The 115343-nt window shown below is 67.6% G+C and carries 96 protein-coding genes and 1 pseudogene (2 of these 97 running past the window's edge); 36 read left to right on the top strand and 61 right to left on the bottom strand.

Annotated elements, in window-relative coordinates; all coding sequences use genetic code 11:
* Positions 1–122 carry the 5' portion of a pyridoxal phosphate-dependent aminotransferase gene (locus VXJ25_RS05135; protein WP_330958140.1) on the bottom strand. It extends 1039 nt beyond the left edge of the window, so the window shows 122 of its 1161 coding nt (coding positions 1–122); it begins with the start codon at positions 120–122; its stop codon lies off the left edge, out of view.
* Between the two features lie 220 nt (positions 123–342).
* On the opposite strand from VXJ25_RS05135, the gene deoC reads away from it, so the two are divergent.
* Both deoC and VXJ25_RS05145 read left to right on the top strand, forming a co-directional pair.
* A complete protein-coding gene (gene deoC, locus VXJ25_RS05140; RefSeq protein ID WP_330958141.1) occupies positions 343–1050 on the top strand; it encodes a deoxyribose-phosphate aldolase in 708 nt (235 codons plus the stop codon).
* Between the two features lie 45 nt (positions 1051–1095).
* Positions 1096–1899, top strand: coding sequence for a protein-ADP-ribose hydrolase (locus VXJ25_RS05145; protein ID WP_330958142.1), 804 nt, complete (start codon positions 1096–1098; stop codon positions 1897–1899).
* 411 nt (positions 1900–2310) lie between these two features.
* Here the strand turns inward: VXJ25_RS05145 and lgt are convergent, their stop codons facing one another.
* Entirely contained in the window at positions 2311–3132 is an 822-nt protein-coding gene (gene lgt, locus VXJ25_RS05150; protein ID WP_330958143.1) for a prolipoprotein diacylglyceryl transferase, read from the bottom strand.
* Between the two features lie 215 nt (positions 3133–3347).
* Positions 3348–6698 carry an RICIN domain-containing protein gene (locus VXJ25_RS05155; protein WP_330958144.1) on the bottom strand — a complete coding sequence of 1117 codons (3351 nt, stop codon included), beginning with the start codon at positions 6696–6698 and terminating at the stop codon, positions 3348–3350.
* 606 nt (positions 6699–7304) lie between these two features.
* Between VXJ25_RS05155 and VXJ25_RS05160 the strand changes: the two genes are divergently transcribed.
* Positions 7305–9323: a copper resistance CopC family protein gene (locus tag VXJ25_RS05160; protein WP_330958145.1), complete on the top strand. Its 2019-nt coding sequence runs from the start codon at positions 7305–7307 to the stop codon at positions 9321–9323.
* Between the two features lie 168 nt (positions 9324–9491).
* On the opposite strand, the gene VXJ25_RS05165 is transcribed toward VXJ25_RS05160, so the two are convergent.
* On the bottom strand, positions 9492–11129 hold the full coding sequence (locus VXJ25_RS05165) for a hypothetical protein (protein WP_330958146.1): 1638 nt from the start codon (positions 11127–11129) through the stop codon (positions 9492–9494).
* A gap of 247 nt (positions 11130–11376) precedes the next feature.
* Positions 11377–12285, bottom strand: a complete 909-nt coding sequence (locus tag VXJ25_RS05170) for a glycosyltransferase (protein ID WP_407941915.1) — start codon at positions 12283–12285, stop codon at positions 11377–11379.
* A gap of 356 nt (positions 12286–12641) precedes the next feature.
* Between VXJ25_RS05170 and VXJ25_RS05175 the strand changes: the two genes are divergently transcribed.
* Both VXJ25_RS05175 and VXJ25_RS05180 read left to right on the top strand, forming a co-directional pair.
* On the top strand, positions 12642–13748 hold the full coding sequence (locus VXJ25_RS05175; protein ID WP_330958148.1) for a hypothetical protein: 1107 nt from the start codon (positions 12642–12644) through the stop codon (positions 13746–13748).
* An 84-nt stretch (positions 13749–13832) separates the two neighbouring features.
* A complete protein-coding gene (locus VXJ25_RS05180; RefSeq protein WP_330958149.1) occupies positions 13833–14267 on the top strand; it encodes a hypothetical protein in 435 nt (144 codons plus the stop codon).
* Positions 14268–14290: 23 nt separating this feature from the next.
* Here VXJ25_RS05180 and VXJ25_RS05185 read toward each other — a convergent pair whose 3' ends face one another.
* The gene (locus VXJ25_RS05185) at positions 14291–15217 is read right to left on the bottom strand and encodes a glycosyltransferase family 2 protein (protein ID WP_330958150.1); all 927 of its coding nucleotides are present in this window, start codon (positions 15215–15217) and stop codon (positions 14291–14293) included.
* Positions 15218–15475: 258 nt separating this feature from the next.
* Between VXJ25_RS05185 and VXJ25_RS05190 the strand changes: the two genes are divergently transcribed.
* A complete protein-coding gene (locus VXJ25_RS05190) occupies positions 15476–17371 on the top strand; it encodes a glycosyltransferase (protein WP_330958151.1) in 1896 nt (631 codons plus the stop codon).
* Between the two features lie 166 nt (positions 17372–17537).
* On the opposite strand, the gene VXJ25_RS05195 is transcribed toward VXJ25_RS05190, so the two are convergent.
* From VXJ25_RS05195 to tyrS, 3 genes are all read right to left on the bottom strand, one after another.
* Positions 17538–17792 (bottom strand): NifU family protein, encoded by a 255-nt coding sequence (locus VXJ25_RS05195; RefSeq protein WP_330958152.1) that lies wholly within the window; start codon positions 17790–17792, stop codon positions 17538–17540.
* A 60-nt stretch (positions 17793–17852) separates the two neighbouring features.
* On the bottom strand, positions 17853–20396 hold the full coding sequence (locus tag VXJ25_RS05200) for a U32 family peptidase (RefSeq protein ID WP_330958153.1): 2544 nt from the start codon (positions 20394–20396) through the stop codon (positions 17853–17855).
* Between the two features lie 91 nt (positions 20397–20487).
* Positions 20488–21702, bottom strand: coding sequence for a tyrosine--tRNA ligase (gene tyrS, locus VXJ25_RS05205; RefSeq protein WP_330958154.1), 1215 nt, complete (start codon positions 21700–21702; stop codon positions 20488–20490).
* Positions 21703–21908: 206 nt separating this feature from the next.
* Between tyrS and VXJ25_RS05210 the strand changes: the two genes are divergently transcribed.
* Positions 21909–24161, top strand: coding sequence for a transglycosylase domain-containing protein (locus VXJ25_RS05210; RefSeq protein ID WP_330958155.1), 2253 nt, complete (start codon positions 21909–21911; stop codon positions 24159–24161).
* A gap of 473 nt (positions 24162–24634) precedes the next feature.
* On the opposite strand, the pseudogene VXJ25_RS05215 reads toward VXJ25_RS05210, so the two are convergent.
* Positions 24635–25057, bottom strand: a pseudogene (locus VXJ25_RS05215) (arginine repressor); the annotation flags it as partial.
* A gap of 716 nt (positions 25058–25773) precedes the next feature.
* Between VXJ25_RS05215 and VXJ25_RS05220 the strand changes: the two are divergent.
* Positions 25774–27162, top strand: a complete 1389-nt coding sequence (locus tag VXJ25_RS05220; protein ID WP_330958156.1) for a hypothetical protein — start codon at positions 25774–25776, stop codon at positions 27160–27162.
* 161 nt (positions 27163–27323) lie between these two features.
* On the opposite strand, the gene VXJ25_RS05225 is transcribed toward VXJ25_RS05220, so the two are convergent.
* Entirely contained in the window at positions 27324–29045 is a 1722-nt protein-coding gene (locus VXJ25_RS05225) for a phospho-sugar mutase (protein WP_330958157.1), read from the bottom strand.
* Between the two features lie 252 nt (positions 29046–29297).
* Here VXJ25_RS05225 and rlmKL point away from each other — a divergent pair, with 252 nt between their 5' ends.
* Entirely contained in the window at positions 29298–31715 is a 2418-nt protein-coding gene (rlmKL, locus tag VXJ25_RS05230; protein WP_330958158.1) for a bifunctional 23S rRNA (guanine(2069)-N(7))-methyltransferase RlmK/23S rRNA (guanine(2445)-N(2))-methyltransferase RlmL, read from the top strand.
* Between the two features lie 47 nt (positions 31716–31762).
* Here the strand turns inward: rlmKL and VXJ25_RS05235 are convergent, their stop codons facing one another.
* The 8 genes from VXJ25_RS05235 to VXJ25_RS05270 form a co-directional block, all read right to left on the bottom strand.
* Positions 31763–33280 (bottom strand): S10 family peptidase, encoded by a 1518-nt coding sequence (locus VXJ25_RS05235; RefSeq protein ID WP_330958159.1) that lies wholly within the window; start codon positions 33278–33280, stop codon positions 31763–31765.
* A gap of 140 nt (positions 33281–33420) precedes the next feature.
* A complete protein-coding gene (locus VXJ25_RS05240; RefSeq protein ID WP_330958160.1) occupies positions 33421–34305 on the bottom strand; it encodes an HAD family hydrolase in 885 nt (294 codons plus the stop codon).
* Complete coding sequence (locus VXJ25_RS05245; RefSeq protein WP_330958161.1) at positions 34280–35737, bottom strand: citrate synthase; 1458 nt, start codon at positions 35735–35737, stop codon at positions 34280–34282. Before VXJ25_RS05245 ends, VXJ25_RS05240 begins: the two co-directional genes overlap by 26 nt.
* A 121-nt stretch (positions 35738–35858) precedes the next feature.
* The gene (locus tag VXJ25_RS05250) at positions 35859–36155 is read right to left on the bottom strand and encodes an ACT domain-containing protein (protein ID WP_330958162.1); all 297 of its coding nucleotides are present in this window, start codon (positions 36153–36155) and stop codon (positions 35859–35861) included.
* A gap of 306 nt (positions 36156–36461) precedes the next feature.
* Entirely contained in the window at positions 36462–36959 is a 498-nt protein-coding gene (locus tag VXJ25_RS05255; protein WP_330958163.1) for a CarD family transcriptional regulator, read from the bottom strand.
* A 289-nt stretch (positions 36960–37248) separates the two neighbouring features.
* On the bottom strand, positions 37249–38652 hold the full coding sequence (gene asnS, locus VXJ25_RS05260) for an asparagine--tRNA ligase (RefSeq protein ID WP_330958164.1): 1404 nt from the start codon (positions 38650–38652) through the stop codon (positions 37249–37251).
* Positions 38653–38825: 173 nt separating this feature from the next.
* Positions 38826–39779: a DMT family transporter gene (locus VXJ25_RS05265; protein WP_330958165.1), complete on the bottom strand. Its 954-nt coding sequence runs from the start codon at positions 39777–39779 to the stop codon at positions 38826–38828.
* Positions 39780–39787: 8 nt separating this feature from the next.
* On the bottom strand, positions 39788–40942 hold the full coding sequence (locus VXJ25_RS05270; RefSeq protein ID WP_330958166.1) for an aldo/keto reductase: 1155 nt from the start codon (positions 40940–40942) through the stop codon (positions 39788–39790).
* A 217-nt stretch (positions 40943–41159) separates the two neighbouring features.
* Between VXJ25_RS05270 and VXJ25_RS05275 the strand changes: the two genes are divergently transcribed.
* The 4 genes from VXJ25_RS05275 to VXJ25_RS05290 all read left to right on the top strand — a co-directional run bounded on the left by VXJ25_RS05275 (position 41160) and on the right by VXJ25_RS05290 (position 44839).
* Positions 41160–41708, top strand: a complete 549-nt coding sequence (locus VXJ25_RS05275; protein ID WP_330958167.1) for a gamma carbonic anhydrase family protein — start codon at positions 41160–41162, stop codon at positions 41706–41708.
* Between the two features lie 184 nt (positions 41709–41892).
* Positions 41893–42927 (top strand): alpha/beta hydrolase, encoded by a 1035-nt coding sequence (locus tag VXJ25_RS05280; protein WP_330958168.1) that lies wholly within the window; start codon positions 41893–41895, stop codon positions 42925–42927.
* Positions 42928–42969: 42 nt separating this feature from the next.
* A complete protein-coding gene (gene pyrE / locus VXJ25_RS05285; RefSeq protein WP_330958169.1) occupies positions 42970–43650 on the top strand; it encodes an orotate phosphoribosyltransferase in 681 nt (226 codons plus the stop codon).
* A gap of 28 nt (positions 43651–43678) precedes the next feature.
* The gene (locus VXJ25_RS05290; RefSeq protein WP_330958170.1) at positions 43679–44839 is read left to right on the top strand and encodes a glycoside hydrolase family 25 protein; all 1161 of its coding nucleotides are present in this window, start codon (positions 43679–43681) and stop codon (positions 44837–44839) included.
* Positions 44840–44853: 14 nt separating this feature from the next.
* Here VXJ25_RS05290 and VXJ25_RS05295 read toward each other — a convergent pair whose 3' ends face one another.
* Together VXJ25_RS05295 and ettA are read right to left on the bottom strand one after the other, a co-directional pair.
* On the bottom strand, positions 44854–45342 hold the full coding sequence (locus tag VXJ25_RS05295) for a phosphatase PAP2 family protein (RefSeq protein ID WP_330958171.1): 489 nt from the start codon (positions 45340–45342) through the stop codon (positions 44854–44856).
* A 15-nt stretch (positions 45343–45357) separates the two neighbouring features.
* Positions 45358–47037 (bottom strand): energy-dependent translational throttle protein EttA, encoded by a 1680-nt coding sequence (gene ettA, locus VXJ25_RS05300; RefSeq protein WP_330958172.1) that lies wholly within the window; start codon positions 47035–47037, stop codon positions 45358–45360.
* Between the two features lie 160 nt (positions 47038–47197).
* Here ettA and trkA point away from each other — a divergent pair, with 160 nt between their 5' ends.
* The gene (gene trkA / locus VXJ25_RS05305) at positions 47198–48553 is read left to right on the top strand and encodes a Trk system potassium transporter TrkA (RefSeq protein ID WP_330958173.1); all 1356 of its coding nucleotides are present in this window, start codon (positions 47198–47200) and stop codon (positions 48551–48553) included.
* A gap of 19 nt (positions 48554–48572) precedes the next feature.
* Positions 48573–50069, top strand: coding sequence for a TrkH family potassium uptake protein (locus VXJ25_RS05310; protein WP_330958174.1), 1497 nt, complete (start codon positions 48573–48575; stop codon positions 50067–50069).
* 68 nt (positions 50070–50137) lie between these two features.
* Here the strand turns inward: VXJ25_RS05310 and VXJ25_RS05315 are convergent, their stop codons facing one another.
* On the bottom strand, positions 50138–50929 hold the full coding sequence (locus VXJ25_RS05315) for an HAD family hydrolase (protein ID WP_330958175.1): 792 nt from the start codon (positions 50927–50929) through the stop codon (positions 50138–50140).
* A gap of 177 nt (positions 50930–51106) precedes the next feature.
* Here VXJ25_RS05315 and VXJ25_RS05320 point away from each other — a divergent pair, with 177 nt between their 5' ends.
* Complete coding sequence (locus VXJ25_RS05320) at positions 51107–52453, top strand: glycosyltransferase (RefSeq protein WP_330958176.1); 1347 nt, start codon at positions 51107–51109, stop codon at positions 52451–52453.
* A 70-nt stretch (positions 52454–52523) separates the two neighbouring features.
* On the opposite strand, the gene VXJ25_RS05325 is transcribed toward VXJ25_RS05320, so the two are convergent.
* The 3 genes from VXJ25_RS05325 to crcB all read right to left on the bottom strand — a co-directional run bounded on the left by VXJ25_RS05325 (position 52524) and on the right by crcB (position 54704).
* Positions 52524–53159 (bottom strand): DUF3841 domain-containing protein, encoded by a 636-nt coding sequence (locus tag VXJ25_RS05325; RefSeq protein ID WP_330958177.1) that lies wholly within the window; start codon positions 53157–53159, stop codon positions 52524–52526.
* A complete protein-coding gene (locus VXJ25_RS05330; protein ID WP_330958178.1) occupies positions 53152–53763 on the bottom strand; it encodes a DUF3841 domain-containing protein in 612 nt (203 codons plus the stop codon). Before VXJ25_RS05330 ends, VXJ25_RS05325 begins: the two co-directional genes overlap by 8 nt.
* Before the next feature lie 578 nt (positions 53764–54341).
* Positions 54342–54704 (bottom strand): fluoride efflux transporter CrcB, encoded by a 363-nt coding sequence (gene crcB / locus VXJ25_RS05335; protein ID WP_330958180.1) that lies wholly within the window; start codon positions 54702–54704, stop codon positions 54342–54344.
* 167 nt (positions 54705–54871) lie between these two features.
* Here crcB and VXJ25_RS05340 point away from each other — a divergent pair, with 167 nt between their 5' ends.
* Together VXJ25_RS05340 and VXJ25_RS05345 are read left to right on the top strand one after the other, a co-directional pair.
* Entirely contained in the window at positions 54872–55939 is a 1068-nt protein-coding gene (locus VXJ25_RS05340; RefSeq protein WP_330958181.1) for a hypothetical protein, read from the top strand.
* Between the two features lie 85 nt (positions 55940–56024).
* Positions 56025–57233, top strand: a complete 1209-nt coding sequence (locus VXJ25_RS05345) for a hypothetical protein (RefSeq protein WP_330958182.1) — start codon at positions 56025–56027, stop codon at positions 57231–57233.
* 108 nt (positions 57234–57341) lie between these two features.
* Here the strand turns inward: VXJ25_RS05345 and VXJ25_RS05350 are convergent, their stop codons facing one another.
* The 5 genes from VXJ25_RS05350 to VXJ25_RS05370 form a co-directional block, all read right to left on the bottom strand.
* Positions 57342–58520, bottom strand: coding sequence for a M20 metallopeptidase family protein (locus VXJ25_RS05350; RefSeq protein WP_330958183.1), 1179 nt, complete (start codon positions 58518–58520; stop codon positions 57342–57344).
* Between the two features lie 10 nt (positions 58521–58530).
* Positions 58531–59712 (bottom strand): M20 metallopeptidase family protein, encoded by a 1182-nt coding sequence (locus tag VXJ25_RS05355; protein ID WP_330958184.1) that lies wholly within the window; start codon positions 59710–59712, stop codon positions 58531–58533.
* Positions 59712–60440: a hypothetical protein gene (locus VXJ25_RS05360; RefSeq protein WP_330958185.1), complete on the bottom strand. Its 729-nt coding sequence runs from the start codon at positions 60438–60440 to the stop codon at positions 59712–59714. Before VXJ25_RS05360 ends, VXJ25_RS05355 begins: the two co-directional genes overlap by 1 nt.
* 6 nt (positions 60441–60446) lie before the next feature.
* Positions 60447–61172 (bottom strand): DUF5058 family protein, encoded by a 726-nt coding sequence (locus VXJ25_RS05365; protein ID WP_330958186.1) that lies wholly within the window; start codon positions 61170–61172, stop codon positions 60447–60449.
* Positions 61173–61593: 421 nt separating this feature from the next.
* Positions 61594–62529 carry a hypothetical protein gene (locus tag VXJ25_RS05370; RefSeq protein ID WP_330958187.1) on the bottom strand — a complete coding sequence of 312 codons (936 nt, stop codon included), beginning with the start codon at positions 62527–62529 and terminating at the stop codon, positions 61594–61596.
* Between the two features lie 290 nt (positions 62530–62819).
* Between VXJ25_RS05370 and VXJ25_RS05375 the strand changes: the two genes are divergently transcribed.
* Complete coding sequence (locus tag VXJ25_RS05375; RefSeq protein ID WP_330958188.1) at positions 62820–63485, top strand: TetR/AcrR family transcriptional regulator; 666 nt, start codon at positions 62820–62822, stop codon at positions 63483–63485.
* Between the two features lie 169 nt (positions 63486–63654).
* Here VXJ25_RS05375 and VXJ25_RS05380 read toward each other — a convergent pair whose 3' ends face one another.
* Complete coding sequence (locus VXJ25_RS05380) at positions 63655–64032, bottom strand: 3-hydroxyisobutyrate dehydrogenase (protein ID WP_330958189.1); 378 nt, start codon at positions 64030–64032, stop codon at positions 63655–63657.
* Positions 64033–64478: 446 nt separating this feature from the next.
* On the opposite strand from VXJ25_RS05380, the gene VXJ25_RS05385 reads away from it, so the two are divergent.
* On the top strand, positions 64479–65141 hold the full coding sequence (locus VXJ25_RS05385; protein WP_330958190.1) for a transaldolase family protein: 663 nt from the start codon (positions 64479–64481) through the stop codon (positions 65139–65141).
* A gap of 41 nt (positions 65142–65182) precedes the next feature.
* On the opposite strand, the gene VXJ25_RS05390 is transcribed toward VXJ25_RS05385, so the two are convergent.
* Positions 65183–65836: an HdeD family acid-resistance protein gene (locus VXJ25_RS05390; protein WP_330958191.1), complete on the bottom strand. Its 654-nt coding sequence runs from the start codon at positions 65834–65836 to the stop codon at positions 65183–65185.
* A gap of 249 nt (positions 65837–66085) precedes the next feature.
* On the opposite strand from VXJ25_RS05390, the gene VXJ25_RS05395 reads away from it, so the two are divergent.
* The gene (locus VXJ25_RS05395) at positions 66086–66694 is read left to right on the top strand and encodes a DUF2200 family protein (RefSeq protein WP_330958192.1); all 609 of its coding nucleotides are present in this window, start codon (positions 66086–66088) and stop codon (positions 66692–66694) included.
* Here the strand turns inward: VXJ25_RS05395 and VXJ25_RS05400 are convergent.
* The 4 genes from VXJ25_RS05400 to VXJ25_RS05415 form a co-directional block, all read right to left on the bottom strand.
* The gene (locus tag VXJ25_RS05400; protein WP_330958193.1) at positions 66691–67548 is read right to left on the bottom strand and encodes a MurR/RpiR family transcriptional regulator; all 858 of its coding nucleotides are present in this window, start codon (positions 67546–67548) and stop codon (positions 66691–66693) included. The two genes, VXJ25_RS05395 and VXJ25_RS05400, sit on opposite strands and share 4 nt — an antisense overlap.
* A gap of 148 nt (positions 67549–67696) precedes the next feature.
* Positions 67697–69559, bottom strand: coding sequence for an ABC transporter ATP-binding protein (locus tag VXJ25_RS05405; RefSeq protein ID WP_330958194.1), 1863 nt, complete (start codon positions 69557–69559; stop codon positions 67697–67699).
* Positions 69552–71477 (bottom strand): ABC transporter ATP-binding protein, encoded by a 1926-nt coding sequence (locus VXJ25_RS05410; protein WP_330958195.1) that lies wholly within the window; start codon positions 71475–71477, stop codon positions 69552–69554. Before VXJ25_RS05410 ends, VXJ25_RS05405 begins: the two co-directional genes overlap by 8 nt.
* A gap of 249 nt (positions 71478–71726) precedes the next feature.
* Positions 71727–72587: an EamA family transporter gene (locus VXJ25_RS05415; RefSeq protein WP_330958196.1), complete on the bottom strand. Its 861-nt coding sequence runs from the start codon at positions 72585–72587 to the stop codon at positions 71727–71729.
* Between the two features lie 483 nt (positions 72588–73070).
* Here VXJ25_RS05415 and VXJ25_RS05420 point away from each other — a divergent pair, with 483 nt between their 5' ends.
* Entirely contained in the window at positions 73071–74216 is a 1146-nt protein-coding gene (locus VXJ25_RS05420; RefSeq protein WP_330958197.1) for an ATP-binding protein, read from the top strand.
* Between the two features lie 632 nt (positions 74217–74848).
* Positions 74849–75145 (top strand): YhbY family RNA-binding protein, encoded by a 297-nt coding sequence (locus VXJ25_RS05425; protein WP_330958198.1) that lies wholly within the window; start codon positions 74849–74851, stop codon positions 75143–75145.
* Positions 75146–75268: 123 nt separating this feature from the next.
* Here the strand turns inward: VXJ25_RS05425 and VXJ25_RS05430 are convergent, their stop codons facing one another.
* Both VXJ25_RS05430 and rpiB read right to left on the bottom strand, forming a co-directional pair.
* A complete protein-coding gene (locus tag VXJ25_RS05430) occupies positions 75269–76102 on the bottom strand; it encodes an HAD family hydrolase (RefSeq protein ID WP_330958199.1) in 834 nt (277 codons plus the stop codon).
* Positions 76103–76189: 87 nt separating this feature from the next.
* Positions 76190–76639: a ribose 5-phosphate isomerase B gene (gene rpiB, locus VXJ25_RS05435; RefSeq protein ID WP_330958200.1), complete on the bottom strand. Its 450-nt coding sequence runs from the start codon at positions 76637–76639 to the stop codon at positions 76190–76192.
* Between the two features lie 300 nt (positions 76640–76939).
* Here rpiB and bsh point away from each other — a divergent pair, with 300 nt between their 5' ends.
* Complete coding sequence (gene bsh, locus VXJ25_RS05440; protein ID WP_330958201.1) at positions 76940–77896, top strand: choloylglycine hydrolase; 957 nt, start codon at positions 76940–76942, stop codon at positions 77894–77896.
* 593 nt (positions 77897–78489) lie between these two features.
* Here the strand turns inward: bsh and VXJ25_RS05445 are convergent.
* The 7 genes from VXJ25_RS05445 to VXJ25_RS05475 all read right to left on the bottom strand — a co-directional run bounded on the left by VXJ25_RS05445 (position 78490) and on the right by VXJ25_RS05475 (position 89072).
* Positions 78490–83472, bottom strand: coding sequence for a Cna B-type domain-containing protein (locus tag VXJ25_RS05445; RefSeq protein WP_330958202.1), 4983 nt, complete (start codon positions 83470–83472; stop codon positions 78490–78492).
* 109 nt (positions 83473–83581) lie between these two features.
* Positions 83582–84193 carry a hypothetical protein gene (locus tag VXJ25_RS05450; protein ID WP_330958203.1) on the bottom strand — a complete coding sequence of 204 codons (612 nt, stop codon included), beginning with the start codon at positions 84191–84193 and terminating at the stop codon, positions 83582–83584.
* Positions 84190–85284, bottom strand: coding sequence for a Cna B-type domain-containing protein (locus VXJ25_RS05455; RefSeq protein ID WP_330958204.1), 1095 nt, complete (start codon positions 85282–85284; stop codon positions 84190–84192). Before VXJ25_RS05455 ends, VXJ25_RS05450 begins: the two co-directional genes overlap by 4 nt.
* On the bottom strand, positions 85281–86198 hold the full coding sequence (locus VXJ25_RS05460; RefSeq protein ID WP_330958205.1) for a class C sortase: 918 nt from the start codon (positions 86196–86198) through the stop codon (positions 85281–85283). The genes VXJ25_RS05455 and VXJ25_RS05460 overlap by 4 nt, the downstream gene beginning before the upstream one ends.
* A 92-nt stretch (positions 86199–86290) precedes the next feature.
* The gene (locus tag VXJ25_RS05465) at positions 86291–87928 is read right to left on the bottom strand and encodes a SpaA isopeptide-forming pilin-related protein (protein WP_330958206.1); all 1638 of its coding nucleotides are present in this window, start codon (positions 87926–87928) and stop codon (positions 86291–86293) included.
* A gap of 56 nt (positions 87929–87984) precedes the next feature.
* Entirely contained in the window at positions 87985–88560 is a 576-nt protein-coding gene (gene lepB / locus VXJ25_RS05470; protein WP_330958207.1) for a signal peptidase I, read from the bottom strand.
* A 68-nt stretch (positions 88561–88628) separates the two neighbouring features.
* The gene (locus VXJ25_RS05475; protein ID WP_330958208.1) at positions 88629–89072 is read right to left on the bottom strand and encodes a hypothetical protein; all 444 of its coding nucleotides are present in this window, start codon (positions 89070–89072) and stop codon (positions 88629–88631) included.
* Positions 89073–89314: 242 nt separating this feature from the next.
* On the opposite strand from VXJ25_RS05475, the gene VXJ25_RS05480 reads away from it, so the two are divergent.
* A complete protein-coding gene (locus tag VXJ25_RS05480) occupies positions 89315–90154 on the top strand; it encodes a hypothetical protein (RefSeq protein ID WP_330958209.1) in 840 nt (279 codons plus the stop codon).
* Position 90155: 1 nt separating this feature from the next.
* On the opposite strand, the gene VXJ25_RS05485 is transcribed toward VXJ25_RS05480, so the two are convergent.
* From VXJ25_RS05485 to VXJ25_RS05495, 3 genes are all read right to left on the bottom strand, one after another.
* Positions 90156–91106, bottom strand: a complete 951-nt coding sequence (locus VXJ25_RS05485; RefSeq protein WP_330958210.1) for an L-lactate dehydrogenase — start codon at positions 91104–91106, stop codon at positions 90156–90158.
* 72 nt (positions 91107–91178) lie between these two features.
* Entirely contained in the window at positions 91179–92291 is a 1113-nt protein-coding gene (locus VXJ25_RS05490) for an Ldh family oxidoreductase (protein ID WP_330958211.1), read from the bottom strand.
* Positions 92292–92431: 140 nt separating this feature from the next.
* Positions 92432–93010, bottom strand: coding sequence for an HD domain-containing protein (locus VXJ25_RS05495; RefSeq protein ID WP_330958212.1), 579 nt, complete (start codon positions 93008–93010; stop codon positions 92432–92434).
* A 305-nt stretch (positions 93011–93315) separates the two neighbouring features.
* Between VXJ25_RS05495 and VXJ25_RS05500 the strand changes: the two genes are divergently transcribed.
* Positions 93316–93813: a DUF2798 domain-containing protein gene (locus VXJ25_RS05500; RefSeq protein WP_330958213.1), complete on the top strand. Its 498-nt coding sequence runs from the start codon at positions 93316–93318 to the stop codon at positions 93811–93813.
* Between the two features lie 13 nt (positions 93814–93826).
* On the opposite strand, the gene VXJ25_RS05505 is transcribed toward VXJ25_RS05500, so the two are convergent.
* Together VXJ25_RS05505 and VXJ25_RS05510 are read right to left on the bottom strand one after the other, a co-directional pair.
* Entirely contained in the window at positions 93827–94489 is a 663-nt protein-coding gene (locus VXJ25_RS05505) for a response regulator transcription factor (protein WP_330958214.1), read from the bottom strand.
* Complete coding sequence (locus tag VXJ25_RS05510; RefSeq protein ID WP_330958215.1) at positions 94486–95583, bottom strand: sensor histidine kinase; 1098 nt, start codon at positions 95581–95583, stop codon at positions 94486–94488. The genes VXJ25_RS05505 and VXJ25_RS05510 overlap by 4 nt, the downstream gene beginning before the upstream one ends.
* 206 nt (positions 95584–95789) lie before the next feature.
* Between VXJ25_RS05510 and VXJ25_RS05515 the strand changes: the two genes are divergently transcribed.
* The 4 genes from VXJ25_RS05515 to VXJ25_RS05530 all read left to right on the top strand — a co-directional run bounded on the left by VXJ25_RS05515 (position 95790) and on the right by VXJ25_RS05530 (position 99959).
* Positions 95790–96743 carry an ABC transporter ATP-binding protein gene (locus VXJ25_RS05515; protein ID WP_330958216.1) on the top strand — a complete coding sequence of 318 codons (954 nt, stop codon included), beginning with the start codon at positions 95790–95792 and terminating at the stop codon, positions 96741–96743.
* A gap of 9 nt (positions 96744–96752) precedes the next feature.
* On the top strand, positions 96753–97922 hold the full coding sequence (locus tag VXJ25_RS05520) for an ABC transporter permease (RefSeq protein WP_330958217.1): 1170 nt from the start codon (positions 96753–96755) through the stop codon (positions 97920–97922).
* Positions 97909–99096, top strand: a complete 1188-nt coding sequence (locus VXJ25_RS05525; protein WP_330958218.1) for an ABC transporter permease — start codon at positions 97909–97911, stop codon at positions 99094–99096. Before VXJ25_RS05520 ends, VXJ25_RS05525 begins: the two co-directional genes overlap by 14 nt.
* 158 nt (positions 99097–99254) lie before the next feature.
* Positions 99255–99959 carry a DNA alkylation repair protein gene (locus VXJ25_RS05530; RefSeq protein ID WP_330958219.1) on the top strand — a complete coding sequence of 235 codons (705 nt, stop codon included), beginning with the start codon at positions 99255–99257 and terminating at the stop codon, positions 99957–99959.
* A 225-nt stretch (positions 99960–100184) separates the two neighbouring features.
* Here VXJ25_RS05530 and VXJ25_RS05535 read toward each other — a convergent pair whose 3' ends face one another.
* The 4 genes from VXJ25_RS05535 to VXJ25_RS05550 all read right to left on the bottom strand — a co-directional run bounded on the left by VXJ25_RS05535 (position 100185) and on the right by VXJ25_RS05550 (position 105074).
* Complete coding sequence (locus tag VXJ25_RS05535) at positions 100185–100919, bottom strand: DUF4428 domain-containing protein (protein ID WP_330958220.1); 735 nt, start codon at positions 100917–100919, stop codon at positions 100185–100187.
* Positions 100920–101104: 185 nt separating this feature from the next.
* Complete coding sequence (locus VXJ25_RS05540) at positions 101105–101734, bottom strand: response regulator transcription factor (protein WP_330958221.1); 630 nt, start codon at positions 101732–101734, stop codon at positions 101105–101107.
* Positions 101731–103245, bottom strand: coding sequence for a sensor histidine kinase (locus tag VXJ25_RS05545; protein WP_330958222.1), 1515 nt, complete (start codon positions 103243–103245; stop codon positions 101731–101733). The genes VXJ25_RS05540 and VXJ25_RS05545 overlap by 4 nt, the downstream gene beginning before the upstream one ends.
* Positions 103242–105074 (bottom strand): hypothetical protein, encoded by a 1833-nt coding sequence (locus VXJ25_RS05550; RefSeq protein WP_330958223.1) that lies wholly within the window; start codon positions 105072–105074, stop codon positions 103242–103244. The genes VXJ25_RS05545 and VXJ25_RS05550 overlap by 4 nt, the downstream gene beginning before the upstream one ends.
* 229 nt (positions 105075–105303) lie before the next feature.
* Between VXJ25_RS05550 and VXJ25_RS05555 the strand changes: the two genes are divergently transcribed.
* On the top strand, positions 105304–106602 hold the full coding sequence (locus VXJ25_RS05555; RefSeq protein WP_330958224.1) for an SPFH domain-containing protein: 1299 nt from the start codon (positions 105304–105306) through the stop codon (positions 106600–106602).
* A gap of 130 nt (positions 106603–106732) precedes the next feature.
* Here the strand turns inward: VXJ25_RS05555 and hcp are convergent, their stop codons facing one another.
* Both hcp and VXJ25_RS05565 read right to left on the bottom strand, forming a co-directional pair.
* A complete protein-coding gene (gene hcp, locus VXJ25_RS05560; RefSeq protein WP_330958225.1) occupies positions 106733–108367 on the bottom strand; it encodes a hydroxylamine reductase in 1635 nt (544 codons plus the stop codon).
* Between the two features lie 67 nt (positions 108368–108434).
* The gene (locus VXJ25_RS05565) at positions 108435–109076 is read right to left on the bottom strand and encodes a cupin domain-containing protein (RefSeq protein WP_330958226.1); all 642 of its coding nucleotides are present in this window, start codon (positions 109074–109076) and stop codon (positions 108435–108437) included.
* A 198-nt stretch (positions 109077–109274) separates the two neighbouring features.
* On the opposite strand from VXJ25_RS05565, the gene VXJ25_RS05570 reads away from it, so the two are divergent.
* Positions 109275–109961 (top strand): Crp/Fnr family transcriptional regulator, encoded by a 687-nt coding sequence (locus tag VXJ25_RS05570; protein ID WP_330958227.1) that lies wholly within the window; start codon positions 109275–109277, stop codon positions 109959–109961.
* A gap of 36 nt (positions 109962–109997) precedes the next feature.
* Here the strand turns inward: VXJ25_RS05570 and VXJ25_RS05575 are convergent, their stop codons facing one another.
* On the bottom strand, positions 109998–110963 hold the full coding sequence (locus VXJ25_RS05575; RefSeq protein WP_330958228.1) for an AEC family transporter: 966 nt from the start codon (positions 110961–110963) through the stop codon (positions 109998–110000).
* Between the two features lie 133 nt (positions 110964–111096).
* Here VXJ25_RS05575 and VXJ25_RS05580 point away from each other — a divergent pair, with 133 nt between their 5' ends.
* Positions 111097–111375, top strand: coding sequence for a hypothetical protein (locus VXJ25_RS05580; RefSeq protein ID WP_330958229.1), 279 nt, complete (start codon positions 111097–111099; stop codon positions 111373–111375).
* Between the two features lie 38 nt (positions 111376–111413).
* Here VXJ25_RS05580 and VXJ25_RS05585 read toward each other — a convergent pair whose 3' ends face one another.
* The 4 genes from VXJ25_RS05585 to VXJ25_RS05600 all read right to left on the bottom strand — a co-directional run bounded on the left by VXJ25_RS05585 (position 111414) and on the right by VXJ25_RS05600 (position 114189).
* Complete coding sequence (locus VXJ25_RS05585) at positions 111414–111884, bottom strand: flavodoxin (RefSeq protein ID WP_330958230.1); 471 nt, start codon at positions 111882–111884, stop codon at positions 111414–111416.
* 414 nt (positions 111885–112298) lie between these two features.
* Complete coding sequence (locus VXJ25_RS05590; RefSeq protein ID WP_330958231.1) at positions 112299–112793, bottom strand: hypothetical protein; 495 nt, start codon at positions 112791–112793, stop codon at positions 112299–112301.
* 139 nt (positions 112794–112932) lie between these two features.
* On the bottom strand, positions 112933–113679 hold the full coding sequence (locus VXJ25_RS05595) for a carboxymuconolactone decarboxylase family protein (protein WP_330958232.1): 747 nt from the start codon (positions 113677–113679) through the stop codon (positions 112933–112935).
* 12 nt (positions 113680–113691) lie between these two features.
* Positions 113692–114189 carry a flavodoxin gene (locus VXJ25_RS05600; RefSeq protein WP_330958233.1) on the bottom strand — a complete coding sequence of 166 codons (498 nt, stop codon included), beginning with the start codon at positions 114187–114189 and terminating at the stop codon, positions 113692–113694.
* Between the two features lie 286 nt (positions 114190–114475).
* Here VXJ25_RS05600 and VXJ25_RS05605 point away from each other — a divergent pair, with 286 nt between their 5' ends.
* The 3 genes from VXJ25_RS05605 to VXJ25_RS05615 all read left to right on the top strand — a co-directional run.
* A complete protein-coding gene (locus tag VXJ25_RS05605; RefSeq protein WP_330958234.1) occupies positions 114476–114730 on the top strand; it encodes a type II toxin-antitoxin system RelB/DinJ family antitoxin in 255 nt (84 codons plus the stop codon).
* Positions 114723–115001 carry a type II toxin-antitoxin system RelE/ParE family toxin gene (locus VXJ25_RS05610; protein ID WP_330958235.1) on the top strand — a complete coding sequence of 93 codons (279 nt, stop codon included), beginning with the start codon at positions 114723–114725 and terminating at the stop codon, positions 114999–115001. Before VXJ25_RS05605 ends, VXJ25_RS05610 begins: the two co-directional genes overlap by 8 nt.
* An 84-nt stretch (positions 115002–115085) precedes the next feature.
* A protein-coding gene (locus tag VXJ25_RS05615) for a LysR family transcriptional regulator (protein ID WP_330958236.1) crosses the window boundary here: on the top strand, positions 115086–115343 show its 5' portion. 627 nt of this gene lie beyond the right edge of the window; the window shows 258 of its 885 coding nt (coding positions 1–258); the start codon lies at positions 115086–115088; its stop codon lies beyond the right edge, outside the window.

Genomic DNA, 115343 nt, shown 5'->3' on the forward strand with positions numbered 1-115343 from the left:
TCCGGTGTGCCGACCGACAGGTCGTACACCGTGCGGCCCTCGGCCTCGAGCTCGCGGCGCTTCGCGTTGAGCGCAGCGAACACCTCGTCGCCAAACAGGTCCAACCTCTTCGAGAACCGCATCCGCACCTCCCGGGACGCACCCTACCCTGACCCGTCGATTCTTGCATAACTCTTGGCCGCCCATGCCAGGCAACCGGCTCTTAGCCAGCAAACGAAACAATCTTCGAACCGCGCCCCCGCGCCGGGATGGCGCACAATGGGGCGGGAGAAGCCCCGCAGGGCGGGAGGGCGCCAGCCGCGCCAGTCCCGCGCGAGGAGCCCGCGGACCCGAGGAGGACCCATGCGCTACACGCTCGACGAGCTCTGCCGCCTGATCGACCACACCAACCTGCACCCCGACGCCACGCACGAGGACCTGGCCCGCCTCTGCGACGAGGCCGTGCGCTACCACTTCAGGATGGTGGCGGTCAACCAGGTGCAGTCTGCGTTCTGCGCCGCACGGCTCGCGGGCACCGACGTCCACACCGGCGCCGCGATCAGCTTCCCCCTCGGCCAGACGAGCATCGCCTCGAAGGTCTTCGACACCAAAGACGCCCTCTCCCAGGGTGCGAACGAGATCGACTACGTGGTCAACCTCACCGAGGTCAAGGCGGGCAGGTGGGACTACGTGGAGCGGGAGATGCGCGAGGTGGTGGCCGTCTGCGACGAGGCGCACGTCCCCTCCAAGGTCATCTTCGAGTGCTGCCTGCTCACGCAGGAGGAGAAGCTCGCGCTCTGCCGGATCGCCCGCGAAGTGGAGCCCACCTTCGTGAAGACCTCGACGGGCTTCTCCACCGGTGGCGCCACGGTGGCCGACGTCCGCCTCATGCGCGCCAACGTGGGCGAGAAGGTCCAGGTCAAGGCCGCGGGCGGCATCCGCACCGCCGACGACTTCCTCGCCATGGTCGCAGCCGGCGCCACGCGGGTCGGCTGCTCCAAGTCCATCCCCATCGTCGAGGAGCTCCGCCGTCGCATGGCGGAGGCGGGCAGGGACTACGTCGAGCTGTAGCCGGCCTGGCACGCGGCCGGGGCGACCCGGCGGAAAGGTGGTCCCATGAACCAGGAGGAGCGTCGCCGCCGTCTCATCGAGGCGCTCAAGGCGGAGCGGGAGGAGTACGCGGGCATCGTCGTGCCCACAGACGAGCGGCGGCAGCGCGACCAGGTCCGCGTCCTGCTCAACGTGAGGCCCCCCGCACCCGCCAGCGAGGAGCTGCTCGCCGCGCAGGACGACTACCTCTCCCACCTCGCCGAGGAGCGCGGGGTCATCCGTCCGGATGACCTGCCCTTCTCCGACGAGGGGATCTGCGTCTGGCGGGGAGACATCACCAGGCTCGCCGCGGACGCGGTGGTGAACTCCGCGAACGACCAGATGATGGGCTGCTTTGAGCCCCTCTGCGGCTGCGTCGACAGCGCGATCCACACCCAGGCTGGCCTGCAGCTGCGCGCGGACTGCTACCACTTCATGATGGAGCAGGGCCACGCGGAGCCCGCCGGCGGGGCCAAGATCACCTACGCCTACAACCTCCCCGCGCGCTACGTGATCCACACCGTGGGGCCGTGCGTCGACGGGGCCCCCACGGCGCGCGACCGCGAGCTCCTCGCCTCGTGCTACCGCTCGAGCCTCCGCCTGGCGGGGCGCCACCGGCTCGCGAGCGTCGCCTTCCCCTGCATCTCGACGGGGCACGGAGGCTTTCCCGCGGCGGACGCCGCCCAAGTGGCCCTCGACGCGATCCGCTCGACGCTGCGAGACTGGGGCGGTGCGGAGAAGGACGTCGCCGCGCCGGCCGCCCCGAGGCCGAAGGTGGTGCTCGTCTGCCACACCGAGGAGGGCTACGACGCCTATCGCGCGCTCCTCTGAGGCACCGACGCCCGCTCGCAGCCCAGGGACGCGCCCTTCGGCGCACCCTCCTGCGGGAGGGGCGCGCGATGTACGACGCCGACATATGACAAGTGGAGCTCACCCCCGAAGGGACGAACCCCACCTTGTCGGCAAGAGAAGTGAGCAAGCGTTCGGCGAAGCCAACCGGGCTCAGGATTGCGGTGCCCCTCCCCCGCTCGCTGGCAGACATGATACTCCGGCGATTGTTGACCCCAGATGTCCGAATGCCGACAGATTAGAAAACCCTGGCATCGGTAATCGCCGGCGAATGACCAGCCCTCCTACCTGCGGATCTGCGAATAGAGCCGTCTACTACTTGATGCTGAAAAGCAATCAACCCGAGAAGCGCCTCCACAAGTAGGCCTCGGGCGACCACACGCCGAGACGCCGCTACCCCTCGACAGTCCCCACCTGCGGGCGCTGCCGCGCGTGCGCCCAGACGAGAATCGCGACCCCCAGCACGACGAGCGGTAGCGAGAGAATCTGCCCCATGGTTATGACGCCGCCGAGGAGGTAGCCGAGCTGCTTGTCCGGCACGCGCACGAACTCCACGAGGAAGCGGAAGACGCCGTAGCACGCGAGGAAGGTGCCGAGGAAGGTGCCCTGCGGCCGCGGCGGCACCCTGCGCGAGAGCGCGAAGAGGACGAGGAAGAGCACGACGCCCTCGAGGAGGGCCTCGTAGAGCTGGGAGGGGTGGCGATAGACCGCGCCGCCCGTCTCGAACATGACGCCCCAGGGCAGGTCGGTCGGCTTGCCCCACAGCTCCCCGTTCACGAAGTTGGCGCAGCGCCCGAAGAACAGGCCGATCGGAGCCACGCAGACGCCCACGTCGATCATGGTCGGGATGGAGATTCGCGAGGTGCGACAGACGATCGAGCCGCCGACGATGGCGCCGACGAGCCCGCCGTGGAAGCTCATGCCGCCCTGGTTTATCGCGAGGACCTCCAGCGGGTGCTCGAGGTAGTAGCCGGCCCCGTAGAAGACCACGTACCCCAGCCGTCCGCCCACGATGATGCCGAGCGCGATGCCGACGACGACGTTCATGAGCGCGTCGGCGGAGATGTCGAGCCTCCAGCGACGGATGATGCGCCAGGCCATGAGCCCGCCGAGCACGAACCCGGCGAGGTACGCGATGCCGTACCAGCGCACGACGACGGGCCCCAGCTGGAAGGCGATGGGGTCCAGGGAGTGGTAGAGGTCGTTCAGGAACATGCGTGCTCCAACCTACGGGCGAGGCGGCGCAGGCGACCGCTCGGGGCCTGGCGCCGGGTTCGAGAAGAACGGGCGGGGACAGCGTACAACGTCGTCCCCGCCCGCGGCAAACCTGCGGTCCCCTGAGACCAGCGCATCCGAGCCTCGGGTCACCCCGCCTACTTCTCGCAGGATACCCTGTGGGCCAGGCGCCTGTCAGGCACTACCTAACTCACCTACCAGGCGTTAATGGTCGCGTCCATCCAGGCGATGCGTCGTGCGATCCACTCGCGCATCTGCAGGGCGCGAGCGAGGAAGTCGTCCGCATCTCCCCTGTCCCAGAGCAGGCCGTCCATCCGTGCGGTACGCACGATTCCCTCCGCAGTCCGCTCGACCAGACCCGCACCGCCGTCCTTGTCAGAGAGCAACGTGCCCTCCACGTACGGCTTGAGCCTCTCGTTGAACTCCCGCTTGATCTCCTGGCGCACCGCGGGGTCGCCGAGGAAGAACTCGTAGTGCTCAGAAGCGAAGCCCTCGGGGCTCTCGTAGCCCATGCCGACGTTCCAAGGGCTGACGCCAAAGCCCTGGTCGAAGTCCCAGATGGGTCCTGCGTAGACGAGATCTTCGCCCTTGTCCTTGTAGAAATACGTCGACGAGTGGCGAATGTAGTCGCTGTTCTTGGCGAACTCCTCCACGAGGAACACCCTCGCAAGGGAAGTGACGTCGAAGCCAGCGCCCGCGTCACCGGACCTCGCGGAGTCAATCGCCGCCTGGACCCGCTCGCTGATGTAGCGCACCTGCTCCTCCGAGGCGTCCTCCGGGCTCTTGAGCACGAAGTGCCCGATGCTCGTGTCGAACCAGCTTCGCTCAGACGCGTAGTAGCCGTTGTCAAGCTCGAGAAGGTAGCCGCCCGAGAGGTCGGCAGGAGCCTTCACGCCCGTCACGTAGCGGTACTCCCGACCGTAGGAGTTGGTACCGTAAGCCGTGGGATGGCTCTCGACGGATACGTCGTCCACCGAGTCGTTCTCGATTTCGTCGATTTCCACGCGACCCTTGCCGACCTCGACCTTCTCGCTCAGGAGATAGGTACCGCGATACTCGCCGTCGTAGTACAGGTCGACGGTCCTACAATCTGGCGTTGAGACGAGCCCCATGGACAGTCCGGTCCTGGCAGCCACGAACTGGTGCAGCAGTGTCCGGTCATAGGAGTTGGCGAGAAGGAGCCACTTTTTGGCCTTGTTACCCTTAGTGCCGTCCACGAGCGAGGCCTTCTTGTCGAGCTTGATTTGATAGGGCTTCTTCTCTGCAAGCCAGGTGCTGTTGCCGCGGCCTTTGATCTGGTCGAGCCTGCCGTCGTAGGTGACGGTCCCGTCCACCTCGGCGAGGACCATGCTCCCCTCGGACTTGAGCGAGTGGTCCGTACTCGACTCGACGTAGCTACGTCCCTTGAGGAAGGGGTCATCGCTCGTGAGGAACAATGCTGGAACGTTGGCAGACCTCATCACATGGATGAGGAGCGGGGCGTCTCCCTCGGAGAGCCTCAGGAAGACGCGGTAGGCACCGTCGCTGTCCCGAACAAAGCCTCCGGAAACGAGGTCGATCGCCGCACCCGCCTTCACGAACACCCCGGCGTCATCGCGAGTGGCAGAGGCGTAAAAGCCCCCACGGCCAGGGACGAAGGCGGTGAGCACCGTCTGGGAGAGGTCTGCACAGGAGGGCAGGAAGAGGTAGGGAGAGTCAGCGACCAGCGTCGAGAGGATGCGCTCCTCGGCACCCTCCTGGGTCGAGACGGTCGCGCCCACGTTGGTGATGCCCAGGGAGGCTGCACCGACGGTGCGCAGCCAGAACCTCTGCGCGATGCTGGCGTTGTCGTTGTAGCCCTGGACGTTCGTCCCCTGGCCGAAAACGGCGCCGTTCACGTCGAGCGCAAGTCCGCTCCTGGAGAGGAGGCCGAAGCCGTCCCAGTGCAAGGTTGCCTTCCAGAGCTGGGAGTCCTCGGGCTGCTCACCGGCCAGCCACTGCAGGGCGTTGGAGCCTTGCTCCGTGCCGGTGAGGGTGAGGTAACCCCCGTTGCGCACGTTGCGAACAACGTAGTATCCCTCGTCGCCGTAGCGGACGAGCTCAAACTGCTGGGCGGCGGAGCCGTTGTCCCGCCAGAGCTGTACGTTGGCGCCCACCTCGCGCGAGCCGGTCGCGTCATCGAGAACGTAGGCGGTGTCCCCGCTCGTGTGGATGGTGTATCGACCCTGCAGGAGCTCGCCCCTGCGCTCGAGGACCCACTTCTGCGCGGTCGAACCGTTGGGTGCGTACTGCTGGACGTTCGCCCCGTCGGTGCTTGAGCCGCCGGAGACGTCTAGGGCGAGGCCGGAGTTGGCGGAGACGATTCTGTAGGAGCCGTCATCCTGACCTTCGATGGACCAAGCCTGCGCCCAGGTCCCGTTCTCGTCATACTGCCACACGTTGGCGCCGCTCTCATGGGAGGCGCCAGAGACGTCCAGCACCTTGCCGGAGCCGATGTTCTTGATCGTGTAGTACCCCGTCCGCTCGTCATAGCGAACGTTGAACCTCTGCGCGGTGCTGGAGTTGGTCCCCCAGATCTGGGCGTTGGTGCCAGCGGACATGCCTGACCCGTCGATGTCGAGTGAGCGGTCTCCTGAAAGGGAGGACGCTATACCGTAGACGCCGTCCTCGACCGTCCTGGGCGATTCCAGGTACCAGCGCTGCGCCACGGTGCCGTTGGCACTCCAGAGCTGCAGGGGCGACCCGTTGCTCAGGAGGCCGTAGCGCACGTCGAGGGCGAGCGCTCCCCCGTCGGCCGATCGCAGGGCCGAGAGGAACGTGTAGCTCCCGTCCCCGTTGTCGACGACACGCCAGCGCTGAGCGGACGTGCCGTTGTAGGCGTACTGCCAGACCTTCGCACCAGCGGCCGCCTCCCCGCAGGCGACGTCCAGCACCTTGCCGGAGCCCACGTTATAGATAACGCTGTACTCGGTGTCCTCGACACGGCTGATCCTGAAGCGCTGCGCCTTGGTGGAGTTGTCGTCGAAGACGTCGACGTCCGCGGCGTCCTGATCCGACCCCGCGAGGATGTCCAGGTTCTTCTTGGTGGAGCCGTCCTGGACGGAGATCTCGTACACGCCATCGGGGACGATCGCGGAGGACTGCCCAGGGGCGTCCTCCGAGGAGGGCGACCCGGGCTCGGAGGCCCCGTCCGAGGCGACCGCCTCGCCCGCGGCACCGTCGGCCTCACTTGAAGCGCTCCCAGCCTCCACCGTCCCGCCCTCGGGGCCCGCACTGGAAGCACCCGCGCCGTCGTCGCCTTCAGAGACGGGCTCGCCGGATGACGTCACGGCCACCTCTGTCTCGGACGCCCCGGCCTCGTCGGCTTCGCCCGTGGCGACCTCCGAGGAGGTCCCGCCGGTGGCCGCAGTCCCCTCCCGGGACCCACCCGACGCGGCAGCGGCAACGACGTCGCTCGCGCTGACGTTGCCGAACGTAGTCCCAGCCTCCACGGCGAACGCCGCGGTAGGCACGGAAAGGATGACAGAGACCACGGCGGCGGCCGTCGCCTTCTTTATCGCATCCATCGAATCCCCCTCGAATGGCCGCAAGATCATATCTAGGCACAGGAGCGACACATGCATGATAGTTTAAGCCTAATGTGCCCGAAGGCGACTGCCCGAAGAACCTGCGTGCGCACGAGACTCGGTAGGTGGCGCCGCGACCCAGAGTACGGACGGAAGAGGAACTCGCCTACGCCTGCGTCGACCAACCTTTGCATAACCAAACCTTGTAGCTGAAAACCAAGAGGTCAGTCGCTGTGTTAATGTGGTTCGGTAGTCTCTGGCGCTGTCTCCTACATTTTTAAGCAGGCATCCGTTCTCCCGAGGCACTTCGCGGGAGCTTGAGTCTGGGGTACATACGTGTTAAGAAGCAGCAGGCCACAGGGGGCTGGTGGAAGTTCAGCGCGTGGCAGGCATTTTACATCAAGAAACGTGCACTCGAATGGCTTCGGTCGAGAGGCCGCCCCGAGTGCTGACGCCGCCCACTTCACCGTAAAATCGCTCGTCTCAATCGTAGTGGTATTCGCAATTGCGCTCGTTGCCGCCCTCTGCGTCCTGCCTGCGTCGGCGAGGCTATGGGGTCGCACGCTCGAGGCAGCGCCCGCCGTCTCGTCCATGGAGCTGTCAGGTGTGGACGAGACCTCAGGTGGCGTCTTCCAGGCGACTTCCGACGCACCCTCCGTCACGCTGTACTTCTCGGAGCCCTTCGACCTCGACACCGTCAGGATGAGTCTTTCAGACGAGGGGAACACGCATACGACCGTCTGGGACTCGCTCGGCTTCCACGCGGGCAGGATGCTCGACGTGACCGTCTCCTCACGCACGGAGGGGACGTCCGTCTACACCGGGCCGGTCTCCCAGAGGCTGCTCTCGGGCGACCCCTCGTCCGAGGTCGTCGTCATGCCAGAGACCAGGGAGGGCGTGGACTCGGTCCGGCTGGACTTCCCCAACGTGACGGCCGGCGAGACCATCTCGCTCTCCCAGGGCTTTCAGGCAAACCAGGCCGTCCCCGTCGTCGTTCACTGGCCCCTCGTCATCTTCATCGCAATCATCGGCCTTCTCGTCGTCTGCGCGCTGCCCGGCTCGATTCCCTCGCGGACCCGCTGGCTCGAGTGCACGGCCATGCGCAGGACCGTGACCGCGGGGGTGGTCGTCGTCCTCGGCCTCGTCTCCGTTGCCGCCTCATATGTCAGCGGCCCGCAGGAGGACGTCACGATGAATGAGACCTTCGCGGCCTATAACGACCCGATGCAGTTCCAGCATGTTGCGGAGTCGATGCTGGAGGGCCATGCCTGGATCGACGAGGAGGTGCCCTCTTGGCTCGCCGAGGCGGAGAACCCCTACGACTTCGACTTCAGGAGGTCCGAGAGCCTCAGCAACGGCGAGGCGTACCTCTTCGACTATGCGTTCTACGACGGGCGCTACTACAGCTATGACGGCATCCTCCCCGTCCTCACCCTCTTCCTCCCCTACCGGGCGATCACCGGGACAGACCTCTCCAACAACGCCGCGACCGCGGCGCTCGCCGTCGTGGCGACCGTCATGGCCGTCTGCCTCGCGAACGCCCTTCTCAGCAGGTTCCGACGGGATGCATCCGTGTCCGAGCACGTCTTCGGCATGCTCGCCATGTGGCTGTGCACCTGCGTGCTATGGCTCGCCTTCTACCCGACCGTCTACCACGAGGTAATCCTCTCGGGCGTGTCAGCGGCGGAGGGAGGGGTCGCCCTCTGGATCTCCGCGGATGCCGACGGCAGACGGCCCCTGAGGCGGAGTCGCCTCCTACTGGGCTCCCTCCTCGTCGGCGCGACGCTGCTGGCACGTCCCGCGCTCGTCCTCTGCTCCCTCATTGCGCTCGCACTGTACTGGCACAGGTTCTTCAGGAAGCCCCCTGAAGAGCGGGAGTTCTTCGGAACCTCGGGGACGGCCGCGCTCAACACCGCCCTCACCATCCTCCCCATCCTCCTCATGGGCGTCGTGGCGATGGCGTGGAACTACGCCCGGTTCGGGAATCCGCTCGACTTCGGCTACAAGTACAACCTGACGGGCTTCGACATGGCCCACAAAACCACTTCGAGCAGACAAGTACTGTTCGGCATCTTCATGTACTTCTTCACACCCGTCATCGCCAACTGCAGCTTTCCCTTTTTCGATGCAAATACCCTGTGGTTCACCACTCAACCCTACTCAGACATGATGGGAACCATATCAGGCATTATTATCGAGTCCTATTACGGTGGAATCTTGGCCTTCTTCCCCTTTATCACGCTTGGTATCCTCCTTCTCCTCTCTCCCAAAGCTCGAACGAACCTGAAGAGGATGTTCGGCTCCAAGCTTCCCCTGCTTCTCAGCTTCATCGCGGTGGCAATAGCAATCTTCGACTCTACAGTCGCTGTTACGCAACGCTATCAGGCGGACTTTACATGGCTCCTTTGCTGCTGTTCCCTCATCGCCTACTGCTCCTGGGCTAATGCACGTCAGGAAAACATGAAGGCTTGCCACTTCGCGCTTCTCCCTCTAATGATTTTGCTGTGCGTCTCAGTTGTCTTATGTTTCGCGAATCTCTTCGCTACCGACAGGTATGCAGCCCTTACAATTACGAACCCGTCAGTATGGTGGTCAGCTGAGACATGGTTCCTCGGCATCTCGTAAGACCAAAGTGGAAGCTGCAGAACAGACCAATTCAGGAAGAGCGTCAGAGCATTTTAGTGTCCGAATCACCCTTCTTCTGTCACTCTAAATGTGACACTCTAGGCTTTTCAATATGGCAGAATCAAACTAGTGCATGCATATATTTCTGACTTGATTAATAGTAAATCACTACTGCACAACATTCTCCATGCATTCAAAGAAGTAGTCGGCAAAATCTGACAGACCGCATGCGGCGTATGGAAGCATTGCAATATAGAAAGGCATTATGTATTGAGACTTATCCTCCCAAAAGATATATAGTATGAAACCTCCTATCACGAAGATTATCAAGAAGAGATTACTGATATTTGGAATGCCCTGCGAGTACTTGATACGGTGTCCCCTCAGTGAAAAGACAAGTGAGAGGAGCTCGAAAAAGGCACCTATTGCGATAAGGCTCTGGTCTATATCCATTAGTGCGGTTGTCACAATATTCGCTTTACCATAGTAAAAGGACCTCGCAAAAGCAGTGTAGCTTCTTCTCGTACTAGCGCCTATATCAACGCTATCTCGATCCCAGTTTGACTCAATCAGACTTCCAAAAGTTGGATCAGTCCATTCAATCAGGAGCTTCTTACAAAAGAACCTAGCGAACAAATCAGGATATTCTTCGTAGCGTTCGAGTCTTTTCTTGAGATAATACTTATTCGCAACGGAATAATATTCTTCATCTTTATCTAACTGGTTTACATAACCATTAAAAAATCCTGGCATCTCCGTTGCAAAAGCTATTTCATCGTTGCCAGTTATCTCGGCTTCCCATTCAAGTCCCCCGCCCGTACCCATTGTCACATGACTCATCAAGGGAATTTCTCCGCTGAAGTCGCATCCCGTAATTGAACCTACATACGCGTTGAGAGCCCCTAATACCAGAGAGTACAGCACGTAGGGCATGACTAGCAGAGGCAACAAGCCGTAACGTTTTCTCTTCAGTCCGAGTAAAAAGAAAGTAATTCCTAGGGCAATGGCCGCAATTGCTAGTGTTGATTTAATTAGGCATGCGAAAACCATGAATAGTACCGATGAGATTGTTTTGGAAATTTGTATTTTGGAACCATCGAAAGCCTCAATGCACTTCACCGCTGAAGCTAGCAACAAGGTATTTCCCAATAGATTTCCATACTCCCAAGTCGAATAGTAAATTGTGCCAAAAAAGCAACTTGACAGAAGTAGTGCTATCAGAGGCGCAACCTTCGAGCTTGACAGTTTATTGGTTATGCGAACTAGCAGTAGGATGGTAAAGGCATTCGCAAAGGCATTAGACAACTGAAGCAGTATGTTGAAATTCTCTCCCGCTATTTTGATTGCAGCAACGATTAGCAGGACATAAGGCGTTTGAAACGAATATCGCCACATATATCCGCCATGCATCCATGTTGTTTGATACTCTTGATTACCCAGCAACGCCTGCGCAGCCTGTATAAGGGAGGCGGAGTCATAAACTGGCTCAGTGTTAGCGATGAAAATCCAGAGAGTCGAAGCAACGAGACCGAACATGAAACCAGCGGCCTCTACTTTCTCTACGGATGGGATTGTTTTCTCATTTTTTTTCACCATCAATATTGCTGCCACACTTATTATGATTCCGATAAGCGTGGGAATACATTTCGCTAATGAAACCGTATAGGAGCTCTCTGAATAATCAGCCGAGGTCGTGACGAGCATGGAGATGACAGAAAGCATCCCAGTGAGGGCTAGTGCAGTGTAGGTGATAATTTTTACAGACAGACAGTACACATATCCTTGTATGCTATCTCTCTTATTCACAGTTTTCCCCTCAACAGGATTAGAAACTAATAACCCTTGCCTAGTTCTGTATCTCAACTCTACATGCTTTGAATCTGAAGCGTAACACTATCATTTCCAGGTTTCACTTTTATAGTTTCGGTTATATTGCGATATAGATTTTTCTATCAGCAATTTATTTCATTCTAGTTAAGCGCAAAAGGATCTTCCTGTCAGAGCATTCATCGACGCACTGGCAAAGCACTCGGAATGTCTTCCTGACGAAGTACTACTTCCCGTCCTCATAGGCCCTGACGACGTCGATCTCCCACTGGCGTCGCGCGCCCTTCACGATGGTGTCCAGGATCAGGCCGCACGTGAAGAAGAGGCAACCCAGGCCGCAGAAGGCGACGGCGAGGATGGCCGTCGGGATCCTCGGCACCAGGCCGGTGGCCATGAACTCCCCCACCACCGGGATGCCCAGGATCAGGCCGATGACGATGGCGACGAGCGCGAGGATGCAGAAGAAGCTCAGTGGCTTGTAGTCCTTGAGCAGCGAGAAGATCATGCGCAGGACCTTGGCGCCGTCCGAGAAGGTGTTGAGCTTGGACTCCGAGCCCTCGGGCCTGTCGCGGTAGTCGATGGGGACCTGCGAGATCCTCCAGCGCTTGTCCACCGCGTGGATGGAGAGCTCGGTCTCGATCTCGAAGCCCGGGGAGAGGACCGGCAGGGTCTTGGCGAAGACGCGGTTGAAGGCCCGGTAGCCGGTCATCACATCGTTGAACTCGAAGCCGTACAGGACCTTGATGAGCCACCTGACGAGGTCGTTGCCGAAGCCGTGGAAGGCCCTCTTGTTCTCCTCGCCGTAGGTGCCGTTAGAGAGGCGGTCGCCCACCACGTGGTCGGCCACGTCGTCGAAGAGGGGCTGGAGGAGCTTCGGCGCCTCCTCGGCCGGGTAGGTGTCGTCGCCGTCGACCATGAGGTAGTAGTCGGCGTCGATGTCCCTGATCATCTGCCTCACGACATTGCCCTTGCCCTGACGGGGCTCGAACCTGACGTGGGCGCCGTGGGCGCGCGCTATCTCGCCGGTCCTGTCGCTGGAGTTGTTATCGTAGACCCAGATGTCCGCCTCGGGGAGCACCCTGTGGAAGTCGTCGATCACCTTGCCCACGGTGAGCTCCTCGTTATAGCAAGGCACCAGCACTGCGATAGATGGGTTTCCCATATGCGCTCCGTCACAACCCTAGTTGGACCCGTCCTACGATTGCCTGGCTACAGGCTCTGTCAGCTCACCCATGGTAGCGAAGAAGGTAGCGCCCTTCTCCCATGGGGAAGGCCAGGGCAGGATTCTCCATCAACCGAATGCGTCTCTGAACGGCCGGACGAGCCGGCAGATGGACGCCCGCAGCATCTGCGCGCCGTAAGGCGCCCTCCTACATTCCTGCACCCCAACTGTACCCTTGATATGATGGGATACTGTTTCACAACAAGTTGCCCTGCGCATGGTGCTGAAAGACGCGACAAGAACGGCGACCTTTACCCATTAGGAGAGCGATGAAGAACGTTGCCTACGGCAAGGGCGCAGGACTCAACGGGATGGGCTCCGTCCTCTTCTGCCTGGTGACGGCCATCACCACGGCAACGTTCTCCTACGTCGCCCTCATGTCAGTCTGCTTCACCGACATATTCCATCCAGATCCATATCTCGAGGCTATATCCTCGATGTCATGGCTTTCGAGCCCGCGCCTGATGCTCGCCGGTCTGCTTTGGCTTGCGCTCGTCAGCGGTCTCCTCTACCTCGTATGTCACCTGTCAGAGCGCCTTAACGAGAGGTCCGTGCTCGTCGGCGTCATTCTAGTAACGAGCGCGCTTGGTTGCCTCGTGGTTCTCTCCGCGCATTCCACGGGCCACATCTTCCCGGATGCACACAGCCTCATCGAGTACGCGTCACGCGCCTCCAGCGGAGACTGGGACAGCTTTCTCCCCACTGCGGAGCATTCTGAATTCGCTCCTGACGTCCCTTCTGCATACACGTACTTTCGGTTCTATCCGTATCAGATAGGCGGCTTCCTCTATTTCCTTGCCGTGTTCAAGCTCTTCGGCGCCGGCAACGTAGTCGCCCTCGGGCTTTGCAACGTAGTCGCTAACGAGGTCGCTCTCCTCTCCCTCACGCTCTTGGTGTGGGAAGCGACGGAATCCAAGGCGGAGCGAGTTTGCGCCCCCGTGCTTATGGGACTCAACGCCCCGTTCTTCATCCTTGCGACCTTCCCCTACGGGAACTCAGTCGGGTTCTCCCTGACCTGCCTGTACCTTCTCCTCCAGGTGAAGTCCTTCCGCGCCGAGGACGGCAAGGGCACCCTGCTCTACCAGCTAGCGTCGATCGCCCCCCTGGGCGTTGGCCTTGCAATCAAGTCCACGTACCAGGTCATCGCCCTCGGCATGGTCGCGGCATGGTTCGTCCTCACAGCCAGAAGGGGCAAGTGGCTGGGGTTCGGCCTGTCAGCCCTCGTGCTCGTCCTGGCGCTAGCATTGGCGGGACTGCCCAAGACGTACTTCGAGCATGCCACCGGAATCGACTACGGCGAGGGCCTGCCGACCGTGTCGTGGTTGGAAATCGGCCTCACTGGGTCGACGGGAATCAACGACCAGCCTGGGTGGTAGGACGGTGACGCCCTGGACGCATGGGACGAAACCCAGCGAGACACCGAAGCTACCAAGGAGCTTCTCGGCGAGCGGCTCAGAGACGTGCTTGGTGGCTATGCGGAGAACCCAGGCACGCTCTCGTCCTTCCTCTCGAGAAAGCTCGAGAGGAAGTGGGCAGAGCCCACGTACCAGTCCATCATGTACCTCAAGTACAACACGAACGCAGAGGGGGAACCGGCTGACGTCGGCCTGCTGAGCAGCGGCCCCTCACTGACGTTCCTGGACGGGCTCCAGTCCGCGATCTACATCGGCGCCGTCCTCGAAGCCGTGCGCATGCTGCGGGAACGAAGGTCCGAGGACGGCGACGTCCCCTTCATGCTTTGCTGCGCCGTGATGGCGGGATTCGCCTGCTATTTGCTCTGGGAGGCCAAGAGCGTCCACATCCTCCCCTTCGTGACGCTCATGACCCCACTCGCCGCAGCGGGTTACGCCTGGGCTTTTACCAACGTACCCAACACGAGGTCCCACCGGCGCTAGCACGCCCTTGCGTCCGGAGCCAGCTAGTCCAGCTCCTCCTCGACGATGTAGCGGGGGCGCCGCTTGGTCTCCAGGTATGCCTTCCCAACGTATTCGCCCGTTATCCCCAGGGCGGTCATGACGAGACCGCCGACCAGCCAGATCGAGACCATGAGGCTCCCCCAGCCCGCGACGGCGTGACCCGAAGCCCAGCTCGCGATCGCGTAGACGAGCATCGCGATCGCGAAGAGCATCGAGGCGAGACCCACGGCAGTAACGGCCCTCATCGGCTTGGTCGAGAAGGACGTGATGCCCTCGACCGCCAGACCGACCATCTTGTTGAGGGGATACTTCGACTCGCCGGCAAGGCGCTCCTTGCGCGCGTAGGTGACGGTGTCGGTCTTGAACCCGAGCGACGGGACGATGCCGCGGAGGAACAGGTTGGCCTCCCCGTACTGCGACAGTGCGACAAGCGCCCTCGAGCTCATGAGGCGAAAGTCGGCGCTGTTGTAGACGACCTCGGTGCCCAGCCGACGCATGAGACGGTAGTAGGACTCCGCGCTCTTCCTCTTGAAGGCGGTGTCCGTGTCACGGTTGTCTCGGACTCCATAGACTATCTCCGCGCCAGCCTGATACTTGTCCACCATCCGCTCGATTACGTCCACGTCGTCTTGGAGGTCGGCGTCGATGGAGACTGACACGTCGCAGCCCAGGTCCAGCGCCTCCATGAGGCCCGCGTAGAGGGCGCGCTGGTGTCCCTCGTTGTGCGCGAGCTTGATGCCGGCGAAGACGTGGTCGTCGCCGTTGAGACCACGGATGATGTCCCAGGTCGCGTCATGCGAGCCGTCGTCCACGAAGAGGACCCTGCTCTCCGGGGAGGCCTTCCCCGCAGATACCAGGGAGGTGACCACGTGGGCGAGAACGCGGCTCGACTGCGGGAGCACCTCCTCCTCGTTGTAGCAAGGAACCACGATGCAGAGCATTGGCGGGGTCGTCTCGCCCCTCGCGCCGACGCTGTTGAGATATCGATGTCCCAAGGTCCCCCCTAGCGATTGCAGTACCAATCCGAATTGATGCCTTCCCCACGGAGGAAGACCCGTAGATGACAGTATCGCATTACCTACATGCGGATAACCCGTAGATTGCCGGATGGAACGTCCGGCCTGCGCATCGCGTATCCTAGAATGCTTCGGTAGCAGATAGAGCCGCGAGACGGAGTGAGGTAGCGCATGCAGAAGGTACGGATAGCCAACGTCCTCCTCGAGGAGACCCGCCAGTATCGGACCGCGCCGGCGCTCTACCTCAGGACCACCTGCGCGGCCGAGGAGGCCGAGGAGGGCTGGAGGCTCTCCGGCCCCGGCACCTTCGACTTCACGACCTTCTTCAACGGCCTCTCGGTCATCAAGTACGACCGCTACACCACGGCGAGGTCCTACCACCTTCACCTCGAGCTCAAGGGCGCGGCGGCGCGGGTGACCCAGACCTGCGTCGACACCTACGACTACTACTCCCGCCCGCAGGAGAAGACGCGCGTCGACGTCGCTGCGAGCGACGAGTGGGTCCCCGTGGACATCGAGCTCTCCTACGCCCCGACCGACGTGATCGTGGGCTTCGTTATCGAGGCCGAGGGCGAGGTCCTTCTCCGCAACGGCTACTACGCGGCCTCCGTCGAGGACGGGGCGGTGAGGGAGGTCGAGCTCGCCCTCTCCACCACCACCTTCAAGAAGGAGTCCTACATCACCCACAACATCGACCTCGTCCGCGAGCAGATCCTCGGCGGCGACGAGGCGATCTCCCAGCACTTCCGGATGTACGTGATCGACAACGGCCGCACCCTGGACGCGGCGGCGCTCTCCGGCGACGGCGTGACCGTCTACCCCAACAGGAACGTGGGCGGCGCGGGCGGCTTCGCCTACGGCATGCTCCTCGCCCAAGAGCAGGACGTCACCCACGTCCTCATGATGGACGACGACGTTGAGGTCTCTCCCGAGAGCATCAAGCGGACCTACAACCTCCTCACCATCGTGAACGACGAGTACGCGGACGCCTTCGTCTCCGGCGCGATGATGAACTACGACGAGCCCGACATCCACTGGGAGAACCTCGGCTTCATGACCTACAACGGCGTCTGCAAGTCTCTGAAGCCCATCTTCCGCATGAGCCTCCTGCACGACTGCGCGACCTGCGAGGCCTTCGAGCCCGCCGAGGACCTCTACCCAGACACCAAGCAGCGCTACGCCGCCTGGTGGTACTGCTGCATCCCCGTCTCCACCATCCGCGAGAACGGCATGCCGCTGCCCCTCTTCGTCCGCTTCGACGACGCGGAGTACGGCCTGCGCTGCAAGCCGCGCTTTATGAACATGAACGGCATCTGCATCTGGCACCTGGCCTTCTTCATGCGCTACAGCGCCGCGCAGGAGCGCTACCAGACCGCCCGCAACGGCCTCGTGATCCAGGCGACCACGGGCGTCGCCCCCGACACCGACTTCCTCGTTGAGCTCGACCTCGGTATGCGCCGCGAGCTCTCAAAGTTCAACTACGCCGACGCCGAGCTCATCTGCGAGGGCCTGGAGGACTACCTGCGCGGGCCCGAGTGGTTCGCCCAGAGGGACGTGGCCGAGCGGCGCTTCATGGACGCCAACAGGAGCAAGGAGAGGCTCCTTCCCCTCTCAGAGCTCGCGGAGCTCGCCAAGGAGGTCGGGGTGGACTTCGACCGCCTGCGCGCGGACGACTTCTTCCGCGACATCCCGCTCGGTGGGCAGGGGGTAGCCGGCAGGCTCGCCGGATCCTTCAACCGGCGCCTCTTCGAGAGCTCGCTCAACGGCCAGCTCTTCGGCGACCTCAAGCCGATCGAGGGCAAGGTCGCCCTCGTCGAGGCCACCGGCTGGTCCTACCCCATGGGCGCGCTCTTCGGCGTGGACACCGTCGTCGCCGTGAACATCCAGCTCAAGGCCGGCGTCATCCGCCACAGGGACAACGAGCGCGGCAAGGCGCTCTGGCAGCGCTACCAGCAGGACGTGAAGCGCTGCCAGAGCGAGGGGCCCGAGCTCAAGAGAAGGTACGCCGCTGCGCGTCCGCTCCTCACCTCGGTCGACTACTGGAAGCGCTACCTGGACCTGGACTAGGTGCGAGAAGCACGCGAGACCATACGGGCAGAGAGCGGGCCGGCACCTCGGGGGTGCCGGCCCGCTTGCTTCCTCTCGCACTGCCTCAGGAGATGACGTCCTGCTCGACGCCCTTCTCCCGAGGATCGGTCCTTTGCTGACCTCCCGTGGCCAGCCGTCCTCGCCCCTAGAAGATCGCGGGTTGCACGCGGGTGACGCCGGGGACGTGCTCGCGCAGGATGCGCTCGATGCCGTCGCTCATGTCGTACTCGGAGAGCGGGCAGCCCGCACAGGCCCCCTGCATCTCGAGGGTGACCACGCCGTCGTCGTCGCAGTCGATGAGCGCCACGTCGCCACCGTCCGCCTGCAGGCTCTGACGGATGACGTCGATCGTCGCCTCCAGGAGCTCGCGGTTGACCTTGGGCTTGCTTTCCTCTGCCATTGCTTCCCCTTCCGACGCCGCACGCGTGCGGCTGCTAATTCCTACCAATTGCGTAACAGTTTACCCAATCGGGGAGAAAAGATGCCCCGACGTGGCACCCTGCATACGACCTGCAGGCTTCCTTCCCTCGCGCGCAGCCGCCACCGCGCGCGCGACGCGCTCGACCGCCGCCGCGGTCTCTCGCGGACCCAGCAGCGTCGCGTCGGCGGCGAGGCGGGTTACCCCCGCCCCGACCAGGACGTCCGCCTGCGGCGTGGCGTCGAGCGGGTGCGCGGCGTAGATGCGCGAGCGGCCGTGGACGTCCGTGCGCACCGGCAGCAGGCTCCCGTCCCTGTCGCGCAGCGAGACCCTCCGCTTGCGCCAGGGGCAGCGCGCGCAGTCGTGGCAGCAGCTCCCCGTCGCCTGGAGCACGCAGTGCTCGCTGGTCATGGCCCGCGGGCGGCCGAGCACCACGAGGCCCAGCGTCACCGAGGTCCTTCTCGCAAGGTCGCACACCTCGTCCAAGGTGAGCTCCGGGGAGAGCCAGGCACCCTCCGCCCCGGCGGCCTCGAGCGCGACCAGGGCGGACTCGTTGTGCACGGGGATGCAGGTGCGCAGCTCCGCCCGGGCCCCGCGCTCGCGCGCGAGCACCAGCTCGGAGACGTTGCCCACCGCGACGGGCGCGCCCGGGCGCACGTAGGGGTCGAGCCGCTCGTGGTCCGCCTCGCGACAGACCTCGTCCAGGACGGGCACCGTGGCGGCAAGCACGCGCTCGGGCCACTCCCCCGCCTCGAGAGCGTCCGTCGTGGCGTAGACCCTGGTCGCGCCCGCCGCCAGCGCCGCCTCGGCCGAGGCCGCGTCCGAAACGATGGCGCAGACCTCCGGCTCGGCGCGCGGCGAGAAGCCCTCGTGGACCACGCCCGGCCTGGGAACCCCCGCCTCGTCGCGGACCTCGCGCAGGTCGTTGCTCACCTCTATGGAGTCGGGCGCCGGCGAGAGCTCGCGGGAGTCGTAGGCCGCCAGGATCGCCGCCTCGAGCCTGCGGCAGGCCTCGGCGCGCACCTTGTGCACCTGCGAGAAGCCCATGCCGCAGCCTGGGTCGAGCTCCACCTCGAAGGAGGCGGGTGCGAAGGGGCTCTGCCCCATGCGGCCGACGTGCTCCACGAGGTCCTGCTCGCCCACCGCGCGGGTCCTCGCCGCCTCCACCACGAAGCCCGTGGCCTCGGCGGAGAAGGCACCGTCGAGCGTGGAGAGCCCCACGGAGAAGGGCTCGCCGAGGCGCGCCGTCACGCGCACGCGCACCGGGCGCTTGGGTGCGGCCTCGGGGCGCGCCGCGCGGGCGGACTCGTCCATGATCTCCTGGCTCCTGATCACGCGGACGAGGCTGCCCTTCGGCATGGGGCGGGCCGTCGTGCAGGAGATGGTCTCGCCGGCGGCGGCGTCCGCCTCGGCGTAGGTGGTGAGGAACTGCGAGGGGTCGTCCTGGGGACGGACCTCGAGCAGGTCGCCGGCGCCGACGGGCCTCTGGAGCCGGATCCGCGTCTCGGCCTTGCTCAGGGTGCGCAGGCGCGCGCGACCGCCGTTGGCGCCGCCGCGGACCCTGCGCTCTGAGGCGAGCGCGCGGGAGGAGGCGACCTCGCCGACCAGCTCACCACGGTTGTTGGAGCGCTCGTAGCTCATGAGCTCGTCGCCGGAGCGGCCGTGGAGGTAGGCGTCGGTGAAGTCTCGGTTGAAGGTGCGCTTGAGGCGCGTGCGGCGCGCGGCGAGCGCTGCCTCGGTGGGGGTGCGACCGGCGGCGACGTCGTCCATCTGGGCGCGGTAGGCCGAGATGACCGCATACACGTAGTCCGGCGACTTCATGCGGCCCTCGACCTTGAGCGAGCCCACGCCGGCCTCGGCCAGCGCGGCGACGTCGTCCAGGCTGCAGAAGTCCTTGGGGCAGAGCGGACGGCCGCGCCCCGGGGCCTCCACGCTCCTCCCCTCCTCGTCCACCAGGTCGTAGGGGAGCCGGCACGGCTGCGCGCAGAGGCCGCGGTTGGCCGAGCGCCCGCCGGCCAGCGAGCTCATCATGCAGACGCCGGAGTAGCAGAAGCAGATGGCGCCGTGGCCGAAGGCCTCGAGCTCCACGCCCGTCTCGGCGATCCTCGCCATCTCGGCAAGCGAGAGCTCGCGCGAGAGCGTCACGCGGCTGGCGCCGAGGCGGCCGCACCAGGCCGTGGCGCGGGCGTCGTGCACATTGGCCTGGGTCGAGACGTGGACCTCCACCTCGGGCCAGCGGCGCAGCACCTCGGCCATGAGGCCCCAGTCCTGGATGATGAAGGCGTCCGCCCCGAGCAGCCACGCGCGGCGCAGCAGGGAGAGGGCGCGGGGCATCTCCTCCGTCTTGATGACGACGTTCTGCGTGACGTAGACGCGCGCGCCGGCGAGGTGCGCCACCCGGCAGGCCTCGCGGAAGGAGTCGTCGTCGAAGTTGTGGGCGCCGCGGCGGGCGTTGAAGTCGTTGCCGAGGCCGCAGTAGATGGCGTCCGCCCCCGCCGCGAGCGCGGCGTAGAAGGGCTCCGGGCCCCCGGCTGGCGCCAGAAGCTCGGGCACGGCGTGGCTGGAACGGAACTGCATGGATGGCATGGGCGTGGCTCCCTCTTGGGTCTCGGGCAGTCTACCAATGTAGCGCTCGAGGCGAGGGGGAGCCACGCCCTTGGGGTGCGGAGGCCGAACTCTAGACGAGCTTCACGAAGCGGCGCTTACCGACCTGCAGCACGGTGCCGGGGACCAGCAGAGCGGGGTCGACGTTGTAGCTCTTGGGCGCGAGCTTCTCGCCGTTGACCTTGACCGAGCCCTGGTCGATCATGCGGCGGGCGTCGCTCGTGGACTTGACGAGGCCGGCCTCAACCAGGAGCTTGGCGAGGAAGACCTTGCCCTCGTCGTTGGGCGTGAGGTCGCAGGCGAACTCGGGGACGTCGTCGGGGATCTCGTGCTTCTTGAAGAGGTCGTCGAAGGCGCGCTCGGCCTTCTCACCCTCGCCCGCGCCGTGGTAGAGGTCCACGATGTTGCGGGCGAGCGCGCGCTTGAGCTTGTAGGGGTCGGCCGTGCCATCCTTGAAGGAGGCGTCGACCTCCTCGATCTTCTCGATCGGGAAGGTGGAGCACAGGCGGTAGTACATGGGCACCAGCTCGTCGGTGATGCTCATGAGCTTGCCGAACATGTCCGCCGGCTCGTCGGTGAGGCCCACGTAGTTCTTGTAGCTCTTGGACATCTTCTTGGTGCCGTCGGTGCCCACGAGCAGGGGCATCGTGAGGGCGACCTGCGGCTCCATGCCCATGGCGCGCATGAGGTCGCGGCCGGCGAGCAGGTTGAAGATCTGGTCGTTGCCGCCCATCTCGACGTCGGCCTTCACGACCACCGAGTCGTAGGCCTGCAGAACCGGGTAGATGAACTCGTGCAGGGAGATGGGCAGGCCGTTGGTGTAGCGGTTGTGGAAGTCCTCGCGCTCGAGGATGCGCGCCACGTTGAACTGGCTCATGAGCTTGAGCATCTGAGCGAGGTCGAGCGGCTTCAGCCAGTCGCCGTTGTGGACGATCCGGGTCCTCTCGGGGTCGAGGACCTTCATGGCCTGCTCGACGTAGGTCTGGGCGTTGGCCTCGACCTGCTCCTCCGTCAGCGGCGGGCGGGTGGAGTCGCGCCCGGACGGGTCGCCGATGAGGGCCGTGCCGTTGCCGATGATCAGCGTGACGTTATGGCCGAGGTCCTGGAACTGGCGCATCTTGCGCAGGGGCACCGCGTGGCCGAGGTGGAGGTCCGGGCTCGTGGGGTCGACGCCGAGCTTGATGTTGAGCGGCGTGCCCTTCTCGAGCTTCCTCTTGAGCTCGTCCAAAGGCACGATCTGCATGGTGCCCGAGGTGATGACCTTCAGCTGTTCTTCTACTGGCAGCAACGCTCTGCCCTCCATGTTCCTCTGGTCCCCTCGCCGTCCGCCGGGGACGTGCTCACAGGCACCTACTTTATCCCAACGGAGCGCGCCGCGGCGGCCGCGCCGCCACGTCTTCCAAGCCTTATGCACAAGCTCTGTTCTCCCGCGCGATTCGCGAGTTTGCCCCCTGCTCTCGTATAATGGTTTCTGGCTGTCAATAAGGAGGCACCATGAGCGTTCGTACCCGCAGGGCACGCAAGCATTCCCGCACGCACATCATCGGCTTCGGCCTGGCAGGCGTGCTCGGATTCATAGCGCTACTCTTCATCGCACTCGCCGTCTCGGTCGGCACGCTCGTCGACTCTTGGCTGCAGGACCTGCCGGACTACAACTCGGCCGACGCCTACCTGGTTTCCGAGCCGACGCAGGTCTACGACGCCAACAACAACGTGATCGCCGAGTACTACCTGCAGAACCGCAGGAGCGTGACGAAGGACCAGGTCTCCCCCTACGTGCTCGAGGGCACGGTGGACACCGAGGACGTCCGCTTCTACCAGCACAACGGCGTCGACCCGCAGGGCATCGTCCGCGCGGTCCTCGTAACCTTCCGCGGCGGCTCCGAGGGCGCGTCCACCATCACGCAGCAGCTCGTGCGCAACACGGTCCTCTCGGACGAGCAGTTCGAGCAGACCCTCAAGCGCAAGGTGCGCGAGGCCTACATCGCCATCCAGATGGAGAAGACGTACTCCAAGGAACAGATCCTGATGATGTACCTCAACACCATCTACTACGGCCACTCTGCCTACGGCATCCAGGCCGCCTCCATCACCTACTTCAACAAGGACGCCAAGGACCTGACCCTGGCCGAGGCCGCGCTGCTCGTGGGCCTGCCGCAGTCGCCGTCCTACTACGACCCCACCGAGAACCCCGAGGCCGCCATCCAGCGCCGCAACACGGTCCTCGACCGCATGCTCACCGCGGGCGACATCACCCAGGAGGAGCACGACGAGGCCCAGTCGGAGCCGCTCACGCTCAATCAGGGGCAGGTCATCGACCCGCAGGGCACCTACCCCTACTTCACGGACTACGTCAAGTCCCTGCTCCTGCAGGACTTCGACCAGGACACCGTCTTCCAGGGCGGCCTCAAGGTCTACACCACGCTCGACCCCAACATGCAGGAGGCCGCGCAGGACGCCGTCGAGAACCGCCTCTCGTCGTTCGGCAACGCCGAGCTCGACTCCGCCCTCGTGGCCGTGGAGCCCGGCACGGGCTACATCAAGGCGATGGTCGGAGGCAGGGACTACTCGTCCAACCAGTACAACCTGGCGACGCAGGCCGAGAGGCAGCCGGGCTCCAGCTTCAAGGCGTTCACGCTCGTGGCCGCCCTGCGCGCGGGGATGAGTCCCGACATCTACATCAACGCCAACTCGCCCATGCAGATCACGAGCACGTGGAAGGTGCAGAACTTCGGCAACTACAGCTACGGCACCATCACGCTGCGCGAGGCCACGGCGCGCTCTTCCAACACCGCCTACGGCCAGGTGGCCGTGGCCATCGGCGCGGACAGCATCGTCCAGGCCGCCAAGGACATGGGCGTCGACGTGGACCTGCCCTCCTACCCCTCGATCACGCTCGGCACCACGGGCGTGCCGCCCATCCAGATGGCCGAGGCCTACGCCACGCTCGCCACGGGCGGCGTCCATCGCGACACGGTCGCCATCACCAAGATCGAGGACCGCAACGGCAACACCGTCTACGAGCACGAGGACAACCCCGAGCAGACCGTGGACCCGGCCGTCGCTCAGACCGCGACCGACGTGCTCGAGGGAGTCATCACCAGCGGCAACGGCACGGCCAACGTGGTCAACGGCATGCTCGGCATCAACCAGCCCGTGGCTGGCAAGACCGGCACCTCCGAGGACTACCGCGACCTGTGGTTCGTGGGCTACTCCCCGCAGCTGTCCGTCGCGGTGTGGTGCGGCTACCGCCAGGAGGCCACGGTCTACATCCACGGCACCTACGGGCACCCCTACACCACCTCGTGCCTGATCTGGGCGGACTTCATGAACTCCGCGCTCGAGGGCGTAGACCGCCAGGAGTTCCCGAAGACCGACGAGAAGATCGACTACAAGTCGAGCTCCTCGTTCAACCTCAAGAACACCTACATCAGCGACAACAGCGGCACGCAGTCCTCCACGACCTACGGCAACGAGTCGAGCGGCACCACGGGCAGCGAGGACGGGTCCTACTCCAGCGGCTACGGCAACAGCGGCAACAGCGGCAACAGCGGCAGCTACGGCAGCAGCAGCGGTTACGGCAACAGCGGCAGCTACGGTAGTGGGAACGGCACCTACGGCAGCAACGGCTACGGCACCGAGAGCAGTGGCAACTACGGCGAGGGCTCCGGCACGGGCGGCGGCTACGGTACGGGTTCGGGAACGGGCACCGGGACGGGCACGGGCAGCACCGGGACCGGCTACTAGCGCGAGGTCACGGCCTCGCAGCAACCAGGCAGACGAATCGAGGAAGCGGGGCCGCGTCGAAGACGACGCGGCCCCGCTTCTCTTGTCTCACGATCTTCTCGCACGCTTGCGGCAGTGCGGCCCCCTGCCTTCGGCCCATGGCCGATTGCCGGCTACTCTCCCTCCGAGTCGGAGGGCTCGCTGTAGCCGGAGTCAGCAAGGCCCTCGAGCACATCGGCGGAATCAGACTCCGCACTCTCGGCATCGGGTTCCACGGCCTTCTCCCCTGCGTCGGCATCCGTCGCCCCTACCTCGGCCGGCTCCTCGGTTTCGTCGTGCGCCTCCGCCTCGGCAGGCGACTCGGCCTCGGCCCCAGGCGCAGCAGCGGAGGATGCGGGTGCGGTGCCGTCGCTGATCTCGCGCAGGTCCTCGGGAATGGAGACGACCGGCCCCTCGCGGCGGTCGCCCATGAGCTTGGACTTCCCGTCCGGATGCTGGAGCTTCTTGATCATGCCCTCGGCTGCCACGGCCTTCTCCTCCGAGCGGCAGATGCCGAGTACGGTGTCGTTGCCGGCGATGGTGGCAACGATCTCCGGCATGTCCGCCGCGTCGATGGCGGCGGCGATGCCAGGGGCCGTACCGGACTGCGCCTTCACGATCACCTCGTTGTTGATGTGCTCGACCGAGAAGACGAACTCTGCGACCATGCGCTGGAGATGCAGGTCCTCCGCGAGGACGTAGACGCCCTCCGGTAGCTTGCGCAACCCCATGTCGGAGATATCGCGCGAGGCCGTGGCCTGGGTGCAGGCGTAGCCCGCCAGGCGCAGCTCCTCCACGAGAGCCTTCTGCGTACGGATCGACTTGTTGCGGACGATCCACTTGATTGCGTCCTGTCGGACATTTCGCTTCTTGACCATCGGACCTACCTCCAAAGCACACGACCTTTCGCCCTGGCGTACCTGAGATAACGTGAATAGGAACCTGAGGCCCCTCAACTTGCCTTGTAGGACAAAAACTAATTCTTCTTATTCGAGTATACAAGCAGTCGTATACTCGATTTAATCATGTTGTATTAATTGCTTTACCTATAATTCGAGTATTCGGCCCTTTTCCTTTCTACGCCATCGAGTTGCGCATAAAAGCGCGCGCCGGGACCACGGCGAGGCCTCCCGTCGCCGATTCCGCCACACGAAGGCGCCCCCGAATATCCAACGCGGCCTACATCCTGCCGTCCTCCTGCGCCCGCCCTATCCCGTGACCGCCGACGGCCCCGCGCGGGGCAAGTCGCCCGGGCGCGTGCTGGTCACTCCCCACTGGCAGGAATATGATGGTAAATACGCCATTTGCAACCACTCAGCTGACCGCTGCCGAATAGCCTGGAGCAAACATGCAGTACTCGAACGACGGTCGCACCTCCGGGCGCGACGCAAGCAGAAGGACCAGCCCCACGCGCGGGGGTACCCCCCGCGGCTCCGCTCGAGGCTCCTACCGCGGCCCGTCCGGCCGCAGTGACGCTCGCCGGGGCGCTCCCCGAAGCGGCACACGCGCAGTCCAGCACGAGCCGGGCGGGGCGCGGAGGCGCAGGAGCAACCTCACCGGGCCCGACACCGGCTACACCCTGCACTCGCACCGCGTGAGCTTCTCTAGGCGCGGCTCCTTCGCCGAGCGCCTCGCCACGACCGACTGGCGCGTCTTCGTCGCGCTGGCGGCCATCGTGCTCGTGATCATCGTGTTCGCCGTGGGCATCTCCTCCTGCGTACGCGGCAGCACGCCGGCCAGGTCGAGCGAGGGCGCGGACGACTCCGCCGACATCACGAGCACGGCAGCCATGAGCGACCAGGACGGCCGCGTGGCGGCGGGTGTCTCCAACTCGATCATCTCGCAGTTCTCGACCGAGCTGGACCGCGACGAGCAGCTCGCGCAGATCGCCAAGCGCGCCAACGAGTACACCGACGAGCGCCTCCTGCAGCTGGCGCTCAACGAGCCGGAGGCGATCGGCTTCGTCGCCAACTACCTCGATGCGGACAAGTCCTCCTCCGCATACACCGACTCTGTGACCAAGGGCTCCGTGCCCAAGCTCTTCGACTGGGACGAGCGCTGGGGCTACGTGACGTACGGCGACGGCCCGATCGCGGTCACCGGCTCTGGCCCGACCACGCTTTCTATGGCCTACATGGGCCTCACCGGCCTCAACAACATGACGGCCGCCAACTTCGCCTCGCTGGACTCCTCGTCCCAGACGAGCGCGAACAGCACCTCAAAGGCGAACAGTTCGAACAGCTCCTCGAACCCCTCGAGCTCCAAGGACTCCGACAGCTCCACCACGAGCTCCGACTCGTCGACCACCAGCACCGGCGACTCCGCACTCGACGCGATGATCAAGATGGCGACGGGCGCGGGCCTCACCGCGAGCCAGCTGTCCGTCTCCTCGAGCAACCTGACCGGCTACCTCTCGGAGTCCTCCGTCATCGCCGTCCACCTCAAGGCCAACTCCCTGACCGCCGACGAGCACTGGGCGCTCGCGGTGGGCGTCGACTCGGACGGCTCCGTCATCCTCTTCGACCCCACGTCCTCCTCGATCTCCAGCCGCACCTGGGCGGCAGGCACCATCGCCAACTACTCGTCCTCCTTCATGCTGCTCTCCGTCACCGACGAGTCGCTGGCGTCGCTGCAGTCCAAGGCGGGGTCGAGCGGCACCAGCGCGTCTGGCACCAGCACGTCTGGCACCAGCGCGTCTGGCACCAGCACGTCAGGCGCCAACGGCAGCGCCACCTCGGGCTCTTCCAGCACCTCCGGGACGAACGCCTCCGGCACGGGCTCCTCCGGGACGGGGTCTTCGGGCAGCGGGTCCTCCACCTCGGGGACCAGCGGGAGCGCCTCCGGTACGGGCAGCTCCTCGGGCTCGGGCTCGAACTCGGGCTCGAGCGGCACCTCGAGCGGATCGGGCTCCGGCAGCTCCTCCTCCGGTTCGACCTCGAGCGGCTCCGGCAACTACGTGGGCCTGACCAAGAGCGGCAACTAGCCTCGGTGGGAGGCACGTCCTTCGACGTCGCTCGCCTGCGGTGCGGACCTCGGAACGCGAGCCGATGACAAGCAGCGGCGACAGCAGAGGAAGCCTACCTAAAGGAAGCCCCTCGCGTCTCTGGCGCGAGGGGCTTCTCGTATGGCTCGTGCGTGAATGCCCTACTTGAGGATGGCTTCCGAGGCGGCCTGGAGCTTGGCGCGGACCTCCTCCGCCTCGGCGCGCGTGGCGCCCTTGGCGAACAGGTAGGCCTTGACCTTGGGCTCGGTGCCGGACGGACGGAAGATGACCTTGTTGTCGTCCTCGAGGCGGTACTCGATCACGTTGGCCGCCGGCAGGTGCTGCGGGGCCTCCTTCTGCAGGCCGGAGACGCGCGGCATCTCGGGAGCGGTCTCGAAGTCCGTCATGCCCACGACCTTGTAGCCGGCGATCTCCTCGAGCGGGCTCTTGCGGAGGCCGTCCATGATCTCGGCCATGCGCTTGGCGCCGGCAGCGCCCGGGAACTGGGCGTTGACCGTGCCGTTGAGGTAGTAGCCGTACTTCTTGTAGAGCTCCTCCATGGCCTCGTAGAGGTCCATGCCGCGCTCGGCGTAGTAGGCGGCCATCTCGACGCACATCTCGACCGCCACGATCGCGTCCTTGTCGCGCGCGTGCGTGCCGACGAGGTAGCCATAGGACTCCTCGAAGCCCATGAGGAAGCGGTCCTCCTCGCCCTCGTCCTTGAGCTGGTCGATCTGGTCGCCGATGTACTTGAAGCCGGTGAGGACGCGCCGCATCTCGAAGCCGTGGTCGCGCGCGAGCGCGTCGGGCATGACGGAGGAGACGATCGTGGAGACCGCGACCTTGGCCTTGGGGTCCTCGCCGCGCTGCTCGGCCATCTTGATGAGCCAGTCCATCAGCAGGACGCCCATCTCGTTGCCGGTCAGCAGCACGTAGTTGCCGTCGTGCGGGATCGCGGTGCCCATGCGGTCGGCGTCAGGGTCGGTCGCGACGACGAGGTTGGGCCTGACCTTGTCGGCCAGCTTGAGCGCCAGGTCGAGGGCCTCGCGGAACTCGGGGTTGGGGTAGGTGCAGGTCGGGAAGTGACCGTCGGGGTCCTTCTGCTCCGGGACGACCTCGACGTCGTCGACGCCGATCTCCTTGAGGATGCGGGTCACGCACTCCATGCCGGTGCCGTTGAGCGGGGTGTAGACGACCTTGTAGCCCTCGGGCGCCTTGAAGCCGGGGACGGAGACCTTCTTGACGGCGGCGATGAAGTTGTCGAGCACGTCCTCGGGCGTCCACTCGATGAGGCCCTGCCTGAGGCCCTCCTCGAAGTCCATCATCTTTGCGCCGCCGAAGACCGGGGTCTTGGCGATGGAGGCGCTGATCTCGTCCGCGGCCTCGTTGGCGATCTGGCCGCCGTTGTCGTTGTAGACCTTGTAGCCGTTGTACTGGGCGGGGTTGTGCGACGCGGTGAGGACGATGCCAGCCGACGCGTGGAGGTAGCGCACGGCGAAGGAGAGCGTGGGGACCGGCTCGATGCGCGGGTACACGTAGACGTGGATGCCGTTGGCCGCGAGCACGCCGGCCGCCACCTTCTGGAAGTCCTCGCCCTTGAGGCGCGAGTCACGCGCGAGGGCGAGCGTGGGGTGGTCGTAGTGCGCGTTGAGGTAGTCGGCGACGCCCTGGGTCGCCTGGGCGACGACGTAGACGTTCATGCGGTTGGTGCCGACGCCCAGCGTGCCGCGCAGGCCGGCCGTGCCGAACTCGAGGTCGCGGTAGAAGGCGTCATTGAGCTTCTCCTCGTCGCCGGCGAGAAGCTCGTCGAGCTCCGCCTTGAGATCGGGCTCGGTGACGTTGTCCTTCCAAAGCTGGACCTTAGCCGCAGTGTCCTTGTCCATCCTGGCAACCTCCTGTCGTGTCCGAGGGCGCCGCCCGTGGCGCGGGCGAGCCCGTGCCGGGGCGCGTCCATGTACCCCTTAACAACCTGATGCTCACATTGTAGACGTGATTGCGCGCGAGGGCGGCCACGTTGCGGTGGCGGCCCTCGGCACGTTGTTGTTGTGGCCGCCCGCGCGCGCGGCGTCGGCCCCGGGGGCGCGACGTATCATGGGTGGCACGATCTTCTCCAAAGACGGGCGAAAGGTGTCCCGATGAACTTCTTTGCGACGTGCCCCAAGGGCTTCGAGCGCCTGCTGGCGGCAGAGCTCGCCTCCCTCGGCATCACCCAGGTCAGGCCCCTCAAGGGCCAGGTCTCCTTCGAGGGCGGGCTGGAGGGCGCCTACCGCGCCTGCCTCTGGTCGCGCCTCGCCTCGCGCGTGATGCTCACGCTCGCACGCATCGACGCCACGGACGCCGACGCTCTCTACGCCGGGATGGGCTCGATCGACTGGACGCGACACCTCGCGCCCGGGGCCACCTTCGCGATCGACGCGCACGGAACCAACGCCGAGCTGAGGAATACCCAGTTCACGGCCCTGCGCTCCAAGGACGCCATCTCGGACCAGCTGCTCGCTCGCCGCGGGGCGCGCCCCGCGCAGGACCCGGCCGACCCCGACCTCACCATCGCGGTGCGCGTCTCGCGCGACCACGCGACCGTGGCCATCGACCTCTCGGGCGCACCCCTCTTCCGCCGCGGCTACGAGACCGCGCGCGGCAAGGCGGCGCCGATCGCGCCGCTGCGCCCCGACTACGCGGCCGCCCTGCTCGCCGCCGGCGGCTGGTTCCGCTGCGTGCGGCACGACAAGGCCCGGCTGCTCGCGCTCTTCCCGGGGGCCGGCACGGTCCTGGTCGAGGCCGCCTCGGAGGCGCTCGACCGCGCGCCCGGGCTCCTCCGCACGCGCTGGGGCTTCGAGGGCTGGCTCGGGCACGACGCCGCCACCTGGGAGGCCCTGCTCGACGAGGCGGACGAGCGGGCGGAGAAGGGCGGGCGCTTCGGCGCGGCCGCGGGCGGCACGGTCGCAGTGGGGGGCCTCGAGCTCGTCTGCTTCGAGGGCCGGCGCGGCAGCGAGCAGGCCGCGACCCAGCTCCTGCGCGCCGCGGGCATCCACGGCGTCCGTCCGCGCTACCTCTCCGCCTCGGAGCTCGGCGACGCGGCGCAAAGCCTCGGGCCCTCCTCCCTCATCGCCTGCGACCTCTCCTGGGTCGACGCCGGCGACGCGGCCGAGGAGGCGGTCGCCCTCTCCGAGCTGGCCCGCGCCACCCAGAGGTGCGGCCGCGTCCCCCTGCTGGCGACCATCGCGCGCGACGGCGCCGCCGAGGCCGCCTTCGGCGCGCCGGCCACGGAGCGCGAGGCCATCTACCTGGGGCAGGACGAGGGATTCCTCTGCACCTTCGACCTCGCGGCGGAGCGCGGGGAGCGCCCCGTCGCCAGGCTCAAGGACGGGCGCGAGGTCCCCGTGATGCTCCCCACGAGCCAGCAGTTCGCCGACCGCCTCTGGAAGGTCGCCCGCGAGCGCCGCAAGTGGGCCAAGCGCGAGGACGTCTCGTGCTACCGCGTCTATGACACGGACCTGCCCGACTACGCCGTCTCCATCGAGCTCTACCAGGGGGCGGGCGAGCAGGGCCGGTGGCTTAGGGTCTCCGAGTACCGCGCGCCCAAGGACGTAGACCCGCTGGTCGCGCGCGAGCGCCTGATGGACGTGCTCGCCATCGCGCCCCAGGTTCTCGACGTCGCGCCGCGCAACGTCTTCCTGCGCGTGCGCAGCCGCGCCAAGGGCGGCTCTCAGTACGCGGACGAGGGCAAGCTGGCAGGCGCCGCGGGCGGCCGCGCCGGCGCAGGGCGCGGGGCAAGCCGCAAGGCCGGGCGCGGGGCGTCCGGGCGCGAGGTCCTTCTCGGCAGGGGAAGGGCGGTAGGGCCCCACTCCTCGCGCGGCGGTCGCGCGCAGGACCCCGGCCTCATGACGCCCCCGGGGGCGCACCTGGTCGAGGAGGGCGGGCTCACCTTCGAGGTCAACTTCGAGAGCCGGCTCGACTGCGGGATCTTCCTCGACCACCGCGAGACGCGCGCGCTGGTGCGCGAGATGGCCAAGCAGACGCAGGGGTCCAAGCGCTTCCTCAACCTGTTCGCCTACACCGGGACCGCCACCTGCTACGCGGCCGACGGCGGGGCCAAGCACACCACCACGGTCGACATGAGCCGCCCGTCGCTCGACTGGGCGCGGCGCAACATGGCGCGCAACGGCTTCACCGGGCCCGAGCACGAGTTCGTGCAGGCAGACGTCGTCGCCTGGATCAGCGAGCAGCGCCGGACCGCCAACCGCTGGGACCTGGTCTTCTGCGACGTCCCGACCTTCTCGAACTCCGACCGCATGCACCACGGCAGCTGGGACGTGCAGCGCGACCACGCGGAGCTGCTGATCGGCGTGAGCCGCCTGCTCACGCGCAACGGCACCTGCGTCTTCAGCTGCAACCTGCGCAGCTTCAAGCCAGACGTGGAGTACCTGCGCCGCTACGGCGTGGAGGTCGAGGACATCACGGCGCGGACGATCCCCGAGGACTTCTCGCGCAACCCCAAGATCCACCACTGCTACCTCGTCCGCAGGTTCGCGCAGGGCGGCAGGGGCGCATAAGGAGAGGGGCCCGGGGGCGCCAAGCGCGTCCCCGGGCCCGATCGCCCCTACGCCTTCCGGTAGAAGGCCTCCATGTCCTTGCTCATCTGCCGCAGGGTCGGCACGTCCACGTACGCCATGTGGCCGCAGCCGTAGCGGTGGAACTCGACGCGCTCCTTGAGCTGCGGGGAGAGGAACTGCCTCGAGAGCTCGAAGACGTTGTTCCAGTAGGTGGTCGCCGCGTCGTAGCGCCCGCCGAGGACCGCGAGCTTGATCGTCGGGTCGCGCCTCAGCGCGCACGCCAGGTCGACGGTGACGTTAGGCGCGCCCGCCGCGCCGCCGGTGCCGGGCTCCTCGTGCGCCCACTTCCACTTGACGCCCACGCGGTAGTAGTTGTTGTCGAGGTAGCGCGCCGGCGCCTTGTAGCCCATCTCGGACAGGAAGCTGCGGAAGGCGGTGTTCCAGACGGCGTTCACGGCGTCGTCGGCGGCGTCCTCCCCCGCGAACCAGGAGGAGTCGTGCTGCGCATAGCCCGGCGCGTCGGAGGAGAAGCGCATGTCGAGGCGGCCGCACACGCGCCCCTCGTCGGCCAGCAGCTCCCGGCGCACGTCCTCGAGCGAGACGCGCAGGTGCCTGCGCAGGATGAGCCTCTCGTCCAGGCCGATGAGCTCGCTCATCTCGCGCGCGACCTCGCGCTCGCGCTCCTCGCCGAGGCGGTCGCCCTTGAGCAGCGCCGGCGCGAGGACGTCGTCCGTCCAGGCCATGGCCCTGTCGAACCACTCGTCGGCGTCCACGCCCGCGCCGGCCTTGCCGAAGAACTGCGCGGCGGCCGCGAAGGTGGGAAGCATGCCCAGGTAATAGAGGTCCTCGCCCGGCTGCACCTGCACCCAGTTCCAGATCGCGGAGAGCATCGTGACGCCTGTCAGCTTGACGCCGCGCTCACCGAGAAGGCGCATGAGCACCGCGTTGCGCACCGTCCCGTACGACTCGCCGAACAGGTAGACGGGGCTCTGCCAGCGGTGGTTCTGCTCGAGCCACTCGGTGATGGCGCGGCAGAACGCGTCGGCGTCGCCGTCCACGCCGAAGATCGCGCTCGTGTCGGCGCCCTCGGCGAGGGGCGAGTAGCCGGTGCCGAGCGCGTCCAGGAAGACCAGGTCGCTCTCGCGCAGCAGCGTGTAGGGGTTGTCCTCGACCTTGGCGCTCGAGGGCAGGTGGTTGACGCCGTCGGTCGCGACACGGCGCGGACCCATGCCGCCGAAGTTGATTGGCACGGACGCGCAGCCGGGACCGCCGTTGAAGCAGAACGTGACCGGCCGGCCCGCCATGGGGAGGCCGTCCTCGCCCAGCTTGGCGTAGGTGATGGAGAACATCCTGCCCTCGAGGGCGCCCGTATCGTCGCGCACGTCGAGGTGGGCGACCGTCGCCTCGTAGTCCATCCGCTCGCCCGCGGCCTCCCACGTGAGGCGCCTGCTCACGGGGTCGCTCACGGTGCGGGTCTTGTCCGCGGGGACGGTCACGAACGACTTAGCCAGCTCGCTCAGCGGCTTCGCCGCAGCGTCGGCCGGCTGCTTCTCATCCTCTGCCATGGGGTTCCTTTCCTCGGTGCTTGCATAACACTCCCATCCTATGCGTCCCGGGAGAAGATGCAAACCCCGTGCAGGGAAGGTGCCAGATATGCCAGGCGCACGACAGGGACGTTGGCCTGCGCGGGCGCCGGCCAGGTGGGCTAGCCCCGAGCGAGAAGGTCCTCGAGGTAGCGGCCGACCCCGGCCTCGTCGTTGCTCGCGCAGACGTGGTCCGCCAGGGCGCGGACCTCCTCGCGCGCGTTTGCAACGGCGACGCCGTCGCCCGCGGCCTCCAACATGGAGACGTCGTTGTCCATGTCGCCGAAGGCGACCGCGCGCGCCACCGGGACGCCGAGGTGGCCGCACAGCCACGCAAGCGCCGCCCCCTTCGACGCACCGCGGGCGCTGATCTCGAGGTTCTGGGGGCTCGAGGTCGTCCACGCGAGCGCCGGGTCCTGCTCGACCGCCGCGACGACGAGGTCGCGGTCGGCGCGGTCCTTCCAGAAGACGGTCACGCGGTCGAGCGTCCCCACCCGCCGGAGCATCTCGGGGACCGTGAGGTCGGTCGGCGTGCGGGTCGAGAGGATGAAGCGCGCCTCGTGCGGCGTGAGCCCGAAGCCCTTGAGCGCCTCGTAGCGGGCACGCTCGGAGTAGATCCTGTCGTCCGCGAAGAGGTCGAAGGTCACGTTCCTGTCGGCCACGCGCCCATAGAGCGCGAGGCACCTGCCACGGTCCAGCGGGACGCCGTAGATGACCTTGTCGGAGCCGAGGTCGGTGACGGAGGCGCCGTTGGCGGTGATGGCGTAGCGGCAGGCGGGGTGCGCCACGATGGCCTCGGGGAGCGCCGAGGCCGCCCTGCCAGAGCAAGGGACGAACGGGATGCCACGCGAGGCGAGGAGGTCGAGGGCCTCGAGGTTGCGCTCGGGGATGGTCTTGTCGGTGCGGACGAAGGTCCCATCGAGGTCCGAGAAGACGATGGCAGGCGCGCCGGGCGACGCGGGGCCGCCGCCGGTGGCGGCCCTACGAGCGCTCTGCGAGGGGGACATAGGTCAGCTCCTCCATGTGGCTTCGGTACGCGGGACGGATGATGCGGCCGGAGCCGTAGAGCTCCTCCATGCGGTGGGCCGCCCAGCCCGCCATGCGGGCGATGGCGAAGATCGGGGTGTACATGTCGCGCGGCACGCCGAGCATGGAGTAGACGAAGCCGGTGTAGAGGTCGATGTTGGTGCTGATCGGCTTGGTGATCCCGCGCACCTCTCGCATGGCCCTGGGCCCGAGCTGCTCGACCTTCTCGATCAGGCCGAGCTTCTCCTCCACGCCCTTCTGCGCGGCGAGCGAGCGGGCGTAGCGCTTGACCAGCGTCGCGCGCGGGTCGGTCACGGTGTAGACGGCGTGGCCCAGGCCGTAGATGAGGCCGGACTGGTCGAACGCCTCCTTGTTGAGAATCTTGGCGAGGTAGGCGTAGATCTCCTCGTCGTCGCTCCAGTCGTGCACGTGGTAGGCGATGTCTGAGATCATCTCCCCCGCCTTGTAGTTGGCGCCGCCGTGCTTGGGTCCCTTCAGCGAGCCGATGGCCGCCGAGTAGGCCGAGTAGGCGTCGGTCCCGGAGGACGAGAGAACCCTGCACGTGAAGGTCGAGTTGTTGCCGCCGCCGTGCTCGGCGTGGAGCATGAGCATAACGTCGAGCAGCATGGCCTCGTCGTGGGTGAAGCCCTCGTCGCTGCGCAGCACGTCGAGGACGGTCTCGGCCATGGAGTAGCCCTCGCGCACCGGCGGCACGACGAGGCGCTCGTCGTTGCGCTCGGCGTGCGCGGCCGCATGGGCGACCGCAGCCACGCGCGGCAGGCGGCCCAGGAGCGAGATCGCGACGTCGATCTCGTGCTCGGGCGAGGTGTCGTCGGGGTTGGGGTCGAAGGAGTAGAGCAGCAGCGTCGAGCGCTGCAGCACGTTCATGATCGACGTCGACGCGGTGGTGCGCGGGAAGACGTGCAGGTAGCTCTCGGGGAGGTTGCGCCTGCAGTCGATACGGGCCTTGAAGTCGTCGAGCTGGGCCTCGGTGGGCAGCGACCCCGTCAGCAGCAGGTAGGCGACGTCCTCGTAGCCAAAGCGGTTCTCCTCCTGCGGCGCGCGCACGAGGTCGGCGATGTCGTAGCCGCGCAACGTGAGCCGGCCCTCGTCCGGCACGACCTTCCCGTCCACCTTGTTGTAGCCGTGCACGTTCGAGATGGTCGTGAGGCCGACGAGCACGCCCGACCCGTCGGAGTTGCGCAGGCCGCGCTTGACGTCGTAGCGGCTGTAGAGCTCGGCGGGCATCTGGTCCACCCGCTGGTAGCCGCAGTAGAGCTCGTCGGAGACGGGCGGACGCCCCAGCGCGACGCTCGGCATGGGGTAGGCGTCCCTCACGTGCTCGAAGGCGCTCGTGTCCTTGGGGAGAAGGACCGGCCCCTGCATGCGGTTGTCGTGGCGAGGTTCGATCATCGGTGCCCCCTTCGTCTTCGGCGGCGGGTTCTCGGTCAGCTCGCGGCGCGCCCCTGGCGGCTGCGGCTTGGTCGCGGCGCGCTTGCCGCTGACTCGCGGCGCTCAGGCCGCGCTCGCCGGCCTACAGCCGGTACATGAAGTTGAACACCTCTTCGCGCTGCATCACGATCTGGAGGTTCATCTCCTTGGCCACGCGGTTCAGCGCCTCCTGGATCCGGGTGAACTCCTGCGTGGTGTTCCTCAGGTCCACCTGCATGGTCATGGTGAAGATACCGTCCATGATGGTCTGCGAGATGTTCATGATGTTGACGTCCGCGTCCGCGAGCGCCTGCGACACCGCGGCGACGATGCCGGAGCGGTCGTTGCCCAGGGTGGTCACGATCGCGAGGTTCTTGGTGCTCTCGTCGGTTGTTGCCATGATGATCCCTTCGGTCCCGGCCCGGGCGGCTGGCGTCGCCTCCTGCGACGGGCCGCGAGCGCGCTGGCAGGCCTGCCAGCTGCGCCGAGCGCCGGCGCGGCTTGTGGTCCCGCCATTGTAGGGCCTCGCGCCGGGGCGGGCATCCGAGGACCCGAAATTGAGACTTCCCGTTCATGTGGCGGCGAGGCGCTCCGGGCGGCCGGCAGCCGGTCCAGAGGAACCGAGGGGGCGGGCCAGGCCCACCCCCTCGGAATTGCGGGCGCGCGGTGCGCCCGCCCGCTCCCGCCGGCGACCCTCGGCGGGCGGCTAGTTCTCCTCGCCCTCGCTCACGCGCTGCTCGAAGAGGACCTGCACGTCCTCGGGCGACATGTCGAGCGCCACGCCCAGCTCCTCGAGCGAGCGCTGCCTGGCCTCCTTGAGGATGCGCTCGTAGGCCACGGGCGGCTTCTTGTTGCGGGCCTTGGTCTCGGCGATGCGGACGCGGAAGGTCTTCACGATGCGCACCGAGTCGAGGCAGGTGCCGCGACGGATCTCGTTCTTGAAGTGCTCCTCCTCGAGCGCGTTGCTCCTGGAGGTGAACTCCTCGACCGGCATCTCGGGATAGCCGTCGATGATGCTGACCGCCTCGTCGTGCGAGAGCACCGGGCGCAGCTTGGACTCCGAGGCGATCGGGAAGCTGATGCGCATGGGGTGGCGCTGGCCTATCGGCAGCAGCTCGTACACGGCGCGGGGCTCCTCGGCCACCCCCTGCACCTTGCACACTCCCTGACCAGGATGAACGACGTAGTCTCCGACCTCGTACATTAGCAACACTCCCTCCGTTTACTCGTCCCAGCGTACCACAGGAGAATTCGATTTATGTATATTTCATAATTGCCATTGTACGTTGTTAGGCGTTGCCGTAATTTAATGAGTTTTTGTTTCGTAATGTCCCTGTACGGAGAAGGTCATGGGCCGGAGGCGGCGTCCAGGACCCCGAAAGGCGCCCCAGGCGCGCCCCATGGGAAAGGGGCGCGCCGGACCTCTCCGGCACGCCCCCTACCTGCGACGATGCGAGGCTCGTCCCCGCGGGCGCCCGCCCGCCGAGCCCGCCTTAGAAGTCGGCGTTGCCGACGGTCCGCGGGTGCGGCAGCACGTCGCGGATGTTGTCGATGCCGGTCAGGTACATGACCAGGCGCTCGAAGCCCAGCCCGAAGCCGGCGTGGTGGCAGCCGCCGTAGCGCCGCAGGTCCAGGTAGTACTTGTACTGGGACTCGTCCATGCCGAGCTCCTCGATGCGGCGCTCGAGCACGTCGAGGCGCTCCTCGCGCTGCGAGCCGCCGATGATCTCGCCGATGCCCGGCACGAGGCAGTCGGCGGCGGCCACGGTCCTACCGTCGTCGTTCAGGCGCATGTAGAAGGCCTTGATCTGGGCCGGGTAGTCGGTCACGAAGGTCGGGCGCCCAAAGTGGTGCTCCGTGAGGTAGCGCTCGTGCTCGGTCTGCAGGTCCACGCCCCACTCGACGGGGTACTCGAACTCGTGGCCCGCGTCGCGCGCGGCCTGGAGCACCTCGATCGCCTCGGTGTAGCTCACGCGGGCGAAGTCGCTGGAGGCGACGTGCTCGAGGCGCTCCTTGAGGCCCTTGTCGACGAACCTGTTGAGCATGTCCAGCTCGTCCGGGCACCTGTCCATCACGTAGCGGATGACGTACTTGAGCATGTCCTCGGCGACGTCCATGTCCTGGGCGAGGTCGCAGAAGGCCATCTCGGGCTCGACCATCCAGAACTCGGCGGCGTGGCGACGGGTGTTGGAGTCCTCGGCGCGGAAGGTGGGGCCAAAGGTGTAGACGTCGCCGAAGCTCATCGCGAAGTTCTCGGCCTGGAGCTGGCCGGAGACGGTCAGGTTGCACGGCTTGCCGAAGAAGTCCTTGCTCCAGTCGACCTTGCCGTCCTCGGTCCTGGGCACGTCGTTCAGGTCGAGCGTGGTCACCCGGAACATCTCGCCCGCGCCCTCGGCGTCGGACGCGGTGATGATCGGGGTGTTCACGTAGACGAAGCCGCGCTCCTGGAAGAACGTGTGGATGGCGAAGGCCGCGACGCTGCGCACGCGGAAGACCGCGCGGAAGAGGTTGGTGCGACTGCGCAGGTGCTGCTGGGTGCGCAGGAACTCGCGGGTCTGGCGCTTCTTCTGCATCGGGTAGTCGGGCTCAGCGGCGCCCTCGACCACGACCGTGGCCGCCTTCAGCTCGAAGGGCTGCGGCCGGTCGGGCGTGAGCGCGAGCGTGCCCTCCACGATGAGCGCGGAGCCCACGGTCAGCGAGGTGACCTCGTCGTAGTTGGCGAGCTCCTCGCGGTTGAGGACCACCTGCAGGTCCTTGAAGCACGACCCGTCGTTGAGCACGACGAACCCGAAGTTCTTCATGTCGCGGATGGAGCGGACCCACCCCGCGACGGTGACGTCCTTTCCGGCAAAGCCCTCCTTGCCGGCATAGAGCGACGCGATCTTGGTACGGTTCAACGGATTCCCCCCTAGTCGGGTAGCGAAAGAAAGTGAGAACCCGTTAACGATACCGCAACATGCGGCGGGTGGTCCCCCACCGCGGAAGCGGCACTGCACCGCCACAGGCGCGCGGCTGGCGCGGCCCCTGCACGAACCTGGCGGGACCTGGCGCGAACCTGGCGCAGGCGCGCTCACGCGGTGACGAAGACCATCGCGATGATCAGCGCGAAGCCCGCGAGGTCCGTGGGCGAGAAGGACGTGTGGAGCAGCAGCGCCGAGGTCAGGGCAGCCACGACCGGTTCGGCGGTGCCGAGCATCGTGGCCTTGAGGCTGCCGACCGCCTTCAGCCCCTGCATGTAGAAGACGTAGGCGCCGAAGGTCCCCACGAGGACGGACGCCGCCAGGAGCGCGCAGCCGGCCGCGTCGAGCGACGGCACCCGCTCCCACGGCCGGCAGAAGACGGCGAGTACGACGCCCGCAAAGAGGAAGGAGAGCCCGTTCACCACGAGGTTGCCCCACCTCTCGACCAGCCTCACGGGCACGATCGAGAGCAGCGACTGCCCGAGCGCAGTGAGGAGCCCCCACGCGAGGCCCTGCGCGGGGAGCTCCAGCGTCGTGGGGTTGCCGCCGGTCGCGAGCAGGTAGACGCCCACGAAGGCAAGGGCGATGCCCGCGACCTCGCGCCGCTTGGGGGCGCGGCGCAGGCGCACGCAGACGTAGGCGAGCACCATGAGGAGGTTCAGCGACTGCAGGACCGTCGCCGTGCCCGAGTTGGTCCACAGGATCGCCTGCATGTAGGAGACCTGCAGGAGGATGATCGTGGTGATCGAGCAGCCCAGGATCCGGAGGAGGGCGCGACGGTCGTGCGCGACCTCGGTCAGGCGGCCGGGCGTGACGACGCGCGCGCCGAGCAGGAAGAGCCAGAAGCTGCCGAGCTGCTTCACCGTGGTGAGCCAGATGGGGTCGACGCCGTAGCCAGACATCAGCGCCTGCGAGATGGTGCCGTTGACCCCCCAGCAGGTGGCGCCGAGAAGGACGAGCGCCACGCCCCTCCGGAGCGCGTCGCCCGTCCCCGCGGCCGTCGCCGCGGCCGCGCCACCCGTCCCCGCGGCCCCCTTCGCGGCCGCGCCGTCCTTCTCGCCCATGGCCCAGCCTACTCGAGCGCCTCGGACACCTGCTGGAGGTAGGAGATGATCGGGAGCCCCTGCGGGCAGGCGCCCTCGCACTGGCCGCAGCCGATGCAGTCGCCGGCCTCGACGCCGGCCTTGTCCGCCGCGCTGCGGTAGCGCGACCGCGCGGAGGCCTCGTCCTCGAACACCAGCTTGTAGTTCATGGCAGAGAAGAAGTCGGGGATGGGGATGCCCTGCGGGCAGCCGTCGCAGCAGTAGTGGCAGGCGGTGCAGCGAATCTGCTCGCTCTCGTCGAGCGCGCGGCGCGCGGCGCGGACGCACTCGAGCTCGCCCTCGTCGAGCGGCGCGAACGTGCCCGGCGCCATGTAGCTCACGTTGTCCTCGACCTGCGCCAGGGTGCTCATGCCCGAGAGGACCGTGATGACGCCCGGCTGGGACGCGGCGAAGCGCACCGCCCAGCTGGCGTAGCTCGCGTCCGGGCCCGCCTGGGAGCTGGCCGCATCGAAGATCTCGCGCACCTTGCGCGGCGGGACCGCCAGCGTGCCGCCCTTCACCGGCTCCATGACCGTGTAGGGCACGCCGTGGGCCTCGGCGACCTCGACGTTGCGGCGGCTCCAGACGTTCTCCTGGTCCCAGTCGGCGTAGTTGACCTGCAGCTGGATGAAGTCCACGTCCGGGTGCTGGGTGAGGAGCCGGTCGAGGTGCTCGGGCGAGCTGTGGAACGAGAAGCCCCAGTTCCTCACGAGGCCCTTCTCCTTGAGGCCGCGGGCCCAGTCCCACAGCCCGAAGTCCTCGTAGGTCTGCGCGTTGTTGGCCTGGATCGCGTGGAGCAGGTAGTAGTCGAAGTAGTCGACCCCCAGGCGCTCGCGCGAGGTCTCGAACTGCTGCTTGACCTCCTCCTCCGTGGGGCTGCCGAGCCAGGCGTTGGCCTTGGTGGCGATCGCGTACGAGTCGCGTGGGTAGCGCTCGACCAGCGCCTTGCCGGTGACCCGCTCGGAGGCGCCCCCGTCGTAGACGTAGGCGGTGTCGAAGTAGGTGAAGCCCGCCGCGAGGAACCTGTCGACCATCTGCTCGATCTGCGCCAGGTCCATCGAGCCGTCCTCGAGCTTCGGCAGGCGCATCATGCCGAAGCCGAGCTTGGGCGTACCCTTGCCGAGATAGGTCTCTCCGTATGCCATGTTACCTCCCAGGACGTGACGAGCGGGCCGGGTTCCCCCGCCCGCCGTGCCCACGTGCGGAAACGCGGTCTCGACCGCACCTTTCGACCGGATAATGCAAGAATCATACCAACATCGGCGCCCGGCGGCCGGCCCCGCCGCCGGCATCCCCCGGCCGAGGGCCAGGACGGGCGCGGGCGCGACCGGCCCCGGCGGGGGCAGAGGACGGGAGGCACTCATGGTACGAGAAGGACGTGCGGCCGCGGCCGACGCGGCAGCCGCGGAGGGCTGGCGCGAGGGCGGCGTCTTCGTCGCGGAGGGGGCCCGCGTGGTGGGCGACGTCAGCCTGGCGGGCTCCTGCAGCGTCTGGTACAACGCCGTGATCCGGGCGGACGAGGCCCCGGTCACGATCGGCGCCGGCTCCAACGTGCAGGACAACGCCGTCATCCACGTGGACGAGGGCTTCCCCGTCACGCTCGGCGAGGGCGTCACGGTCGGGCACGCCGCGATCCTGCACGGCTGCAGCGTGGGCGACAACTCCCTCGTCGGCATGGGCGCCATCGTCCTCGACGGCGCGACCGTCGGCAGGGACTGCATCGTCGGCGCGGGCGCCCTCGTGACGCAGGGGACCGAGGTCCCCGACGGCCACCTCGCCCTCGGCAGCCCCGCCAGGGTGGTGCGCGCCCTGCGCCCCGATGAGGTCGTCGCCAACAGGCGGAACGCGGAGACCTACGTCATGCTCGCCCAGCGCGAGCTCGACGGGGGCGCGGACGGGCGGCGGGCGTAGCGCCCCCGGGCGGACGCGTACACGACGCCCCCGACGCCGCCCCACCCGGCAGGCGCCGCCCCGCCGCGGGCGTGGCGCCGGGGCGCCCATCCTGCTACGCTTACGAGAATGGCCCCGAGGGACCGGACGCGACCGTCGAGGCGCCCGGGGCGCTCGGGGCGCTCATCGGAGACGAGGAGAAGACATGGCTTCCAAGAGCAAGGCCCCCTTGCGCAGGGCCCTCAAGATAGCGGGCGTCGCGGCCTGCGTTCCCGCCGGCCTCTTCGCGGGCTTCACGGCCGTCTCGCACGGCGTGTTCCACCGCTCCAACATGGGCACCGCGTCGGAGATCTACTACTGGCTCAAGGGCACGCGCAAGCGCATGAACGAGCCCGTCACCTGGGACAACTACATCCTGGAGAGCGCCAGGGCCAACGCCGAGCGCTACTCCATGCCCGCCGCGCTCGACTTCCACTACAAGATCGTGGGCTTCCGCGTCCCGGTCGAGGAGCGCAGCTTCAACGGCATGCAGACCTTCCTGCTCAACAAGCGCGACCTCAACGACCGGGCGGTCATCTACCTGCACGGCGGCTCGCTGCTCGGCCAGCCGGACTCCAACCTCTGGCACTTCCTCGACTCCATCGCCCGCCAGTCGCGCGCCGAGGTCATCGTGCCCCTCTACCCGCTCGCCCCGGACCACCGCTGGAAGGAGGCCTTCGACCTCATCGAGGGCCTCTACGACCACACGGTCGCAGAGTTCGGCGCCCAGAACGTCACCCTCATGGGCGACGAGGCGGGCGGCGGGATCGCGGCGGCCTTCGCGGAGCAGCTCGCGGAGGAGGGCTCCGAGCAGCCCGCCCACCTCGTCCTCATCTCGCCGTGGGTAGACGCCACGCTCAACAACCCGCTGGTCAACGCCTACCAGCCCAACGACCCGCTCCTCTCGGCCTTCGGCATGAGGCGCGTGGCCAAGCTCTGGGCGGGCGACACCGACCTCGACGACTACCACCTCTCCCCCATCAACGGCAACGTCCACGGCCTGCGCAACGTGCTCGTCTTCGCAGGCACGAGGGAGATCCTCTACCCCGACGCCCGCCTCTTCTACGAGCGCGTCCGCGCGACCGGCGCCCACGCCGAGCTGGTGGAGGGCCGCGGCCTCAACAACGACTTCCCGCTCTACCCCCTGCCCGAGGCGACGAGGGCGATACAGACCATCGTGGACGCCATCTCGATGGACTAGCCACGAGCGGCCGGACGGCACACGACACCTAAGGAAGGCCCCATGGAAGACTACAAGCGCGAGTTCGTCGAGTTCATGGTCGAGAGCGACGTGCTCAAGTTCGGCGACTTCACCCTCAAGAGCGGCCGCAGGTCGCCCTTCTTCATGAACGCCGGCGCCTACGTCACCGGCCAGCAGCTGCACAGGCTCGGCACCTACTACGCCAAGGCCATCGAGGCGAGCTTCGGCCTCGACTTCGACGTCGTCTTCGGCCCCGCCTACAAGGGCATCCCCATCGCCGTCGCCACGGCCATCGCCCTCGACGAGCTCTTCGGCAAGGAGGTCCGCTACTGCGCCGACCGCAAGGAGGCCAAGGACCACGGCGCCGACAAGGGCAGCCTCCTCGGCGCGACCCTCGCCGACGGCGACCGCGTGGTCATGGTCGAGGACGTGACCACCTCCGGCAAGTCCATCGACGAGACCTACCCCAAGCTCAAGGCCGCCGCCGACGTCGAGGTCGTGGGCCTCATGGTCTCCCTCAACCGCCAGGAGGTCGGCAAGGGCGGCGAGAAGGCCGCCATCGACGAGATCTCCGACAAGTACGGCTTCCCCACGGCGTCCATCGTCACCATGTCCGAGGTCACGAGCCTCCTCCACAACCACGAGGTCGCCGGCCGCGTGGTGATCGACGACGACTGCAAGGCCGCCATCGACGCCTACTACGAGCGCTACGGCGTCAGGTAGCGCCGGGGCGAGAAGGACCGCGGAGCTCATGGGCGCCGGTCGCGGGAGGAGCCAGGGTTCGCGCGCCGCGGGAGGGGCCTCCTCCCGCGGCAGGTCGCGTGGCGGCTCGCCCTCCCCGCGCGCGGGCTCCTCCCGCTCCGGTACCTCCCGCTCCGGCTCCTCCCGCACCGCGGCGCGCCCCGCGGCGCGGACGCGCGCCGGGCGCACCTCCCCGCGCGCGGGCTCTTCTCGCTCCACGCGCTCGCGGGGCCGCGGCAGGCGCCCGGCCCACGAGCGGCTCCGCGTCAGCGTCTCCCGCAGCCACCCCGTGCTGCGCGCCGTCGGCGTCGCGATCGGCGTCCTCGCGCTGGCCGTCCTCATCGCGGGGGGCTACGACCTCTTCCGCTCGCTCACGGCCCGCCGCAGGCCCATGGACCCAGACGCCCAGGTGAGCCTCGGGCTCGAGGATCCCGGCCTCACCTACGCCAACCCCTACGAGTGGGGGCGCCTCTCGGTGGGCGTCGACGGCCGCTACCACTACATCGTCGGCGGCGAGGACGTCAGCCGCACGGGCGTCGACGTATCCGAGCACCAGGGCGCCATCGACTGGGACGCCGTCGCCGACGACGGCGTCAGCTTCGCGATCGTGCGGGTCGGCTACCGCGGCACCGAGAACGGCGCGATAGGTGCCGACGCGTACTTCTCCGCCAACCTCGCCGGGGCCCGCGCCGCCGGTCTCGACGTGGGCGCCTACTTCTACAGCCAGGCCGTGAGCGTGGAGGAGGCCCGGGAGGAGGCGGATTTCGTCCTGGCCCAGCTGCGCGGCGCCGAGCTCAACTACCCCGTCGCCTTCGACCTCGAGCCCACCTCGGCCGAGGCGACGCGCGTCCATGGCCTCACGGACGACGAGATGAACGCGATCGCGCACGCCTTCTGCGAGAGGGTCGAGGAGGGCGGCTACCGGGCGATGGTCTACGGCAACAAGCCCGACCTCGGCCACCTCCGGCTCGAGGAGTTCGCCCCCTACGGCTTCTGGTACGCCTGCTACGACACGCGTCCCGTCATGGACCTCGCGTTCGGCATCTGGCAGTACAGCTCGAGCGGGACGGTCGACGGCATCCGGACCCTCGTCGACATGGACATCGACCTTACGCCGCAGCTCGCCGCCTACCAGGCGCAGGCTGCGGGCACGACCGAGCAGGACGGCTAGCTCGCGGCTCTCGCCTACAGGCAGACGAGCAGCCCGCAGGCGACGCCGAGCGCCAGGCCCCAGGCCACGTCGCGCGGCCAGTGGATGCCCCCGAGCACCCGCACCACGCCGAGCAGCGCGGCGGCGGCGACGATCGCCCAGCCGACGGGCGCGCAGAGGGGCAGCCAGCACATGCCGATCAGCGAGAGCGAGAAGGCGTGCCGGGAGGGGAAGGAGACCCCGCCCCCCTTCCGCGCGAGGAGCGGGTCGATGTCGAGCGCCTCGTAGGGCCGGGGCGCGTCGATGCGCGCCCGGAGGAGGCTGAACGCCACGAAGGCGACGGGCGCGACCACGAGGGCGCGCCAGAGGAGGGGCCTGGCCCAGAGCCAGGCCAGGACCAGCAGCAGCGGGTAGAGGGCGTAGCCCAGGAGGGTGAGCGCCCGGTTGGCGCAAAACAGCGCCGCCCGGGCGCGGGGACGGGCCCTGAGCGGGGCGGTCCAGCGCGCGTAGTCCCCCGCGGTCACGAGGCGGCCCCCCGGCTAGTCCCGCGTGAGCTTGCGGTGCAGGCGGTGCGGCTTGGAGAGGTCGGGGCCCAGGCGCTTCTCGCGGTCGCGCTGGTAGTCGGCGAAGTTGCCCTCGAACCAGTGCCAGGCGCCGGTGTCCTCGTCGGTGCCCTCCCACGCCAGGATGTGCGTGCAGATGCGGTCCATGAACCAGCGGTCGTGGCTCGTGATCACCGAGCAACCGGGGAACTCGAGCAGGGCCTCCTCGAGGCTCTCGAGCGTCTCGGTGTCGAGGTCGTTGGTCGGCTCGTCGAGCAGCAGGAGGTTCCCTCCCTGCTTGAGCGTGAGCGCGAGGTTGAGGCGGTTGCGCTCGCCGCCGGAGAGCACGCCCGCGCGCTTCTGCTGGTCGGTGCCCTTGAAGCCGAAGGCGGAGACGTAGGCCCTGCTCGGGATCTCCTGGTCGCCGACGCGCATGAAGTCGTTGCCGTCGGACACGACCTCCCAGACGGTCTTGTCGCCGTCGATGCCCTCGCGGTTCTGGTCGACGTAGGAGAGCCTGACCGTCTCGCCCAGCTCGAGCGTGCCGGAGGTCGGGACGTCCTTGCCCACGATCATCTTGAACAGCGTGGACTTGCCGACGCCGTTGGGGCCTATGACACCCACGATGCCGTTGCGCGGCAGGCTGAAGGTGAGGTCGTCGAAGAGCACGTGGTCGCCGAAGGCCTTGTGCAGGTGGTCGGCCTCGAGCACCTTGGCGCCCAGGCGCGGCCCCAGCGGGATGTGGATCTCCGTGAAGTCGACCTCGCGGCCGCTCTTGGCCTCCGCCTCCATCTGCTCGTAGGCGGCCAGGCGCGCCTTGCTCTTGGCCTGGCGGGCCTTCTGGGAGCTGCGCACCCACTCGAGCTCGCTCTTCATCTTCTTGGCGCGACGCGCGTTCTGCTTGCTCTCCATCTCGAGGCGGGCGGCCTTGGTCTCCAGGTAGGTGGAGTAGTTGCCCTTGTAGGGGTAGAGGGTCCCGCGGTCGACCTCGCAGATCCACTCGGCGACGTTGTCCAGGAAGTAGCGGTCGTGCGTGACGGCCAGCACCGCCCCCTGGTAGTTCTTGAGGAACTGCTCCAGCCACAGGACGCTCTCGGCGTCGAGGTGGTTGGTCGGCTCGTCGAGCAGGAGAAGGTCGGGCGCCTCGAGCAGGATCTTGCAGAGTGCGACGCGGCGGCGCTCGCCGCCGGAGAGGTGCTCGACGCCCTCGTCGGGGTCGGGGCACTGCAGGGCGTCCATCGCCTGCGAGAGCTGGGAGTCGAGGTCCCAGCCGCCCACCGCGTCGATCTGGGTCTGCAGGTCGCCCATCTCGGCCATGAGGGCGTCGAAGTCCGCGTCGGGGTCGGCCATCTGCTCGCTGACCTCGTTGAAGCGCGCGACCTTGGCGAGCACGTCGCCGAAGGCCTCCTCGATGTTGCCCTTGACCGTCTTGGTGGGGTCGAGCTGGGGCTCCTGGGGCAGGTAGCCCACGGTGTAGCCCTCGCTCAGCCGCGCCTCGCCGTTGGTGGTGTCCTCCACGCCGGCCATGATCTTGAGCAGGGTGGACTTGCCCATGCCGTTGGGGCCCACGACGCCGATCTTGGCGCCGGGGAAGAACCCCATCGTGACGTCGTCGAGGATGACCTTGTTGTCGTAGTCCTTGCGGACCCGCTCCATCTGGTAGATGAACTCCGCCATGTGAGACCCCCGGTTCTTCTCGCCTCGCCCGGGCGCGCTCGCGCCGGGGCCGCTTTGCGTCATTTGAATGCATCATTATAAACTAGACAAGTGTCTGACTTCCCCCCGAGACCGCGCTGCTATAATTCGCCCGTATCATCCAAGCCGAGAGAGAGTCGCCATGCAGGTCATTGTGGTCGGTTGCGGCAAGGTCGGAAGGACCATCGCCGCCCAGCTCGTCAACGAGGACAACGACATCACCGTCGTGGACACCAACGCCGAGCGGGTGGACGGCATCTCCACCATCTACGACGTGATGGGCGTCGTGGGCAACGCCACGAGCTTCAAGACGCTCTCCGAGGCGGGCATCGAGCATGCCGACATGCTCGTCGCCGTCACCCAGAGCGACGAGGTCAACCTCCTGTGCTGCGTCCTCGCCAAGAAGGCGGGCGGCTGCAGGACGGTCGCCAGGGTCAGGAACCCCATCTACTCCGCCGAGCGCAACTTCCTGCAGGAGAAGCTCGGCGTCTCGATGACCATCAACCCCGAGTACGAGGCCGCGCTCGAGACCTCGCACCTCCTGCGCTTCCCGCAGGCGTCAGAGGTCTACAGCTTCGCGAAGCGCCGCACGAGCCTCATCAGCTTCAGGGTCCCCGAGGGTTGCAGCCTCGTCGGGATGCCCCTGCGCGAGCTCTCCAAGAGGCTCTCGACCAACGTCCTCGTCTGCATGGCGCGCCGCGGCGACGACGTGATCATCCCCGACGGCTCCTTCGAGGCCCGCGAGGGCGACATCCTCTCCATCATGGCGATGCCCGGCGTGGCCGACGAGTTCTTCCGCCGCATGGGCATGCAGAAGGACCGCGTCCACAACGCCCTGCTCATCGGCGGCGGCAAGGTCAGCTTCTACCTCGCGCAGATCCTCGACGAGGTGGGCATCCGCTCCAAGATCATCGAGCAGGACTACAAGCGCTGCGAGGAGCTCGCAGAGCTCCTCCCCAACGCCACCATCATCCACGGCGACGGCTCCGACCAGGAGTTCCTCAAGGAGGAGCACATCGAGACGATGGACTCCATGCTCGCCGGCACGGGCATCGACGAGGAGAACATCATCCTGTCGCTGTACGCCAGGGACATCATCAAGTACAAGGTGGTCACCAAGCTCAGCCACATGGAGGTGAACGGCGTCGTGAAGAAGCTCAACCTCGACGCCATCGTCTCCCCGCGCACCATCACCGCGGAGTCGATCGTGCGCTACGTGCGCGCGACCCGCAACGGCATGGGCAGCAACGTCGAGGTCATGTACAAGATGCTCGACGGCCGCGCGGAGGCGCTCGAGTTCAAGATCAAGGACGACTCGGTCGTGACCGGCGTCCGGCTGGCCGACATGCGCCTCAAGAGGGACGTCCTCGTGGCCGGCATCTTCCGCGACGGGAACCTGATCGTGCCGAGCGGCTCCGACGTGATCCGCAGCGGCGACTCGGTCATCGTAATAACCACCAACATAGGGTTCCAGGATATTCACGATATCCTCGCCTGACGGCAGGAGTGTCCCCCAGATGAACTACCCGATGATTCGCTACGTGCTCGCCTGGGTACTCAGGGTCGAGGGGGCCATCATGGCCCTCCCCTGCCTCATCGCCCTCGTCTTCCACGAGCAGACCGGCTTCGCCTTCCTGCTCTGCATGCTGATCTGCCTCACGATCGGCTTCGCGGGGACGGCCAGGCGGCCGCGCGAGACCGAGATCTACACCAAGGACGGCATGGTCGCCGTCTCTCTCGCCTGGCTCGTGCTGTCGCTGTTCGGTGCCCTGCCCTTCGTGATGACCGGCGAGATCCCCAACTACGTCGACGCCCTGTTCGAGATCATCTCTGGCTTCACGACCACCGGCGCCTCCATCGTCTCTGACGTCGAGGCGCTCTCGCACGCGACGCGCTTCTGGAGGAGCTTCTCGCACTGGATCGGCGGCATGGGCGTGCTCGTGTTCATCCTGATGATGTTCCCGGTCCGCTCCGGCTCGCAGATGAACCTCATGAAGGCGGAGAGCCCCGGCTACAACGTCTCCAAGTTCGTGCCGCACGTGCGCGACACGGCCAAGATCCTCTACCGGATCTACCTCGTGATGACCATCGTGCAGATCCTCATCCTGCTCGCCTCCGGCATGTACTGGTTCGACGCCCTCTGCATCACCTTCGGCAGCGCCGGCACGGGCGGCTTCGGCGTCCTCAACGACTCCTGCGCCTCCTACACGCCCTTCCAGCAGGTGGTCACCTCCGTGTTCATGATCGCCTTCGGCGTGAACTTCTCCTTCTACTACCTGCTCACCACCAGGCGCGCCCGCGACGCCTTCCGCATGGAGGAGGTCCGCGCCTACCTGGGCATCATCCTGGCGGCCATCGTGATCATCTCCTTCGACACGCTCAGGATGTACGCCTCCGCCGGCGAGTGCGTGCGCGCCGCGCTCTTCCAGGTGGCCTCGATCATCACGACGACGGGCTACTCCACGACCAACTTCGACCTGTGGCCCTCCCTCTCCAAGGAGGTCCTGCTGCTCCTGATGTGCATCGGCGCCTGCGCCGGCTCCACCGGCGGCGGCCTCAAGGTCTCCCGCATCCTCATCTTCCTGCGCGCCGCCAAGAGGGGCATCCGCTCCTACGTGCACCCGCACAACGTGATGAAGGTCCGCATGGACGGCGAGCCCGTCTCCGAGGAGCAGGTCGGCTCCGTCTACATCTTCCTGATCCTCTACGTGTTCGTGTTCGCCCTCTCCGTCCTCGTGGTCTCCGTCGACGGCTTCTCCTTTGGGACGAACTTCTCCGCCGTGGCGGCCACGCTCAACAACATCGGCCCCGGCCTCGAGGTCGTCGGCCCCATGAGCAACTTCTCCACCTACGGCTACCTCTCGAAGGCCGTGCTGATGTTCGACATGCTCGCGGGCAGGCTCGAGCTCTTCCCCGTGCTCGTGATGCTCAACCCCGACGTCTGGACGAAGGGCGCCAACAAGGGGCGCAAGCGCGCGAGGGGCCGCCTGCGCGCATCGCGCGTCGCCGCCTAGGCCGAGAAGGACGCGCGGCCCGGACGCTGCGCGGGCCGGACGCGGCTCGGACCGGAGTCGCGCGCCGCCTAGGCGTGGCTCTGGCCGAGGAGGGCGGCGACCGCCTCGGCGAACGACCCCACCAGCCGGTCGGCCTTCTCGCGTACCTCCCGCGGCGAGTCGGCGAAGGCGAAGGCGACGTCTGCCGCCGCGAACATGGGCAGGTCGTTGTAGGAGTCGCCGATGACCGCGACCAGACTCGCCCCGAGGTGGCGACGGACCACGTCCACGGCGCGGCCCTTGGAGCAGCCCCGCGCCACCACGTCCACGTTCCGCACGTTCTCGAAGGCGACGAGCTTGTCGCCCAGCTCCGCGTTCACCCAGGCGGCGACCTCGCGGGCGCCCGCAGGCGAGCCCGCCGCGAGCGAGACGCCAAGGACGCGGTCGCCGAGGTCGGCCACCGATCTGATCGGGACCTGGTCGCGCGTGGGCTCGCCGAAGGTGCACATGTGGTCGCCGGCCTGCACGACGAGGGGGAGCCTTCCCAGGTAGCGGTCGACGACGCGCTCCACGGCCGCGGGGTCCGCCCGGCAGGAGAAGACCTCCCGACCCGCCCCGTCGAGCACGAGCGCGCCGGTCGCGACGATCTGGAAGTCGAGCGTGACGTCCGCCGCTCCCCGCTCGAGCGCATGGGCCACGCCGCCGGCCGAGCGGCCGGTGCAGATGCCGAAGAGGCCGCCCGCACGCTGGAGCTCCCGGATGGCGGCCACGTCCGCCGCGTCGAAGCGGCTCCACGAGCCCTGGGGGCAGAGCGTCCCGTCCAAGTCGCTCGCGAAGGCGACGCCCGACGCAGGGCCCGCCCCGCCTCTCCCGACGTCCATAGTCCCCCTCCGGCGCTGGCTGTTGTGTGGATGATACCGCAAGCCGAGGTCCTTCTCCGTCGCCTGCGCCCGGCGGTCTCCCCAGCCCGCACGCGGGGCCCGGGGCCGCTTGGCTACAATGGATGGCGCACGCGAACCGGGGGCGCGCGGCGTCCCGAGCCTGCTGGGAGCCCAACCATGCCGAAGGTCACCATCATCGTGCCCGTGTACAACGCCGAGAAGGTCGTGGGCCGCTGCATCGACAGCATCCTCGCGCAGGACTTCTCGGACTTCGAGCTCATCGCCGTCGACGACGGCAGCGACGACTCCTCCGGCCGGATCCTGGACGACTACGCCGCGCACGACCCCCGCGTGCGGGCGATCCACCAGGGAAACGGCGGCGTCTCCCGCGCGCGCAACCGCGCACTCGACGAGGCGCGCGGCGACTACGTGCAGTTCCTGGACGCCGACGACTGGATCTCCCCGGAGGCGACGCGCCTGCTCGTCCACGCGATGGAGGACTACGACGTCGACATGGTCATCTGCGACTTCTACCGCGTCGTGGGAACCCGCGTCGCCCCCAAGGGCGACATCGACTTCGACCGGCCGGTCTCGCGCGAGGAGTACGCCGAGCTCATGATGCGCAACCCTGCCGACTTCTACTACGGCGTGCTGTGGAACAAGCTCTTCCGCCGCTCCATCCTCGAGGAGCACCACCTCAGGATGGACCCGGACATCAGCTGGTCGGAGGACTTCATCTTCAACATGGAGTACGTGCTGCGCTGCCGCTCCATCTACCCGCTCGGCGTGCCCCTCTACTACTACGTCAAGACCGAGGGGTCGCTCGTCTCCCAGGGGACCTTCGCCAGCACCGTGCAGATGAAGCTCAACGTGATCCAGTACTACCGCGACTTTTACAAGAAGGTGTACGACAAGGACGAGTACACCGTGCGCAAGCCGGAGATCTACGCCTTCATGCTGCAGTTCGCCGGCGACGGCGGCGCCACGCCGGGCCTGCCCGGCACCAAGCGGCTCGGCAAGGAGCGCATGACCGTGCACGTGGGGCAGACCATGGCCAACAGCGCCGTGGCGGACGCCTTCTTCGCGGACAAGCTGCTCGAGCGCTACCTCGACACGGTGGCGACGCAGTTCGGCCTGTCGCTGGCCGACGCCCGCGCGCTCGCCTTCGTCACCATAACCGACGGCTGCACCAAGGCCGAGCTCGCCGAGTACCTCGACACCAACACGGTCTCGCTCTCCGCGCAGCTCACGCGCCTCTCGCGCAAGGGCCTCGTCGACACGATCGTGGAGCGCGAGCCCCACACGGTGAGCCCCACCGCCGCGACCGACGCCTCGCAGGAGTCGCGCCGCGTGGTCCACGTGGTGCTGGGCGAGAAGGCCGCGCCGGTCGAGGAGGCCATCAGGACCTCGCTCGCGGACTACGACGCCGCCCGCTTCGCCGGCATCAGCGAGGAGGACGTGCGCGCCTGGCGCGAGGTCAGCGCCAGGATCGCCGCGAACGAGCGCGAGCTTCTCGCACGCTAGGCGCGAGCCGCGGACGGCCGCCGGCGCGGCGAGCGCGGGCGGCTGTCCGCGGGCGGCCGGCGCGGCCGCGCTAGACCTCCTCGAGCCTCACGCAGTGCTTGACCCACTCGGAGCGAATCTCCCAGAGGCCGGCCTGGACGTAGTCGTCATCGCAGCCCTCCGCCGAGTTGAAGAGCCGCTGCCAGCTGTCCGTCACCTTGCGCTTGAGCACGGGGTAGTACGGCGTGGAGAAGAGCTCGCTGGGCTGCTTGACGCCCTGCCGCTCAAGCTCGTGCTCGAACGCGCGCTCCTCCTTGCGGGACTCTCCCACGTAGTGCAGCGAGAGAATCTTGTTCCAGACGCGCAGGTCGAAAAGGACGCACTGGTCGCGCGGGACCTCGAGCATGAGCGAGTAGTAGCCGGGCGTGGGGTAGGCGTAGGCCTCGCGGCGGTACGCCCAGATGGCGGACTCGGCCTCCGCGGGCCTCGGCACGATCCTCTCGGCCCCCTGGCGGAAGAAGCCGTAGGCCACCTCGAACGACCACGCCGCGTCGCCGTACTTCCGCTCGACGTACTCGCGCTTCACGTGCGTCACGCCGTCGCGGCGGATCGTCTCGACGACGACCGGCGCCTGGCAGGTCCAGAGCACGATCGTGTCGGGGCTGGCCGCGGGCGCCTGGGGCTCGACGTCCTTCTCGCCCGAGGCTTGCGGCTCGCTATCACTCATCTTCGCATCCCACCTTCGCGTCCACGACCCACTCGGGGAGGATCTCCCAGCAGACGCCGACGTTCTGGTCGATGTCCTCGTTCGGAGTGAAGACCCTGTCCCAGCTGGCTATGACCTTGCGCTTCATGTCCGGGTAGTAGTTGCCCAGGTGTCCCATGATGAGCATGGCCTCGTTACTGATGCCGCGCTTCTGGAGCTCCTGGTTGTGCGCGCGCTCGTCGGCCTCGTCCTTGGGAACATAGAAGTCGTTCACGCGGTAGCCCCACTTGTTGTAGTCGATGATGCAGAGTTCGTCGCGCGGGACGTCCAGCGTGAGCGAGACCGTGTCCGCCGACGGCGAGAGGCGCTGGGCCTCGCTCAGGGAGAGCCAGATGGGCAGCGTCAGCCCCTCGGGGACCCTGACGCCGTGCCGCTTGGCAGCCGCCGTGCACCAGCGGTAGAGCTCGAGGTAGTAGTCGGAGATTGTGTCGTTCTTGGCGCGCACGTACTCCTCGCGCACGAAGTAGCGGCCCTTCTCCTTGAGCTCCTCCCACATGGGGAGGACCTGCCTGGTGTAGGCGCGGACGACCTTTGCGCCGGGGTTCGTGACGCCGGGCTCCGCCATGGGCGCTCCTCTCTCCGTACTGGACGTGGCACGTGGGGCGGACCTTCCGGCCGATCCGCGGAGCCGCGCCACAGGGACACTCTAGTACAAGGCGTGCCCGCCGAGAAGCGGGCGGACGAGGGCGGAGGGCGAGCGGGGCGGGGGCCGCGGGCGTGGCAGGCGGCGTCGGGCGGGGCCGGCCCAGGGGCCCGGCGCGGCCTTCACGTCCGGCCGTGCATTTCCGCGACTTGGGGACGGGTCGAGGCGGGCCGCGAGGCGGCCGGCGGCGGGGCCGGCCGGGGGCCCGGCGCGGCCTTCACGTCCGGCCGTGCATTTCCGCGACTTGGGGACGGGTCGGGGCGGGCCGCGAGGCGGCCGGCGGCGGGGCCGGCCGCCAGATCCTGGGCAAACGCTGGCGCGGGCGGGCGCGCCCTCCGTCGCGCGGGCGCCGCGCGCCTCCCGACCCGTCCACAACTCGCCCAAATGCAGAACCCCGCCGAGGGAATTGCGTCCGGGGGGCGGGGCGGCGCGCGTCCGGGTCGGCCGGGCCGGAGCGCAGGCGCGCCCCGCCAGCCGTGACGACGAATCCCGGCTGCCCCCTACCCCGCGACGCGCTGTCCGAGGAAGACCGCGAGCATGCCGAGCGAAAGGCTCAGGCAGACGTAGAGCACCGCCTGGCCCGCGGAGCCACGGGCCGCCAGCTGGTCGCACTCGAGCGCGAAGGTCGAGAAGGTCGTGAATCCACCGCAGATGCCCACCTTGAGGAAGAGCTCCCATCGCGGGCTCACCACCCCACGGGCCGCAAAGGCGACGACGACGCCGATCGCGAACGCGCCGACGACGTTGATCGCGAGGGTCTTGTAAGGAAAGCCCCCCTGCGCTCCAACCGGGACCAGCCCTACGAGGTAGCGCATCACGGCGCCGAGGAAGCCGCCCAGACCGACGACCAGGCACTCTATCATTTCTATCACCTTTATCCGCAGGCCCCGGAACATGCGGGAGCATGTCGGGGGCGAAACCGTCAGGCCCCTGACATTCTGGCACTCCGCCCTACGGATTCTCCGCAGGGATTCGCCTGGGCCAGCAAGACGACAGGGTAGACTCGTGCCAGGAAAGAGGTGGGAAAGCTATGCCCGACGACACCCAGCCAGGGACTCGCGCCCGATACGGCGCACCCGACGTGACAGCCGCGCCCCGCACGCCCGCCCAGCCTTGCGCGCCTGGGGATGCCAACGCCGCGGCGGTCGCACGCCTCGCTGCCGGCATCGACACCTCGACCACGCTCGGCGTCTCCGGGTTCGGCGAGGGACGTCGCCGCGACGTGGCCAGGACCGTCGACTCCGCACTCGAGGTGCTGCGCTCGTCGAATGCGCGCCGCTTGGCAGACGAGGCGGACGCCGCCCTGGCGAGCCTGGCCGAGGCGACCTGGGGCGCCGGCGCGCGGCGTGGCGCGGACGACGACGGGGGCCGCGGCGCGGACGCCCCGGAGCGCGACGGCCTTCTCGCCCGCCTGGCACGGACGTTTCGCCGCCCTGGCACCAGGTGCTCCCCCGCCGGACGCGAGCCTGCCGACGGTGCCGGCGGCGAGGTCTGCGGGGCCACCTCCGGACATGCCGGAGCGACGGGGTCTGCCGGGGCCGCTGGGGCCGCCGGGGCGCTCGCACCGGGGCTCGTCGACCGCACGGAGGTCGCGCTCAAGCTACGGCAGGCCGCCCTTCTCAAGGAGCAGAGCGCGCTGGACGCGCTTCTCCGCGACCTGGCGGGGCAGTCGCACGACCTCGCGAGCCTCGCCGCCGCCGCGAGGCTGCGAGCCAGATCGACGCCAGGGCGCTCTGGCGACCTGGCCGCACGGGCCGACCAGCTTACCGCCTCGCGCCTGCTCGCGGAGCAGGCCGCGGCCGCGCTCACCCTGGTGCGACACGCCGACGCCTCGATGACGGACGCCCTGGGCGAGGTCGTGGAGGCCGCGCTACCAATCTGGCGCAAGCTCGCGGGCAGCTCCGTGCAAGCTTCAGGGCAGGAGGCCGCCACGGGCGCGGAGCCCGCAGGCACGGAGCCCACGGCCGGGGTGCGGCTGGCAGGGCCTCCGGAGGAGCTGTCCTTCTCCCTTAGGCGCCTCGAGGACGCCAGGCGGGAGTCTCGCGCGGCTGGCGAGGAGGCGGCGCGGACGCTCTCCGCCGTGCGTCCGATGGCGTAACATGTGCCCACGGCAACCCGCCGCGCCGATTCACCAGACCGCGCCGCGCGAGCGGGACCGCGCCGGGCGAGCGAAAGGAAGACGGATGGCAGACATGGACAAGGACCAGCGCAAGAATGCCGCCAGCCGACCCGACACCGCCAGCCGACCCGACGCCGCCAGCCGCGCCGACTTCGCCGCCAACGCGATGGACGCCGCCAACCGGACCATCGACGAGATGATGCGCGAGGTCAACCGTTCGCTGGGTGGCACCCCCGACGTCAGCCCCGTGCTGCAGGGCGTCTTCGACGGCATCGCGGAGGCGGGCAAGGCCATAGGCAAGGGAATCAGCAAGAGCGTCAGCGTCGCCAACAGCGAGCTCTCCAAGTGGCTCGACACGCTCGACCAGCAGTCCTACGAGCGCTACCTCGCCCCCCTCACGGTCACGACCGGCCCGACCTTCCGCGGGATCCTCGTGTACGCCTTCGCCCTCTTCATCTCGATGCCGCTCGCGGTCGTGCTCGTCAGCTTCATCGCGGTCGGCAGCGTCGCCCTCGCCATCGTCTGCGCGCTGATGCTCGCCGCCTCCATCCTCTTCCTCGTGAAGGTCGGGCCAAAGGGCAAGTTCGAGCAGGACCTCGCGCTCGCCTACACGACCTGCCGGCCGCTCCTTCTCCGGCAGCCCGCGATCACCGTGGAGGAGCTCGCCACGCGGCGGGGCATCAAGCAGGAGCGGATGGTCGCCTACCTCAGGGAGTTCATCAGCCGCGACTGGACGCCGCAGGGCCACCTCTCCGACGACGGCACCGCCTTCCTGCTGACCGACGAGCTCTACGAGGAGTACGAGGAGCGGCGCCGCGAGGAGCAGGCCGCACGCGGCCCCGTCGACGACCTCACCGAGGAGCAGCTCGCTACGCTCGCACGGATCCAGGCGAGCATGGAGGACGTGGAGCAGGTCGCCCAGCGCGTCGAGGGCGAGGCCAGACGCGACGTCGAGCGGACCGTGGACCTCGCACGCCAGATCGAGGCCGAGGCCAGGAGGCACCCGGACACCATCTCCAAGCTCGGGCTCTTCTCGACCTACTACCTGCCGACGACCGCCAAGCTCATCGGTGCGTACGCGGAGATCGCGGCCAAGCCCGCGCCCACGGCAGGCGAGAAGGACGTGGCGTCGCGCATCCTCGCGTCGCTCGAGCGGATCAACGACGCCTTCCAGACGCTGCTCGGCTCCATGAGCGCGACGCGGACGCTGGACATCGAGAGCGACCTCGACGCCCTCGAGACCATGATGCGGCAGGACGGCCTCACGAGGTAGGCAAGCGCGCGGGCTGAGCCCCGAGGCGCGGGCCGGGCGCCGGTACGGGCCGCGCGCCGGGTCCGCGGCAGGGTGTCGAACCCGGCCCGCGGCCCCGGCGCGCTGTGCCTACGCCGCGCCAAGCTCCTTGAGCGCGAAGGCCACCATGACCTCGATGCCCTTGTGGAACTGGCCCTCGTCGAGCGCGAAGTGGGCGCTATGCTGCGGCCAGCACCTGCCGTCGACCGGCAGGGGGTTGGAGAGCAGGAAGAACGCGCCGGGCTTCTCCTGCAGGTACCAGGCGAAGTCCTCGCCGCCCATGACCGGTCTGGTCATGATCAGCGTGTCGTCGGGGTAGAGCTCGCGCGAGACCGCCACGAGCCTCTCGGCGACGGCGCGGTCGTTCACCACGGGGGGCGGCTGGCGGAAGAACTTGTACTCTATGTCCGCGCGGTACGCCTTCGCGATGCCCTCCGCCACCTCACCGATGCGCCTCTCGATGAAGTCGCGGTCCTCGTTGGTGAGGGTACGGGCCGTGCCCTCCATCTCCACCGTGTCGGGGATGATGTTGAAGGCGGAGCCGCCGCGGATCTTGCCGACGGAGACGACCGCCGGATTGCGCGGGTCCTTCTCGCGCGAGATGACCTCCTGCAGGCCGCTGACGATGTAGGCGGCGATGGTGATGGGGTCGACGGAGGCCTGCGGCGTGGAGCCGTGCGCCCCGTGACCGATCACCTTGAGCGTGAACTTGTCCATGGTCGCCATCATGGGACCAAGGGAGAAGACCAGGTCACCCGGCTTGGCCTCCTCGGAGATGTTGCCCACGTGCAGGCCGGCGATCTCGTCCACGTCGGACATCACGCCGTCCTCGCACAGGACCTTGGAGCCCGTGCCGAGCTCCTCGGCGGGCTGGAAGACGAGCTTGACCGTGCCCTTGATGTCGCCCTTGTGCGCCTCGAGCACCTTGGCCACGCCGAGCAGCATGGCGGTGTGGGCGTCGTGGCCGCAGGCGTGCATCCTGCCAGGCACCTTGGAGGCGAACTCAAGGCCCGTCTCCTCCTGCACCGGCAGGGCGTCCATGTCCGCGCGCAGGGCGACGGTACGGCCGCCCTCGGAGCCACGGATCCAACCTATGACGTAGGAGTGCTCGTCATTGACCTCGTGCGGGATGCCCATCGCGTCGAGCTGCGCCGACACGTAGGCGAGCGTCCCCTTGAGGTCGAAGCCGATCTCGGGCCTCTCGTGCAGGTGGCGACGCCAGGAGACGACGTCGTCCATGACGGTGGCGACCTCAGCCTTTACGTCCATGTCCGACCCCCTAGGCGAGCTCGCTCGCGACGAAGCCCGCGAAGACCGCCATGGGCCTGTCGAGGTGGGTCTCGTCGATCGCGAACTTGGAGTTGTGGTGCGGCCAGCACTTGCCGTCGATCGGCTTGGGGTTGCAGAAGAAGAAGAACGCGCCGGGCTTCTTCTGCAGGTACCAGGCGAAGTCCTCGCCCGCCATGCAGAGCTTCTGCATCATGCGGGTGTTGTCCGGATAGAGCTCGTTCGAGACCTCGATGAGCTTCTCCGCCACGCCCTTGTCGTTGACCAGTGGGGGCGGCTGACGGAAGAACTTGTATACGATGTCGGCGCGGTAGGCCTTGGCGACGCCCTCCGCGACCTCGCCAATGCGCCGCTCGATGAAGTCGCGCATCTCGTTGGTGAAGACGCGGGTGGTACCGGCCAGCTCGCAGGTGTCCGGGATGATGTTGAAGGCGTCCCCGCCGTGGATCGAGCCGATGGTGATGACGGCGGCGTCGCGCGGGTCGCACTCGCGCGAGATGATCTCCTGAAGGCTGGTGATGACATATGACGCGATGGTGATCGGGTCGATCGAGGCCTGCGGCGTGGAGCCGTGGGCACCCTGGCCCTTGATGGTGAGCGTGAACTTGTCCATCGTCGCCATCATGGGGCCGGTCGAGAAGACCAGGTCGCCCGGCTCTGCGCCGTCGCCCAGGTTGCCGTTGTGCATGCCGACGACCTCGTCCACGTCGTCGAGGACGCCGTCGGCGATGAGCACCGGCGAGCCCGTGCCGAGCTCCTCGGCAGGCTGGAAGAGCAGCTTGACCGAGCCGTTGAGCTCGCCCTCCATGCCCTTCAGAACCTTGGCCAGGCCGAGCAGGCAGGCGGTGTGCACGTCGTGGCCGCAGGCATGCATCTTACCGGGCTCCTTGGAGGCGAACTCCAGGCCCGTCTCCTCCTGCACCGGCAGGGCGTCCATGTCGGCTCGGACGGCGATCGTCTTGCCGGGCTTGCCGCGGTTGATGTAGGCGACGACGTAGGAGCCCTTCTCGTTGGCCTCGTGCTCTACGCCCAACTCGTCCAGGACCGAGCATACGTAGGCCATCGTGTTCTTGAGGTCGAAGCCCACCTCGGGATGCTCGTGCAGGTGCCGGCGCCATCCGACGACGTCCTTGAGCGAGTCCTGTGCTGCCGCCTTGATCTTCTCCGCTTCCATTACGCTGCCTCCTCCTTAGGTCCCTCTTCCTTCGACTTGCGGTTGTCGACGAGCATGGCGAACGCGACCGTGCCGAAGACCATCAGCGGCACCGTCACGTAGGTCGCGATGTTGAAGACGCCCATCGCCAGGAACCCGAGAAGGGCGGCGAAGCAGGCGTACTTGAGGTTCTTGGCGGCCTGCATGCCGAACATCGCGCCGAAGATGGCGGGCGAGACGTAGGAGAGCGCCTCGATGATGATCGGCGGCAGGATCGACATGATGAACGCGCCGGCGAGGGCGGCCAGGGTGGTGAGGGCGAGGTTGGTGATGATCGAGCCGGCGATGCCGAGCGTGGAGACGAGCTCCGCCTTGCGGGTGCCGGGCTCGGTCTTGAGGACCTGCTGGGTCATGAGGGCGCACGGGATGCGCACGTTGCCGATGTTGCCGGACAGGCAGACCATGTAGACACCCGAGAGGCCGACGATCGGGTAGTACGAGATCGGCTCGATGAAGGCGAACACCAGGTAAATCGAGGCGATCAGGCCCCAGCCGGTCAGGATGTCGCCGATCTGCGGCAGGTAGCCGAAGACGAGCCACACCACGACGGCGGGGACGAAGCAGAAGAGGACGGCGAGGAGGTTGGTCACTCGGCCGTAGCGGATGATGGGCTTGGTGTAGGCCTCCGCGAAGGCCTCGTCAGCCGCGGCGTCAGTCGTCGTCGCGGTGGTTACGCTCGTGTCTGCCATGTTTCGTCACGCTCCCATCACGAGGTGCTTGAAGATGACGGCCACCGCCATGCCGGCGGCCATCGCGATGCCGAGGGTCCACTCGCCGAGCCTGGGATGCTTCTTTGCGACGCGCTCCAGGACGACCATCAGCACGAAGCTGCTGATGGTGGAGGCGAGAACCTCGTTCTTGGCCGGCGCGAGGCCGATGATGACCTGGTTGATGCACATGTAGCCGAAGGCGCCGCACGTGGCCGCCACGGTGAAGATGCCGAGGGTCTTCTTGTTGTGACCCATGACCTTCTTGGATATCTTGTCCAGCTTGTCGGCGAGGAGGCCGGAGGTGAGCAGCCACGCGTTGCCGTTGAGCGCCATGACCCAGCAGGCGTTGGCGAAGTTAATCGCGCCGTAGTCGGGGCTCGAGAGCTCGAGGCCCTGGGCCTTGGCGGCCATGGTCGCGGCGGCGAGCTCGGTCGGCGCGGCGCCGATGATGGAGAGGCGCTGCCAGGCGAGGGGCGCGCCGATGACGGCCATGAGGCCGAGCATCACCGCGAAGACGCCGAGGGACGGGCCGATGGCGGAGCGCATGCCGACCTTGAAGGCCTTGTTGGCCTCCTCGGCGCTGAGCCCGACCAGCGGGCCCGCGGCCTTCGTCTTCTTGGCGAAGATGTACGCCTGGTAGATCTCGAGCAGCGCGACCGGTATGACCGCCAGCCATATCGCCCACGAGTTTGCGATGAGCTTGTAGTCCACGACTCCCCCTAACCTCACTCCAACAGAAAGAAATCATTGCGTGCAAGGCATACTCAGCGTGCGGGCCCCCTCTCACTCGCACCGGCGGCGGCCCTCCGTCGTCGGACGAAGCTCCAAGGCGCTCGCTCCCGGGTAGAAGGCCTCCTCGGGGCCTTCGTCCGGCGGCCGGGCACCGAGAAGGACCTCGGCTCCCGCGTGCGCCTTGCCCCTGAAATTAGAACGTCTGGGGTAGGAATTACCGTTATATTAGGCAAGCGGTTAGTAAAAGCAACCCATAGGTTTGAGGTAATGCAAATTGGAATAATCCCGAAATTTGCCCTTAATAATGCAAATTTTTGGAATTGTTGTTATTTCACATGCACAACTGGACGCGGCCGTGCGGCCGTGTCTCGGAAGTACGGCAGATTGTGCTCCGCGGCGTCTAGCCCGCGGAGAGCCGCTCGGTAGCGGCGCGTGCCTCCTCGCGGAGGGCGAGCGTGCCTCCCTGCTCGACGACGTAGGAGAAGTCCGCGGACGCCGCGGCGGCGTCGCCAGACGCCTCGCGCACGCGGGCGCGGTCGAAGACGTAGCAGACGTGGCGCAGCCTCGTGCCTGCGCAGGAGGCGAGCTCGCGAAGGGGCACCTCGCAGGCGGCGGGGTCGCCGTCAGCGAGGGCGAGCTCGAGCTCGCCCTCGGCCTCGAGTGCCGCCGCGGCGACGCGGAGCGGGTCGGTCGGTCTCAGGCGTCCGTCGACCTCACGGGCCTTAGCCAGCGCGGAGGCGAGGCCCTCGCGGTCGCCGGAGCGGGCTGCTGCCGTGAGGCGGATCGATGCGGCGTTGAGCTCACGCGCGACGGTGGCGGCGCGGGTGCGGCGGGTGCGCGCTGCGGCGCGCGCGCCGGTGCCGGAGTCGAGCGAACGCGCGACGTCGAGCGCGGCGGGGGCGTCGCCAGTGAGGGCGAGGCAGGTCCCGTACCACACCAGAAGGTCGTCCGCGGCTCCGCGGTCCTTCTCGCCCAGGGCGTCGAGGATGCGCAGGAGCTTGGCAGGGTCGCAGTCGGCCGAGGCGACCTGGGTCAGCGCCGACCACTGCCGGGAGACGGCGCCGCGCTCGCTCGCGAGGGCCGCGCCACTCGCGAGCAGGAAGGACGCGACCGCGACGGGCGCAACCGAGGCACCACCCCAGACGACTGCCAGGGCGGTAATGGCGAGCATCGCGCCGATGCCGCCGACGGTGCGGTTGCGTATGTGCCTGAGCTTGGAACGGTGGTCGGAGGCGACCTGATCGGGTGCGAGGTCCCGGTAGGGTGAGGGCGCGAACTCTCGCGCCCGCGCTGGGGCGCCCTCGACCGCCTCGTCCTGCCTCTCGGCGCACTCCATGGCTCCCCCTCCCCCGGCGCCCGGCCCTTCCCGCCGCGCGCCGTCGGTATGTGGACGCCATGGTACGCCCGGAACCCATAGCTGTCACGATATGACGGGCGGGAGGTCGCCCGCGCGGGGGCGGCGGGCCGCCCCGGGAGGCGCGCCCATCGGACGGCTCGGGTCCACCGGCATGACAGGCCATAATTTCTGGTAGAGTCATCGGCCGCGAAAATTGGTGATTCTCTCAAGAATGTATATGATGGAGGGGTTTCTGAGCGTTTCAGAGAGTGTTGGAGATGCGGAGGCACATGGGACGCAACAAGTACACCGAGGAGCAGCGCAACGAGATCATCACCACGTTCCTCGACGCCACCAGAGGGATCATCGACGCGGAGGGCGTGAGCGGCGTCTCCATCCGCAAGGTCGCCGCCAACGCCGGCTACAACAGCGCGACGTTGTACCTCTACTTCAAGGACGTTGACACGCTCATCACCCTCGCCTCCATCGGCTACCTCGAGGACTACTGCCGGATGCTCGCCAACTCCAGCATCCAGGTCGCGGACCCCGTCGACGCCTACCTCTACTCGTGGAGGCTGTTCTCGCGCCACGCGAGCGTGCGGCCCGACGTCTACCACCACCTGTTCTTCGAGGAGCACAGCACGCCGCTGGACGAGTCGGTCTCCTTCTACTACAGCATCTACCCCGAGCAGCTCGCCAACATCTCCGACACGGTGCTGGAGATGCTGAGCAGGGGCAAGTTCGAGGAGAGGAACGCCGCGATGCTCGAGCCCCTGGTCAAGAAGGGACTCATCAAGGAGGAGAACCTCGAGCTCGTGAACGCGCTCACCATCTCCTACTTCCAGGTCCTCCTCGAGCGCCTCATGAAGAGCGACGAGTACTCGATGTCGGATGACTCCATCTCCGCCAGGATGGAGGAGGCCAACCGCTTCCTGCTGCAGCTGGGCGCGAAGTAGGCTGCCAGAGGGGTTCCCGCCCTCGCGCCGCAGCCGGGAGGTCCACTGGAAGATTGCGAGCCCCGCCGTCCCCGGACAAGACAGGGACGGCGGGGCTCTCGACGTTCGGAGCGGTGCCCTGGGTCGGAACCGGATGCCTGGGGCCAGGTCCGGGCAGCTTGCCGCGAGCCTACAGGTAGACGTCGGCCTCCTCGCGGCCGAACTTGTGCAGGAGCTCGTGGCAGGGCCTGCAGGCGGCGCAGTCGCAGAACTTGGCGCCGGCGGCCTTGCGCTTCTCGGCGTGCTCGAGCATCTGCCTGGCGACCTCCTCGCCGAAGAACTGCTTGCCCGTGTCGGAGCCCACGAAGCCGATGAGGTTGTCGATGGTGGTCTGGTGCGCGCTGATGGCGTCGAGCAGGGCGTCGGTCGCGGCCTCGACGTCCGCCCCCTCAACGGCGACGGCGTCCTTCCAGGCCTGCGCCGCCCGCTTGGTGGCCTCAGACGCGGAGGGCGCGGCGAGCATCTCGTCCACCTTGGCGCTCGTGTAGTCGAACAGCTGCTTCTCCATGTGCGTTCCCTTCTCCTACGGGGCGACGGCGCCCCAGCCATCCTTCTCCTTCGGGGGCAAGCGCCCCCTGCCGACCCTCCCAGTATCGGCGCTTCGGCGGCAGGGTGCCAGTAGGCACGTTGTGGTCACCTTCGGGCGTGGGCGCACGGCTCGCAGGCGGCCGGCGGGATGCGGGCTGGAAGCTGGCTCGCCGCTGGCGGGAGGCGCGCTCGGTGCGAGGCGTCGTGCGAGACTGCGAGGAAGCCGGGCTCTCCACCACGGTCCACGGGGAGTGACGTGCGATGATGGTGCAAGGTAGAAGCCACCCGGCCGCCATCGGGCCGCCAGGGAACGCCGAGGCCGCCGCCAGCCGGCGGCAGCAGCCACGTCAATCAGCCGCCAGCCGGCGGCAGCAGCCACGTCAATCAGCCGCCAGGAGGCGGCAAGCGGATAGGGAGGATACGGACATGGAGTTCATTCTCGACACGGCGGACGCAGAGGCGGTCAGGGACCTCTCCGAGGTCATGACCATCGCGGGCGTCACCACCAACCCCACCATCATCACTAGGAGCGGCAAGACCCCCGAGCAGGTATTCTCCGAGATGGACGCGGTCCTCGCCCCGGAGCAGAAGCTCTTCATGCAGACGGTCGCGACCGACTACGAGGGAATCCTCGCCGACGCGCGGAAGATCTGCTCGCTGCGCGAGAACATGTACGTGAAGATCCCCGTCACCCACGACGGGATGCGCGCGATCAAGCAGGCCAAGCGAGAGGGCCTCGGCGTGCTCGCCACTGCGATCTACTCGCCCGACCAGGCGTTCTTTGCCGCGATGAACGGCGCGGACTACCTCGCCCCCTACGTCAACCGCATGTGCAACTACGGCGACGGCGTGCAGTGGGTCCGCGAGCTGCATACGATGCTCGAGCTCAACCAGCTCCCCAGCAAGATCTGCGCCGCCTCGTTCAAGAACGGCAACCAGGTGCACGAGCTGATGCTCGCCGGCGTCGGCGCCGTCACCGTCGCCCCCGATGTGGTGCGCGCGATGCTCGACCACCCCGGGACCAAGGTCGCGGTCGAGGAGTTCACCTCCGCCTGGGAGGCCGCCTTCGGCCGGCGCACCTTCGCGTAGGCTGCACACGGGTGCACGCCGCGCCGACGGCGCCGGGCGCGTCAGTGGCGCTTCCAGCTGAAGAAGCGGTCGTTGTCCGGGTCGAACGGCTCGTCCAGCTCGTCGATGTAGTCGCCGAGGGCCTTGGCGCGGTTCTTGACGTCGACGGAGGTCGAGAAGACGCTGATGCCGCTGACGATCAGCGAGAACGCGAGGACGTACATGAGCATGAGGGTGCCCATACCCGGGGCCATCAAGAGCAGGATGCCAGCGACGAGGTCGAGGACGCCGCCGACGACCGCCCAGCCGGAGCTGCCTCCCATGCGGCGGACGACGCCGGCGGACGACAGCAGGTTGATGCCCGCGAACAGCAGCTCGAGGGCGAGCATCAGGCCGATCATCACGACGAAGACGTCGTAGGTGAAGGCCGGTGAGTTCATCGCGGCCAGCGCGAGCAGGATGCCGCAGACGACGTCCATGACGCCCGTCGCCAGCGAGTAGCCAGGACGTAGCCAGTAGGGCATCTGCCCGTAGGTCGCGATCCGATAGGTGCCGCCGACGAGGAGCCCCGCGATCATCAGCCAGACGAGGGTGACGAGCGACGCCTGAGGGTTGACCGTTATCAGCACGCCCAGCACCACCATCAGGACCGAAGCGACGATGCCACCCCTGTACACGCGCTTCGCGACGTCCTGTGTCCTGTCCTTCCAGTCCATGGTCTCCTCCTAACTGTTGGCCCAAGGAGCTCGAACTAGTAGTGTATGTACCTGTATTCACGGTTTCGTATCAGACGGCGGTAATCTACGACACAAACTGGAAGAGTGTCCACTTTGGGGGGAACGGCCGCGGCATGGGCTCGCGACGGCTTGGCTCGGCCGGTTCGAGAAGGGCCGCGGCGCGACCGGCGGACGCGGCTCGGCCCTATACTGGTGCGGTCAGCTGTCAGCCAAGACGACGGGAGAGGCATGCGGACCTACAGCTTCGAGGCACCCATCGAGAAGGTCGAGGGCCTGGACGGCGCCTTCGTGACCGTGCCCCTCGACGTTCCCCGCGTGTTCGGCGCAGGCCGCATCAAGGTGCACGCGCGCTTCGACGGCATCCCCTACGACGGCAGTGTCGTCTCGTCCAAGCACGACGACGGCACCCGCAGCTACGTGTTGGGGATCCGCAAGGACATCCGCGCCCGCATCGGCAAGCAGCCGGGCGACGTCGTCTCAGTCGAGTTCGAATGCGCGCAGGTGGACGGCCCCGCGAGCCTCTACCTCGACGCGCTTCTCGCGAAGGTCGAGCGCAAGGGCCGCACGCACGATGAGTTCACGCGCGTCGTAACGTGGCTCACCGGCTATTCCGACGACGCGCTCGCGGAGGAGAGGCTCGCCGAGGTCCCCTTCTCGCGCTGGCTCGACGAGGCGCCCGCCTACAACCCCATGGCCGACGAGGTCAAGGGCAAGGTCTGCGGCGTCAGCGTCTCCGAGGTCGAGGACCCCACGATGCGGCGGGTGCGCGTGCTCGACAAGCTCGTCGACGAGCTCGCCAAGGGCCGTCCGTTGGAGAAGGTCCTGCGGCAGGCCTAGGCCGCGCCACCCGGGCCGATAGCGCCGGCGGCGCCTGCCGCGCCCGCGACGCCACCCGCGCCGAGCTCGGGGTCGTACGCCTGGACGTAGCGCGAGAAGACCTGGTCGAACAGGTATGCGACGCCGTAGGTCGAGTACATGCGGTGCAGCGGGTTGTTCCGGCCGAGCTCGTCGCCGATGGCGATGACCTGGTCGAAGAGCGAGCACACCTCGGCGCCCGGGTTGGCCGTGACGATCACGCGCAGCGCACTCGTCGCCTCGAGCTGGCCGCGCTGGCGCTCGACGAAGGCGCCCGAGGTCGAGACCGCGACGAGCAGGTCCTTCTCGCCCAGGGTCCTTATCGCCTGCGCCGCCGGCACCGACTCCGTCACCAGCGGGATGACGCAGTGCTCCACCGCCATCGCGCGCTGGAACTCCTTGAGCTCGTTCGCCGACGGGTCGGCCGAGAAGAGCGTGGTGCTGCGCGCGTCATGGATGCCGCGGACGAGGGCATCGAGGTCGCCCGCCGCCGTGCGCCGGTCGATCGACTCGAAGAGCCGGTCGAGCTCGCCGCGCAGGTCGAAGCCGGGGCCGAGCTGCTTGTCGGCCGAGAGGAAGTAGTGGCGGAAGACGCTCCACTCGAACGCCATGTCCCTGACCTCGGAGAAGTTGTCGAAGCCGATGGACTGGCAGAAGCGTCGCACCGCCGAGCGGGAGCAGTAGCAGGCGCCCATCACGTCGTAGATGCCGAGGTCCGACAGATGGTCATAGTTCTTGATGAAGTACTCGGCGAGCAGATGGGAGGTGGAGTCGAGCTCGTTGGCGTTGTAGACCTCGAAGAGCGAGGTCAATAGCGTGAGTCTGCCCTCGTGCATGCTTCTCCCCCCTCGGGTCGCGCCGCGCCGGGCCCGCCCGGCTGGCACGTTAAGGATAGCATGAGGGCCGGGGGCCGACTCGGGCGCGGGCAGCCGCGCCGCCGCAGCCGCCCGCGCCGGCGCCGCGCCCGCGCCGGCGCCGCCGGCCCTACGCGAACTGGCTCTGGTACAGCGCGGCGTACGCCCCGCCCGCCGCGAGCAGCTCCTCGTGCGTGCCCTTCTCGATGATGTTGCCGTGGTCCATCACGAGGATGAGGTCCGCGTCCACGATGGTGGACAGGCGGTGGGCTATCACGAAGCTCGTGCGGTTCTCCATGATCGCCTCCATCGCGCGGACGATCGCCTGCTCGGTGCGGGTGTCGACGCTCGACGTCGCCTCGTCCAGGATCAAGATCGCGGGGTCGGCGAGCATGGCGCGCGCGATGGTGAGCAGCTGGCGCTGGCCCTGGCTCACGGCGCTGGCATCGTTCTCCAGCACCGTGTCGTAGCCGTGCGGCAGCGTGCGCACGAAGAAGTCCACGTGCGCCGCGCGGGCGGCCGCCTCGACCTCCTCGCGCGTGGCGCCCGGACAGCCGTATGCGATGTTCTCGGCGATCGTGCCCTCGAAGAGCCAGGCGTCCTGCAGCACCATGCCGAACTCGCGCCTGAGGTCGGCACGGGTGAGCCGCCGGGTGTCCACGCCGTCCAGCGTGATGCGGCCGCCGTCGATCTCGTAGAAGCGCATGAGCAGGTTGACCAGGGTCGTCTTGCCCGCGCCCGTCTCTCCGACGATCGCGACCTTCTCGCCCGGCTCCGCCACGAAGGAGACGTCGTGCATGAGCGGGTGGTCGGCGTCGTAGCCGAAGCGGACGTGCTCGAAGCAGACGCGACCGCGCACCGGGCGCGCGAGCGTTGCGGGACGGGCCGGGTCTGGCTCCACCTCGGGCTCGTCGAGGAACCCGAAGACGCGCTCCGCCGCGGCCAGCGCGCCCTGCAGCATGTTGTAGGAGACCGAGAACTGCGTCAGCGGCTCAGACCCCTGCATCACGTACTGGAAGAACGCCTGGAAGACGCCGACCGTCATCTGCCCGGCGAGCAGCATGCCGCCGGCCGTCACGCCGATCGTGACCATGCAGAGACGCATCACGAAGCGGATGCACGGGCCGATCGCGTTGGCCACGAAGTCGGCGCGGGCGCCGGCGCGGGCGAGCCGCTCGGCCTTCTCGGAGACCGCCGCCAGGCTGCGGCCCTCGAGCCCGAAGGCCTGGACCTCGGTACGGCCGCTGTAGGACTCCTCGACCTCGCTGGTCAGCTCGCCGAGAAGGGCCTGCCGCCGGCCGACCGCCTTGTTGGTCTGCGCGCCGAACGCCCAGGTCGCCAGGGCGGACGCGGCCGCGAAGCCGCAGAACATGAGCGTCAGCACCACGCTGCGGCGGGCCATGCAGACGAGCGCCCCCACGAGCATGCAGGCGGCGATGATCAGCTGCAGCAGACCGCGCTGCATGACCTCCGAGATCTTATCCAAGTCGTTGGTCGCGTAGCTGATCGTGTCGCCCGGCTGGTGCCGGTCGAAGTACGCGAGCGGCAGGCGCGCCAGCTTGTCGGCGATCCGGCGGCGCAGCTCCAGGTTGAGCCGCTCCGCGAAGCTCGCCATCACGAAGGACTGCACGGCGTAGAAGCCCCAGGCGAGCGTCCACAGGCCGAAGTACTGCAGGATCAGCCTGCCGCCGTGCGCGTAGTCCACCACGTAGAGGCTGCCCGCGGCGAACGCGCGCTGGGCCTCCTCCCACACGAAGTCGACGACCACCGCGCTGAACGTCGCGGAGGCGAGGGAGAAGACCACGTACAGGACCGCGCAGGCCGCCGCGACCACGATGCGCCAGCGCTGGCGCCCGGCGACCCGCCACAGGCGGAGGGCCGTCTCGCGCGGCGCCGTCGGGACCATGTCCTCGTCCGCGCCGGGCGCCCCCGCGCCGGTGCCGGCGCCAGCCGAGGCCTCGGCCTCGAGCCTCTCGTCCTTGTCGCTACTCATGGCTCGCACCTCCCCCACGCTCCTGGGACTCCACGATCTGCCGGTACGCCTCGCACGTCCGCACGAGCTCGTCGTGCGTGCCGGTGCCCACCACGCGGCCCTCGTCCAGCACCACGATGCAGGCGGCGTCGCGGATCGTGCTCACGCGCTGCGCGACGAGCAGGATCGCCGAGCCCGCGAGCTCGCGCGAGATCGCGTGCCGGAGCGCCGCGTCCGTGCGGAAGTCGAGCGCGGAGAACGAGTCGTCGAAGACGTACAGGTCCGCCCTGCGCACGAGCGCGCGGGCGATGGCCAGGCGCTGGCGCTGCCCGCCGGAGAAGTTCGAGCCGCCCTGGGCGACGTGCGCGGCCAGGCCGTCGGGCAGGTCGCGTACGAAGCCGGCCTGGGCCACGTCGAGCGCGTGCCAGAGCTCCTCGTCCGTGGCGTCCGAGCTGCCGTGGCGCAGGTTCTCGGCGATCGTGCCCGAGAAGAGCCACGCACGCTGCGGCACGTAGGCGATGTGCGACCTCAGCTCGGCGCGGGTCATCTCGCGCACGTCCGTCCCGAGCAGGCTGACCGAGCCGGACGTGACGTCGTGGAAGCGCAGCAGCATCTTGGCCACGGTCGACTTGCCAGACCCGGTGTTGCCGATGATCGCGCAGGTCTCGCCCCGCCGCAGGGAGAGGCTGACGTCGCGCAGGGTGTCCTCGTCGGCGTCCTCGAACCTGAGGCAGACGCGGTCGAGACGGGCCACCTCCTCGGGGGCGTCCGCGGGCGCGGCGGGCGCGGCGGGCACGGGCGCGGCCGGGGTAGCGGTCGCCGCAGGTGCGGCGGGCGCCGCGGGCATGGGGGCGACGGGCGCGGCGGGCGCGGCGGGCGTCGCGGGCACGGGCGCGGCGGGCGCGGCGGGCGCGGCGGGCGTCGCGGGGTCGGCGATGCTCGGTTCGAGCGTCAGCACCGCGGCGGCGCGCGCGAGGCAGGCCGCGGCGCGCGGCAGCTGCACGACGGCGAACTGGGCCATCATCATGAAGAACAGGATGGTCATCGAGTACTCGATCAGAGCGCTTATCGACCCGATCTGTATCGCGTGGGCGCCGACGCGGTCGGCGCCGAGCCACATGACGAGGGCCTCGACCACGTTCATGATGAAGAACGTCGCCGAGTCGGCGGTCGCGAAGACCAGGTTCACGCGGATGGCGCTGTCGGCGTAGCTCTGGAAGGTCTCGTCGAGCTGGCCGCGCTCGAAGTCCTCGCGGCCGAAGGCGCGCACCACGCGCGTGCCCGTGACGGACTCGCGCAGCCGCACGTTCATGCGGTCGACGAAGCCCTGCAGCTTCACGAAGGTCGGGGCTGAGCGCACGACCGCCACCACGCTGACGCCCAGCATGACCGCGGTCATCACGAGCAGCATCCTGCCCACGACGGCGTCGACCGAGAAGGCCAGCAGAATCGCGACCACGCAGACGACCGGCACGGGCGCCGCCATGGTGAAGGTCATCACGAGCGTCTGCTGCACCACGTTCACGTCGGACAGGGTGCGCGTGATCATCGAGGCCGCGCCGAAGCGCCCGAACTCCGAGGCGGAGAGCTCCAGGCTGTGGCGGTAGAGCTCCACGCGCAGGTCGCGCGCCACGTCGGCGGCGAGGTTGGAGACGACCCAGTACGACACGACGCAGCCGCCCGACCCCACGAAGGCCGCCACGAGCATCCTGGCGCCGTGCGTCACGAGGGCGCCGCCGCCGTCCGCGGAGATCGCGCTGTTGATCAGCGCCGAGAGCTCGGTCGGGATGTAGAGCATCCCCACGACGTCGCACACGAGAAGGGCGAGCGCCAGCACGATGCGCCCGCGGTACGGCCTGAGCAGCCGCCGCAGCAGGCGCCCGCCCTCGGTGCGGTCGCCTTTCTCGCCCGCGACGGAGTCCAGTATCGAATCGCTCACTCGGCCATCCCTTCGCCGCCCGGCTCGCAGGGAGCCACGCCCCTCCGGCGCTGCGGTCCTCGCCGCTGGAATCTGCAGTCTTCCAAGTCTATTCGCGATTTTGATTTATTGCAAGCAAGTGGGAATTCTATGCAGAGAAGGACCGGCGCTCGGACACGGTGCGGCGCCGGCCCGGCGCCGGCCCGGTGCCGGCCCGCGCGGTGTCACCCGGCCCAGAGCCAGCCCGCGGGCCACACGGCCCGCGCGCCGCTAGCGGAAGACCGCCATCGCGAGGGTCGACGCCACAATCAGCGCCAGCCCCGTGAGGGAGCGCCTGGTGTAGCGCTCGTGGAAGACCACGGCCGAGAAGGCCATGGCCACCAGGATCGAGAGCTTGTCGATCGGCACGACGACCGAGACCACGCCGCTCTGGATCGCGTAGTAGTAGCACAGCCACGAGGCGCCGGTCGCGATGCCCGAAAGGCAGATGAACGCCAGCTCGCGGCCGTCGATGTGCCGCGCCTCTGCGAGCTTGCCGCGCATCGCCACCACGGCCCAGGCCATGACCAGCACGAAGCAGGTGCGCACGGCCGTCGCCAGGTTGGACTCGACGCCCTCGATGCCGACCTTCGCCAGGATCGACGTAAGAGCCGCGAAGACCGCAGACCCGACGGCGTACCACATCCACGCGCGACCCTGGACCTCGTGGTCCTGCTCGCGCCTCTCGATCATGAGGAAGGTTCCCACGAGGATTCCCGCCGAGCCCGCCAGTTTGACCCAGAGCGCATCCGTCTCGCCGAACAGCACGATGGCGAGAAGGACCGTGAGCACCGCGGAGCACTTGTCGATGGGGACGACCTTGTTAACGTCGCCCATGGAGAGGGCCTTGAAGTAGCAGATCCAGCTCGCGCCGGTCGCGAGGCCGGAGAGGGCGAGGAAGAGCATGGAGTGCGCGCTGATCTGGCCGAGCTGCCCCACGGAGCCGACGAGCGCGGCCATGAGCCAGGCGAACGCCAGGACCACGATGGTGCGCACGGCGGTGGCGACGTCGGAGTCGGTGTGCCTGATGCCGCACTTGGCGAGAATCGACGTGATGCCGGCGAAGAGCGCCGAGCCGACTGCTGCGAGCATCCACATGGGAAACCTCCCGTCCTCGTAAGCCTCCGGCGGGCCCGGCCGCTGGAGCCGCCGTCCGACCGGGTCGCCGCCCCGCGGGCCCGTCCGCCCCGCGGGCCCGTCGAGCGGACCCCGGACATCATAGTAGGCCGACTGCGGCGAGCGCTGCGGCCAAGGCCGACGGCACCATCGACCGGAGGTCCTTATCGCCCGGCGGCGCGCGGCGGGCCCGGCCGCCCCGCGGGTCGCGTGGCTTCAACTCTGCCGAATCGCCGGAGCGAGCCACCCCAGAGCGGCCCATGGCGTCAGGGGCGCTTCCAGGAATCGCCACCTTGCAATCGTGGGGCCTTCTACCTTACAATCATGGTGGTTTCTACATTGCAATTATGGTCTTCTCCACCTAGCAATCTTGGGATGTGCCACCATACAATCCCAGCAGCTTCTGCCCTGCATGCCCGGACTGCAGTCGAAAGCGAGGCCCCGATGATTCCGAGAAGCATGGAAGCGCAGGTCCTACGGATGGCGAACTGGTTCCCCATCGTATCGGTCACAGGACCGCGACAGAGCGGCAAGTCCACCCTGGCCAGGGAGGTCTTCTCTGACTATGCCTACGTCAACCTCGAGAACCCCCAGACGAGACGGCAGGCCCTCTCCGACCCCGTCGGCTTCATCGAGAATCGTCCGAGGCGACTGGTCGTAGACGAGGCCCAACTCGCGCCGGAACTCTTCTCGATGATCCAGGTAGCGTCGGATGAGAGCAACGAGCCTGGGCAGTACGTGCTCGCGGGGTCGCAGAACTTCCTGCTGCTCAAGCAGAATACCCAGTCGCTAGCGGGAAGGGTCGGCATGCTCAGGCTGCTGCCGCTTTCGTTTATCGAGGCGAGGTCGGCAAGGGCCGACCTCTCTCCCGATGCCTTCATGCTGAGAGGGGGCTATCCACGCCTCTACGACGTGGACATGCCGCAAGACGCGTACTTCTCGGCATACCTGAGAACGTACGTGGAGCGCGATGTCCAGGGCCACCTGGGAGTGCGGGGCCTCTCTTCCTACAGAACCTTGCTGGAGCTGTGCGCCCAGTGCACCGGGAGCCTGCTGAACATCTCTCGGCTTGCGAACGCCGCCGGTGTCTCGCGGGAGTCCGTGAGCTCCTGGCTATCGATGCTCGAGTCGAGCTACGTCGTGTTCAGGCTACGCCCGTATCACACGAACCTGCGCAAGCGGCTCACCAAGACGCCCAAGCTCTACTTCTACGACACGGGTCTGCTCTGCTACCTGCTGCGCATCAGGACCCTCGAACAGCTGCTCACGAGCCCGTACCTTGGGGCGGTATTCGAGAACCTCGTCATCGAGGAGCGGATGAAGGCCCACCTCAACGCGGGCGAGGAACCTGACCTTTACTTCTATCGCGACGACGCCAAGGTCGAGGTCGACCTGGTCGACCTGACAGACCCGGAGAAGGGACTGCTCGCCGAGATCAAGTCATCGCAGACCTACCGGAGCGGATTCTCCAGGCACCTACACACCGTCGGCGACGAAATCGGCATCCCAAACGAGCGACGCTTCGTGGTCGAGCGCGCCGAGGGCGACTTCGAGGCAGATGGCGCGCAGGTGAGGAACATCGCAACCTGGCTGGAGATGGCCTAAGCGCGACGCCGCGCGGGCGCGGGCGGGGACGCGACCCGGGCAGGCTCGGCGGGGACGCGACCCGGGCAGGCTCGCGGGAACGTGGCCCGGGCGGGCTCGCGGGGACGCGACCCGGGCAGGCTCGCGGGAACGTGGCCCGGGCGGGCTCGCGGGGACGCGACCCCGGCAGGCCGCGCACCCCTCTCAATGCAACTCGCCGCACCGACTTGTGCATTTCGGGAACTTAGGGACGAGTCCGAGGGGACGCCGCGCCGCATGAGGCGGCCACAACTCACTGACGCCAGCCGGTTCACCATCGCCAACAGGCAAAACGTGCCTCACGTTAGGCGTCTGCCAAGGTGCGGCCCGCCCATCGCCGACCGTCGGGTAGACGGAGTCGTCCCTAAGTCGCAAAAATGCACAATCGCGGCGAAGTATTGCGCCGGCTGCCCCGGAGGCACGGCGCCCCGGCAGCGCCGGACGGCCCCAGCCGCGGTCGCGCCGAACGACCCACGCCGGCCCCACCACGGGCTGGCGTGCTCATTTGGAGGGGAAGCCCGTGCGTGGCGACGTCGGGCGACGCAACCGTGATAGCCTCCCATGAGCATCAGAAGAGCGCGGCCCGACGCCGCCCCAGGAGGCAGGAGAAGCCCATGGAACTCACCGGAAAGCAGGTCAGGCAGCTCCGCAGCCTCGCCAACCGTCTCAACGCCACCATCGCCATCGGCAAGGGCGGCACCGACGCGGTCGTCGCTCAGACCGATTCGGCGCTCGAGGCGCACGAGCTCATCAAGTGCACGGTCCTCAACACCTCGGGCCTCGACACGCGCGAGGCGGCCATCGCCCTCTCGCGACCCACGCACTCCGCGGTCGTGCAGGTCATCGGCCACAAGTTCGTGCTCTACCGCCCGAGCCAGCGCGACGACATCGAGAAGATCATCCTCGTCTAGCGCCAGCCCGCCGCTAGCGCGGCGCCAGCCCGCCGCTAGCGCGGCGCCAGCCCGCCGCAAGCGAGCCGCCCGTCGCGCGCCAGCCTGCCGCTAGCGCAGCGCCAGCCCGCCGCTAGCGCAGCGCTAGGCAAGGCTCTTGAGCAGGGCGAGAAGCCCCTGCTCGTCCTCGACCACCCACTCCGGGCGCAGGACACCCGGACCCGCGGGAGCCTCGCGGCGCCGGTGGTTGAACCACACCACGGGCATGCCCGCAGACGTTGCGCCCACGACGTCCGAGGCGAACGAGTCGCCCACGTAGACGCAGCTCTCGGGCGACGTCCCCACGCGCTCGCACGCGATGCGGAAAATCTCCGGATCCGGCTTGGCCACCCCGACCGCCCCCGACACCACGATGGACTCCGGCGCGAACCAGCGGGAGAGTCCGAGCGCCTCGACCTTCTCCATCTGGTGCGCGGCGGGGCCGTTCGTGATGATGCCCATGGGATGTCGGGCGCCGGGGAGGCGGCCGGGGCCGGGGAGGCAGCCGGAGCCGGGGAGCTGGCCGCCACCGAGGGGACGGCGCGCCGCGCACCAGTCGAGCACCTCCGCCATCCGCGGCGAAACGCAGATGGCGTCGCGCTGTGCGGCGGCGTAGGCCGACTGCATCCGGAGGCACTCGTCCGCGGTCACGTCGACGCCGAAGTCCGCGAACGTCCGCTGGAGGCGCCAGACGTACATCTCCTCCATGGAGATCTCGCCCCGCGTCGCCGCCTCGAACGCCTCGTCGCTGTGCCGACGACTGGCGTTGAAGAGGGTGACGACGTCGGGCGGCCCGCCCGCCGCACCAGCTCCGGCAGGGCCGCCCGCCGCGAGCGCGTCGAACCTATCGCCGAACGCCTCGCGATAGCCCAGCTCGAAGGGACGCACCTGGTCATAGAGGGTGTCATCGAGGTCGAAGAGGACGCAGTCCATCGCCATCAGCCCATACCCACCATTCCGCGGCAGACCGCGCCGGCCGCGCGAGCGCGGCGCGCGCAGGCGCGGGCGGCCCATGCCTGCCAGCGCCTACTTCATATTCCTGGCCTCGACCTCGGCGATCTTCGAGATGCGACGCACGTGGCGCTCGGCGCCGCTGAAGGGCGTGTCGAGGAAGGTATCCACGATCTTGAGGGCGAGCCCGGGGCCGACCACGCGCGCCCCGAGGGCGAGGACGTTGGCGTCGTTGTGCAGGCGCGTCGCCTCGGCGGAGAAGCAGTCGCCGCAGAGGGCGGCACGGATCCCCTTGAACTTGTTCGCGGTGATGGAGACACCGATGCCCGTACCGCAGATCAGGATGCCGCGGTCGCACTCGCCCGACTGGACGGCGAGCGACGCCTGGGACGCGAAGTCCGTGTAGTCGACGGAGTCGGTGCTGTAGGTACCGAAGTCCTTGTACTCGAGGCCGCGTTCGTCGAGGTGTCGCTTCACCTCCTGCATCAGCTCGAATCCGCCATGGTCACAGCCGAGTGCAATCATGATTTCGTCCTTTCGGGGTAGCGTCGTGGGGGTCGCGTCGTGAGGGCAGGACGCCCGTCGTCTTCCTGCCATGGTAGACCACGAGAAGCGCCGCCCACGGTCCAGAACGGGAACCGTCGCCGAGCGCGCCGTATAGCACACCTGTGTCCGCCCTGCTCCGGCGGCCCGCTCACACGTGCACCACCGACGCTCGCTCATAAGCGAGACCCAGGACGACCCCTTGCTACATACACTATGTCGAGGGGTGCGCCGCGCACGACGCGCGGACCGGCACCGAGCCAAGGACGATAGGAGCCTGCCATGTGCACTGCCATCCGCTTCACTGACGCCCAGGGGAACCTCTACTTCGGGCGCAACCTCGATTGGAGCTTCTCCTACGGCGAGCACGTCGTTATCACGCCTGCCGGCTACGCGGTCAAGACCTCCCCGTTCGGCGCGACCGACAAGGTGAGCCACCCCATCATCGGCATGGGCATCGTCGAGGAGGGCACGCCGCTCTACTTCGACTGCGCCAACACCGCCGGCCTCGCGGTCGCCGGCCTCAACTTCCCCGGCTACGCGCGCTACGAGGCCGAGGCCGTCGAGGGCAAGACCAACGTCTCCTCCTGGGAGTTCCCGCTGTGGGTCGCCGCCAACTTCGACACCGTGGACGAGGTCGAGGCCGCGCTGCCGGATACCGCCATCGTCGACGCGCCGCTCAACGACAAGTTCCCCACCTCCCTGCTCCACTGGATCGTCGGTGACGCCACGCGCAGCATCGTCGTGGAGTACACGGCCGAGGGCATGCAGGTCTTCCACGACGAAGCCGACGTCCTCGCCAACCAGCCCGGCTTCGCCTACCACGCCGAGAACCTGCGCAGCTACCTCAACCTCACCAGTGACGTGCCCGAGACCGTCAAGTGGCGCGGTGCCACCCTCGCCCCGTACGGCTCCGGCGCGGGCATGCGCGGCCTCCCCGGCGACTACTACTCCCCCTCGCGCTTCGTCCGCGTGGCCTACCTCAACGCGCACTATCCCGACCAGCCGGACGAGAAGGGCAACGTCTCGCGCCTCTTCCACACCCTGACCGGCGTCGCGATGATCGACGGCGCCGCACGCATGTCCAACGGCGACTTCGAGCGCACAGTCTACACGGGCGGCTTCTCCTCGCAGACCGACACCTACTACTGGAGCACCTACGACGACCCCGCCATCCGCAAGGTCTCCCTCGCGGACTACGACACCACCGGCACCGACCTCATCGAGGTCAAGGAGTAGGACAAGAACTCGAGAAGGACGTCCGGCCCGGGCGCCGGGCCGGACGGGGCAGCCGGGCCGGACAGCCGGGCCGGGCCGGACGGGCCGCCGGAGTGGCAAGCCCCGACGGCAAGCGGATGCCGGACGACCGCGCCCTTCGCAGGCCTGCGCGCAGCGCTTGGACGTCATCTGTGCATCTTCGCGACTTATGGACGGGCCCCTCGCCACCGCGTGTGACGAGGGGCCCACGTGACGCCGGGGTCCTTTCGGAATCCTGGTCAAACGCAATCCCCGCCCGTCGGAACGCCCCCCGGCCGAGACCAGACCCATCCACAGCTCGGAAATCTGCAACCGCAGGCGCCAGGAGTTGCGCCGACCCAGGCGCGCCAACCGACATGCGCCCAGGTGACGCGCGATCCGGCAGGCACCGTCCGCGAGCCATGCCATGGCACGCGCAATCCAGAGCGCACCCCAGGAACCTTCCCCCAACGAAGAGGCCCCGCCTCACGAGGAGACGGGGCAAGAGAGGCGCCCCGCATAACGGACCAGCCAGGCGAGGGCGGTCAGGCGGGGGCGACCAGGCGGGCCGAACGAGCGAGTCGCGCCTACCGCAGCTAGCTCCTCCGCAGACGCAGCCTCCAGGCGAGAAGGACCGCGGCAAGCACCGCAAGCGCAACTCCGACCCGCGGCAGGGGGCTGGGCACGCCACCGGTCGAGGGCAGCTCGTACCCCTGGTTCTTCTTCTCGGAGTTGGTCACCGTGATGGTGCCGGTACGGATGCCGCCGTTGTTGACATACGACACGTCGTAGGAGCCCGAACCGGGGGCGTACTCGTTGCCGTTGACGGTGTAGCTCAGCTCCTTCACGGCGTAGTAGACGTCCTTGCCGTCCACCTTCTCGGGCAGGTTGTCCCAGTCGGCGGTCCACCCGGTCGAGGCAGAGACGTCTTTGGGGTCTCCCACCTGCACTCCTGTGGCATCATCGAGAATCTGGGGCGGCTCCGCCCAAGGGCTGTTCGGATCCTCGGTAAGCGTTCCTGAATAATCCCAGGCGTTTAGTAGCTGAACCTGAATCGTCGTATCGGACGTAACGTTGCTTACTGTCACAGAAATTGGATCCAGTTTGTAGGTCGCTGGGTTTTGCGTGAAGGTATGGGTCTCGCCGTACTTATTGTCGCCCACCTTTACATCGAAACTGACTCCAGCCCAAAGCGAAAGCGGACTTACTTGGAAGGTGAAATCGCTCCCTTTCTTGATCGAAATGGTGCCTTCGTTGCTCACGCGATTACCAGTGAGCTTCGTCACCGCTCCTGAGGGATTTGTGCCCTTCGCCGTAACCGTGACGTTCACGCTGTTGTCGCTGTCTACCTTCTTCGTGTACCGGAAGAGCGCGAGCTTCGCGCTTGCCCCTGCGGGGGCTTCCTTCGCGACTCCGTTCTCGTCAGCCCAGCTCTTCTTTGCCGTCAAGCGCGTGTACTTGTTGGTGACGTACATCGTGCTCGTCTTGTTGTTCTTGAAGAAGTCCACGTCGGCCGTCGTCAGCGTGCCACCGGACTTGTTCGTCGCGTTGCTCGCATTCGCGGCGGAGAAGGCGGCGTCATCCGAGATTGGGGAGCCCGTGGTGGGGACGTCCTTCACGATGAAGAAGTGCTCGGCATCGCTCGCGTAGCCAACTTGGCCCTTGGTCTCAGTCAGGCGGTAGAGGATGTTCGGCTGCAGGGCGTCCTTGTTGAGCTCGTAGTCGTAGGTGATAGACCCCTGCGCATCCGTGACGAGATCCTTATCGGTACTCTTGTCAACCCACGTACTGCCATTCCAGTACGAGAGCTTGAACCCCACGCCCGAGAGCGTCTTGCTGATGTCATCCGCATCCACCTTGTACAGCACGAGACGCCCCTTATGGATGGTGGCGCCACCGCTCGCCTCCTTGAGGCTGATGGAGCCCGACTTCGAGAACTTGCCGTTAAGTGAGGCGCTGTTGGTGACGGTCATGCCGTCCCCATATGTGTCGTCCAATACGTACTCATAGGTCAGCACGCAGGCGCGCTTGTCTGGAACCTCTGCCGTGATGGTGTGGGTCTTGGCATCGTAGGTTGCCTTGAAGTTCTCGATGGGACGGTTGGGGTCGTAGTGGTGCTCCTTGGAGAAGTCGTAGGCATAGAGCTTGATCGACGACGGATCGAGGTCGCTGTCCACGCTCTTGGAGTCGAACTTGTCCGTAAGCGTGAGCACATCCGAGTTGGGGTCGAGGTCCTGACCGGCGGCGTTGATCTCCACGTAGTAGCGCAGGTTGTTCGTAGGCTCGCCGTTCTCATAGAGCTGCTCGCCGCTCTTCGAGACCTTCTCGTAGGTACGGTCGACCTTGGTCGTCTGCGTCGACTCGCTCGTTCCCCACTCCGCGGTGTTCTTGTAGGTCTTTTCGGTCGAGCCGTTGTTCCAGGACGGGTCGGAGCCGATCGAGACGGTGTAGTACAGGTAGACGGTTGCTTTATCCGACTTGTATTGGTAGTTCGGAATGGTGAACGTAAGCCGGGTGCCGTCGTCCGTCGACTCACTCGTCACCTGCGGAGCCTTCTCCCCGCTGAACGTACCGTCGTCGTAGTATTCGTTAAACTTCGCCGAAACCGAGCCATCGACGTAGGTCATCCCATTGGGCAGCGTATCGGTGACAACGAGGTTCGTGCCGTTATCCGAGGGATTTGTCCTGAGCGCGATGCGATACGTCATCTGTCCGTCCTGGATGTTGTTGAAGTCCAGGGTGGTGTCGCCAGGTGCATATTTGGGATCATTCGTATCGCTCTTCATCTTGACTTCCTTCAGGATGCGATACGGCCTCTTGTAGGTGAAGCCGGGCGTGGAGGTCGCATTACCAACCTTGCCCTCGTTCTTCACGGTGATGGTCGCACCCTCATCAACCTTGGTAGTGTCCATGTACGTGGGGTACTCGCCGGTCACCAGATTCTGGGCCTTGACGTCGGCGCCAGGTGCAATCTCGACGTGCACCGTGAAGCTCTTCACGTGGGTTGTGGAGTCAGTCGCGGGGACCTCATGGCCGGTGCCGTCAGGACCGTCGTAGTAGGTCACCGTGAAGGAGACGCCCGACTTGCTCCCGTCCTGCTGCGGATAGTAGTCGTCGTAGAACGCCGCACCGTTACCGGTGTAGAGGTACTTGTTGTAGTCGTCGACGCTGAGCTGGAGCCCACCCGTGCTGTTGACGGTAGTTCCCGTGACGCTGCTCTTGAACGCCTTGTCGAGCTCTGCGGCTATCGCGTAGTGGCTGTCGGACCTAAGGCCCACGCCGTTGCCGTCCGTCGCGTCCTCAATCGTGTCCGTGTACGTGAAGCTCGAGAGGTTGCCGCCGGGCAGGGTGATGTTGGACGCCCATGTCTCCTTACGAATCCCGGCGCCCTTCTCGCTTGCCGCGGCGTCGGTCTTGTGGTCCTTGCTGACCTCGGTGCTGCGGTGCTTGACGTTGACCTCACCGACCGAGTCGAACGTGGACGTTGTGGTCCAGGTGTTTGCCGTGTTCTTAACCGACCCGTCGTTCGAAGGGACGTCCGTGTAGATGTCGATGTAGTACGTCTTGGTCTTCTGGTCCCCCTTAAGACCCAGTTTCGAGAAGTTGAAGAGGATATACGAGTCCCCCACATTGCCGAAGGACCCTTTCACCGTGCCGTCGGCGCTCCTCACGACGTACTTCTGCGTCAGCGTGGTGGGTTCCGGCAGGTTGTCGTACACCGTCCACCTGGAGACGTCCTTGTGGTTGGGGTTGACCTCGATCGTCCAGATGATGTGGTCGGTCTTCGCGTCGTACGAGCCCCACTTCTTCGCGTCCTGCTCGAAGCTCACGCGCTGGTAGGAGCCGCCGTTCTTGCCTCCGGAGGTTGCGGTGGCCTGATTGGCCACGATCGCATCCGTGGCGTCAGACGTCCGCTTGGTGTCCACCGTATAGGTGAGCACGTACTTCTCGCCCGCCGAGAGCTGGGGAAGCCCGCTCAGCGAGAAGGTCGGGCCGTCGTTTCCGTTGTCGTCCCAGGTGGCTGAGCTGCCGAGCGTCTGCTCGCCACCATTCGAGGAGACCCTCTTGAGCGTAAGGGTCCCCTTCTCGTAGGCGGGGGTGGCGTTGCTCGTGTTCCACCTGTCCAGACGGTCCGAGATGTCCACCGTGCTGGGCGTGCCCTTCTCGGTGGAGACGGTCACCGTGTAGTAGATCTTGCTGTCGTCGTCGCTCTTCGTCGCCGTCTTCACGACCTTGATGTCTTGGCCCTCATCGCCTCCGCCGCCCGACTCCTGCTTCTTCTTGACGGTGATGGCTCCGCCATTGCCACCGAATTTGATCTCGTTGGACTCGCCGCTGCCGTCGTGGCTGACAATGCCCTGGAAGACAACGGAGCCGGACAGCGTACCTCCGTCTGTAATGGCGGTTTCGTTGAAGTCCAAGGTGATGCCGCCGTCAGTGGAGATCTTGTAGGTGCCGAGCTCCTTTCCCTCCAGGGTAATCGGTCCCTTCAGCTCCCTTATGGGCTTCAGGCCATTTGGAACCTGGTAGGTAACCGTGTGGTTGCCCTCGCTGAGGTTGCCCCCTGGAATCTGGTAGTTGATGGTGGTCTTAACGTAGTCGCCATCAGTGAACTCGGTCGTAGGGTCACCATACTGGCCGTAGTCATTCTTCTTCTGCACGGTCACCGACTGGATGTATTGCGTAAGGTCAATGCCGTCACCGTTGGCGTTAGCGGGTGCGGCGGCAGGCGCTGCGGCCATCAGGGACATGGGTCGCACGCTTGCGGAAGCCTCGTCCTCGCTCTCCTCGACGCTCGCCGCGGCAGCGCCGGCATCCTCGCTCTCGGTAGCCGCTGCCTCCTCCGTGGCCTTCGCGACCTTGAGGCTCACCGCGTCGTTGAGGTCGATCGTCGCCTGACCGGACTCGTCGCAGGTCAGGTCGCCGAAGCCGAGGTCGAGGTCCACGTAGCCGGAGAGGTCGCTCGCCGGGACCACGACCTGGGCCCCGCCCGCCTGTGCGCTGTCCCCGCCCTGCGCCGCGTCCTTGTCGCCCGCGGTGGCAGAAGCGGCCGCGGATCCGACCGTGGAGCCGGACGCCGAGGTCGCCTGCGCGCCGCCGGCGTTGGCGAGCGCGACGTCGTCGTTGAAGGTCAGCGTAAGCACGTCGCCGTCCAGGCTGTAGGAGCCGATCGCGCGTGCGTCGATGCGGGAGGCGTCGCCCACCGTGGGGCTTGCGTAGATGTCGCCCTTCACCGCACCGGCGGACGTGTCCGGGTGCACCGAGGACGGGAGGCGGTACTGCAGCGTGGTCCCGTCGGCCAGGGTGCCAGCGGGGAGCTTGAACGCCACGCGCAGGCGCAGCTCGGAGGCGGCGTCCAGCGCGCTGCCGCCGTCCGTCTTGGCCCAGGCCGCGTCGCCTGCGCCCGCCGGACGCCAGAACACGGCCGAGTCGTCGTTGATGGCGTTTCTCAGCGTGTCACCGCCCGTGATCGCGTGGGCAGGGTACATGAGCAGTGCCGTGCACACCACGGCCACCACCGCGCCGACGAGCGTCGCCAAGCCAAGGAGCCTGCGCCTCCGGCGGTTGTCCCTAAGCATCCTGCCAGCTTTTTCGAAGAGTCGGTTCATGGTTCCCCCGAGTCGTCGTCTCTGTCCACGTGCGTAGCGTCCACGTGCGCTGCGCTGAGCCCTCGCGAGGGGCGGACCCCTACGAGAGCTGAGTGCAACCCACCCAGTCCTTCTGTCCAAAGGCCCCCTGCGCGTACACCAGGAGGTCGTAGTTGTCGTCGAACTCCGCGCTCGTCGTCCCCCGGTCCGCGACGGAGAAGGACCTGCGCGCACCGTTCGTCTGCACGAACGTGAGCCTGTTGCCCGGCGCCAGGGCGTCGAGCCAGGACTCGCCCGCGAGCCACGAGGGCACGCGGACCACGAGCTTGCCGCCGGGCCCCTGCTCGAGCGCCGGGGTGAGGCTCGCATCCTCCCCGAGGGCGGCCACCGGGAGGTCGACCGGGACCTCGGTGCCGGAGAGCCTGCCTGCGACCTGCACCCCCTCGAGCTCGGCCACGGGAAGGCTCGCCGGGTCCCGCTCGGGCGCGGGGCCGGACCCCGGCACCGTCACGTCGAGGTCCGCCAGGAGCGTCCGGCAGAGCTCCCTCCCCTCGCTCGCCTGGGCGGCCGCGCGCTGCGTCCCCTGCCACCACACAGCCAGGCCGCAGACCACGAGCACCGCCCCTGCGACGAGCGCGAGCCGCCAGCGACGCCGCGCGCCGCCGGACGCGCCGCCGCGCCCCTCGCGTGATGTCAGACGGGCGTCGCTCATGCGCGGTCCTTCTCCTTGCGCCTGCCTGCGAAGCCGAAGATCAGCAGCGCGCCGCCCGCGCAGAGAAGGACCTCGGGCAGCAGCGTGGAGGTCGCGTCGCCCGTCTTGGGCCCCGGCTTGGTGGTGCCGCGGGTGCCCCCGGGCGTATTGGGGGTCTCGCTTGCGGCCTTGTTGGTTAGGGTGAAGTCGGTCCCTGCCTGGGCAGCGGTGGCCTGTCCGGAGGTAGCCTGACCAGACCCCGCCTGGCCGGCGTTGGCGGAGGCGCTCGCCATCAGGACCGAGCAGGTGTAGCCGGCCGGCACGTCCTTCTCGCGAACGGACCAGCTGCCCTCGCCGTCCCACTCGTACGTCCAGTTGTTGGACGCGTCGAGCGTGACCTCTCGGTAGGGCTGGTCGCCGTCGTAGATGGCAACGCGCACGGAGTCCGGACGCGTGGACGCGCTATCCCTCTGCCAGAGCTTGATGACGCGGTTGTGGGGCCTCTCCTGCGGCTGCTCCTCGAACTTGGCTTCGACCTGGCAGTCGGTCGCGTAGGTGCTGCCGTCGACGCGCGGGACGATCACGAGGCCGGGGAGCATCGTGTAGGTGGTTCCGTTCGCGGTCGCGGGGTCCGCCGTGAGCAGGTACATGCCGGGCTCGAGGCCGGCGAAGCTGGCGGAGAGGCCGGCCTTGCCGTCCGCCGCCGCGGAGCCCGCCGTGGCAGCCGCAGCCTTCGCGTCCTTCTCGACGAAGGAGCCCGCGGCGGACGCGACGTAGCCCGCGTAGCTGGTCGCAGCGCGCGAGAGGGTCTCCCCCGTCGTGCCCTCGTCGAACGTCGCCGGGTCGATCCCCGTCTCCGCCACCGCGTCCGCGAGCGCCGGCACCGCGGTGAGCCTGCCGGCCGCGTCCATGCTGGCGAGCTGCGCGAGGTGGAAGGCCTGGCCCTCCACCGGGCACCTCTCCACCGTGAGCGAGCAGGTCGTGCCGTCCGCTATCCTCACCTGGGCGCGGGCGGTCACGGGGGCGGCGACGAGCACCGCCGCGAGGAGGACCACCACGGCCGCGAGCGAGCGCCTCGCGAAGCCTGCCGTCCTTGTCTCTCTGCGTGTCACGACTGTGCTCCCTCTCTCGTTACCGATACGACCTTTGGTGCGCGCCTGCGCAGCGCGCCTCGGTGCCTCGTGCCACCTGAGCCACCGCCAGAGCCGCCGCCCACGCGCCGTCGTACCGCCTGGACGACAAGCGCCACCACCAACACCATCGCCGTGAGCGCGACCGCGACGAGGGCGGGGCTCACCTGCACCGCGTCGCCGTCCGCGATCGCCGCACCCTGGTTGGGAATGCGGTGGCCGCGAACGAGCAACCGGTGCGTGTTGATCCCGTAGGGTGTGCACGTGACCAGCGTGCAGAGGTCCAGCCCGTCGTCCATCGCGAGGTCGTCCAGCTCGTCGGGCAAGACCACGCGGATCTGGTCCACCTGGTAGGTGAGCGTCTTGTCGAGCACGTGCAGCATGAAGACGTCACCCTCGCGAAGCTGGTCGATGTCCGTGAAGAGGCGCGCGGACGGCAGGCCCCTGTGACCGGACACCACGCAGTGCGTGCCCTCCCCGCCGACCGGAAGCGACGAGCCGGGGATGTGCCCCACGGCAATCTGCAGGACCGTGGGGTCCGTACCGTGGTAGACGGGCAGGGAGACGCTGATCTTGGGAATCTCCACGTAGCCCATGATCCCCGTGCCCGTCACGTCGAGCGTCTGCTCGTACCTCGCACGCTCCTCGTCCGTGAGCGTGAACCTGCCGCCATCGTGCGGAAGCGACCGGTTGTACGAGACCGCCTCGTCCCACAGGCGCTGGTTCGCCTCCGCGGAGTTGTCGCCCACCGCCTCCTGGTAGGTTGCGATGGCGCGCGACTGGTGCATGGAGTTCCACCAGTCGCTCACCGAGGGATAGAGCATCATGCCCACTCCGACGAGGAGCGCGCAGCTGAGAAGGACCTCGGGTACGTGCGTCCTAAGCCACCTTCCCATCTGCGCCTCCTTTCGCGGCACCCGCGGCCGCCCCCGTGACCGGGGCGGCCGCTTGGCATGGAAGATGCGGAATCCGGAACCTGCGGCCAGACCTACGCGTCGCTGCGCGCCGCGCGGCGCTTGGCGAGGCCGATCACCGCGACGACGACGAGCGCCGCACCGCCCACGTAGAGGACGGTGGTGCCCATGCCGCCCGTGGAGGGCAGGATGGAGCCGGACTTGTTCTGGATGGTGGTGGAGACGGTACCCGTGTCTTTATCGTCGCTGAACTCGGCCTTGCCCTTAGAGGTGCTCTCCGTTGAGCCGTTGATGGAAACCAGGGTCCCCGTATCGTCGTTCGTGGCACTGATGATCGAGAACTCGATGGGCGATATCGTGTTGTAGCCCTTGGGGGTCGTGGTCTCCTCGAGCTTGTAGACGCCCTCGTCGAGCCCCTTGAAGGTGAACGTGGCGCCGTCCTCGCTCACGGTCTTGAGTTCAACGCCGTCCACCTTGGTGGGGACCGGCTTGTACTGGCCGTCGGTCTTGTCGAGCTTGGAGAGGGTGAAGTCCGCGCCCTTGAGCGGGTTCTGCGCCTCGTTGACCTTGTTCACGACGAGCTGGTAGGTGAACACCTTGACCTTGTGGTCAGGCGTCTTGCCCCTGGAGTCCTTGTAGTTGGGGTTGTTGGAGAACACGGTGTGGCTCGTGTTCACGTTGCCAGTGGAGCCGATGTTGGCACCGGTGAGGAGCTTGGCTTTGTACTCGACGGAGATGACGGCGCCCGCATGCACGAGCGGCTTGTGATCGGCGTCCACAATCTTCTTCAGGTCGGTGAACTCGATGGTGAAGGACCCCTCCTTCTGGGTCAGCTTGTAGCCAGCGGCTTTGAGCTGCGCCTCGGTGAGCTGAGTGCCGTCCACGAAGACATTGACATCCTCGGCCTCACCGAGCTGGTTCTTATCGTACGTATCCTCGAACGCGAAGTAGTAGGAGTCGTAATAGTCGTAGTCAGCGGCGACCTGACCGGTGAGCTGGAAGGGGACCATATCGCCCATGTCGTAGTCGCCGACGTTCCTCCAGCCGGCCTGCTCCTCTATGGTGTCCTTCACGGAGTCGTTGGTCTCCTTCACGTGCTTGTTCGAGGTTGTGGTGGTGTCCTTGGCCTCGACCTCGACGTCTCCGCCCGCAACCTGGAGCATGAACCTGGAGTAGGTGTCGCCGTTGGAGAGGTTGTCAGTCACGTCCTTGACGAAGTAGTAGCCATCGGCGTCGACGGTGATCTCGTCGGATTCCTTGTTGTTCACCACGGTGCTGTACTTGGTGGTCGTGAGGTGCTCCGCCACGACCTTGGCGAGTGCCTCCGCGTCCGTCGAGCCGCTCTTCATGTCAGCCATCGCGGCGGCAGCCGTGGGCGCATCGGTCGCGTCCTTGAAGTAGTGGCCGATGGTCGTGTCGGCCTTGAGGCCGGTGAGCAGGGCGTTGCCGTCCACGCCGGAGCCCCAGACGATGCCCTCGAGCTGTTTGCTGTTGCTGTCGTACGTGCCCGTGAAGACCTGGTAGGCCGCGTACTCGTGGCTGGCCTGGTTGCCGCTTGGCTCCTTGATGGTGATGGTGTGGCTGGCCGCCAACGCCGCCGAAGGCGCGAGCGCCAGCGCCATCACGACCGCGAGAGCCATGACGAGCGCGGCCGACAGAAACTTGCTTAGGTGCTTCATGATCCTTCCCTTCTGGAGTCGGTCCTTCTCCATGCCTTGTCTGTAACCAAAGTCATCGCGCCCTTACGGGCCGCGGTCACTCGCGCATCTCATGACCCCACCACCCCCAGGGCCCCCAAGGGCCACACGCGAAGCACGAGCCTGCCCACGATCTGGTCCTTGGGGATGCAGCCCACCTGCGTGAGGCGGGAGTCCACCGAGACGGAGCGCTTGTCGCCCATCACGAAGTAGGTGTCCTCGGGCACCTGGTAGGGCAGGCTGATGTCGCACTGGCCCGGACCCTTGGAGCCGGGGTCGAGGTAGGGCTCGTCAAGCGTCTCGCCGTCGATGCTCACGTTGCCGTTGGCGTCGATGTCCACCCAGTCGCCCGGGCAGCCGATGACGCGCTTGGTGAGCACCTTGTTGTTGTAGGTGAAGGCCACGAGGTCGCCCCTGCCGTACGAGGGGGACTTGGTGGCGACCACGACGTCACCCTCGTTCAGGGTGGGCGCCATGGACTGGCCGTAGATCTTGAAGGTGGGGAGCGCGAAGGTCGAGAGCAGGACCGACGCCGCGAAGACGCCGACCAGCGCGAAGGCCACGTTGCGACCGAGGCTGTGCCGGTGGCGCAGGCCCTCGGTGCGTTGGAGCTCCTCGTCTATCTGCTCGACGGTGGGGAGCTGCACCTTGCGACCGCCCGCCAGCCGCGTGCCCCCTGCCGCCTCTTGTGGTCGCCTGCCTTCCCGTGTGGCGCTCATCGCGACCGCCCCGCGGCGGCGTCTACTGCGCCTCGGTCGCTACGCTCCGGCCAGGACGCCTCCCGGTCACGATTCAGGGAGCGGTTATAGGCATAGAGGTCGATCGCGCGCTGCGCGTCGGCGAAGACGCCCGAGAGGCGCAGGGCCGCCTCGGCGAGGGACTCTGAGTCCTCAAGCTGGATGCGACGGTCCTCGAGCCTTCCCTCCGCCTCGTCGGCACGACGGTTGGCGGCTGCCACCTGCTCGCGGAGCCGGTCGTTCTCCTCCATCGCGTCGCGGAGGAGCTGGAGCAGCTGCACGCGGTCGAGCTTGCTGAGGTCAGGGGCGCCCTCTTGGGCGCGGACGGACGCGGGCGACGGACCCGACGCCTCCGGGGAGCCCGCCGCCGGACCCTTGCGTCCGCCGCCGAGTCGCAGGAACGATGCAAGAGACCAGACCATGCGCGCCCTCCCCCTCCCCTCTCGCGGCTCTTGCGGACACGGAACCCGACCCATGTCGAGCACCCGGGCGGTCGATGCCAATCAGTTGAGACACGTTAAGGTGTCATTCAGACCAGAATAAAAGGCTAACACACTTCGAGCGCAGCTGAGGAACCACCCGTATATATGCGTTACGCAACAAAGCGACGTCCGCCGAGCGGACAGGCCGGCTCGCGCGTCTTCGGCCCACCTGCTCCGATGCTATGGTGCTGGATGACGGGATCCGCGGCGTGCGTGCCGCCCTCCCCTGTCCGGTGGCGAGCAGCTGGGAGGCTGGCGTGGTCGAACGAGGCGGCATGGTCGAGCAGAGCATCGAGGTCGAGGGCGTGAAGGTCACCCTGCGCGCAACGGAGCCGCTCGCAGGGGTCCGCGCCGACGCCTCCCCGACGCTGGTTCCCGTGGTCTATCTGCACGTCTTCGAGGGCGACGGGAGGGGCGTTTGGGAGCGCGTGGGCGAAGGCACAAGGCCACCCATGGCTCTCGTGGCGATAGAGGCCAGGAGCTGGGACGACGACCTCACCCCGTGGCCCGCCCCGCCGACGTTCCGCGGCGGCACCGCCTACGAGGGCGCCGCTGAATCCCAGCTCGGGCTCCTCGAGCGGGCAGTCATGCCGAAGGCCGAGGCCCTTCTCGGCCAGCACGGGATGGGGCCGTCCCTCTCCGCCCTCGCCGGCTACTCGCTGGCGGGGCTCTTCGCAGCGTGGGCGGCGACGCGGACCGACGCCTTCGAGCGCGTCGCCAGCGTGTCGGGCTCGCTGTGGTACCCGGGCTTCGCCGAGTACGCCGCCGGCAACGGGCCGCGACCGGGCGTGCGGCGCGCGTACTTCTCGCTCGGTGAGGCCGAGCCGCGCACCCACAACCGCGCCATGCGGTCCGTCCTCGAAGACACGCAGCGGGTCGCGGGGGCGTTCGAGCGGGCCGGGGCGAGCACGTGCTTCGAGCTCAACCCCGGCGGGCACTTCACGGATGAGGACCTGCGCTGCGCGCGGGCGATCCTGTGGCTTCTTTCTGACGGACATGGCGCGCACGTAGGTGCGCGCTAAGCTACTGGAGCCTCTCGTCCAGGGCGTGGAGAAGGTCGGCGGAGCTCCTCAGCGCCTCCAACTCGTCCGGCAGTAGGTCGATCTCCACGATTTCCTTGGCGCCGGTATGGTCCACGATCGTGGGGACCGAGAGGAAGGTGTCGCGGATGCCGTACTGGCCGTCGAGGTAGACCGAGACGGGCATGATGCGGTTCTCGTCGAACAGGATCGACTTGGCGATGGACGCCGTGCTCGACGCGATGCCGTAGCAGGTGTTCCCCTTGCGGCTGAAGATGTCCCAGCCGGCTTGGACCGTGCGCTTGCGCAGCTCGTCGCGGGTGACGCCGCGCGTGCGCGAGGCGTTGTCGCGCAAGACGTCATCCACGCGCTTGCCGCCGATGGTCGCGCTGTTCCAGGAGACGATCTCCGAGTCGCCGTGCTCGCCCAGGACGTAGGCCTCGACACTCGCGGGCGCCAGGTCGTACATGTCCGAGAGGGCGCGGCAGAGCCGCGCGGTGTCCAGCAGGGTGCCCGAGCCGATCACGCGCTCGCGCGGCAGGCCCGAGACCTTCCAGGTGTAGTAGGCCATCACGTCGACAGGGTTGGAGACCACCAGGAAGATGCCGTCAAAGCCCGATGCCATAACCTGCTCCACCACCGAGCGGACCACGCCCAGGCTGGGCCTGAGCATCTCCAAGCGGTCGTTGGAGTCCTTGGGCATGGGCGCGGCGGCCGTCACGATCACGATGTCGGCGTCCGCGCACTCGTCGTATCCGCCGGCGTGCACGCTCATGTTGCGGCTCATGAAGAAGACCGAGTCGCCCATGTCGAGGGCCTCGCCCACCGCGCGCTCGCGGTCGACGTCGATGAGGCGGACGTCCTCGCAGAGGCCCTGGTTGACGATACTGAACGCCGTGGTGGAGCCGACCTTGCCGGCACCGACGACCACTACCTTGGAATCCCTGTAGCTCATGTAGAACCTCCCTGTGATGCGCGCGGGCCGGGACCTGGCCCCGGGGACCGCGCGCGAACCCTCGGCGCGGACTCAGTCCTCGAAGGGGAAGCGGTAGTCGAGCCCCAGCTCGTCCCTCACCGCCACGAGCTCGCGCTGCACGGCCTCGCCCACCGGCACGCCCTTGTCCTTGCGCTCCTGCCAGGCGAGGTATTCCTTCTCGCCCGCGGTGTAGATGCGGTCGTAGCCGGGCGCGCGCCTGGAGGCGCGCAGCGCGCGGCAGATGTCGCCCGCCGTCTTGCGGAAGACGTCCTGGCCGCAGAAGGCGTCCGGGTCCACGACGAAGAAGAAGTGCCCAAGATGGTACATCTGTGGGGAGCCGTCGGGCGCGACGCCCGTGAGGGCCTTCATGAACTCGCCACCCGCCAGCGCCGCGGAAAGGATCTCCACCGTGGCCGCGTAGCCGTAGCCCTTGTAGCCGCGCATCTCGTCGCCGGGGCCGCCGCCCAGCGGGGCGAGCGCCGCCGTGCCGTCCACGAGCATCCTGAGGATCCGCTCGGAGTCCGTCACCTGGCTGCCGTCCTGCGTCACCACCATGCCGGGAGGGGTCGGCGCGCCCTCGCGGGCCCAGTACTCGATCTTGCCGCGCTGGACGATGGAGGTCGCGCAGTCGATGCAGAAGGGGAACTCCTCGTCCGTGGGGAGGGCGAAGGTGAGCGGGTTAGTTCCCATCATGTTCTCCACGCCGAAGGTGGGCGCGATCGACGGGCGCGCGTTGGTGCCCGTGAGGCCGATCATGCCCTCCTTGCTCGCCATCGTCGCCCAGTAGCCCGCGATGCCGTAGTGCGTGGAGTTGCGGATTGCGCCGCCCGCCATGCCGTTGGTGCGGGCCTTCTCTATCAGCATCCGCATGACGCGATAGGAGGCGACCATGCCCATGCCGTCGTGCGCGTCGGCCACGACGGTGGTGGGCGTCTCGCGCACGATCTCGAGGTCGGTGGTGGGCAGGAGCGTACCGCGCTTGATGCGGTCCAGGTAGATGGGCTTGAAGCGGTTGCAGCCATGGCTCTCTATGCCGCGGCGGTCGCTCTCGAGAAGGACGTCCGCGCAGATGGCGGCATCCTCGCGGGGCACGCCGTACCCCGCGAACGCATCGACGAGAAACGAGTTCATGAGCTCCCACGGGACGTAGGGCCTGGTCTCCATGCGGTTCCCCCTTCGGTCGGATGCCCTGGCGGCGCGCGGCCTGCCCGCGCGCAACCTCGCCCGGCCCTGGCCGGGCTGCCCCCGGAAGGCCCGGGCGGCACCTGCGATTATCCCACCCGGCGCGGCAAGCCCCGGGGCCCTTATGGGAGCGGGGCGTACGCGTCGGAGAGGTACATGGAGCACAGGAGGGCGAGGCCCGTGCGCGTGCGGAAGACGCGCTCCGCCACCTGGCGCGCGACGCGCGCACGGGCCTCCGCGTCTTGGGGCGCGTCCTCGTAGATGTTCACGAGGAAGTCGGCCTCCACGAGAACCTGGTGGTCGTCATCCTCGATGCCTATATATGTGTGATGGTGCGCGACGAGCCAGCAGGCGCGCTCGACCGAGGCCTCGTCGTAGCCCGCACGCTCCAGGAGCGGCCGCGCCACTGCGGGGCCGAGCTCCTCCTGGTGCCTGCCGCTCGCGTTGCCATAGATGCGCTCGGACTCGTGGATGCCCGCGTCGTGTACGATTGCGGCGGCCTCCAGGACGTGGAGGGTGCGCGCGTCGAGCCCCTCAGCGAGCCCGATCGTACGTGCGAGCTCGTGGACCTTCAGGAAGTGGTGGATGCGCCGGGGGTCGCCCTCGTCGTAGGCCGCCATCGCCAGCTCGAGGGCGGCGGGGTCGCCCGTCACGCCGGGGGCGTCGGGACCCTGCCGCTGCGCGTCGTCCTTCTCGTCCATGTCTGCCTCCCGTCCCCGGCCGTCCCGCGACGGCGCGCGAGCTGCCGGCGAGCGTCCGGACCAAATGCTTCTTCTCCCCTAGCATAACAGCGCGCCGTGGGGGCGGACGGACGTCGCCCGGTCGTTCACACGACGGTAGCAGGCACGAGAGGTCATGAAGACTTTGTCCGGATGGCGCCGGACCGACACGGGCCCGCCCTCACGGCTGCTATGTTGGTCTGACACTAAACGAGCTGCAGGTATCCTTGGAAACGCACACCTCCCCGGTGATAACGAACAACACTGCACGAGAGCCGGGAGGTCACATGCCACAGAACCGCGTCCAGGAAGTCGTCTTCACCGCCCTGATGGTCGTCGCCATGGTGTACGGGATGATCTGCTACAACATCGCGCTCGAGGTTGGCGGGCTGTCCAACTTCGTGTTCGTCGCGGCGCTGCGCGAGCTCGCCTACATGGGACCCATCGCCTTCGTCCTCGACCTGGTCGTGGTCTCCCCCAGCGCTTCCCGCCGCGCCGCCGGCCTCGTTGGATCCGAGCCCCGCACCCCCTTCGCCATGGTGGCAGCCATCTCCGCGCTGAGCGTCCAGCTGATGTGCCCCCTCATGAGCCTCGTCGCGACGCTGCTCATCAAGCGGCCCGCCGCGCCCGACGTCGTGGCCACCTGGTTCCAGACGACCGTGCTCAACTTCCCCATGGCCCTTCTCTGGCAGTTCTTCGTGGCGGGACCGGTCGTGCGCAGGGTCGCGGGCGCGCTCTTCTCGCTCGGGGCCTCCCGCGCCGCGGCGGCAGCCGAGGCCGAGTAGGGGCGAGGCGCACCTAGCCCCGGTAGTAGTACACGGCAATCTGGGTGCGGTTGCGCAGGCCCAGCTTGGCGAGGATGGCCGAGATGTGATTGCGCACCGTGCCCTCGCTCATGTAGAGTGCAGCGGCGACCTCGGCGTTGCTCATGCCGTCGGCGATGGCGCGCACCACCTCGCGCTCGCGCTCGGTGAGCCCACGCATCTCCGGCTCGGCACGCCGCACCGTCGCGTCGCCGGCAGAGAGCGCGGCCGCCCTCGCAAGCACCTCGCCCTCGAGCACGCTCTGCCCCGCCATCACGGAGCGCAGCGCCGGCGCGATGCTCGCCACGTCCTGCTTGATGAGATAGCCGCGCGCCCCCAGCCGCAGCGCGCGCACGATGTAGTCGTCGTCGGAGAACGTGGTGAGGAAGACCACTCGCGCGGCGGGGTCGGCGGCGAGGATCCTCTCGGCGGCGCCCAGCCCGTCGCCCCCCGGCATCTGGATGTCCATGAGCGCCACGTCGGGCGACAAGGACGCGTAGAGAGAGACGGCCTCCTCTCCGCTCGTCCCCGTACCCACCACCTCGACGTCCGGCTCCGCGCCGAGGATGGTCGCCAGCGAGCGCACCACGATCGCGTCGTCGTCCACCACGATGACCCTCATGCCGGACGCCGCGTCCGCCCTCGCACCCTCGCTCATGCCCGCCCCTTCCTGGGAATAGACGCAAACACAGAGAAGCGCCTGCCGTCCGGGCCCGCCAGCAGCGTGCCGCCGAGCCCCTCGACCCGCTCGCGCATGCCGCGCAGGCCCATGCCGCGCGCCTCGAGGCCGGCCGCGTCGGCCGGCACCTCTCCGTCGTTCTCGACGCGCAGCTGCCAGATGCCCGGCAGCTCCGTGACCCGCACCGTCGCGTGGGCGGCACGCGCGTGGCGGGCGGCGTTCGTGAGCGCCTCGCGCGTCACCGCGACCAGGCAGCGGCTCACCTCGGCTGGCGGCGCGCCCTCGAGCCCACAGTCCACGTCCACGTGCGCGATGCCGCTCTGTCCCGCCAGCCGGTTGAGCTCCACGCCCACGTCGACGGCCGAGTCCTCAAGCGCGTGGACGCTCGCGCGCATGGAGGCGAGCGCCCCGCGCAAGCCGTCCGCAAGCCCGCCCAGCTCGGAGACGGCGTCGGCATCCCCGCGGTGCACCACCTTGAGGGCCTCGACCTCGAGCACCAGGCGGGTGAGCTGGTGGCCCACGGAGTCGTGGATGTCGCGCGCGATCCGCGTGCGCTCGGCGAGCGCGGCGGCGTGGGACTCCCAGGCGCGCGCGTCCTCGAGCTCGCGGTTCTTCTCGCGCAGGTCGAGGACCCTGTCCTGGAGGTCGTCCTGCAGGGCATGCAGCTCGCGCGAGAGCGCGATCACGCGTCCGCAGCGCCACGAGAGCGCCATCGAGCTCGCCACCAGGGCGAGAAGGACCGCCGCCTGCGGCTCGGACGCACCCCGGGCCCACGCCAGCACGACGCAGCACGGCGCCAACGCCAGCGGCCGGCGCGAGCGGGTGCGGGGCAGGTCGTAGCAGGCGAGCGGCAGGGACGGCCACGCGCCCGGGACGAGCGCTCCGAGCGCGCACGCGGCGCAGCACAGCGCCCCGGCGCCAGCCGGGTGCCGGCGGGCGGCGAGCTCGAAGCCGGCGCTCGCGCCCACGACCGCAAGCAGGGTCGCCACGCGCACGGCGTCCACCTCGCCCGCCAGCGCCACGAGGGCCAGGCAGGCGAGAAGCACCACGCTCTTGTCGGCGATTCTCTCCATGGCTGAAATTATACGGACGTCCACGCCGGCGGGCGTCGCACCGCCGCCGGCGCCCCAGGCGCACCGCGGACCGGCCGGCGCCCCAGGCGCGCCGCGCGAACCCGTGACAAATGTCATGCCCCGCAGGCGCGACCGGTGACGAGGCTCACTTCCCGCGCGCGGGCCGCCGCGCGACACTCTTCTCGAGGCAGACGAGAGGAGCCCACATGGCAGCGAACGAGGCGGTCGTCCGCATCCGCAACCTGGTCAAGCGCTACGGGGAGCTGGTGGCCGTGGACCACCTGTCGCTGGACATCGCCCCCGGCGAGGTCTTCGGGCTTCTCGGCCCCAACGGCTCGGGCAAGACCACGACCATCAACTGCCTGCTGCAGCTGCTCTCCTACGACCACGGCGAGATAGAGCTCTTCGGGCAGCCGATGCGTCCCACGAGCTACCAGCTCAAGCGGCGCGTCGGCGTGGTGCCGCAGGAGGTCGCCGTGTTCGAAGAGCTCACCGTACGCGAGAACGTGGACAGCTTCTGCGCGCTCTACGTGAGCGACCGCGCGCGCCGCCGCGAGCTGGTGGACGCGGCCATCGACTTCGTGGGGCTCCAGAAGTTCGAGGGCTTCCGCCCCAAGAAGCTCTCCGGCGGCCTACTTCGGCGCCTCAACATCGCCTGCGGCATCGCGCACCGGCCGGAGCTCGTCATCATGGACGAGCCCACCGTGGCCGTGGACCCGCAGAGCCGCGAGTCGATCCTCTCCGGCATCGAGCGCCTCAACGCCGAGGGCACCACCGTGATCTACACCTCGCACTACATGGAGGAGGTCGAGCGGCTCTGCTCGCGCATCCTAATCATGGACCACGGGCGCAGCGTGGCGAGCGGCACCGCCGACGAGCTCAAGGGCATGGTCGGCACGGGCGAGAAGGTCTCCGTCGAGGTGGGCGGGATGGACGAGGCCACGCTCGAGCGCGTGCGCTCGCTCCCCCACGTGCGCACGGCCGCGATGGAGGCGGGGATGCTGCGCGTGCAGTGCACCCCGGGCGCTCACAACCTGGCCGACGTCCTGGGCGTGCTCGCGGAGGCGCACCTCCCCTACGGCCGCGTGCTCTCCGAGCCGCCCACGCTGAACGACGTCTTCCTCGAGATCACTGGCCGCGCCCTGCGCGACGAGGCCTAGGGGGCAACCATGCTCGCAAGCCTAAGGAACAGCGTGCTCTCGCTCGTGCGCGACAAGGCCCTCCTTGTGTGGGTGCTGGCCTTCCCCATCATCATGACCTGCATCTTCATGGGCATGTTCTCGGGAATCCAAGACGCCTACACCGCCGTGGGGTCCTCACTGGGCGTGGTACGCGACAAGAACTACACGGCTGCCATCGGCCTGGACGAGACAATCCAGGCAATCTCGGACGCCTCGTCCGACCAGCACATTTGCGACGTGACCTACTACGAGAGCGCCGCGGAGGCGAAGGCCGCGGCAGACGCGGGCGAGATTGACGCCTACCTCACGGTGGACGGCGAGGGCACGCCGCAGCTCGACGTTACCCACGCGGGCATCGCCGAGAACGGCAGCCTCCCCACCTCGTTTCTCGTCGAGGTCCTCGATTTCTACCTGCATGCGCGAAACGCCGTCGAGAAGGTCGCGGTCACGCGGCCGGAGCTTCTCGCCACGGGCGATGCCCTAAGCGCCCTTACCGGCAACGCCGTCCAGACGGTGCAGCTCTCCGCAACCAAGAACCCGCCCAGCGCCGACGCACGCTACTACTACGCGCTTCTCGCCATGGCCGCCGGCATGGGCGCCACCGCCGCTATGGTCTCGGTGCGCCGGCTTCTCCCCACCGCGGGGCCGCTAGGCGCCCGACAGACGCTCGCCGCCGTGCCTCGCTGGCGCATGCTCGTGGGAGCGCTTCTCGGCGCGTGGCTTTGCCAGCTTGCGTGCCTGCTTGCAGCGACCCTCTTCATGTGGGGCGTTGCGGGCGTTCCCTTTGGCGACAACGTCCCCGGGGTGGTCGGCGCGCTTGCGGCATCGTCGTTTATGGCGTGTGCGGCCGGTGCTCTCTGCGGAACCGTCACGCACATGGAGACGGGCATGATCTCCGGCATCACCTGCCTGCTCTCGCTCTTCACGGGCCTCTACGGCACTGCCTCGCAGCAGCTCGCGGACTCTATCGAGGCCACGGCGCCGGCACTTGCGCACGTAAACCCCCTCTGGCAGACAACCAACTGCTTCTACTCGCTGCTGTACTACGACACGCCCGACGCCTTTCTCGAGAGCTTCGTCGCCCTGCTGATGATGGCGCTCGTGTTTCTCGCCCTCGCGTCCTTGCGCATGAGAAGGACCTCGTATGACCACCTTTAGGACCTACCTCAAGATCTTCCTCTCCCACCGGATCTACATAGCCATCTACCTGGTCATGCTTTCGCTCGTGGGCGTGATAATTGGGCTCTCCACGAGCCAGGCAGCCACAGGCGAGTTCCAGCCGGCCTCCGTGAACGTGGCCGTCATCGACCGCGACGGCTCCGAGCTCTCCTCCGCGCTTGCACGGCACGTGCTTTCGGGCAACAGGCGGGTGGAGGTGGCGGACGAGAAGCGCGCCATCCAGGACGCCGTTGCGCGCGACCAAGTGAGCTACCTGCTCGTCGTTCCCGCGGGCTGGGGCGAGGAGCTGCTCGACGCGGCGCGGCACGGCGCCCAGGCGCCCGACCTCGAGACGTACGTCTCGTACTACTCGGGCGCCGGCAGGCTTGTGGACGTGGAGTCCACCGGCTACGCCGACGGGCTCTACGGCATGGCGGCGACGCTGGGCGGCAGCGAGGCGGACGTGATTGCAGCCACGGACGCGTCGTGGGAAGGCTCCGCGCGGGTGAGCATAATCGAGCAGGTCGCGGCGCCCCTGCCGACGAGCATCGTCACGGCCTCGGAGTTTGCCTCGTACCCCATCTTCTCGAGCTCGATGGTCTGCATCGCGGTGCTCATGTCCTCCGTGGGGCGCCGGCCCGTGCGTGACCGCAGGCTGGCCTCGCCCGAGCCCGCCCATACGCGCAACCTGGCGCTTCTCGGCGCCTGCGTCACGATCGCGCTTATCGCCTGGGCGTGGAACTTTTGCCTTGAGGTTGCGGTGCTTGGCGGCTCTGCGCTGGGGAGCTCGCCCGTGCAGGTGGCGCTTGTGGGGGCAGCGCTTCTCGTCTATGCGCTGGTGTCCGCAAGCGTGGGCTTTCTCGCCGGGCAGCTTGGCGTGAGCGAGAACGCCGCCAACGCGCTTGCGAACATCCTAGGCATGGTGATGTCGTTCCTCGGCGGGGCGTGGACGGGGCTCTCGCTGCTGCCCGACGAGCTTCTCGCCGTGGCGCACTTCACGCCGGCGTACTGGGCGACGCTGGTGATTGACGGCGCCGCGGGCATGGGCGAGGTGAGCGGCGCGACCGTAATGCCGCTTGTGGGCAACCTGGGCGTCTGCGCGCTCTTCGGCGTGGCGGCGGTACTCGTGGGGCTGGCGCTCGGCCGCAGCCGCTCCCGCGCGCAGACGGTATAGGAGCCGGGCCGGGGCCTCCTCGCCGCGAAGCCTGCCATACTGGAGCCACGGCACGGGCCGCAGCGACCTGCGGTCCGGAGCCGTGGGGTGAGCCGGAGCCAGGTCGCGGGCTGCCCCGCGCAGGCTGCGGGCGAGCCCGAGGGGAGGGCGGAGCGCACATGCGGTGGGTCGAGGACAGGCTGCTCGAGCTTGCCGACAAGGACGGCGGGTATCGCGAGTTCAACGCACGCGTCGTGGCCACGGCCGACCCCGCGACCATGATGGGCGTGCGGGTCCCCAGGCTCCGTAAGCTGGCACGGGAGGTGTCCCGCTCGGACGACCGCGAAGCGTTCCTCGCCGAGCTGCCGCACCGCTGGTACGAGGAGTACCTGGTCCACGCCTTCGTGCTCAACGAGACGCGCGAGGTGGGGCGCGCGGTGCGCCTCCTGGACGCGCTCCTCCCCCTTGTGGACAACTGGTGCGTGTGCGACGCGCTCAACCCGCGCGCGTTCCACGACGAGAAGGCCCTGGGCGGGCGGCGGCAGGAGGTCCTTCTCCCCCTCGCGCGGCGATGGATGGCCTCCGAGCACACCTACACCAGACGCTTCGGCGTCTCGGTCCTCATGCGCGACCTCCTCGGCGAGGGCTTCGACCCGTCGCAGCTGTGCCTGGCGATCGCGGCCGACAACGGCGAGTACTACGTGCGCATGATGGTCGCCTGGTACCTGGCGGAGGCGCTCGTCACCCGCGAGCACGACGCACTGGAGGCGATCGGGTCACCGGGAATCGACCCGCAGCTGCAGCGCATGGCGATCCGGAAGGGCATCGAGAGCCGGCGCGTTCCCGCAGACACCAAGGACGCGCTACGCCGCCTGCGACGGTAGCGGACGAAGGCGCCCCCGGCGCCGGGGGTAGCGCCGGAGGCCTCCTTCGCGCGTGCCTGCCGCTCCGCGCCCCTCGCTACATCGCGAACGGGTACTCGGCGAGCGTGTCGTACGTGGCCTCGTCGTAGACCTCGATGGTGCCCTCGACGTTCACCAGCTCGTCGACGCTCTCGATGCCGTCGCTGAACCACATGAAGCACTCGACGTGCTTCCCGGGCTGGACCCCTACGAACCCATCGCCCCGCCGCAGTACTCGCAGCGGCCGTTGGCGTCCGGGATGGTCGTCGCGCCACAGAACGGGCAGGTTCGCGCCACCTTGGGAGCCGAGGCTGCGGCGACCTTCTCGCGCTCGCCCTCGCGCAGCCGCGTGAGGGCGTCTCGGATCTCGCCCGCCTGCCGCTCCGCCTCGCGGAACTCCACCGAGTCGCGCTCCTCGATCTGGTAGTCGTTCACCTGGAACGTGATGGAGTCGAAGTAGGGCACGTTCACGTGGATGGTCACGTAGACGTCGTAGTCGACGTCGTAGCGAGGCGGCTCGTAGCTGTGCTCCTCGCCGTCCTTGTCCTTCCAGCGCAGCTCGGTGCGGGTCTCGCGCGTTTCGGTATCGCAGCCCGTGACCTGCGAGAAGTCCAGCACGTCCGGGTTGGCCTCGCGCCAGCGCGAGGTCGAGGTCACCAGGAAGCGCCCGGCGTCCTCGTCCAGGAGCACCTTGGTGTCGCAGCCCAGCGTGCGCGTGACGTGGAAGGCGGACACGCGCTCCCGGTTGGCCTCGCGCCAGTCGAGCTGCTCGCGGATCTGCTCGACCGTCGAGCGCCGCCTGTCGCTGAAGAACGGGGAGAGCTTCCTGGCGCACTCCTTGCAGAGGTTGCCGTCCTCGAGCTTGCGGTTACCGAGAAGCCCGATCTCGCCACCGCAGATGCTGCAGGTCTTCTTCTCGAACATCTTTCCGAACAGTCCCATGGTCGCCTCTCCCTTCCACCAAGCGGTCGTCCGCGTCCTCCAGTGCCCCTCGACACAGATTGTGTCGTGCGACCGGCCCAAACAGAAGTGCCCCGCGGCCCATCCGGGGCCGCGGGGCATGACCCGACGTCCAAACGCCGGGCCGTCGGCGAGACGGCGGAGGCCCCGGCGACGAGGCCGCCCCCTCACTCGTCCCGGCGGCCCATCCCGGGGACGATGAGCCCGTTGGAGACGGCGTGCACCGCCAGGCGCAGGATGTTGTCGTAGCCGGTCTTGGCGAGGATCTCGGAAATGTGCCGCTTGACCGTGCCCTCGCTGAGGTAGAGCTCGGCGGCTATCTCCCTTCTCGTCTTGGACTCGCACACCAGGCGCAGGATGTCTATCTCCACCTGGGAGAGCTCCACGCCGTCGGGGATGATGCGCTGCTTGGAGAGGGGGAAGGTCGAGTAGCCCTCCATGGTCGAGCGGATGATGCCGAGCAGCTCGCCCGTCCCCACGTTCTTGTAGACGAAGCTGTCGACGCCCGCCTCCCGGGCGCGGTCGACGAAGGTTATCTCGGGCAGCCCGGTCATGATGACCACGCGGACGTCGGGCAGCGCCTCCTTGATGAGGCGCGCCGCCACGATGCCGCTCGAGTCGTTCTCGGTGCACACGTCGAGAAGCGCGCAGGTGGCCCCGGTGCGGCGCGTCGCCTCGAGCGCGTCCGCGGCGTCGGCGAGGGAGGCCACGACCTCCATGTCCTGCTGCGCGTTGATGGTGCAGGCGAGCGAGTCCCTGAGCATCGCCTGGTCCTCCACGAGCACGATGCGAATCATGCCTGCCCCCTCTCGTCGCTGGATTCCTGGGTGGGCGCGCCGGCCCCAGCCGTGGGCGCCTCGTCCGCCGGCTCCGTCCCGGCTGCCGGTCGCGCGCCGGCCGGCAGCACGACCTCGACGGAGAAGGGCGGGCCGCCCCTCACGGCGAACGAGGCACCCACGGCCGCCGCCTGCCGCCGCATGCCGGGGATCCCCGTCCCCTCGACGATGCTTGCCGGCGCCAAGCCGTCGTTCGTCACGCTCAGCGACGCCGCGCCGCCAGGGCCGCGGCAGATCCTCACGTCCACGCGCCGCGCCTGGGCGTGCTTCGCGGCGTTGGTCACCGCCTCGAGGGCAATCTCGGCGAACGCGCGGGCCACAGCCTCGTCCGCCGGAAGCTCGCCTACGACCCTGACGTCCACGCCCACGAGCGAGAAAGCGCTGCGGATGGCCTCCAGGCCGGCGCTCGCGGCGGGCAGGTCTTTCTCGGCGAGGTCGTCCATGATCCCGTTGAGGAGCCCGCAGATCCGCTCGAGCGCCTCCGGGTCGTCGCAGTCGTCCTCCAGGAAGCGGTGGAGTATCGAGAGGCGCGCGCCGATGGTGTCGTGGACGCGGGCCTTCACCCGCATGATCGCCTCGGCCTCGGCCACCCTCCGCACCTGGAGCATCGAGGCGCGCAGCTCCTCGTTCGCGGCCTCCAGGAGCCGGTTGAGGCTCTCGAGGCGCGCGTTGGTCGCCGCCTCCTCGCTCACGTCGAGCGCCATCACGCGCTCGCAGGGCGTCCCGCGCAGCCGCGCCCTGTCGCGCACGAAGAGGCAGGTCCTGCCGTCGCCCACGTCGACGAGCAGCCCGTCGCCCGTGGCCTCGCGCGCCTCCCCCTCGAGCCTCCCCCACAGCCCGCGCGCGTCCGCGAGGTCGGTCGAAAGCCCCAGCCGCGTCAGGGTCGCGCGCATGGCGTCGTTCATGAAGAGCACCTCGTAGCCCTCGTTCGTCCACATCACGCCTTCGGGCAGGGCGTCCAGCGCATCGATGAGCGAGAGCCGCGAGACCGAGGTCCTGCTCTCACGGACGTCGAGCGCCAGCGTCGCGGGGACGCGCGCCGCGAAGAGGGAGACGTCGGCGATCAGGAGCAGCGAGGACCCCTCCCCCAGGGCCTCGATGGCGGGCGGCGTGCAGAGGGCGAGAAGCGCCACCTCGCCCAGCATCCAGGGGCGACGCAGGCGGACGGCCAGGACTCCCCCCAGCACGGCGGCGAGGGCGTTCGCCCAGAGCAGCGACTCCAGCCCGAGGAGGATGGGGTGCAGCCACAGGAGGATGACCCCCTGGTTCTCCATGGCCGAGCTCGACACGGCGCAGGCGAAGAGCAGGTGGACGGCGAGCAGCGCCTCGTACCAGACGCCAAGCCAGCGCGGGCCGCCCTTCCGCCGCATCGAGGCGAAGCACGCGTGGACGGTCTGGCCGGCGGTGAGGAGGTAGGCGACCCCGCAGATCACGATCAGCGTCGACACCCTCATCGAGAAGAGGTGGCTCACGGCTCCCCACCCCCCTGTCGCACGGCTCGGGGCACGCGAACGCGGACCGCCGCGTTGAACGAGGTCGGGGACAGCTCGAGCGAGAGCTCGCCCCGGGAGCCGGCGAGGTCCTCCCGCAGGCGCGCCGCGGCGGCCTCTAGGCGCCCCGCGTCCATCCGCGCCGCGTCCAGCGCCGCCCGCAGCCCCACGCCCTTCTCGTCCTCGCTCACGTAGAGCATGAGGATGGGGTCTACGGCGAAGAGGGCGACCGAGACCACATCGTACAGGCAGTCGTAGAGCACGCTCACCACGGCGGCCGGCAGCTCGCCCTCCAGGCTCACCGCCGCGGCGCAGTCGACGCCGATGGAGCGCAGGTCGGAGACCGTTTCGTTGAAGACGAGCTGCAGGCGGTCGCGGTCGAACGCGGGGTCGCTCCTCTCGGAGAGGACGAGCGCCCCCTTCCGCTTGCAGTAGGCGACGAGGAGCTTGACCTCGACGAGCATGTCGCGCCTGCGCGCGCGGTCCTGCGCCCCGCTCCCCCTCGGCAGCGAGGCGATCAGCTCGCGCATGCGGCCCACCTTGTCCGCGATGGACCCCTCGACGTCCAGGAGCAGGCGCTTCTCGCTCTCGAGGCGCCACAGCTCGCGGCGCAGGCCGCTCTCGTGGCGAAGGACCTCGTTGCTCCTGCGCAGGCGGTCCTGCCGCTCGGTGAGCACGCGGCGCCGCTCGTCCAGGGGCGCCACGTCCTCGGTGAGCAGCGCCACCCCGCCGCTCACCCCGTATGCCTTGAAGAGCGCGTGGGGGACGGCGGAGGTCCGAAACCTCGTGACCCCGCCGCGCTCCTGCGAGCGCGCGACCCGCAGTGCGAGCTCGAGGGCGCAGGCGGGCGTCTGGGTGGCCGAGTCGGTGGCGAAGGCGACCGAGCCGTCGCGCGAGAGGACCTTGAGGTCGAGGGACAGGCGCGAGAACGCCTCGCCGTACCAGGCGTATGAGGGCAGGAGTCCGAAGTCCAGCGCGAGCTCCAGGAGCAGCACCACCACCAGGCAGTAGTTGAGGGAGAAGTTCGTCTTGACGGCAAGCTCGTGGCGCAGGGCGTACATGAGGCAGTAGGCGCCAAAGGGAACGGCGGCCATGACGAGGAGCGCGATGACGCCGCGCAGCCTCCGGCGCGACGCAGCGAGGAGGAGGGCGAAGAAGCCCAGGTACTCGGCCACGTAGACCGCGACCGCGAACCAGTAGCCCCAGTTGTAGGCGTAGGTCTCCTGCCAGTCTGGCCTCGACATGTCGAACGAGAAGACCTGCAGGTGAAAGGTGTTGGTGAGCACCAGGGCGACGACCGCGGCGCTCGTCGCCCAGGCGGCCCGCCTAAGGAGGCGCGCCCAGGGCCTCGAGTCCAGCGCGGAGGCGCGCAGGGCACACAGCAGGCAGAGCAGCGGGATGAGCGTCATCGGCACGTAGTAGAGGTACCAGAGGAAGGCTATGAGCCCGGGGTCGTCGATGGGATAGCGGTACTTGACGAGCACGTCGAGCATCCACAGGCCGACGAGCAGGGCCACGCCCTTGAGGCAGTGGCGTACCTGCGCGTCCGAGCACCGCACGTGGACCGAGAAGCCCCACAGCGCCGCGGCCGGCGCCATGAGGAGCACGAGCCCCGAGGTGGAGGAGGGTACCACGCCGTATGAGCCCGAGGGCCTGAGAGGCGACCCGCGCAGGAACCTGGCGCTGCCAGGCTCGGGGGCGGGTGCGCTGCCGAAGGCCTGCATGCCGAGAAGGACCAGGCACAGGAGGATCCCTCCGGCGCACGCGCCGGCGACGACCCTTCGCACAAGCGTGTCGTCAGACCTGCTCACGCGGGTGTCCCCCTCACTCGCGTCCCCAACGGCCGCGCGCCCCGGCGGAAGCGCCGGCGGCAGCCGATACGTCCATTCTAGTCTCGGGGGCTCGCGCCCTTTGGGTCGCGCGGCCAACGTTCGACGGGCGTTTTGGGACGCCCGGTGGTTCCGCCGTCGGGGTTCACGAATCACCCTGATGCCGAGGGCATGTGCGCCCGAAGGGCACGACGAGGAAGGAGCGTGGACCATGGGACTTCTGAGGGCTGGGATAGGTGCCGCAGGCGGGGTTCTCGCCGACTCCTGGCGCGAGTACTTCTACTGCGACGCGCTCGACGCGGACACCCTCGTCGCCAAGGGACGCAAGAGGACGTCCTCGCAGGGACGCTCGTCGAACGTCCTCGGCGAGGACAACATCATCTCGAACGGCTCCGTGATCGCCGTGAACGAGGGGCAGTACATGATCGTCGTGGAGCAGGGCGCGGTGGTCGAGGCCTGCGGCGAGCCGGGCGAGTTCGTGTTCGACAGCTCGACGGAGCCGACCCTGCTCTTCGGCGGGGGCGACTCGATCGGGGAGAGGATCCGGGCGTCGTTCGAGCGCGTGGGCACGCGCTTCACGTTCGGCGGCGACACGGGCAAGGACCAGCGCGTCTACTTCTTCAACGCCAAGGAGGTCGTGGGCAACAAGTACGGGACGGCGGCGCCCGTCCCCTTCCGCGTGGTCGACGACAACATCGGGCTGGACGTGGACATCTCCGTGCGCTGCAATGGCGAGTACTCGTACCGGATCGTCGACCCGCTCATGTTCTACAAGAACGTGTGCGGCAACGTCGAGGAGCCCTTCACACGCGACAGGATCGACTCGCAGCTCAAGAGCGAGCTGCTCACGGCCCTGCAGCCGGCGTTCGCGCGCATCTCGGCCATGGGCGTGCGCTACTCGGCGGTCCCCGCGCACACCAGGGAGCTCGCCCGGGCCCTCAACGCGGAGCTCTCCGAGTCCTGGGGGCAGACGCGCGGCATCGAGGTGGCGGCGCTCGGCGTGAACTCGATCATCGCGTCCCCCGAGGACGAGGCCATGATCAAGGAGCTGCAGAGGGCCGCGGTCATGAGGGACCCCACGATGGCGGCGGCGAACCTCGCCGCCTCGCAGGCGGACGCCATGCGCATGGCGGCGTCCAACAGCGCGGGCGCGGCCGTCGGCTTCATGGGCATGGGGATGGCCAACGCCCTGGGCGGCGGTGCCAACATGCAAGGGCTCTACGGCATGGGCGCGGCCGGTGGCACGACGGCTCCGGGCGGCGCGCCGGGCGGTCCTCGGGGCGTCGGGCCGGCGACGGGCGGCGCCACAGCGGGCGCGCCGGGTGCACCGAGCGCGGCGGGCACCGCAGCCGACGCCTGGACCTGCTCGTGCGGGGCGCAGAACACGGGGCGCTTCTGCGGCAACTGCGGGAGCCCTAGGCCCCAGCCTGCCGCCGGCCCCTGGACCTGCTCGTGCGGGGCGCAGAACACCGGGCGCTTCTGCGGCAACTGCGGGAAGCCCCGGCCGTAGGCCGAGCAGGCAACCCGTCGCCCCAGCGCCCGACGAACGACCGCGAGGCCCCGATGAGCTCGGGACCTCGCGGTCTTCTCGCATGAGACTTCTCCCGGGAGGATTCTCGCGGGAGGGTTGTCGCGGGAGGCTAGCCGATGAGGAGCTTGAGGTCCTCGTCGACCGTGGTGATGCCGCCGATGCCGAAGTTGTCGACCAGCACCTTGGTGACGTTGGGCGACAGGAACGCCGGGAGCGTGGGCCCGAGGTGGATGTTCTTCACGCCGAGGGACAGCAGCGCCAGCAGGACGATGACGGCCTTCTGCTCGTACCAGGCGATGTTGAAGGCGATCGGCAGGTCGTTGACGTCGTCGAGGCCGAAGATCTCCTTGAGCTTGAGCGCGATGAGGGCGAGCGAGTAGGAGTCGTTGCACTGACCGGCGTCGAGGACGCGGGGGATGCCGTCGATGTCACCGAGGTTGAGCTTGTTGTAGCGGTACTTGGCGCAGCCCGCGGTAAGGATCACGACGTCCTTCGGGAGCTTCTCGGCGAACTCGGTGTAGTAGCTGCGGGTCTTGTGGCGGCCGTCACAGCCGGCCATCACCACGAACTTGCGGATGGCGCCGGACTTGACCGCGGCGACCACCTTGTCGGCGAGGGCGAAGACCTGCTCGTGCGCGAAGCCGCCCACGATCGTGCCCTGCTCGATCTCCTCGGGGGCCTGGCAGGTCTTTGCCTGCTCGATCAGGGCCGAGAAGTCCTTGTTGCCCTCGGCGTCGGCGTCGATGTGCGCGCAGCCGGGGAAGCCCGCGGCGCCCGTGGTCCAGAGCCTACCCTTGTAGCTGTCCTTGGGAGGCACGACGCAGTTGGTGGTCATGAGGATCGGGCCGCGGAACTTCTCGAACTCCTCGGTCTGCTTCCACCAGGCGTTGCCGTAGTTGCCGGCGAAGTGCGGGTACTTCTTGAACGCGGGGTAGTAGTGGGCGGGAAGCATCTCGGAGTGCGTGTAGACGTCCACGCCGGTGCCCGCCGTCTGCTCGAGCAGCATCTCAAGGTCGCGCAGGTCGTGGCCGGAGACCAGGATGCCCGGGTTCTTGCGCACGCCGATCTCGACCTCGGTGACCTCGGGGTTGCCGTAGGCCTTGGTGTTGGCGGCGTCGAGCTGGGCCATGCCCTTGACGCCCCACGACCCGCACTCGAGGGTCAGCTTCACGAGGTCGTCGACCGAGAGGGAGTCGTCGAGGGTCGCCGCGAGGGCCCTCTGGAGGAAGGCGTCAATCTCGGGGTCGCGGACCAGCAGCGCGTCTGCGTGCGAGGTGTAGGCGGAGAGGCCCTTGAGGCCGTAGGTGATCAGCTCGCGCAGGGAGCGGATGTCCTCGTCCTCAGTGGCGAGGACGCCGACCTCGCGCGCCTTGGCGGAGAAGTCCTTGCGCGCGCCCTGCCAGAGGGCGGCGGCGGGCAGCCCCTCGGTGCTGCCCAGCGTCTGGGCGAGCTCCTTGTTGCAGGCGAGCGTCCGCTCGATGCGCTCGGTCACGGCCTCGGCATCGAAGTTGGCGTTGGTGATCGTGGTGAAGAGGTTGAGCGTGACCATGCGGTCGACCGCGACCGGCACCTCCTTGCCGGCATCGCGCAGGGCGCAGGCCAGGGCGGACGTGCCCTTGGTCACGTAGATGAGAAGGTCCTGGAGGCCGGCGACCTCGGGGGTCTTGCCGCAGACGCCGGCGCGGGTGCAGCCCTTGCATCCGGCGGTCTCCTGGCACTGGAAGCAGAACATCGGGGTGTCCATCATTTTCGCTCCTATCCTCAGGCGGTTGCCCTTATCGGTGCTTGGTTGGTTGCTTGGTTCGTGCTCGCTAGGCGAGGCCGACGGCGAGCGCCATCTTGAAGCGGGTGTCGGCCTTGACCGCGTGGCGGCCGCCCTTGGCGAAGCGGAAGCACTCCCCCGCCCTAACCTTGTTCTCGACGCCCTCGTAGGTGATCGTTGCTTCGCCGTCGAGCGCCATGACCAGCGCCTCGCCCGGAGCGGCGTGCTCGGAGAGCGCGCAGCCCTCGTCGAAGGCCATCACCACGAGCTTCATCCCCGGCGTGCGGAGCACGTCGCGGTTCACGATAACCCCGTCCTGGTAGGGCGCCAGCCCCGCGAGCTCCTGCGCGACGCCCGCCTCGATACCCTGCTTGTCCATGTTCGCTCCCTCGCATCCGAAATCGACATAGCCGGTGTCCGGACCGGCCTCGACACCAAAGAGCGCGCCAGCCGGGACGAGAAGGGCCTCGCCCGCGCGAACCGCGTGGTCCTTGTCGTCCACGCTCGCGGTAAGCTCGCCCGTGGTCACGAAGACCAGCTTCGCCTCCGGGTGGGACTCGGGGCTGATGCTCGTGCCCGCGCCCAGCGCGAAGTAGGTCGCACCGCCGGTGACCTCCCTCGAGATGGTACACCCCTCCACGGACGGGGTCTCGGACTCGAGCCGGAAGACCTGACCGTAGTTCCTTCCCATGTGAGCCCCCTTCTTCTAGACGCCGCGCGTGACGCCTCTGACACCGGACGGCTCTCGTCGCCTCTCGAGCCGGCCCCCGTCACCGCCGGGCCGACCCGCGTGGCCGCCGGGCCGTCTTTTGTCACCACGGCGCACTCATTTATCGACCACGGCTATTCTCCGATCGGCGATGGGTACAGTATGTGGTGGTGACCACATATGGAGAAAGAGGACGATGATATGGACGCCGCACCGGTGCAGGGGACCCCACTCTTCCGGGGCATGGAGCCCGCCTCGATCGATCGCGCCCTCTCGGCGCTCTTCGCGCAGGAGCGTCGCTATCGCAAGCAGGACCTCATACTGGGGGTTGGCACCATCACGGACCGCATCGGCATCGTGCTCGAGGGCAGCGTCACCATCGAGAGCAGAGACGTCTGGGGCAACCGCACCATCCTCGGCAGCATCGGACCCAAGAACGCCTTCGCCGAGTCCTACGCCCTGCTGGAGAACGAGCCGCTCCTCGTGGACGTGCGCGCCAACGAGGACTGCCGCGTCCTCTTCCTCAGGGTCGGCGCACTCGGGCGCCTGGCCAAGGAGCGACAGCCCTGGGCGATCGCGCTCGAGAACAACCTGCTCATGGACTCGGCTCGCAAGAACCTGATGCTCTCCCGCAAGAGCTTCTTCACCGCGCCCAAGGGCATTCGCGCGCGCGTGATGGCCTACCTCAACGCCCAGGCGGTCCAAGCCGGCTCGACGAGCTTCTCCATTCCCTTCGACCGCCAGCAGCTCGCCGACTACCTCAACGTGGACCGCTCCGCCCTCTCGAAGGAGCTGGGCCGCATGAGGCGCGAGGGGCTCATCGTCTGCCGCAAGAACCTCTTCACGCTCCTCACGCCGGAGGAGTGATGGCGGGCGCGAGGCGCATTCTAGTGCCCTTCTCCCCTATGCCACGAAGCCTCCGGCACGCAGCATCCAGAGCCACATAGTGAGCGTAAGCGCGCAGCCCGCCGTGGTCATCATCACGATGGTCGAGGTGAGGACGCCGTCGTGACCCATGTTGCGCGCCATCACGTAGCAGCTCACCGTGGAGGCGGAGCCCAGCATCACGAGCAGGGCGATGAGCTGCTGGTTACGAAACCCCAGGTGGATGGCCAGGGGCATGAAGACCGCAACGAGCCCCACGAGCTTTATGAGGCTCGCCACGCCGGCAACGCCCAGGCTCCCGCGCGCGGAGCGGAACCTGAACTGCGCCCCCATTGCCATGAGGCCCAGGGGCGTCGCGAGCACCGCCACGTTGCTGATGGTGGACGCCAGGATCTTGGGCACGGGCAGGCCCAGGAGCGACCACGCGAATCCCGCGGCGATCCCCAGGATGATGGGGTTGGTGACGACACCATGCGCCGCCTTTCGCACCATGGACTCCACAGACGGGCGAGAAGAGCCGTCCCCTCCTGCCGTGAGTGTGAGCACCACCACGGCGAACACGTTGTAGAGCGGGACGCTCCCCAGGATCATGAGGGCCGCCATGGTGGTGGGAGAGCTCCCATAGACGTTATTGATGAACGCGATGCCCAGGATGGCCGCCGAGCTGCGGTAGCTCGCCTGGACGAACTCACCGCGCTGGGGCACGTCCCGTACCACCAGGCGGGACAGCAACACGATCGCCGCCATGCTCGCCGCCGTGACGACAAAGCAGAACAGTACGAAGCGCCCATCCCAGGCGGCTACGAAGTCCTGCGTCGCAAGGTCCTGAAACAGCAGGACCGGCAGCGCCACCTTGAACACGAAGGCGTTGAGGTAGTCCGCGAAGCGGTCGTCCATCATCCCCAGGCGCCGCAGGAGCATGCCCAGCAGCATGGTGAGGAAGATGGGAGACGTCGCGTTGATGCTAAAGACGAGGCTGTCCACAGGGTTCCTTTCGCAACTCGCCCGCATCGGCGGCACGACAGCCGGCGATGCGACGGCACGGGGCATTGTAGCCCCGGGCGCGTCATGGCGACGCATCCGCAACGCCCCGGTTACCGCAGGCAAGGGCACGTGAATGGACGAGATTGGCGTGGTCAAGCGCCTGAGCGAGCTCGGCTTCACCGAGGACACGATCGACGATGCAGTGATCTTGCTCGCGACGCTCTCCGCAAGCCGCCGCAGCAGCTCCTGCATGCTAACCGCGCCGTCTTGGGACCTCGGCAAGCGGACCGTCGTCCACATGCTTCTTCCGCAGCCGCTCCACGTCACGCGCGAACGCCGGACTGAACTGGGCCTTAAGCCCACCCATTGGTTCAAGCCTTGTCATTGTCTTGCCTTACATACGGGGAGTTAATCCGTGACATCGGTCTCAGTAAGTCGGCCAGCACGTCCCTAAAGGTCGAGTCCCTTTACCCAGCCGTCGACGTCGCTTTCGCTCAGGTTCTCCCCGAAGCGCTGGCCGTCCTGCCAGTCGCCAGTTCCCGCAACCGTGGCCAGATTCTTTGCAGAGCTGCCCAGGCCGGAAGCTATGGACGTGCAGAACGGGATGACCTTCTTGCCCGTAAAGTCGTTGTCACTGGCGAAGTGAGTGATGGGCCAGGCGTAGTCGCCCCACCAGATTGGGTACCCCACAAGGACGGTGTCGTAGTCGGACCAGCCGTCCGGGGTCGTCTGCCGCAGAGACACGTCGCGAAGGCTCTGATCCTGGTATTCCTTGCTGACACGGCTGGTGTCATCGTTGTAGTCCAGATTGTCATCCGAGTAGACCTGGGTGGGCACGACCTCGAACGTGTCGCCACCGATGTCCTGGGCGATGCGCTCTGCGACACGCCTGGTGTGGCCCTGGGCCGAGAAGTACGTCACCAGAACCTTGCGGGAGCCACTTTCGCCCGCTGCGCCGTCGCTTGAGCCTGAGGCGGCAGCCGCAGATTGGGAGGAAGACTGCGAGGAGCTCGAACTGTCGCCAGCTTGTGCGGGCCTGCCGCTTGCGCATGCCGAAAGGCCCAACCCCGTTACGAGCGCAAGCGCACCCGTAACGAACGTCCTGCGAGTAAAGTCCGTGTGGTTCCCCATGCCTCACTCCTATCTTTCCGTGACGCCGACACCCGAACGAGCGCCGCGACCTGACAATACGCGAGCCAAAGCACCTAGGAACGCGAAGGGAAATCCCGCCAGCAGCACTTCGAGCACCCCATAGGCCACGGGCGCATCGACGGCGATGCCCGTGAACCCGTACGCAAACGCCAGGTGCACGGGGAATCCCATGACTACAAAGTCTTAGACACCCAGGGCAAGAAGTGCAAGGCAGGCTACAGCGGAGAACAGGCGCGCCGAGCCCTTTGCACTTCTCCACCAGCCCAGCAGGCCGCGACCGCAATGCGTCCCCACGTGGAATTGCGTCAGCACGTATATCCAGCATGCGATCCCCGCGTGCACGGAACGCGACGTCCAGACGCCCAGGGGGCTTGGCAGGCGCAGGGGCAGCACCGTCGTGAGCGGCCCAATCGTCAGCAGCATGACCACGCCCATTGCCACGAGCAAAAGGATGGGAACGGCGACCACCGCCCTCAGCGGCGTCCACCGTCCCCTAAAAAGCGCTCTCCACCAGGCGCGATTCAAAAGGTTATGGGCAATGGCCAGCACAAAGAAGCCGATGCCCAACCACTCGTGGATGGCGAATCCCGTGAGCGAGCGCACCACAAGGAATGTCAGGTCCAGGAGCATGGCCACGTCGACGAAAACCTTTATGCCCTTGCGCACGTTCCTCTGCACGTCGGTATTCCTAACTGCTTGCATGTTTGGGACGGAGGGGCGCTCGACTGGGGATGCACTCGATTGGAGGCGTGCAGTTCCAGACACGCTCGGCTAAAGGCGCCCTCGCAAATGAACAAACCTCCGTCCCCCGTTCACGTTACAGCTGCTCGTACGCCTGGGTGTCAACGGGCTCCAGCCACTCGGCGCTGGCGCCCTCGGCGGGCACGGCCAACGCGATGTGCTGGAACCACGAGTCCGCCGCGGCACCGTGCCAGTGCTTGACCTCGGGCTGGATGCTCACCACGTCGCCCGGCTTCAGCTCCTGCGCGGACTTGCCCCACTCCTGGTACCAGCCGCGGCCGGCGATGCAGATGAGCACCTGGCCACCCTTGTGGTGGATGTGCCAGTTGTTGCGGCAGCCTGGCTCGAAGGTCACGTTGGCGGCACCCAGCTGGGGGTCGCCCAGCGGGGCCAGCCAGCTGTTGCCCACGAAGTACTGCGCGTAGGCAGTGTTGGGCTCGCCCTTGGGGAACTCCCTGGAAAGGCCCGACGGGTCGGCAATGCGCACGTCATCCTGAGCCACGGGCTCGTCGTCCTTCCAGACCTCCTTTGCCAGGTTGAAGGCAGCCCAGCCCTTGGGCCAGCCGGCGTACATGGTTGCGTGCGTGATGATGGCTGCCGCCTCGGCGCGCGTGACACTGTGGTTGCGCGCGTTCTCCAGGTGGTAGCGCAGCGAACTGTCGGTGATGCCCTGCGAGATCAGGGCCACGATGGTGACGATGCACTTGGTCTTGGTGGAGATGGCCTCCTGGTCCCACACCTCGCCAAAGAGCACGTCGTCGTTGAGGTGCGCGAACATGGGGGCGAACTCGCCCAGTGCGTTCCTGCCTGCCGTCTGCTTCATGTCAGTTCCTCCTTATGCCAGGGCGGCCACGCGGCCAGCCCAATCCGTAACCTTGCGCGGATCCGTCACCATGCGGTCGCCGCCGTCGGACCCAAACGTGACCGTGAGCGGCTCGGCCACCCGCGCGCCCCTTGCCAGCGCCGCCATGTCGTCCAGTGCGGTGCCCTCCCAGCCGGCGCAGGTCGAGAAGGGCACAACGACCTTGCCGTTCCACTCCCGCGAGTTCAGCAGCGTGCGAACGGCGGGCGCCATGGTGTACCACCAGGTGGGCGTACCCACGGCAATCACGTCGTAGTCCGCCGGGTCATGATGCAGGGACATCAGCTCGGGCTCGAAGCCCTTCTCGACCTCGCGCTTTCCCTGGCTTACCGTCCGGTTGTAGTCCTTGGGGTAGGGCGCTGCGGTGTGAATGCGCTCAACGTCGGCGCCGCAGGCATCCGCAAGCTCCTGCGCCACGCGCTCTGTGTTGCCGTTTGACCAGCTGTAGTACAGGACCAGGACTCGTCCCATGGGCACCTCCGCTGTGGTTGCGTCGTCGGGCGCACGGCCCCTCTTGCTAGCTACTACGGTAGTGACAAGAGCTGGCAATGTAAAATGCCTATGTACGTGATTTTGTCATACGTTCTATCTATTTCTACTGATAAAAATCTAGTACCTAGACTGGTAGCCAGACGAGGCAACTACCCGGCCGATGCCGTAGGGAGACCTGTCACGACACCAGGATTGACCTCCAATATGCACCCAATAGGCATACAATGGGTATACATTGTACTGGGGATAGTTGATGGGAGGAATCATGTCGGAAGCAAGGCTAAGCATACGAACGGACCCTGACCTCAAGAAGCGGGCGCAGGAGCTTTTCAACCAGATGGGGTTCGATATCTCTACGGCGGTCAACATCTTCCTCCGCCAGTCGGTTCATGACCAGGCCCTTCCCTTCAGGCCCTCAGTCGAGGACCCCGACGGCATAGAGGCTCGCCGCCAGGCTGAAGCCGGTGAGGGCAAGCGTTACGCATCCGTATCCGACCTGATGGCAGACTTGGATGCTTAGGTCCATCCGTGCGTTGCCCATATTCGAGCGAGACATAAAGAAACTTCGCAAGAAGCATTTCGACATGGCACTGCTCCAGGATGCAATCACAGCACTGTTCGAGGAGGACGAGTCCACGCTCGTTAGGCTGCGAGACCATGCGCTCAAGGGCAACTGGAAGGGTTACCGAGAGCTGCACATTGATGCCGATTGGCTGCTCATCTACCAGGTCGAGAGAGAAGAATTGGAGCTCGTTTTGGTCAGGTCGGGCTCACGCGATAGTCTCCTGTAGGTGCTTTCTCTTGTTGGCATCGGCCTTCGAAGGACCCCGGCCAGCGAAACAATCCCTCTATCTACTTTTAAATGAGGCATTGCCATGGAACTGCGAACCCTGAGGTACTTCCTCGCCGTCGCGCGCGAGCAGAACATGACCGAGGCCGCCAACGTCCTGCACGTGACGCAGCCCACGCTGTCGCGCCAGATGGCCGACCTCGAGCGCCAGCTGGGATGCACCCTCTTTGTGCGCACGAACCGCGCGACCACGCTGACCGCGGACGGCATGCGCCTGCGCCAGCGCGCGGAGGAGATCATGCAGCTGGTGGAGCAGACCGAGGACGAGATGGGCACCAAGCGC

The sequence above is a fragment of the Olsenella absiana genome (assembly GCF_036408855.1).
Lineage (GTDB): Bacteria > Actinomycetota > Coriobacteriia > Coriobacteriales > Atopobiaceae > Olsenella_K > Olsenella_K absiana.

Bases quoted from the DNA above. Each gene is read 5' to 3' on its own strand.
- VXJ25_RS05425 (WP_330958198.1), top strand. From the start codon at position 74,849: ATGGAACTCACCGGAAAGCAGGTCAGGCAGCTCCGCAGCCTCGCCAAC.
- VXJ25_RS05415 (WP_330958196.1), bottom strand. From the start codon at position 72,587: ATGCTCGCAGCAGTCGGCTCGGCGCTCTTCGCCGGCATCACGTCGATT.
- VXJ25_RS05430 (WP_330958199.1), bottom strand. From the start codon at position 76,102: ATGGCGATGGACTGCGTCCTCTTCGACCTCGATGACACCCTCTATGAC.
- VXJ25_RS05465 (WP_330958206.1), bottom strand. From the start codon at position 87,928: ATGGAGAAGGACCGACTCCAGAAGGGAAGGATCATGAAGCACCTAAGC.
- hcp (WP_330958225.1), bottom strand. From the start codon at position 108,367: ATGGACACCCCGATGTTCTGCTTCCAGTGCCAGGAGACCGCCGGATGC.
- VXJ25_RS05225 (WP_330958157.1), bottom strand. From the start codon at position 29,045: ATGGACAAGGACACTGCGGCTAAGGTCCAGCTTTGGAAGGACAACGTC.
- VXJ25_RS05245 (WP_330958161.1), bottom strand. From the start codon at position 35,737: ATGATCGAACCTCGCCACGACAACCGCATGCAGGGGCCGGTCCTTCTC.
- VXJ25_RS05610 (WP_330958235.1), top strand. From the start codon at position 114,723: ATGCTTAGGTCCATCCGTGCGTTGCCCATATTCGAGCGAGACATAAAG.
- VXJ25_RS05280 (WP_330958168.1), top strand. From the start codon at position 41,893: ATGGCTTCCAAGAGCAAGGCCCCCTTGCGCAGGGCCCTCAAGATAGCG.
- VXJ25_RS05270 (WP_330958166.1), bottom strand. From the start codon at position 40,942: ATGGCATACGGAGAGACCTATCTCGGCAAGGGTACGCCCAAGCTCGGC.
- VXJ25_RS05495 (WP_330958212.1), bottom strand. From the start codon at position 93,010: ATGGACGAGAAGGACGACGCGCAGCGGCAGGGTCCCGACGCCCCCGGC.
- VXJ25_RS05370 (WP_330958187.1), bottom strand. From the start codon at position 62,529: ATGGAGTGCGCCGAGAGGCAGGACGAGGCGGTCGAGGGCGCCCCAGCG.
- VXJ25_RS05555 (WP_330958224.1), top strand. From the start codon at position 105,304: ATGGGACTTCTGAGGGCTGGGATAGGTGCCGCAGGCGGGGTTCTCGCC.
- VXJ25_RS05195 (WP_330958152.1), bottom strand. From the start codon at position 17,792: ATGGCAGAGGAAAGCAAGCCCAAGGTCAACCGCGAGCTCCTGGAGGCG.
- VXJ25_RS05210 (WP_330958155.1), top strand. From the start codon at position 21,909: ATGAGCGTTCGTACCCGCAGGGCACGCAAGCATTCCCGCACGCACATC.
- VXJ25_RS05395 (WP_330958192.1), top strand. From the start codon at position 66,086: ATGCGGACCTACAGCTTCGAGGCACCCATCGAGAAGGTCGAGGGCCTG.
- VXJ25_RS05350 (WP_330958183.1), bottom strand. From the start codon at position 58,520: ATGGACGTAAAGGCTGAGGTCGCCACCGTCATGGACGACGTCGTCTCC.
- VXJ25_RS05175 (WP_330958148.1), top strand. From the start codon at position 12,642: ATGAAGAACGTTGCCTACGGCAAGGGCGCAGGACTCAACGGGATGGGC.
- VXJ25_RS05480 (WP_330958209.1), top strand. From the start codon at position 89,315: ATGGTGCTGGATGACGGGATCCGCGGCGTGCGTGCCGCCCTCCCCTGT.
- VXJ25_RS05460 (WP_330958205.1), bottom strand. From the start codon at position 86,198: ATGGGAAGGTGGCTTAGGACGCACGTACCCGAGGTCCTTCTCAGCTGC.
- VXJ25_RS05290 (WP_330958170.1), top strand. From the start codon at position 43,679: ATGGGCGCCGGTCGCGGGAGGAGCCAGGGTTCGCGCGCCGCGGGAGGG.
- VXJ25_RS05250 (WP_330958162.1), bottom strand. From the start codon at position 36,155: ATGGCAACAACCGACGAGAGCACCAAGAACCTCGCGATCGTGACCACC.
- rlmKL (WP_330958158.1), top strand. From the start codon at position 29,298: ATGAACTTCTTTGCGACGTGCCCCAAGGGCTTCGAGCGCCTGCTGGCG.
- VXJ25_RS05385 (WP_330958190.1), top strand. From the start codon at position 64,479: ATGGAGTTCATTCTCGACACGGCGGACGCAGAGGCGGTCAGGGACCTC.
- VXJ25_RS05405 (WP_330958194.1), bottom strand. From the start codon at position 69,559: ATGAGTAGCGACAAGGACGAGAGGCTCGAGGCCGAGGCCTCGGCTGGC.
- VXJ25_RS05525 (WP_330958218.1), top strand. From the start codon at position 97,909: ATGACCACCTTTAGGACCTACCTCAAGATCTTCCTCTCCCACCGGATC.
- trkA (WP_330958173.1), top strand. From the start codon at position 47,198: ATGCAGGTCATTGTGGTCGGTTGCGGCAAGGTCGGAAGGACCATCGCC.
- VXJ25_RS05155 (WP_330958144.1), bottom strand. From the start codon at position 6,698: ATGGATGCGATAAAGAAGGCGACGGCCGCCGCCGTGGTCTCTGTCATC.
- VXJ25_RS05275 (WP_330958167.1), top strand. From the start codon at position 41,160: ATGGTACGAGAAGGACGTGCGGCCGCGGCCGACGCGGCAGCCGCGGAG.
- VXJ25_RS05570 (WP_330958227.1), top strand. From the start codon at position 109,275: ATGGAGAAAGAGGACGATGATATGGACGCCGCACCGGTGCAGGGGACC.
- VXJ25_RS05505 (WP_330958214.1), bottom strand. From the start codon at position 94,489: ATGAGCGAGGGTGCGAGGGCGGACGCGGCGTCCGGCATGAGGGTCATC.
- crcB (WP_330958180.1), bottom strand. From the start codon at position 54,704: ATGATAGAGTGCCTGGTCGTCGGTCTGGGCGGCTTCCTCGGCGCCGTG.
- lgt (WP_330958143.1), bottom strand. From the start codon at position 3,132: ATGTTCCTGAACGACCTCTACCACTCCCTGGACCCCATCGCCTTCCAG.
- VXJ25_RS05375 (WP_330958188.1), top strand. From the start codon at position 62,820: ATGGGACGCAACAAGTACACCGAGGAGCAGCGCAACGAGATCATCACC.
- VXJ25_RS05240 (WP_330958160.1), bottom strand. From the start codon at position 34,305: ATGTCCCCCTCGCAGAGCGCTCGTAGGGCCGCCACCGGCGGCGGCCCC.
- VXJ25_RS05400 (WP_330958193.1), bottom strand. From the start codon at position 67,548: ATGCACGAGGGCAGACTCACGCTATTGACCTCGCTCTTCGAGGTCTAC.
- VXJ25_RS05580 (WP_330958229.1), top strand. From the start codon at position 111,097: ATGGACGAGATTGGCGTGGTCAAGCGCCTGAGCGAGCTCGGCTTCACC.
- VXJ25_RS05600 (WP_330958233.1), bottom strand. From the start codon at position 114,189: ATGGGACGAGTCCTGGTCCTGTACTACAGCTGGTCAAACGGCAACACA.
- pyrE (WP_330958169.1), top strand. From the start codon at position 42,970: ATGGAAGACTACAAGCGCGAGTTCGTCGAGTTCATGGTCGAGAGCGAC.
- VXJ25_RS05355 (WP_330958184.1), bottom strand. From the start codon at position 59,712: ATGGAAGCGGAGAAGATCAAGGCGGCAGCACAGGACTCGCTCAAGGAC.
- VXJ25_RS05485 (WP_330958210.1), bottom strand. From the start codon at position 91,106: ATGAGCTACAGGGATTCCAAGGTAGTGGTCGTCGGTGCCGGCAAGGTC.
- VXJ25_RS05490 (WP_330958211.1), bottom strand. From the start codon at position 92,291: ATGGAGACCAGGCCCTACGTCCCGTGGGAGCTCATGAACTCGTTTCTC.
- VXJ25_RS05310 (WP_330958174.1), top strand. From the start codon at position 48,573: ATGAACTACCCGATGATTCGCTACGTGCTCGCCTGGGTACTCAGGGTC.
- VXJ25_RS05420 (WP_330958197.1), top strand. From the start codon at position 73,071: ATGGAAGCGCAGGTCCTACGGATGGCGAACTGGTTCCCCATCGTATCG.
- VXJ25_RS05520 (WP_330958217.1), top strand. From the start codon at position 96,753: ATGCTCGCAAGCCTAAGGAACAGCGTGCTCTCGCTCGTGCGCGACAAG.
- VXJ25_RS05515 (WP_330958216.1), top strand. From the start codon at position 95,790: ATGGCAGCGAACGAGGCGGTCGTCCGCATCCGCAACCTGGTCAAGCGC.
- VXJ25_RS05265 (WP_330958165.1), bottom strand. From the start codon at position 39,779: ATGGGCGAGAAGGACGGCGCGGCCGCGAAGGGGGCCGCGGGGACGGGT.
- VXJ25_RS05540 (WP_330958221.1), bottom strand. From the start codon at position 101,734: ATGATTCGCATCGTGCTCGTGGAGGACCAGGCGATGCTCAGGGACTCG.
- VXJ25_RS05565 (WP_330958226.1), bottom strand. From the start codon at position 109,076: ATGGGAAGGAACTACGGTCAGGTCTTCCGGCTCGAGTCCGAGACCCCG.
- VXJ25_RS05510 (WP_330958215.1), bottom strand. From the start codon at position 95,583: ATGGAGAGAATCGCCGACAAGAGCGTGGTGCTTCTCGCCTGCCTGGCC.
- VXJ25_RS05325 (WP_330958177.1), bottom strand. From the start codon at position 53,159: ATGAGTGATAGCGAGCCGCAAGCCTCGGGCGAGAAGGACGTCGAGCCC.
- VXJ25_RS05200 (WP_330958153.1), bottom strand. From the start codon at position 20,396: ATGCCATCCATGCAGTTCCGTTCCAGCCACGCCGTGCCCGAGCTTCTG.
- VXJ25_RS05500 (WP_330958213.1), top strand. From the start codon at position 93,316: ATGCCACAGAACCGCGTCCAGGAAGTCGTCTTCACCGCCCTGATGGTC.
- VXJ25_RS05235 (WP_330958159.1), bottom strand. From the start codon at position 33,280: ATGGCAGAGGATGAGAAGCAGCCGGCCGACGCTGCGGCGAAGCCGCTG.
- deoC (WP_330958141.1), top strand. From the start codon at position 343: ATGCGCTACACGCTCGACGAGCTCTGCCGCCTGATCGACCACACCAAC.
- VXJ25_RS05605 (WP_330958234.1), top strand. From the start codon at position 114,476: ATGTCGGAAGCAAGGCTAAGCATACGAACGGACCCTGACCTCAAGAAG.
- VXJ25_RS05345 (WP_330958182.1), top strand. From the start codon at position 56,025: ATGGCAGACATGGACAAGGACCAGCGCAAGAATGCCGCCAGCCGACCC.
- bsh (WP_330958201.1), top strand. From the start codon at position 76,940: ATGTGCACTGCCATCCGCTTCACTGACGCCCAGGGGAACCTCTACTTC.
- VXJ25_RS05530 (WP_330958219.1), top strand. From the start codon at position 99,255: ATGCGGTGGGTCGAGGACAGGCTGCTCGAGCTTGCCGACAAGGACGGC.
- ettA (WP_330958172.1), bottom strand. From the start codon at position 47,037: ATGGCGGAGTTCATCTACCAGATGGAGCGGGTCCGCAAGGACTACGAC.
- VXJ25_RS05190 (WP_330958151.1), top strand. From the start codon at position 15,476: ATGCAGAAGGTACGGATAGCCAACGTCCTCCTCGAGGAGACCCGCCAG.
- rpiB (WP_330958200.1), bottom strand. From the start codon at position 76,639: ATGATTGCACTCGGCTGTGACCATGGCGGATTCGAGCTGATGCAGGAG.
- VXJ25_RS05255 (WP_330958163.1), bottom strand. From the start codon at position 36,959: ATGTACGAGGTCGGAGACTACGTCGTTCATCCTGGTCAGGGAGTGTGC.
- VXJ25_RS05380 (WP_330958189.1), bottom strand. From the start codon at position 64,032: ATGGAGAAGCAGCTGTTCGACTACACGAGCGCCAAGGTGGACGAGATG.
- VXJ25_RS05475 (WP_330958208.1), bottom strand. From the start codon at position 89,072: ATGGTCTGGTCTCTTGCATCGTTCCTGCGACTCGGCGGCGGACGCAAG.
- VXJ25_RS05315 (WP_330958175.1), bottom strand. From the start codon at position 50,929: ATGGACGTCGGGAGAGGCGGGGCGGGCCCTGCGTCGGGCGTCGCCTTC.
- VXJ25_RS05340 (WP_330958181.1), top strand. From the start codon at position 54,872: ATGCCCGACGACACCCAGCCAGGGACTCGCGCCCGATACGGCGCACCC.
- VXJ25_RS05330 (WP_330958178.1), bottom strand. From the start codon at position 53,763: ATGGCGGAGCCCGGCGTCACGAACCCCGGCGCAAAGGTCGTCCGCGCC.
- VXJ25_RS05535 (WP_330958220.1), bottom strand. From the start codon at position 100,919: ATGGGACTGTTCGGAAAGATGTTCGAGAAGAAGACCTGCAGCATCTGC.
- VXJ25_RS05320 (WP_330958176.1), top strand. From the start codon at position 51,107: ATGCCGAAGGTCACCATCATCGTGCCCGTGTACAACGCCGAGAAGGTC.
- VXJ25_RS05390 (WP_330958191.1), bottom strand. From the start codon at position 65,836: ATGGACTGGAAGGACAGGACACAGGACGTCGCGAAGCGCGTGTACAGG.
- VXJ25_RS05450 (WP_330958203.1), bottom strand. From the start codon at position 84,193: ATGAGCGACGCCCGTCTGACATCACGCGAGGGGCGCGGCGGCGCGTCC.
- VXJ25_RS05360 (WP_330958185.1), bottom strand. From the start codon at position 60,440: ATGGCAGACACGAGCGTAACCACCGCGACGACGACTGACGCCGCGGCT.
- VXJ25_RS05595 (WP_330958232.1), bottom strand. From the start codon at position 113,679: ATGAAGCAGACGGCAGGCAGGAACGCACTGGGCGAGTTCGCCCCCATG.
- VXJ25_RS05445 (WP_330958202.1), bottom strand. From the start codon at position 83,472: ATGCTTAGGGACAACCGCCGGAGGCGCAGGCTCCTTGGCTTGGCGACG.
- VXJ25_RS05145 (WP_330958142.1), top strand. From the start codon at position 1,096: ATGAACCAGGAGGAGCGTCGCCGCCGTCTCATCGAGGCGCTCAAGGCG.